99 protein-coding genes, 2 tRNA genes and 1 pseudogene (2 of these 102 cut by a window edge) are annotated in these 114,142 nt (G+C 70.5%); 47 read left to right on the forward strand and 55 right to left on the reverse strand.

Annotated elements, in window-relative coordinates:
• The 3 genes from OG230_RS14575 to OG230_RS14585 form a co-directional block, all read left to right on the forward strand.
• A protein-coding gene (locus OG230_RS14575; RefSeq protein WP_328910634.1) for a LuxR C-terminal-related transcriptional regulator crosses the window boundary here: on the forward strand, nucleotides 1-135 show its 3' portion. Its footprint begins 126 nt before the window's first position; the window shows 135 of its 261 coding nt (coding positions 127-261); the start codon falls outside the window, past its left edge; it ends in the stop codon at nucleotides 133-135.
• A 123-nt stretch (nucleotides 136-258) separates the two neighbouring features.
• Complete coding sequence (locus OG230_RS14580; RefSeq protein ID WP_328910635.1) at nucleotides 259-663, forward strand: peptidase inhibitor family I36 protein; 405 nt, start codon at nucleotides 259-261, stop codon at nucleotides 661-663.
• Nucleotides 664-752: 89 nt separating this feature from the next.
• Complete coding sequence (locus OG230_RS14585) at nucleotides 753-1,706, forward strand: hypothetical protein (protein WP_328910636.1); 954 nt, start codon at nucleotides 753-755, stop codon at nucleotides 1,704-1,706.
• Nucleotides 1,707-1,779: 73 nt separating this feature from the next.
• Here OG230_RS14585 and OG230_RS14590 read toward each other — a convergent pair whose 3' ends face one another.
• Nucleotides 1,780-2,718, reverse strand: coding sequence for a hypothetical protein (locus OG230_RS14590; RefSeq protein WP_328910637.1), 939 nt, complete (start codon nucleotides 2,716-2,718; stop codon nucleotides 1,780-1,782).
• Between the two features lie 2 nt (nucleotides 2,719-2,720).
• On the reverse strand, nucleotides 2,721-3,161 hold the full coding sequence (locus OG230_RS14595; RefSeq protein WP_328910638.1) for a hypothetical protein: 441 nt from the start codon (nucleotides 3,159-3,161) through the stop codon (nucleotides 2,721-2,723).
• Nucleotides 3,162-3,591: 430 nt separating this feature from the next.
• Here OG230_RS14595 and OG230_RS14600 point away from each other — a divergent pair, with 430 nt between their 5' ends.
• Both OG230_RS14600 and OG230_RS14605 read left to right on the forward strand, forming a co-directional pair.
• A complete protein-coding gene (locus OG230_RS14600; RefSeq protein WP_328910639.1) occupies nucleotides 3,592-4,101 on the forward strand; it encodes a YbaK/EbsC family protein in 510 nt (169 codons plus the stop codon).
• Nucleotides 4,098-4,949, forward strand: coding sequence for an EamA family transporter (locus OG230_RS14605; protein ID WP_328910640.1), 852 nt, complete (start codon nucleotides 4,098-4,100; stop codon nucleotides 4,947-4,949). Before OG230_RS14600 ends, OG230_RS14605 begins: the two co-directional genes overlap by 4 nt.
• A gap of 51 nt (nucleotides 4,950-5,000) precedes the next feature.
• Here OG230_RS14605 and OG230_RS14610 read toward each other — a convergent pair whose 3' ends face one another.
• From OG230_RS14610 to OG230_RS14640, 7 genes are all read right to left on the reverse strand, one after another.
• On the reverse strand, nucleotides 5,001-5,522 hold the full coding sequence (locus tag OG230_RS14610; protein ID WP_328910641.1) for an AMIN-like domain-containing (lipo)protein: 522 nt from the start codon (nucleotides 5,520-5,522) through the stop codon (nucleotides 5,001-5,003).
• A 280-nt stretch (nucleotides 5,523-5,802) separates the two neighbouring features.
• Nucleotides 5,803-6,612, reverse strand: a complete 810-nt coding sequence (locus OG230_RS14615; RefSeq protein WP_328910642.1) for an SDR family NAD(P)-dependent oxidoreductase — start codon at nucleotides 6,610-6,612, stop codon at nucleotides 5,803-5,805.
• On the reverse strand, nucleotides 6,609-7,772 hold the full coding sequence (locus OG230_RS14620; RefSeq protein ID WP_328911401.1) for a serine hydrolase domain-containing protein: 1,164 nt from the start codon (nucleotides 7,770-7,772) through the stop codon (nucleotides 6,609-6,611). The genes OG230_RS14615 and OG230_RS14620 overlap by 4 nt, the downstream gene beginning before the upstream one ends.
• Nucleotides 7,773-7,858: 86 nt before the next feature.
• Nucleotides 7,859-8,344: a MarR family winged helix-turn-helix transcriptional regulator gene (locus OG230_RS14625; protein ID WP_328910643.1), complete on the reverse strand. Its 486-nt coding sequence runs from the start codon at nucleotides 8,342-8,344 to the stop codon at nucleotides 7,859-7,861.
• On the reverse strand, nucleotides 8,341-9,111 hold the full coding sequence (locus tag OG230_RS14630) for an energy-coupling factor ABC transporter ATP-binding protein (RefSeq protein WP_443051550.1): 771 nt from the start codon (nucleotides 9,109-9,111) through the stop codon (nucleotides 8,341-8,343). Before OG230_RS14630 ends, OG230_RS14625 begins: the two co-directional genes overlap by 4 nt.
• A complete protein-coding gene (gene cbiQ / locus OG230_RS14635; protein ID WP_328910645.1) occupies nucleotides 9,108-9,869 on the reverse strand; it encodes a cobalt ECF transporter T component CbiQ in 762 nt (253 codons plus the stop codon). The genes OG230_RS14630 and cbiQ overlap by 4 nt, the downstream gene beginning before the upstream one ends.
• Before the next feature lies 1 nt (nucleotide 9,870).
• Nucleotides 9,871-10,956, reverse strand: a complete 1,086-nt coding sequence (locus OG230_RS14640; protein WP_328910646.1) for an energy-coupling factor ABC transporter permease — start codon at nucleotides 10,954-10,956, stop codon at nucleotides 9,871-9,873.
• 181 nt (nucleotides 10,957-11,137) lie between these two features.
• On the opposite strand from OG230_RS14640, the gene OG230_RS14645 reads away from it, so the two are divergent.
• Entirely contained in the window at nucleotides 11,138-11,497 is a 360-nt protein-coding gene (locus OG230_RS14645) for an SsgA family sporulation/cell division regulator (protein WP_328910647.1), read from the forward strand.
• Between the two features lie 148 nt (nucleotides 11,498-11,645).
• On the opposite strand, the gene OG230_RS14650 is transcribed toward OG230_RS14645, so the two are convergent.
• The gene (locus OG230_RS14650; protein WP_328910648.1) at nucleotides 11,646-13,883 is read right to left on the reverse strand and encodes an MMPL family transporter; all 2,238 of its coding nucleotides are present in this window, start codon (nucleotides 13,881-13,883) and stop codon (nucleotides 11,646-11,648) included.
• A gap of 119 nt (nucleotides 13,884-14,002) precedes the next feature.
• Entirely contained in the window at nucleotides 14,003-14,575 is a 573-nt protein-coding gene (locus OG230_RS14655) for a TetR/AcrR family transcriptional regulator (RefSeq protein WP_328910649.1), read from the reverse strand.
• A 183-nt stretch (nucleotides 14,576-14,758) separates the two neighbouring features.
• Here OG230_RS14655 and OG230_RS14660 point away from each other — a divergent pair, with 183 nt between their 5' ends.
• A complete protein-coding gene (locus tag OG230_RS14660) occupies nucleotides 14,759-18,139 on the forward strand; it encodes a S41 family peptidase (protein WP_328910650.1) in 3,381 nt (1,126 codons plus the stop codon).
• A gap of 148 nt (nucleotides 18,140-18,287) precedes the next feature.
• On the opposite strand, the gene OG230_RS14665 is transcribed toward OG230_RS14660, so the two are convergent.
• From OG230_RS14665 to OG230_RS14680, 4 genes are all read right to left on the reverse strand, one after another.
• The gene (locus OG230_RS14665) at nucleotides 18,288-18,482 is read right to left on the reverse strand and encodes a hypothetical protein (protein WP_328910651.1); all 195 of its coding nucleotides are present in this window, start codon (nucleotides 18,480-18,482) and stop codon (nucleotides 18,288-18,290) included.
• Nucleotides 18,483-18,569: 87 nt separating this feature from the next.
• Nucleotides 18,570-19,454, reverse strand: coding sequence for an SDR family oxidoreductase (locus OG230_RS14670; protein WP_328910652.1), 885 nt, complete (start codon nucleotides 19,452-19,454; stop codon nucleotides 18,570-18,572).
• Nucleotides 19,451-20,380, reverse strand: a complete 930-nt coding sequence (locus tag OG230_RS14675; protein ID WP_328910653.1) for an alpha/beta fold hydrolase — start codon at nucleotides 20,378-20,380, stop codon at nucleotides 19,451-19,453. Before OG230_RS14675 ends, OG230_RS14670 begins: the two co-directional genes overlap by 4 nt.
• Nucleotides 20,377-21,903: a flavin-containing monooxygenase gene (locus OG230_RS14680; RefSeq protein ID WP_328910654.1), complete on the reverse strand. Its 1,527-nt coding sequence runs from the start codon at nucleotides 21,901-21,903 to the stop codon at nucleotides 20,377-20,379. Before OG230_RS14680 ends, OG230_RS14675 begins: the two co-directional genes overlap by 4 nt.
• 169 nt (nucleotides 21,904-22,072) lie before the next feature.
• Between OG230_RS14680 and OG230_RS14685 the strand changes: the two genes are divergently transcribed.
• Together OG230_RS14685 and OG230_RS14690 are read left to right on the forward strand one after the other, a co-directional pair.
• Nucleotides 22,073-22,732: a MerR family transcriptional regulator gene (locus OG230_RS14685; RefSeq protein WP_328911402.1), complete on the forward strand. Its 660-nt coding sequence runs from the start codon at nucleotides 22,073-22,075 to the stop codon at nucleotides 22,730-22,732.
• The gene (locus OG230_RS14690) at nucleotides 22,729-23,424 is read left to right on the forward strand and encodes a Crp/Fnr family transcriptional regulator (protein ID WP_328910655.1); all 696 of its coding nucleotides are present in this window, start codon (nucleotides 22,729-22,731) and stop codon (nucleotides 23,422-23,424) included. The genes OG230_RS14685 and OG230_RS14690 overlap by 4 nt, the downstream gene beginning before the upstream one ends.
• 24 nt (nucleotides 23,425-23,448) lie before the next feature.
• Here OG230_RS14690 and OG230_RS14695 read toward each other — a convergent pair whose 3' ends face one another.
• The 7 genes from OG230_RS14695 to OG230_RS14725 all read right to left on the reverse strand — a co-directional run bounded on the left by OG230_RS14695 (nucleotide 23,449) and on the right by OG230_RS14725 (nucleotide 32,832).
• On the reverse strand, nucleotides 23,449-25,092 hold the full coding sequence (locus OG230_RS14695; protein WP_328910656.1) for a hypothetical protein: 1,644 nt from the start codon (nucleotides 25,090-25,092) through the stop codon (nucleotides 23,449-23,451).
• Nucleotides 25,089-26,279, reverse strand: a complete 1,191-nt coding sequence (locus OG230_RS14700) for a protein phosphatase 2C domain-containing protein (protein ID WP_328910657.1) — start codon at nucleotides 26,277-26,279, stop codon at nucleotides 25,089-25,091. The genes OG230_RS14695 and OG230_RS14700 overlap by 4 nt, the downstream gene beginning before the upstream one ends.
• An 11-nt stretch (nucleotides 26,280-26,290) precedes the next feature.
• The gene (locus tag OG230_RS14705; protein ID WP_328910658.1) at nucleotides 26,291-26,968 is read right to left on the reverse strand and encodes a vWA domain-containing protein; all 678 of its coding nucleotides are present in this window, start codon (nucleotides 26,966-26,968) and stop codon (nucleotides 26,291-26,293) included.
• Nucleotides 26,969-26,987: 19 nt separating this feature from the next.
• Nucleotides 26,988-28,712, reverse strand: coding sequence for a hypothetical protein (locus OG230_RS14710; protein ID WP_328910659.1), 1,725 nt, complete (start codon nucleotides 28,710-28,712; stop codon nucleotides 26,988-26,990).
• A gap of 1 nt (nucleotide 28,713) precedes the next feature.
• A complete protein-coding gene (locus OG230_RS14715; RefSeq protein ID WP_328910660.1) occupies nucleotides 28,714-31,035 on the reverse strand; it encodes a hypothetical protein in 2,322 nt (773 codons plus the stop codon).
• Nucleotides 31,032-31,856 (reverse strand): hypothetical protein, encoded by an 825-nt coding sequence (locus OG230_RS14720; RefSeq protein WP_328910661.1) that lies wholly within the window; start codon nucleotides 31,854-31,856, stop codon nucleotides 31,032-31,034. The genes OG230_RS14715 and OG230_RS14720 overlap by 4 nt, the downstream gene beginning before the upstream one ends.
• 160 nt (nucleotides 31,857-32,016) lie before the next feature.
• Nucleotides 32,017-32,832, reverse strand: a complete 816-nt coding sequence (locus OG230_RS14725; RefSeq protein WP_328910662.1) for an exodeoxyribonuclease III — start codon at nucleotides 32,830-32,832, stop codon at nucleotides 32,017-32,019.
• Between the two features lie 50 nt (nucleotides 32,833-32,882).
• Between OG230_RS14725 and OG230_RS14730 the strand changes: the two genes are divergently transcribed.
• The gene (locus tag OG230_RS14730) at nucleotides 32,883-33,368 is read left to right on the forward strand and encodes a GNAT family N-acetyltransferase (RefSeq protein WP_328910663.1); all 486 of its coding nucleotides are present in this window, start codon (nucleotides 32,883-32,885) and stop codon (nucleotides 33,366-33,368) included.
• Between the two features lie 6 nt (nucleotides 33,369-33,374).
• Here OG230_RS14730 and OG230_RS14735 read toward each other — a convergent pair whose 3' ends face one another.
• The 8 genes from OG230_RS14735 to galU form a co-directional block, all read right to left on the reverse strand.
• Nucleotides 33,375-34,175, reverse strand: coding sequence for an alpha/beta fold hydrolase (locus OG230_RS14735; RefSeq protein WP_328910664.1), 801 nt, complete (start codon nucleotides 34,173-34,175; stop codon nucleotides 33,375-33,377).
• A 157-nt stretch (nucleotides 34,176-34,332) separates the two neighbouring features.
• Nucleotides 34,333-34,406: transfer RNA gene (locus OG230_RS14740), tRNA-Ala, on the reverse strand.
• 85 nt (nucleotides 34,407-34,491) lie between these two features.
• Nucleotides 34,492-35,679, reverse strand: coding sequence for a divisome protein SepX/GlpR (gene sepX / locus OG230_RS14745; protein WP_443051551.1), 1,188 nt, complete (start codon nucleotides 35,677-35,679; stop codon nucleotides 34,492-34,494).
• A 157-nt stretch (nucleotides 35,680-35,836) separates the two neighbouring features.
• A complete protein-coding gene (locus OG230_RS14750; protein ID WP_328910666.1) occupies nucleotides 35,837-36,457 on the reverse strand; it encodes a GNAT family N-acetyltransferase in 621 nt (206 codons plus the stop codon).
• 17 nt (nucleotides 36,458-36,474) lie between these two features.
• On the reverse strand, nucleotides 36,475-36,999 hold the full coding sequence (locus OG230_RS14755) for a MogA/MoaB family molybdenum cofactor biosynthesis protein (protein ID WP_328910667.1): 525 nt from the start codon (nucleotides 36,997-36,999) through the stop codon (nucleotides 36,475-36,477).
• Complete coding sequence (moaC, locus tag OG230_RS14760; RefSeq protein WP_328910668.1) at nucleotides 36,996-37,496, reverse strand: cyclic pyranopterin monophosphate synthase MoaC; 501 nt, start codon at nucleotides 37,494-37,496, stop codon at nucleotides 36,996-36,998. The genes OG230_RS14755 and moaC overlap by 4 nt, the downstream gene beginning before the upstream one ends.
• 125 nt (nucleotides 37,497-37,621) lie before the next feature.
• Complete coding sequence (gene glp / locus OG230_RS14765) at nucleotides 37,622-38,932, reverse strand: molybdotransferase-like divisome protein Glp (protein WP_328910669.1); 1,311 nt, start codon at nucleotides 38,930-38,932, stop codon at nucleotides 37,622-37,624.
• A gap of 4 nt (nucleotides 38,933-38,936) precedes the next feature.
• The gene (galU, locus tag OG230_RS14770) at nucleotides 38,937-39,839 is read right to left on the reverse strand and encodes a UTP--glucose-1-phosphate uridylyltransferase GalU (protein WP_328910670.1); all 903 of its coding nucleotides are present in this window, start codon (nucleotides 39,837-39,839) and stop codon (nucleotides 38,937-38,939) included.
• A gap of 94 nt (nucleotides 39,840-39,933) precedes the next feature.
• Here galU and OG230_RS14775 point away from each other — a divergent pair, with 94 nt between their 5' ends.
• Complete coding sequence (locus OG230_RS14775; protein ID WP_328910671.1) at nucleotides 39,934-40,533, forward strand: 5-formyltetrahydrofolate cyclo-ligase; 600 nt, start codon at nucleotides 39,934-39,936, stop codon at nucleotides 40,531-40,533.
• Here OG230_RS14775 and OG230_RS14780 read toward each other — a convergent pair.
• Nucleotides 40,530-43,280, reverse strand: coding sequence for a penicillin acylase family protein (locus tag OG230_RS14780; RefSeq protein ID WP_328910672.1), 2,751 nt, complete (start codon nucleotides 43,278-43,280; stop codon nucleotides 40,530-40,532). The genes OG230_RS14775 and OG230_RS14780 overlap by 4 nt on opposite strands.
• Nucleotides 43,281-43,556: 276 nt before the next feature.
• Between OG230_RS14780 and OG230_RS14785 the strand changes: the two genes are divergently transcribed.
• From OG230_RS14785 to OG230_RS14810, 6 genes are all read left to right on the forward strand, one after another.
• Nucleotides 43,557-45,212: a potassium/proton antiporter gene (locus tag OG230_RS14785; RefSeq protein ID WP_328910673.1), complete on the forward strand. Its 1,656-nt coding sequence runs from the start codon at nucleotides 43,557-43,559 to the stop codon at nucleotides 45,210-45,212.
• Nucleotides 45,213-45,503: 291 nt separating this feature from the next.
• On the forward strand, nucleotides 45,504-46,784 hold the full coding sequence (locus OG230_RS14790; protein ID WP_328910674.1) for an MFS transporter: 1,281 nt from the start codon (nucleotides 45,504-45,506) through the stop codon (nucleotides 46,782-46,784).
• Nucleotides 46,785-46,850: 66 nt separating this feature from the next.
• Complete coding sequence (locus OG230_RS14795) at nucleotides 46,851-47,195, forward strand: FmdB family zinc ribbon protein (protein WP_328910675.1); 345 nt, start codon at nucleotides 46,851-46,853, stop codon at nucleotides 47,193-47,195.
• Between the two features lie 88 nt (nucleotides 47,196-47,283).
• Nucleotides 47,284-48,204 carry an S-methyl-5'-thioadenosine phosphorylase gene (locus OG230_RS14800; RefSeq protein WP_328910676.1) on the forward strand — a complete coding sequence of 307 codons (921 nt, stop codon included), beginning with the start codon at nucleotides 47,284-47,286 and terminating at the stop codon, nucleotides 48,202-48,204.
• Between the two features lie 234 nt (nucleotides 48,205-48,438).
• Nucleotides 48,439-49,110: an RcpC/CpaB family pilus assembly protein gene (locus OG230_RS14805; protein ID WP_328910677.1), complete on the forward strand. Its 672-nt coding sequence runs from the start codon at nucleotides 48,439-48,441 to the stop codon at nucleotides 49,108-49,110.
• A 113-nt stretch (nucleotides 49,111-49,223) separates the two neighbouring features.
• On the forward strand, nucleotides 49,224-49,742 hold the full coding sequence (locus OG230_RS14810) for an MscL family protein (RefSeq protein WP_328910678.1): 519 nt from the start codon (nucleotides 49,224-49,226) through the stop codon (nucleotides 49,740-49,742).
• Nucleotides 49,743-49,798: 56 nt separating this feature from the next.
• Here OG230_RS14810 and OG230_RS14815 read toward each other — a convergent pair whose 3' ends face one another.
• From OG230_RS14815 to OG230_RS14840, 6 genes are read right to left on the reverse strand one after another with little or no spacing between them, the layout of a single operon-like run.
• On the reverse strand, nucleotides 49,799-50,026 hold the full coding sequence (locus OG230_RS14815; RefSeq protein WP_328910679.1) for a hypothetical protein: 228 nt from the start codon (nucleotides 50,024-50,026) through the stop codon (nucleotides 49,799-49,801).
• Nucleotides 50,027-50,047: 21 nt separating this feature from the next.
• On the reverse strand, nucleotides 50,048-50,452 hold the full coding sequence (locus OG230_RS14820; protein ID WP_328910680.1) for a hypothetical protein: 405 nt from the start codon (nucleotides 50,450-50,452) through the stop codon (nucleotides 50,048-50,050).
• Nucleotides 50,449-51,222, reverse strand: a complete 774-nt coding sequence (locus tag OG230_RS14825; protein ID WP_328910681.1) for a Rieske (2Fe-2S) protein — start codon at nucleotides 51,220-51,222, stop codon at nucleotides 50,449-50,451. Before OG230_RS14825 ends, OG230_RS14820 begins: the two co-directional genes overlap by 4 nt.
• A complete protein-coding gene (locus OG230_RS14830) occupies nucleotides 51,219-51,821 on the reverse strand; it encodes a 4Fe-4S dicluster domain-containing protein (RefSeq protein ID WP_328910682.1) in 603 nt (200 codons plus the stop codon). Before OG230_RS14830 ends, OG230_RS14825 begins: the two co-directional genes overlap by 4 nt.
• Before the next feature lie 7 nt (nucleotides 51,822-51,828).
• On the reverse strand, nucleotides 51,829-54,153 hold the full coding sequence (locus OG230_RS14835) for a molybdopterin oxidoreductase family protein (RefSeq protein ID WP_328910683.1): 2,325 nt from the start codon (nucleotides 54,151-54,153) through the stop codon (nucleotides 51,829-51,831).
• Nucleotides 54,150-55,298 carry an MFS transporter gene (locus OG230_RS14840; RefSeq protein ID WP_328910684.1) on the reverse strand — a complete coding sequence of 383 codons (1,149 nt, stop codon included), beginning with the start codon at nucleotides 55,296-55,298 and terminating at the stop codon, nucleotides 54,150-54,152. The genes OG230_RS14835 and OG230_RS14840 overlap by 4 nt, the downstream gene beginning before the upstream one ends.
• Nucleotides 55,299-55,589: 291 nt before the next feature.
• Between OG230_RS14840 and OG230_RS14845 the strand changes: the two genes are divergently transcribed.
• Nucleotides 55,590-56,336: a DUF6227 family protein gene (locus OG230_RS14845; protein WP_328910685.1), complete on the forward strand. Its 747-nt coding sequence runs from the start codon at nucleotides 55,590-55,592 to the stop codon at nucleotides 56,334-56,336.
• Between the two features lie 98 nt (nucleotides 56,337-56,434).
• Here OG230_RS14845 and OG230_RS14850 read toward each other — a convergent pair whose 3' ends face one another.
• Complete coding sequence (locus tag OG230_RS14850; protein WP_328910686.1) at nucleotides 56,435-58,003, reverse strand: MFS transporter; 1,569 nt, start codon at nucleotides 58,001-58,003, stop codon at nucleotides 56,435-56,437.
• Between the two features lie 61 nt (nucleotides 58,004-58,064).
• Here OG230_RS14850 and OG230_RS14855 point away from each other — a divergent pair, with 61 nt between their 5' ends.
• Nucleotides 58,065-59,036, forward strand: coding sequence for a helix-turn-helix transcriptional regulator (locus OG230_RS14855; protein WP_328910687.1), 972 nt, complete (start codon nucleotides 58,065-58,067; stop codon nucleotides 59,034-59,036).
• Nucleotides 59,037-59,185: 149 nt separating this feature from the next.
• Here the strand turns inward: OG230_RS14855 and OG230_RS14860 are convergent, their stop codons facing one another.
• Entirely contained in the window at nucleotides 59,186-60,184 is a 999-nt protein-coding gene (locus tag OG230_RS14860) for a sigma-70 family RNA polymerase sigma factor (RefSeq protein WP_328910688.1), read from the reverse strand.
• 147 nt (nucleotides 60,185-60,331) lie between these two features.
• On the opposite strand from OG230_RS14860, the gene OG230_RS14865 reads away from it, so the two are divergent.
• A complete protein-coding gene (locus OG230_RS14865) occupies nucleotides 60,332-60,865 on the forward strand; it encodes a GNAT family N-acetyltransferase (protein ID WP_328910689.1) in 534 nt (177 codons plus the stop codon).
• A 39-nt stretch (nucleotides 60,866-60,904) separates the two neighbouring features.
• On the opposite strand, the gene OG230_RS14870 is transcribed toward OG230_RS14865, so the two are convergent.
• Nucleotides 60,905-61,687, reverse strand: coding sequence for a dioxygenase family protein (locus OG230_RS14870; protein WP_328910690.1), 783 nt, complete (start codon nucleotides 61,685-61,687; stop codon nucleotides 60,905-60,907).
• A gap of 135 nt (nucleotides 61,688-61,822) precedes the next feature.
• Between OG230_RS14870 and OG230_RS14875 the strand changes: the two genes are divergently transcribed.
• Nucleotides 61,823-62,335, forward strand: coding sequence for a MarR family winged helix-turn-helix transcriptional regulator (locus OG230_RS14875; protein WP_328910691.1), 513 nt, complete (start codon nucleotides 61,823-61,825; stop codon nucleotides 62,333-62,335).
• Between the two features lie 98 nt (nucleotides 62,336-62,433).
• Here the strand turns inward: OG230_RS14875 and OG230_RS14880 are convergent, their stop codons facing one another.
• Nucleotides 62,434-63,957 carry an MFS transporter gene (locus tag OG230_RS14880; RefSeq protein WP_328910692.1) on the reverse strand — a complete coding sequence of 508 codons (1,524 nt, stop codon included), beginning with the start codon at nucleotides 63,955-63,957 and terminating at the stop codon, nucleotides 62,434-62,436.
• Nucleotides 63,958-64,113: 156 nt separating this feature from the next.
• Nucleotides 64,114-64,776, reverse strand: coding sequence for a TetR/AcrR family transcriptional regulator (locus OG230_RS14885; protein ID WP_328910693.1), 663 nt, complete (start codon nucleotides 64,774-64,776; stop codon nucleotides 64,114-64,116).
• Nucleotides 64,777-65,032: 256 nt separating this feature from the next.
• On the opposite strand from OG230_RS14885, the gene OG230_RS14890 reads away from it, so the two are divergent.
• On the forward strand, nucleotides 65,033-66,310 hold the full coding sequence (locus OG230_RS14890) for a M6 family metalloprotease domain-containing protein (RefSeq protein WP_328910694.1): 1,278 nt from the start codon (nucleotides 65,033-65,035) through the stop codon (nucleotides 66,308-66,310).
• 12 nt (nucleotides 66,311-66,322) lie between these two features.
• On the opposite strand, the gene OG230_RS14895 is transcribed toward OG230_RS14890, so the two are convergent.
• The 4 genes from OG230_RS14895 to OG230_RS14910 all read right to left on the reverse strand — a co-directional run bounded on the left by OG230_RS14895 (nucleotide 66,323) and on the right by OG230_RS14910 (nucleotide 70,604).
• On the reverse strand, nucleotides 66,323-68,041 hold the full coding sequence (locus OG230_RS14895) for a class I adenylate-forming enzyme family protein (RefSeq protein ID WP_328910695.1): 1,719 nt from the start codon (nucleotides 68,039-68,041) through the stop codon (nucleotides 66,323-66,325).
• A gap of 40 nt (nucleotides 68,042-68,081) precedes the next feature.
• On the reverse strand, nucleotides 68,082-69,254 hold the full coding sequence (locus tag OG230_RS14900; protein WP_328910696.1) for an MAB_1171c family putative transporter: 1,173 nt from the start codon (nucleotides 69,252-69,254) through the stop codon (nucleotides 68,082-68,084).
• Nucleotides 69,251-69,814, reverse strand: coding sequence for an ImmA/IrrE family metallo-endopeptidase (locus OG230_RS14905; RefSeq protein WP_328910697.1), 564 nt, complete (start codon nucleotides 69,812-69,814; stop codon nucleotides 69,251-69,253). The genes OG230_RS14900 and OG230_RS14905 overlap by 4 nt, the downstream gene beginning before the upstream one ends.
• A 352-nt stretch (nucleotides 69,815-70,166) precedes the next feature.
• Nucleotides 70,167-70,604 (reverse strand): helix-turn-helix domain-containing protein, encoded by a 438-nt coding sequence (locus tag OG230_RS14910; RefSeq protein WP_328910698.1) that lies wholly within the window; start codon nucleotides 70,602-70,604, stop codon nucleotides 70,167-70,169.
• 201 nt (nucleotides 70,605-70,805) lie between these two features.
• Between OG230_RS14910 and OG230_RS14915 the strand changes: the two genes are divergently transcribed.
• The 3 genes from OG230_RS14915 to OG230_RS14925 all read left to right on the forward strand — a co-directional run bounded on the left by OG230_RS14915 (nucleotide 70,806) and on the right by OG230_RS14925 (nucleotide 74,107).
• Nucleotides 70,806-71,645 carry an AfsR/SARP family transcriptional regulator gene (locus tag OG230_RS14915; RefSeq protein ID WP_328910699.1) on the forward strand — a complete coding sequence of 280 codons (840 nt, stop codon included), beginning with the start codon at nucleotides 70,806-70,808 and terminating at the stop codon, nucleotides 71,643-71,645.
• Nucleotides 71,646-71,732: 87 nt separating this feature from the next.
• Nucleotides 71,733-72,917, forward strand: coding sequence for a bifunctional glutamate N-acetyltransferase/amino-acid acetyltransferase ArgJ (argJ, locus tag OG230_RS14920; RefSeq protein ID WP_328910700.1), 1,185 nt, complete (start codon nucleotides 71,733-71,735; stop codon nucleotides 72,915-72,917).
• Between the two features lie 302 nt (nucleotides 72,918-73,219).
• Nucleotides 73,220-74,107, forward strand: a complete 888-nt coding sequence (locus OG230_RS14925) for an MBL fold metallo-hydrolase (RefSeq protein ID WP_328910701.1) — start codon at nucleotides 73,220-73,222, stop codon at nucleotides 74,105-74,107.
• Nucleotides 74,108-74,116: 9 nt separating this feature from the next.
• Here OG230_RS14925 and OG230_RS14930 read toward each other — a convergent pair whose 3' ends face one another.
• The gene (locus tag OG230_RS14930) at nucleotides 74,117-75,766 is read right to left on the reverse strand and encodes a penicillin-binding transpeptidase domain-containing protein (protein WP_328910702.1); all 1,650 of its coding nucleotides are present in this window, start codon (nucleotides 75,764-75,766) and stop codon (nucleotides 74,117-74,119) included.
• A 276-nt stretch (nucleotides 75,767-76,042) separates the two neighbouring features.
• On the opposite strand from OG230_RS14930, the gene OG230_RS14935 reads away from it, so the two are divergent.
• Genes OG230_RS14935 through OG230_RS14950 form a run of 4 tightly spaced genes read left to right on the forward strand, consistent with a single transcriptional unit; the run spans nucleotide 76,043 to nucleotide 81,211 of the window.
• On the forward strand, nucleotides 76,043-77,335 hold the full coding sequence (locus tag OG230_RS14935; RefSeq protein ID WP_328910703.1) for an ATP-grasp domain-containing protein: 1,293 nt from the start codon (nucleotides 76,043-76,045) through the stop codon (nucleotides 77,333-77,335).
• Entirely contained in the window at nucleotides 77,332-78,480 is a 1,149-nt protein-coding gene (locus tag OG230_RS14940) for a GNAT family N-acetyltransferase (protein WP_328910704.1), read from the forward strand. Before OG230_RS14935 ends, OG230_RS14940 begins: the two co-directional genes overlap by 4 nt.
• Nucleotides 78,477-80,192, forward strand: a complete 1,716-nt coding sequence (locus OG230_RS14945; protein ID WP_328910705.1) for an ABC transporter substrate-binding protein — start codon at nucleotides 78,477-78,479, stop codon at nucleotides 80,190-80,192. Before OG230_RS14940 ends, OG230_RS14945 begins: the two co-directional genes overlap by 4 nt.
• Entirely contained in the window at nucleotides 80,189-81,211 is a 1,023-nt protein-coding gene (locus tag OG230_RS14950) for a GNAT family N-acetyltransferase (RefSeq protein ID WP_328910706.1), read from the forward strand. Before OG230_RS14945 ends, OG230_RS14950 begins: the two co-directional genes overlap by 4 nt.
• On the opposite strand, the gene OG230_RS14955 is transcribed toward OG230_RS14950, so the two are convergent.
• Genes OG230_RS14955 through OG230_RS14970 form a run of 4 tightly spaced genes read right to left on the reverse strand, consistent with a single transcriptional unit; the run spans nucleotide 81,163 to nucleotide 84,912 of the window.
• Nucleotides 81,163-82,140 (reverse strand): EamA family transporter, encoded by a 978-nt coding sequence (locus OG230_RS14955; protein WP_328910707.1) that lies wholly within the window; start codon nucleotides 82,138-82,140, stop codon nucleotides 81,163-81,165. The genes OG230_RS14950 and OG230_RS14955 overlap by 49 nt on opposite strands.
• On the reverse strand, nucleotides 82,137-83,453 hold the full coding sequence (locus OG230_RS14960) for a serine hydrolase (RefSeq protein ID WP_328910708.1): 1,317 nt from the start codon (nucleotides 83,451-83,453) through the stop codon (nucleotides 82,137-82,139). The genes OG230_RS14955 and OG230_RS14960 overlap by 4 nt, the downstream gene beginning before the upstream one ends.
• Before the next feature lie 17 nt (nucleotides 83,454-83,470).
• Nucleotides 83,471-83,686, reverse strand: a complete 216-nt coding sequence (locus tag OG230_RS14965) for a ferredoxin (RefSeq protein ID WP_443051553.1) — start codon at nucleotides 83,684-83,686, stop codon at nucleotides 83,471-83,473.
• Complete coding sequence (locus OG230_RS14970; protein WP_328910709.1) at nucleotides 83,683-84,912, reverse strand: cytochrome P450; 1,230 nt, start codon at nucleotides 84,910-84,912, stop codon at nucleotides 83,683-83,685. The genes OG230_RS14965 and OG230_RS14970 overlap by 4 nt, the downstream gene beginning before the upstream one ends.
• Before the next feature lie 240 nt (nucleotides 84,913-85,152).
• Between OG230_RS14970 and OG230_RS14975 the strand changes: the two genes are divergently transcribed.
• Nucleotides 85,153-85,896 (forward strand): SDR family oxidoreductase, encoded by a 744-nt coding sequence (locus OG230_RS14975; RefSeq protein ID WP_328910710.1) that lies wholly within the window; start codon nucleotides 85,153-85,155, stop codon nucleotides 85,894-85,896.
• 128 nt (nucleotides 85,897-86,024) lie between these two features.
• Nucleotides 86,025-87,695 carry an ABC transporter substrate-binding protein gene (locus OG230_RS14980; RefSeq protein ID WP_328910711.1) on the forward strand — a complete coding sequence of 557 codons (1,671 nt, stop codon included), beginning with the start codon at nucleotides 86,025-86,027 and terminating at the stop codon, nucleotides 87,693-87,695.
• A gap of 74 nt (nucleotides 87,696-87,769) precedes the next feature.
• Here OG230_RS14980 and OG230_RS14985 read toward each other — a convergent pair whose 3' ends face one another.
• Complete coding sequence (locus OG230_RS14985; RefSeq protein ID WP_443051554.1) at nucleotides 87,770-89,089, reverse strand: LysR family transcriptional regulator; 1,320 nt, start codon at nucleotides 89,087-89,089, stop codon at nucleotides 87,770-87,772.
• A 355-nt stretch (nucleotides 89,090-89,444) separates the two neighbouring features.
• Here OG230_RS14985 and OG230_RS14990 point away from each other — a divergent pair, with 355 nt between their 5' ends.
• From OG230_RS14990 to OG230_RS15020, 7 genes and pseudogenes are all read left to right on the forward strand, one after another.
• Nucleotides 89,445-91,163, forward strand: a complete 1,719-nt coding sequence (locus tag OG230_RS14990) for a thiamine pyrophosphate-binding protein (protein ID WP_328910713.1) — start codon at nucleotides 89,445-89,447, stop codon at nucleotides 91,161-91,163.
• Nucleotides 91,164-91,165: 2 nt separating this feature from the next.
• Nucleotides 91,166-92,677, forward strand: a pseudogene (locus OG230_RS14995) (asparagine synthase-related protein); the annotation flags it as partial.
• A 109-nt stretch (nucleotides 92,678-92,786) separates the two neighbouring features.
• Nucleotides 92,787-93,746 (forward strand): agmatinase, encoded by a 960-nt coding sequence (gene speB / locus OG230_RS15000; RefSeq protein ID WP_328910714.1) that lies wholly within the window; start codon nucleotides 92,787-92,789, stop codon nucleotides 93,744-93,746.
• A complete protein-coding gene (gene cs1, locus OG230_RS15005) occupies nucleotides 93,743-94,723 on the forward strand; it encodes a clavaminate synthase Cs1 (RefSeq protein ID WP_328910715.1) in 981 nt (326 codons plus the stop codon). Before speB ends, cs1 begins: the two co-directional genes overlap by 4 nt.
• Nucleotides 94,724-94,810: 87 nt before the next feature.
• Nucleotides 94,811-95,800, forward strand: a complete 990-nt coding sequence (locus OG230_RS15010; RefSeq protein ID WP_328910716.1) for an RCC1 domain-containing protein — start codon at nucleotides 94,811-94,813, stop codon at nucleotides 95,798-95,800.
• Nucleotides 95,801-95,857: 57 nt separating this feature from the next.
• A complete protein-coding gene (locus OG230_RS15015; RefSeq protein ID WP_328910717.1) occupies nucleotides 95,858-96,838 on the forward strand; it encodes an RCC1 domain-containing protein in 981 nt (326 codons plus the stop codon).
• Nucleotides 96,839-96,931: 93 nt separating this feature from the next.
• Nucleotides 96,932-97,621 (forward strand): hypothetical protein, encoded by a 690-nt coding sequence (locus tag OG230_RS15020; protein ID WP_328910718.1) that lies wholly within the window; start codon nucleotides 96,932-96,934, stop codon nucleotides 97,619-97,621.
• Nucleotides 97,622-97,708: 87 nt separating this feature from the next.
• On the opposite strand, the gene OG230_RS15025 is transcribed toward OG230_RS15020, so the two are convergent.
• Complete coding sequence (locus OG230_RS15025) at nucleotides 97,709-101,869, reverse strand: NocE (protein ID WP_328910719.1); 4,161 nt, start codon at nucleotides 101,867-101,869, stop codon at nucleotides 97,709-97,711.
• A gap of 297 nt (nucleotides 101,870-102,166) precedes the next feature.
• Here OG230_RS15025 and OG230_RS15030 point away from each other — a divergent pair, with 297 nt between their 5' ends.
• Nucleotides 102,167-102,715, forward strand: coding sequence for an AMIN-like domain-containing (lipo)protein (locus OG230_RS15030; protein WP_328910720.1), 549 nt, complete (start codon nucleotides 102,167-102,169; stop codon nucleotides 102,713-102,715).
• Here the strand turns inward: OG230_RS15030 and OG230_RS15035 are convergent.
• A complete protein-coding gene (locus OG230_RS15035; protein WP_328910721.1) occupies nucleotides 102,705-102,962 on the reverse strand; it encodes a LuxR C-terminal-related transcriptional regulator in 258 nt (85 codons plus the stop codon). The genes OG230_RS15030 and OG230_RS15035 overlap by 11 nt on opposite strands.
• A gap of 341 nt (nucleotides 102,963-103,303) precedes the next feature.
• Between OG230_RS15035 and OG230_RS15040 the strand changes: the two genes are divergently transcribed.
• The 3 genes from OG230_RS15040 to OG230_RS15050 all read left to right on the forward strand — a co-directional run bounded on the left by OG230_RS15040 (nucleotide 103,304) and on the right by OG230_RS15050 (nucleotide 104,482).
• The gene (locus OG230_RS15040) at nucleotides 103,304-103,744 is read left to right on the forward strand and encodes a hypothetical protein (protein WP_328910722.1); all 441 of its coding nucleotides are present in this window, start codon (nucleotides 103,304-103,306) and stop codon (nucleotides 103,742-103,744) included.
• Between the two features lie 35 nt (nucleotides 103,745-103,779).
• Entirely contained in the window at nucleotides 103,780-104,169 is a 390-nt protein-coding gene (locus OG230_RS15045) for a hypothetical protein (RefSeq protein WP_328910723.1), read from the forward strand.
• Nucleotides 104,170-104,409: 240 nt separating this feature from the next.
• A tRNA-Arg gene (locus tag OG230_RS15050) sits at nucleotides 104,410-104,482 on the forward strand.
• Nucleotides 104,483-104,703: 221 nt separating this feature from the next.
• On the opposite strand, the gene OG230_RS15055 is transcribed toward OG230_RS15050, so the two are convergent.
• Nucleotides 104,704-105,114: a hypothetical protein gene (locus tag OG230_RS15055; RefSeq protein WP_328910724.1), complete on the reverse strand. Its 411-nt coding sequence runs from the start codon at nucleotides 105,112-105,114 to the stop codon at nucleotides 104,704-104,706.
• Nucleotides 105,115-105,493: 379 nt separating this feature from the next.
• On the opposite strand from OG230_RS15055, the gene OG230_RS15060 reads away from it, so the two are divergent.
• The 5 genes from OG230_RS15060 to OG230_RS15080 all read left to right on the forward strand — a co-directional run.
• Entirely contained in the window at nucleotides 105,494-108,637 is a 3,144-nt protein-coding gene (locus OG230_RS15060) for an FG-GAP-like repeat-containing protein (RefSeq protein WP_328910725.1), read from the forward strand.
• Between the two features lie 314 nt (nucleotides 108,638-108,951).
• Complete coding sequence (locus OG230_RS15065) at nucleotides 108,952-110,781, forward strand: glycosyltransferase family 2 protein (RefSeq protein ID WP_328910726.1); 1,830 nt, start codon at nucleotides 108,952-108,954, stop codon at nucleotides 110,779-110,781.
• A gap of 50 nt (nucleotides 110,782-110,831) precedes the next feature.
• On the forward strand, nucleotides 110,832-111,881 hold the full coding sequence (galE, locus tag OG230_RS15070) for a UDP-glucose 4-epimerase GalE (protein WP_328910727.1): 1,050 nt from the start codon (nucleotides 110,832-110,834) through the stop codon (nucleotides 111,879-111,881).
• A 9-nt stretch (nucleotides 111,882-111,890) separates the two neighbouring features.
• On the forward strand, nucleotides 111,891-113,210 hold the full coding sequence (locus OG230_RS15075; protein ID WP_328910728.1) for a UDP-glucose dehydrogenase family protein: 1,320 nt from the start codon (nucleotides 111,891-111,893) through the stop codon (nucleotides 113,208-113,210).
• Nucleotides 113,207-114,142: the 5' portion of a UDP-glucuronic acid decarboxylase family protein gene (locus OG230_RS15080; protein WP_328910729.1), read on the forward strand. Its footprint extends 81 nt past the window's final position; 936 of the gene's 1,017 nt are visible here — the first part of the coding sequence; the start codon lies at nucleotides 113,207-113,209; its stop codon lies off the right edge, out of view. Before OG230_RS15075 ends, OG230_RS15080 begins: the two co-directional genes overlap by 4 nt.

A 114,142-nucleotide genomic window follows, 5' to 3' on the forward strand; every position in this document is an offset into this window, starting at 1 on the left:
CACGATCTGATGCAACGCTGGGAAGTCACCGGCCGGTTCGCCCTGGGAGCTCACGCACAGGAAGTCGGCCTCTTGGGCGTGACCCGTGACGAGCCGTCACGCGATATCGCGAGCAACGGCGCTCCCCGGGCGTAATTACGCCAGCACCTATGCACCGATTGGCTGGGATTGGTGCGGCTTGCGAGGGTGTTGCCGTTGTTCTGCGCGCCATAAAATGACGGCGAATCAGAATAGTCGCGCCCAGGAAGAGGAATCTGCATGCGTAAGGTCCGCACCCTCGTACTCCTTTCCGCAACGGTCGCCGGTTTCGCCATGGCGGCACCGGCACAGGCGGCCTCGTACGACGGAACCTGCAACTCGTCCAACGGCGGGGAGATTTGCCTGTACCGCGACGCCAACGCGCAGGGAATCGTCTACGACACCCTTTACAGCAAGCCCTCGTACACCGGCACGTATTACGGTACGAGCATTTCGATCAATGACAGCGTGACGTCCATCAAGAACCTCGACCCCGACACCACGGCCTATGCGTTCACCAACCCGAACTACACCGGTGACTACGCGGCTGCATGGTCCGGGGCCACGCTCAACGACCTGGAGTCCTGGACGGACAACAAGCTGTCCTCGCACTGCTTCGTCAACAACGCGGCGTGCCCGATCTAGCACCCCGAGGACGTCGTGAACGGTGTGTGCGCCCGGGAAACCGTGGCGCACACACCGTTCGTTCATCACCAAGGAAGGTTCTCGTCGCAGTGATCCCGCAGCAATCGAGACGCGCTGTCCAAGCCCTCACGCTCCTGGCCGTTCTGGCCCTGTCGGGGTGTGCCGGACCGGCGCACCAGGACACGGAAACCGACGCGGCGGCCTCCGCGTCCGCCGAGCCGAGCGGACCGGTGACGGAGCAGGTGACCAGCAAGGTGGTCGCCGGGGTGCGGGTGCCCGTGTATCCGACGGACTCCTACCAGCCGAGCCCCGAGGACCGGCGCGTCATCGAGCGGGCGGAGTACGTGCTGGCCAACCGGTGCATGAAGAAGCTCGGGATGAGCTGGCCGCCGCCGATCCTCTCCACCTGGGAAGCCCATGCACCCAGCGAGCGGCGGTACGGCGTCAGCGACAGGGCGGCCGCTTCGCAGTTCGGTTACCAACTGCCGCCGCCGAAGGGCCTCTCACGATCCGAGCAGCAGCGGTGGAACGCGCGCCAGGAGGCGCGTCTGGCATCGGTGGAGCGGCCCGTGATGGATGCCTACACCGGAGAGGGCAAGGGCGGCGTCGGCTGCCGGGGGGTCGCGCGGGACGAGCTGAAGATGGACTGGATCAACTCCATGGGCACCACCACCGCCGTTTCGCGGGAGGGGTGGGAGAAGTCCGGCGCCGATGCCAGGGTCCGCGCACTCGACTCACGATGGGCGGCGTGCATGCGCGCCTCGGGCCACGCACAGAGCGACCCGCTGGCCGCCGCCGGCCGCTGGGCGGGGTCGGGAGTCGCCGAAGACGGTTCGAGCGGCGTGACGCCTGCGCCGAGCGCCCGGGAGATCGCCATGGCGGTGGCGGACGTCGCGTGCAAGAAGAAGACCGACTACGTGGACAGCCGTCAGAGTGTGGAGATCGAGTACCAGACGAGCGCGATCGGACGGAACGCGGAGAAGCTGGACGCCTTCCGCGCCGCCTGGACATGGACGCTGGACAGGGCCCGCCGCGTCACCTGACGCCCTCGCGCGCCCTACGGGTGCCGACTCCGGCCGGAGGGATGCTCCGGCCGGAGCCGTTCGATGACCCGCGTCAGCGGGTCGAGGCCGTCACGTTCCGCGCCGCCACGAGGCTCGCCTCGCTGCGCTCGTGGGAACTGTTCAGTTCCTTCTGGTTCTTCGCGATGAGGGCCTTCTGAAGGTCCCGCTCCGCCGCGAACCAGATGGGCACGAGGTTCACCTGCTGCTTGCAGTCGACCTCGGCGAGAGCGATCTTCTTCTCCGCCTCGGAAGCCGCCGGAGCGGTCGGTTCGGTGAGGTTCGCCGCGTCCCAGACCGTTTTGACCTCATGTCCGCGGTCCTTCATGCACGCCGCCCACTCGGCCATGGCGGTCTTGACCTCGGGGGTCTCCTGCGAGGCCATGAAGCTCTGCGCGGAGAGCTCCTCGGCCAGCGTCACATCGGGGCTGGGGACCTCGCGCATCGACTGCCCGACGCAGCCCCCCTCGGGGAGCGCCTTCCCGTCGAAGGACGCGACCGCCTTGCCGTCCTTCTTGCCCGCGAGGGCGATGGCAGCGGTCGGGGTCTCGATGTCGGCGACCTCGGCCGCGCCGCTCGCCTCGGCGGGCGTGTGATAGCCGTTCTGCTCCGCGTCGCTCCTGATGGTGATCCCGTACCTGCGCTCCATGTTCGCCGAGTTGCCGGAGACCGGCGGGTTGTCCCCGATGGTCTCCGTACGCCAGTCGGCGAACCCGAGGGACCGCATGCACTTGATCTCGGCGTTGCTGCGGCCCTCCAGGAAGACGACCTCGTCCGTGTACGGAACGAGGTACTTCTCGATCGGCAGCACGAGGCCCTTGGTCAGCCCCTCCGCCGGGACCGCGGCCGGCCAGCCGTCACGCTGCACCTCGGCCCACTTGCCGCTGCTCGACCCCTGCGCCGCCGGTTCGAGCCGCGAACCGGCCTGCTGCGTCCCGCACCCGGTCAGGAACGCCAGGGCGACAACCGTGGATACGGCGAGTTTCCTGTTCATGGTCAGAGCCTCTCGCTGCTGGCGTTGTTGTTGTGCAGAGCCGATATCAGGTTCTTGCTGTCGCCCGGATAGAAGGTCTGGTATGTGCCGCCGTATCCCGAGTTGTAGTACACGCGGTGGGAGGCGGAGTCCTCGTTCGCTCCCCCGGCCGCGTTGTTCTTGACGCCCTGCCCCGATCCCTCGCTGGGGCGGCACGCACTTCCCGCGTCGTGGATCACGAAGTCGCTGCCGTAGTTGAACTCGTAGGCGACTACGTGCAGTCCGCCCGAGGTGACGGCACTGCGCCCCTCGTGGTTGTACTCGTCCTTATTGGTGATGAAGCAGGACGTGTAGAAGATGCCGATGTTCTGCCTGCTGTTGTAGAAAAGGACAAAACACCGCGTGGACGAGGAACATTCATCCGAGCTGTAGGTGGTCACCGCACTGGCGGGCGTCGCGGACACTGCGAGCCCCAGAGCGGCAAGCCCACCGACGATCGCCGATCGGTAGGGCTTTTTCCATGTGCGTACCTTCACTTGATCTCCAGGTGAGTAAGGGTGGAGAGACTTCTCAGGCGGCGCGTCGGGGATTCAGGCCCTCGGTCGGCTGATGCGGTGAAAGAGTTCCTTTCTTCGAATCCCCCATTCGACTTCTTGCGGCCCGTCTGCGGAATGCAGATTTCCGCTTTCCGCGACAGGCGGGATGACCGTACTACGGGGCTCCGACAGCAAGATCGGAAAACAAACACATCCGGCCATACGGTGATCACGAATGGCCGAATCAAGTCGGTGGTTTCCCAGTGCGGCGGGTCGGCCAGCCGCCCCTGCGCGCCGGCTCAGCCCACCCTGCGAAACCATGTCGCATGCCCCGTACACGGACCGCTAGCGTGCGGGCATGAGCACACCCGAGACCACGCCTGCCGCCACGCCTTCCGAGGCCCACCCCCGCTTCGCCGAGGCCCTGCGCGAACTGGGACTGGACGTCGAGATCCGCCGCTTCCCCGAGGCCACCCGCACCGCCGCGGAGGCCGCTGCCGCCATCGGCTGCGGGCTCAGCGAGATCGTGAAGTCGCTGATCTTCGAGGCGGACGGTGTCCCGGTCCTCGTCCTGATGGACGGCTCGTCACGGGTGGACGTGGAGCTGGTGCGGCGCGAACTCCGCGCGGTGAAGGTCACCCGCCCGCGGGCCGACCTGGTCAGGGAGACCACCGGGTACGCGATCGGGGGCGTACCGCCCTTCGGCCACCGCACCAGGACCCGCGTCCTCGCCGACCGGGCGCTGCTCGACCACGCCGTGGTGTGGGCGGCGGCGGGCACCCCGTACACCGTCTTCCCCCTCGACCCGGAGACCCTGATCACGCATGCGGGCGGCACCCTCGTGGACGTGCGCGAGCAGGCGAAGTGACGCCGCTGGTCGCCTTCGCGGTCCTGACCGCCGCGATCACCCACGCCGGCTGGAACGCGATCGCCCATGCGATCAAGGACCAGCTCCTCTCCTTCACCCTGATCTCGGGTGGCGGTGTGCTGATCGGCGCGCTCGCCGCGGGCTTCGTCCCGTTCCCGGCGGCGGACGCCTGGCCGTACCTGGTCGTCTCCGCCGTCCTGCACGTCGCGTACATGATGCTGCTGATGCGCTCGTTCACGCTGGGCGACTTCGGCCAGATGTATCCGATCGCGCGCGGTACGGCCCCGTTGGTGGTGACGGTCCTCGCGGCCGTCTTCGTCGGCGAGGTCCCGGACGGCTGGGCGACGGCGGGCGTCGTGGTCGCCTCGGCCGGACTGGTCGGGCTGGCCCTGTGGGGCATCCGGGGTTCGGGAAAGCGCCCGCACTGGCAGGCCCTGACCGCCGCCGTGGCGACGGGCCTGGCGATCGCCGGGTACACGGTCGTCGACGGCGTGGGGGTACGGGCCTCCGGCACCCCGCTCGGCTACGTCGCCTGGCTGATGATCCTGGAGGGCCTGGCCATCCCCGCGTACGCGCTGTACCGGCGGCGGGGTCAACTGATCACCCAGCTACGGCCGTTCGCGGTCCGTGGCCTGCTCGGCTCGGCACTGTCGGTGACGGCGTACGGGCTGGTCCTGTGGGCCCAGACCAAGGCCCCGCTCGCCCCCATCGCGGCCCTGCGCGAGTCGTCGATCATCGTGGGCGCCGCGATCGGCGCACTGTTCTTCAAGGAACGGTTCGGCGCCCCGCGGATCGCGGCGGCCGGCCTGATGGTCGTCGGCATCGGCCTGATGCTGCACACGAGTTGAGCCCGTCCGGGTTCCTGGCGGGCGGCCTCCCGCCAGGAACCCGGGGCGGCGTCAGTGGTAGACGTCGACGACGATGCGGTTGGGGCTCTTCAGGGTGAAGACCTGGTAGCGGGAGTAGTCACCGAGGGACAGCCCGAAGTCGACGTAGCCCTCGTAGTCCGTCAGCAGCTGAACGCCCTTGAGGGAGGGCAGCGATACGGGCACCACCCGAGGGCTGCTGTAGGTGAGTGCCCCGTTGTCGTCGTAGGTGTGTGTCCCGAACAGGTTCAGGTGCAGGTACATCTTGCCGGGGATCTCGATGTGCCCGTCCTGCCCACTGGGCGTGCCGTAGCTGTTGTCGGCGGTCACGGAGTGGTTGACCGTCGGCATGCCGTCTTCAGTCACGTCGATGACGAGCCGGTCGAAGTCCGGGTGCGATCCCGTACGGACGCCCAGGAGGCAGGAGGACGAGCAGACAAAGGCGCTGGCGGCCGTGGTCTCGGTGGCGCTCACGGCCTGGGCCCCGGGGGCGCCCGTCACCAGAAGGGCGAGCGCTGCGGCGGCGCAGCTCACGGCTGCGGATATTCTTCGCATGATCCTGTGTTCACCTTGCTGTCGGCGGCCCATGGCCAGTACGGAAGAAGGCGGCACACCGCGTGCGCGGACGGCCGCGATCACGGTACGCGCGGGGTGATCCAGCTGCGCGGAATATCTGCTGCGCGGCTGATAGTTGACCTTCGTCAGGCGACCGGCCCGGGTGCACGAGACCTCGCCCGAACTGCGGAAACGGGCGGCCGGCGGGAACGCCCACGCAGGGAACAGGACAATCCGCGGAAGGGGAATGACTTATTTCCCCCAGGTGCGTTCCACGCCCCTACTTCTTCTCCAGTTCCGACAGCATGTGACGGAAGCCGGTGTTCACGGCGAGGAGGCCGCCGTCCACGCGCAGGGTCGTCCCGGTGATCCACGACGCGTCCCGGGAGGCGAGGAAGGCGACCGCCGCCGCGATGTCGTCCGGCTCGCCGACCCGGCCCAGGGGGTAAAGCGTGCTCAGCGCGTCCAGTTGGGCGTCGCGTCCCGCCCAGGCGTCCGTGCGGATCGTGCCGGGGGCGACCAGGTTGACCCGTACGCCACGTGGCGCCGCGTGGCCCGCCAGCGTACGGGTCAGGCCGGCCAGGCCCGCCTTGGCCGCGCTGTACGCGTGACCGCCGAAGTCCTGCTCGCCGTTGACGGAACCGATGCTGACGATCGCGCCCCGGCCGGAGGCCACCAGGTGGGGCAGCGCGGCGCGGGAGCAGCGGAAGGGGCCCGACAGGCTGATGTCCAGGTCGCGTTGCCAGACCTCGTCCGTCTCGTCCTCGAAGAGCGGGAGGTCCGTACCGGCCGAGTAGGCGTTGTTGACCAGGACGTCCAGCCGGCCGAAGGCGGCGACCGCGTGGGCGACGGCCGCCTCGACCGCCGACCGGTCGCCCACGTCGCAGGGCAGGGACTCGGCGGTACCGCCCGCCTTCCGGATCTCCGCCGCGGCGTTCTCCGCACGGGCCGCGTCCAGGTCGGTGACCAGGACGGCGGCGCCCTCCGAGGCCAGGCGGCGGGCCGTTGCCGCGCCGATGCCCTGGCCGGCTCCCGTGATGAGGACCGCGTATCCGTCGAACCGTGCGACTGACGGGGAGGAAGGAGTCATAGGGCCGACCGTACTGCTGCGACGAGTGCCTGGGCACGGGGGTCGGCGGTAACTCCCTTCTGCAGACCGTTCGTCACATAACCGAGGGCGATGCCCGATTCGGGGTCCGCGAAGCCCAGGGAGCCGCCGCGTCCGGGGTGGCCGAAGGAGCCGCGGGCCAGGAGCGGGGCGGCCGGGCCGTGCAGCATGAAGCCGAGGCCGAAGCGGGTGCTGACGACCAGGACCCGGTCGGGGCCCGCGGACTCCTCGGTGCGGGCCAGGGTCAGCGTGGCCGGAGCGAACAGGCGGTGGCCGTCGACCTCACCGATCATCGCGGCGTAGCAGCGGGCCAGTCCGCGGGCGGTGGCGATGCCGTTGGAAGCGGGGAGTTCGGCCGCGCGGTAGGCGGGGTCGTTCTCGTCCGGCAGCGGGTCGATCGCGCCGAAGGCGCGGCGGGTGAGGGAGTCCGGGTCGCGGTACGCCTCGACGACGGAACGCTTGGGGCGCAGGCGCAGCGCGCCGCCGTTCCCCTCGACGACCGGGGCCTCGACGGGGCCGATCCGGCCGATCCGGTGGGCCTCGTCGGCCGGGAGGCCGAACCAGAAGTCCAGGCCGAGCGGGCGGGCGATCTCCTCGGCGATCCAGCGGCCGACGGTGCGCCCGGTGACCCGGCGCACGAGTTCGCCGACGAGCCAGCTGTACGTCTGGGCGTGGTAGCCGTGGTCGGTGCCGGGTTCCCACTGGGGGTGCTGGGCGGCGACCGCACGCGGCCCCGAGATGCCGTCGGCCGCCTCGGCGGGGGGCAGGGGCCGGTCGAGGGCGGGGACCCCGGCCCGGTGGGCGAGGAGGTGGCGTACGAGGACGCGTTCCTTGCCGTTGGCCTTGAACTCCGGCCAGTACGTGCCGACCGGGGCGTCCAGGTCGAGCTGGCCGCGCTGATGCAGCAGCAGCGGTACGGCGGCGGCGATGCCCTTGCCGGCCGAGCGGACGATCTGCACGGTGTCGACGGCCCACGGTTCGGCCCCGTCGACGTCTCGCGTACCGGCCCACAGATCGACGACCTTGCGGCCGTGCCGGTAGACGGCGACCGCGGCGCCGCGTTCGCCCCGCTGCTCGAAGTTGCGGACGAAAGCGTCCCTTACCGGTTCGAACCCGGGCGACACCGTGCCCCGTACATCCACGCCTGCTCCCGCACTCCCGCTCATTCCCCCATGGTGCATCGCGCCGCAGGTGAACGGTGTGCCGGGGCTGTGAACAAGCCGTTCCCTCAGGGGTGCCCGGGGTGCTCCAGGCGGTCCGTCAGCCGGTGCAGTTCGGTGCGCAGCCGGGCCACTTCGGCGGAGGCCATTCCGGCGGCGTCGAGGAGTTCGCCGGGGACGCAGGCCGCCCGCTCGCGCAGGGCCGCGCCCTCCTCGGTCGGCTCGACGAGCACGGAGCGTTCGTCGGCGGGCGAACGGACGCGGCGTACGAGGCCGGCGCCTTCGAGCCGTTTCAGGAGGGGGGACAGGGTTCCGTAGTCGAGGTGGAGGGCGCGGGCCAGTTCCTTGACGGGGAGTTCACCGCGCTCCCAGAGGACCAGCATCACGAGGTACTGCGGGTAGGTCAGGCCGAGTTCGTCGAGGAGCGGACGGTAGGCGGCGGTGACGGCCCGCTGGGCCGCGTAGAGCGCGAAGCACAGCTGGTCGTCGAGGAGGAGCGAGGGCGCCGGCGGGTGGGGGCCGCGCGCGGCGGTGGCGGGAGCGTCCTGGGTCACGCGCCCATTCTCACGGAGCGCGGGTCGAAGCCGAACGGCAGCTCCAGCCTGTGGGCGCGCATCAGGTCCTCGTCGCCGAGGAGATCCTGGGTGCGGTCGTCGGCGGCGATGACGCCGTCGCTGAGGATGACGGCGCGCGGGCAGAGCTCCAGGGCGTACGGCAGGTCGTGCGTGACCATCAGGACGGTGACGTCCAGGGAGCGCAGGATGTCGGCGAGTTCGCGGCGCGAGGCGGGGTCCAGATTGGACGAGGGCTCGTCCAGGACGAGGATCTCCGGCTCCATGGCGAGGACGGTGGCGACGGCCACACGGCGGCGCTGCCCGAAGGACAGGTGGTGCGGGGGCCTGTCGGCGTACCCCTCCATGCCGACCTGCTTGAGGGCGGTCCGCACGCGCTCCTCCAGTGCGGGGCCGCGCAGTCCGGAGGCGGCGGGCCCGAAGGCGACGTCCTCGCGGACGGTCGGCATGAAGAGCTGGTCGTCGGGGTCCTGGAAGACGATGCCGACGCGGCGCCGGATCTCGGCGAGGTTGCGCTTCGCGACGGGGAGCCCGGCGACGCTCACGGCGCCCGCGCCCGCGGCGAGGATGCCGTTGAGGTGGAGGACGAGGGTGGTCTTGCCCGCGCCGTTGGGGCCGAGGAGCGCGACGCGTTCGCCGCGTTCCACGGTCAGGTCGACGCCGAAGAGCGCCTGGTGTCCGTCGGGGTAGGCGTAGGCGAGGCCGCTGACCTCCAGGGAGGGCGCGGATGTGCGGGTCGGGCTGCTCATAGGGTCCATCCCAACAGACAGATAGCGAGGGCGAGCAGGGGGAGTGCGCCGGCGTACGCCCACTGGGCGCGGGAGGCCGTCACCTCGTCGATGACCGGCATGGTGCCGGTGTAGCCGCGGCTGACCATGGCGAGGTGCACGCGTTCACCGCGCTCGTACGACCGGATGAAGAGGGCGCCCGCGGACTTGGCGAGGACACCCCACTGGCGTACGCCCCGGGCCTCGAAGCCGCGCGAACGGCGGGCGATCGACATCCGGCGCATCTCGCCGGTGATCACGTCCCCGTACCGGATCATGAAGGCGGCGATCTGGACGAGCAGCGGCGGGAGCTTCAGCCGCTGGAGGCCGAGCAGCAGGGAACGCAGCTCGGTGGTGGAGGCGAGGATCACGGACGCGGCGACGCCGAGGGTGCCCTTGGCCAGGACGTTCCAGGCGCCCCAGAGGCCGGGGACGCTGACGGAGATGCCGAGGATCTCGGTCTGCTCGCCCGGGACCACGAACGGCATGAGCAGGGCGAAGGCCACGAACGGCACCTCGATGACCAGGCGTTTCAGCAGGAATCCGGCGGGGATACGGGCCACCGCGGCGACGGCGGCGAGCAGCGCCGCGTAGAGCGCGAAGGCCCAGACCGCCTCGCGCGGCGTGGAGACCACGACGAGCACGAAGCCGAGGACGGCGGCGAGCTTGCAGTGCGGGGGGAGGGCGTGGACCGGGGAGTGACCGTGCCGGTAGAGCTTGTGCGCGTGTCCCTGGCCCATGTCAGACGGTCTCCGTGACCCGGGTGTCGGCCGGATCCTCGTGACGGCGTCGGCGCACCACCCAGAAGACTCCGCTGCCGACGGCCACCGTGGCGCCGACGCCGATCACTCCGGCGAGGCCGCCGGAGAGGCGGGCGTCGTCGACGTCCTTGACGCCGTAGTCGGCGAGCGGGGAGTCGGCGGCGGCGTGCTCCTCCGTCCTGGCGTCGATGCCCTTGTCCGCGGCGACCTTCTCCAGGCCGTCGGGGCTGGCGGAGGCGTAGAAGGAGACGAAGCCCGCGAGGGCGAGTGCGGTGACCAGGCCGGTGGCCCAGACCTTGCGGGTGGAGCGGGCGGCGACCGGGGCGGGGGCGGTGGCCGGGGCGTCCACCAGTTCGCCGCCGACGCGGAGCTTGAGGCGGGTGGTGAGGCCGCGGGCGCCGTACACCAGGTCCGGGCGGACGGCGATCACGGCGCCGACGGTCAGCGCGGTGATGGCGGCCTCGCCGATGCCGATCAGCACGTGGACGCCGACCATCGCGGTGAGGACCTTGCCGATGGGGATGTCGGTGGTGCCGCCGACCGCGTAGATCAGGGTGAAGGCGCAGGCCGCGGCGGGTACGGAGACCAGTGCGGCGACGAAGGCGGAGACGGTCACGGAGCGGCGGGTGCGCGGGAGGACGGCGGTCAGGCCGCGGAACAGCGCGTACGCGACGACGGTCGTGACCACGCCCATCACGGTGATGTTCACGCCGAGGGCGGTGAGGCCGCCGTCGGCGAACAGGATGCCCTGCATCAGCAGAACGACGGATATGCAGAGCACTCCGGTGTAGGGGCCGACCAGGATCGCCGCCAGCGCCCCGCCCAGGAGGTGGCCGCTGGTGCCTGCGGCGACCGGGAAGTTCAGCATCTGCACGGCGAAGACGAAGGCCGCGACGAGACCGGCCAGCGGGGCGGTGCGGTCACTCCCGATCCTGGCGGTGCCGGTGGAGGAGGGTCCGCCCAGTTCCCGGCGGGCGCCCCGGAGGCTGACGGCGATCGCGCCGGCGGCGACGACTCCCGCTACTGCCGAGACGGGTGCATTGATGAATCCGTCGGGTACATGCATGGGGAGGCTCCGCTTTCCTGCGTTCCTGGGGCGGGGTCAGAACCCACCAATGATAGAGCCTTGTTGCGCATCACTTGCAAGAGCGGGTCTGTCACAACTGCGCGGACCCCTTCCAGGGTGCCTTTGGCGCAAAATATGGGACATTAGAGTGCAAAGTGCTACAAACAGGAGGAGCCGGCCCATGTCCCCCGTGATCGAAGAACACGCAAGAGCCCGGCTCATCACTGACGGCCCCCTCACCCGCCCCGTCCCCGTCGACCTGCGCTACGACCCCGCCGACGCGTCGCCGACCGTCCACGTGAGCTTCGCCAGCGGAACGGACTGGGCCGTCGGCCGCGACCTCCTGGAGAGCGGACTCCGCTTCCCCACCGAACGCGGCAACGTACGGGTATGGCCGTGCGGACGTGCCCAGCTCATCGTGGAACTCCACTCGGCCGACGGCGTCGAGGTGTTCCAGATCGACAACGCGCCCCTGATCCGCTTCCTGCACCGGACGTACGAGGAGGCCGCGACCCCGGCCGCCGCGACGGGCACGTCGTGAATACAATCGCCCACGCATGACGGAAGCCCCCGTGCCGCTCGCACGGGGGCTTCCTGTCGCCCCGGTCCCCCGTCCCCACAGGTAACCGGTGCTGCCGGGGGCCGCGCTCCGCTCATACGCGGCCCCCGGGGCTCTGTACGGCCCGGTCTCAGACCCGGGTCAGTTCACGCTCGTCCCCGGCGTCCCCGCCGGATGCCTCGGGAGCGCCGGTGAGCTCCTTGCGGAGCCCCTCGCCCTCGACGTCCACGTTGGGCAGCGCACGGTCCAGCCAGCGCGGCAGCCACCAGGCACGCTTGCCGAGCAGGGCGAGCACCGCGGGAACGATCGCCATCCGCACCACGAAGGCGTCGAAGAAGACGGCGATGGCGAGCGAGAAGCCGATCATCTTGATCATCGACTCGCTGGAGCTGATGAAGCCGGAGAAGACCGCCATCATGATCACCGCGGCGGCCGTGACCACGCGGGCACCGTGCTTGAACCCGGTCACGATCGCCTGGCCGGACGACTCCCCGTGGACGTACGCCTCACGCATCCGCGTGACCAGGAAGACCTCGTAGTCCATGGCGAGACCGAAGACCACACCGACCATGAAGATCGGCATCATGCTCATGATCGGGCCGGTCTGTTCGACACCGAAGAGCGAGCCGAGCCAGCCCCACTGGAAGACCGCGACGACCGCGCCCAGGGCCGCGACGACCGAGAGCAGGAAGCCGAGGGCCGCCTTCAGAGGCACCAGGATCGAGCGGAAGACGAGCATCAGGAGCAGGAAGGCCAGACCGACGACGAGTGCCAGGTAGGGCAGCAGCGCGTCGTTCATCTTCTGCGAGAAGTCGATGTTCATCGCGGTGGCGCCGGTGACCAGGACCTCGGCCCCGGTGTCGCGCTTGATGTCGCCGCCCGCGTCACGGATGGAGTGGACGAGCTCCTCGGTCTGCGCGGAGCTGGGCCGGTCCTGCGGGATGACGGTGATCGTCGCGGTGTCGCCGGCCTTGTTGAAGGCGGCCGGGGTGACGGCCACGACGTGCGGGATGGCCTCGATCTCCTCCGAGACCCGGTTGACGGCGGTCTTGCCGTCCGAGCTGTTCTCGGTGTCGACGACGACGAGCAGCGGTCCGTTGAAGCCGGGGCCGAAGCCGTCCGACAGCAGGTCGTACGCCTGACGCTGCGTGGTGCTCTTGGGCTGCGAGCCCTCGTCGGGCAGGCCCATCTCCAGCGAGGCGGCCGGTACGGCGATGACGCCGAGGCCGAGCACACCGACCAGCAGCACCCACACCGGCTTGCGCAGCACGAACCGCGCCCAGCGGGTGCCCATGTTCGGCTTCTTCTCGGCCTTGTCCTCGGACGCGGCCAGGGCGTCGGCGGCCTTGCGCGCCTTGCGTCCCATGACCCGCTTGCCCGCGAAGCCCAGCAGTGCCGGGACGAGGGTGAGCGCGATGAGGACGGCGATGGCGACCGTACCGGCGGCGGCGAAGCCCATCTTCGACAGCATCGGGATGTTGACGACGGCCAGTCCGGCCAGTGCGATGACGACGGTGAGGCCCGCGAACACGACCGCGGAACCGGCGGTGCCGACCGCGCGTCCTGCGGCTTCCTCGCGTTCCCGGCCCTCGGCCAGTTCGGCGCGGTAGCGGGAGACGATGAAGAGCGCGTAGTCGATGCCGACCGCGAGGCCGATCATCATCGCGAGGGTGGAGGTGGTCGAGCCGAGGTCCAGGACGTTGGCCAGGGCCGTGATCAGCGAGACACCGACCCCGACGCCGATGAGCGCGGTGATCAGGGGCAGCCCCGCCGCGATCAGCGAGCCGAAGGTGATGACCAGCACCACCGCGGCGATGGCGACACCGACGATCTCGCCGGCTCCGGTCTCCGGCATCACCTGGAGCGCGTCACCGCCGATCTCCACGGTCATGCCGCTCTTCTCGGCGGACGTACCGGCCTCTTCCAGGGCCTCCCGGGTCGCGTCGGTCAGCTCCATGGAGTTGACCTCGTACGAGACGGAGATGTAGGCCGTGGAGCCGTCCTTGCTGACGGCGTTCGCCGCGTACGGGTCGGCGACCGAGGCGATCTGGTCCGAGCCGGACTTCAGCTCACCGACGATCTCCGTGACCTCGGCCTTGTTCGCCGCGTCGGTCACCTTCTCGCCCTCGGGGGCCTTGAAGACGACCCGGGCGGTGGCGCCGTCGGCGCTGCCTCCGGGGAAGCGCTGCTCCAGCAGGTCGAAAGCCTTCTGGGCCTCCGTACCCGGAATCGAGAAGGAACTCGAGGTGGCGGGCGAGGCGGAGGCCGCACCGAATCCGGCGAGCGCCAGCAGTGCCACCCAGACAAGGGCGACATAGCGTCGGCGCCGGAAGGCGAGCCGTCCGAGCTTGTAAAGGAATGTGGCCACGGGGGCGTACTCCCGGTCAGGTCGTTGAGTGGAAATGGGCGTGAGGAACCACCCCGACGACGAGAGCGGCGTGTCAGGTGGAGCTTTGGGGAGAGGGCCGTGCGGAACGAACGGGGACGTCAGACGCCGAGGGCGGGGAGGACCACGGCGTCGACATAGTCGGTGAGAAACGCCTGGTCGACGGCGCGGTCCTCGACCAGCTGCCGAGCGGCGAACGCGCCGATCAGCATGTGCGGTACATATTTCAGCGCCGGATTGTCCGAGCGCAGCTCGCCCCGGTCCACGGCCCGCTGGAGCAGCGTTTCGAGGCCGGTCATCTCCGGCTCGATCAGCAGGTCCCGCAGTGCCTGGTGCAGATCGGGATTGTCATGGACGGCATGGCCCAGACCCCGCATCAGCGCGGAGTCCTTCTCCATCTGACAGTCGTCCGTACGACTGAGCACGGCGTGGAAGTCTCCGCGCAGCGAACCGGTGTCGATCTCGGTGAGAGTGACCGGCTTGTTGTGCCGCATGGCGGTGACGACCAGCTCGGGCTTGCTCCCCCACTGGCGGTAGAGGGTGGCCTTGCTGGAATGGGTGCGCTGGGCGACGGCGTCCATGGTCAGGGCGTCGTAGCCGACTTCGCGGAGCAGGTCGAGCACGGCTGCGTACAGCTCGCTCTCACGCTCGGGCGTGAGCCTCGTGCGCGCCATGTGTCGACCCTCCCATCCGTACGTCAGTCGATCGGCGGGCGATCACGTGGGATCGACAGCCAATCGAACGAAACTGTTTCGTACAGCTGAACCGTACTCCCGCGAGCCAGCGAAACGAAATCGTTTCGCTTGTGTGCTGCACCACAAGTTGCCGCGGGCCCTGCGCACCGGAAGCATTGGAGGGTGAGTGACGACGTCGCGTATCTCCGGTTCCCGCACCTCCACCAGGACTTGCTCTGCTTCGCGGCCGAGGACGACCTATGGGTCGCTCCCCTCGTCCCCGCGGGGCATCGCCCCGGCCGCGCGTGGCGGGTGACCGTCGACAGGACGCGGGTCAGCCATCCGCGCTTCTCGCCCGACGGCAGCCGCATCGCCTACACGACCTGGCGCACGCTCGACCCCGAGATCCATCTGGCCCCCGTCGGCGGCGGGCCTGCCCGCAGACTCACCTACTGGGGCTCGACCGACGCCCGCGTCTGCGGCTGGAGCCCCGACCCGGGCGACTCCTCCCAGATCCTCGCCGTCTCCTCGCACAACCAGCCGTTCTCCTACTTCTCCTGGGCCTACAGCGTCCCCACCGACGGCAGCCCCGGCGGCAAACTCCCCTGGGGCCCGGTCGCCGACATCGCGGTCGCCGACATCGACGGCGAGCGGCGCAGCCTGCTCCTCACCGGCACACCGCCGCACGAGCCGGCGGCGTGGAAGCGGTACCGGGGCGGCGCGATGGGGCGGCTGTGGCTGCACGGCGAGCGGCTGCTGCCGGACATCGGGGGGCATCTGGACTCGCCGATGATCGTCGGGCGCCGCATCGCGTTCCTCTCCGACCACCAGGGCGTCGGGAATCTGTACTCCTGCCGGCTGGACGGCAGCGATCTGCGCCGCCACACGGACCACGACGCGTTCTACGCCCGCAACGCCTCCAGCGACGGGCACCGGGTCATCTACCAGTGCGCCGGCGAGCTGTGGCTCGTCGAGGACCTCGAAGCGCCGGACGCCGCACCGCGGAAGCTGGAGGTACGGCTCGGCGGACCGCGGACCGGGCGGCGCTCCTACCAGGTGCCGGCCGCCAGCAACGTCGACTCGCTGTCGGTCGACGAGACGGGCCGGGCGAGCGCCGTCGCCGTACGCGGAAGCCTGTACTGGCTCACGCACCGCGACGGCCCCGCGCGCACGATCACCGACACCCCGGGCGTCCGGGTCCGGCTGCCGGAGATGCTCGGCAGCGGCGGCAAGGTCGCGTACGTGACGGACGCGGACGGCGACGACGCGATCGAGATCGCGTACCTGCCCCGGGCCAGCGGCGACCGCGAGCCCCGGCGGCTGGCCTCGGGGATGCTCGGCCGGGTGGAGGAGATGACCTCCGACCCGGAGGGCGAGCGGCTCGCGATCGCCTCCAACGACGGGCGCCTGCTGCTCCTGGACACGGCGGAGGCGGAGGCCGCGGAGGCCGAGGCCGCCGAATCCGAGGGGGACGACTCCGGCACCGGCTCCACCCGGGCCGATCTGGTCCAGGCCGTCGACCCGGCCGCGGCCGTCCCCGAGGGGGAGGTCACCGAGCTGATCCGCTCGACCAACGGCCCGGTCCGCGACCTGGCGTTCTCGCCCGACGGGAACTGGCTGACCTGGTCGCACCCGGGCATCGGCCGTTCCCTGCGCCAGATCAAGCTGGCGCGGATCACGGGCCCCGGCTCCCCCGCCATCGTCGACGTCACCAACGGCCGCTTCGAGGACGAGAACCCCGTCTTCACGGGCGACGGCCGATACCTCGCCTTCCTCTCCTGGCGCGGCTTCGACCCGGTCTACGACGTGCACACGGGCGACCTCTCCTTCCCGCTCGGCTGCCGCCCCTATCTGGTCCCGCTCTCCTCGGCCACCCCGTCGCCGTTCGCGCTCTCGCCGGACGGCCGCCCGGCGGCGGGCGGGCTCGACCCGGTGGACATTCCCGAAGGCGGTACGGGCGAGGGGACGACGGTCACCGTCGAGTTCGAGGGCCTGGAGAGCAGGGTCACGCCGTTCCCGGTCTCGGCGTCGAAGTACTCCGCGCTGCACCCGGTCAGCGGCGGTGGACTGGTCTGGCTGCGCTGGCCGATCTCCGGCGCGCTGGGCGAGACGTTCGCGAACCCGGCCGACATGTCGGGGCGGCCCACCCTGGAGCACTTCAACATCGCCAAGGCCAGGAAGACCGAACTCGTCGACCACCTCGACTGGTTCGCGGTCAGCGGCGACGCGAGCCGGCTGGTCGTCATGGACGAGGGCGAGCTGCGCGCCGTACCGGCCACCGAGACCGGCGACAACGACTCCACGGTCTACCTCGACCTCCGGCGCATCCTGCACGAGGTCGACCCGCCCGCGGAGTGGCGCCAGGCGTACGGCGAAGCGGGGCGGATCATCCGCTCCTACTTCTGGGAGCCGGACATGTGCGGCATCGACTGGGACGCGGTGCTCGACCAGTACCGGCCCCTGATCGAACGGGTCGCCTCCCCCGACGAGTTCGCCGACCTGATGCGCGAGGTCCTGGGCGAACTGGGCACCTCGCACGCGTACGTCTCCCCCGCCCGCCGCAACGAGGGCCCGCCGCACTACCAGCGGGCGATCGGCCTGCTGGGCGCGAACCTGGTGTGCCGGGACGGGGAATGGCTGATCCAGCGCATCCTGCCCGGCGACTCCTCGGACTCCAAGGCGCGCTCGCCGCTCGCCGGTACGGGCATCCGGGAGGGCGCGGTCCTCACCCATGTCGACGGGCGGCCCGTCGATCCGGTGGCCGGGCCGTACCCGCTGCTCACGGCGGCGGGCGGCACGACGGTGGAGCTGACGTTCCGGCCGACGGGAGGCGGGCAGCCGCGCCGCATCGCGATCCTCCCCCTCGTCGACGAGCGACCGCTGCGGTACCAGGACTGGGTGGCCAAACGCCGTGAAGTGGTACGGGAGTTGAGCGGCGGCAAGTGCGGATATCTGCACATCCCCGACATGGGCGGCTCGGGGTGGGCCCAGTTCAACCGCGATCTGCGTCTCGAGGTGTCGCGTCCGGCCCTGATCGTGGACGTACGGGGCAACGCGGGCGGCCACATCAGTGAGCTGGTCGTGGAGAAGCTCACCCGCCGGATCCTGGGCTGGGACCTGACGCGCAACGCCCAGGCGGTCTCGTACGCGTCCAGTGCTCCGAGGGGTCCGGTGGTGGCCCTGGCCGACGAGGCGACGTCCTCCGACGGCGACATGATCACCGCCGCGTTCCGGCTGCTGAAGCTCGGTCCCGTGGTGGGTCAGCGGACCTGGGGCGGGGTGGTGGGGATGACCGGGCGCCACCGGCTGGGTGACGGCACGGTGATCACGGTGCCGATGAACGCGGCGTGGTTCGACACGTACGGCTGGTCGGTGGAGAACCACGGCGTGGAGCCGGACCTGGAAGCCCTGCGGACCCCGCTCGACTGGGCGGAGGGGCGGCACGCGGTGCTGGACGACGCGGTGCGGGTGGCCTTGAGCCTGCTGGCGAAGCATCCGGCGTCCACCCCGCCGTCGTACGCGACGGCCCCGAACCTGCGCCGGCCGCCGTTGCCGCCGCGCTAGGGGGGCCCGCGGGGGGGGCGGGGTCCCGGGGGGGCTCGTTTCCGCCGTGTCCCGGGCATGCGGAAAGACGCACCCGGAGTACCGGGTGCGCCTCTGCATGCGCGGGCGCGCGGACGCGCAAGCGCGCAGGTGAGTCAGGCCGCAGACGTCAACGGTCGAAGCGCTCGCGCGCCTCGTCCGTCAGGTCCTGGGCGCGGTCACCGAGCCCGGGCTGGTCCGGACGTCGCTCCGACTGGTCGGACGAGCGCTCGCGCGCCTCGCCCTGCCGGTTGCCCGCCTTCTTCTGCTTGCCCTGGTCGGCAAGCTCCTGCGCCTTGTCCTTGAACTGGTCGGCGATGCCCATGCTGTTCACTCCTATGTGGATGCTTGGGGTATGGCCCCGTTGGGGCCTCGACCAGATTTACACGCCAGGACATTCCGCGCATTTCGATCAGTCACGCTGCGTGCGCGCCTCCTGGTCCGCCGCGCCCCCGGCGCCCACCAGACCGGTCCCGACGCTCCCCAGCCGGTCCCCGAACCGCGCCATCTCGCGCTGCCCGACGATCCCGATGAGCGTCGGCAGGTAGCCGCGAACCGACTGCATCCCCCGCAGCCACCACTGCGCGTACACGTGCGAGGAACGCCGCTCGATCCCGGCCACGATCCGGTCCACGGCCGGGCCGAGCGGGTACGTGCGGTTCGACGGCCACGGCAGCCGCTGGCGCAGCTCCCGCATCACGTCGTCCTCGTCGGCGCCCCGCACCATGTCCGTGTCCGTCCAGGACAGATAGCCGACCCCGACCCGCACGCCCCGGTAGCCGACCTCGGCCCGCAGACTGTGCGCGAACGCCTCGACGCCCGACTTCGACGCGCAGTACGCGGTCATCATCGGCGCCGGAGTGATCGCGGCCAGGGAGGCGATCTGGAGGAAGTACCCGCGGCTCTCCATCAGCACCGGCAGGAACGCCCGCCCGGTCACCGCCCCGCCGATCAGGTTGACCTCGATGACCCGCCGCCACGCCTCCGGGTCGGAGTCGACGAACGGCCCGCCCGCGGCGACACCCGCGTTCGCGACGACCACGTCGACCTTGCCGAACCGCTGCTTGACCTCCTCGGCGACCCGGGCCATCGCCACATGGTCGGTGACGTCCGCGTGCCAGTGGTCGCTCTCCCCGTGCAGCCGCTCGGAGACCTGCTTCAGCTCGTCCGGCTCCAGGCCGACCAGCGCCAGCGTCGCGCCGCGCGCCGACAGCTTGCGGGCCAGCAGCTCGCCCACGCCGCGCGCCGCGCCGGTGACGACGACGACCTGCCCCTCAAGACTCCGCTTGTTGCTCATGCGACCTCCTCCTTGCCCGTGGCGGCCACCGTCACATACCCGGTCACCAGTTCCCGGATCTTCGCCGTGACCACGTCCGGCGCTTCCACCGGTGTCATGTGGCCCATGCCCGTCAGCTCGGTCAGTCCCAGACTCTGTGGCAGCGCCGCGACGATCGAGCGCGCGTGCACGGGCGGCGTCAGCCGGTCCTCCGTGCCCGCGATCACCGCGGTCGGCACCCGCAGCTCCCGTACCCCCGACTCCAGATCGAGGTCGGCGAGCACCTGCCCCCACGCCACCCGCGCCCGCCGCGGACACGCGTGCACGATCCGGGCGCAGACGTCGACCCGCTCGGGCGCCGAACCGGCGCCCATCGTCCCGTACTTGAGGATCCGCCTCGACAGCGGCGTGACCGGTCCGAGCGGCGCACGCGCGCCGAGTACGGCGCGGGTGAGACGGGTCCGGACCGCGCCGGGCTTCAGCGGGACGACCAGGGACTCGGCGAGCAGCCGCGAACTGCCGGTGCTGCACAGCAGTACCGCCGCCGCGTGCTCCCGCAGCCCCGCCCGCCGCGAGGCCGCCATCAGCGTCATCCCGCCCATGGAGTGCCCGGCGAGCACCGCCTTCTCGCCCGGTGCGAGGGTGGCCGCGAGAACGGCTTCGAGGTCGTCGGCGAGGGCGTCCGTGCTGTAGCCCGCGACAGCGCCCTCGGGCGACCGGCCGTGTCCGCGCTGGTCGTAGGCGATGACCCGGTGGTCGACCGCGAGGTCCCGGATCTGGGCGGCCCAGAAGTGGGTGCTGCAGGTCCAGCCGTGCGCGAGCACGACCGCGGGGGCCCCTTCGGGCCCGTGCAGTTCGGCGTGGACGCGCGAGCCGTCGGCCGAGACGACGGTCAGTTCGCGTACGGGTACGGGCGGGGCGTCCTCGCGCCGCAGGAGCCGGCTCATGCGACAGCCTCCTCGGCCGGTGCCTGGCCACTCCCGGCGGCTCCGGACGTCCGCGCCCGGATCACCTCGTACTCCCCCAGGTCGACCGACCTGGTCGCCTTACGGAACTCCGAGGTGGTCCCGGGCCAGACCGTGGTGTTGCGCCCCTCGGCGTCCAGGTACCAGCTGGTGCAGCCTCCGGTGTTCCACACGGTGCGCTTCATCCGCTCCTGCACCCGGTGGTTCCACGCCGTCACCGCCGACTGCCGCGCGCCGAGTGCGACACGTCCGCCCAGGACGTCCAGCTGGCGCAGATAGTCGGCCATGTAGTTCAGCTGGGACTCGATCATCAGGATCATGGAGGAATTGCCGAGCCCGGTGTTGGGCCCGATGATCGTCATCCAGTTGGGGAAGCCCACCGCGGTGGCGCCGCGCAGCCCCTCCATACCGCCCTTCCAGTGCTCGGCGAGCGTGATGCCCTCCGCACCGACGACCCGCTCGGCGATCGGCATGTCCGTCACGTGGAAGCCGGTGCCGAAGATGATCGCGTCGACCTCGGTCTCCGTACCGTCGGACGCGACGACCGTTGAGCCCCGCACCTCGGTCAGACCGGAGGCGACCACGTCCACGTTGGGCTGGGCGAGCGCCGGGTAGTAGGCGCTGGACAGCAGGATGCGCTTGCAGCCGATGCGGTACGAGGGCGTCAGCTTGGCCCGCAGCGCCGGGTCCTTGATCGACCGGGCGATGTTGGCCTTGGCGATCCGCTCCACCAGGCCGAGCTGGTTCGGGTGCTTGGTGAAGGCGCTGACCTGCAACTCCCTGATGCCCCACAGCAGTCCGCGCCTCGCGGTGCCGGTGAACGGCAGGCTGCGGTGGAGCCACTTCTCGGCTCCGCTGATGGCCCGGTCCATACGGGGCATGACCCAGGGCGGGGTGCGCTGGAAGAGCGTCACCTTGGCGGCCTTGGGCTGGATGGCCGGGACGATCTGGATGGCGGAGGCGCCGGTGCCGATCATGGCGACGCGCTTGCCGGTCAGGTCGTAGTCGTGGTCCCAGCGGGCCGAGTGGAAGACCTTGCCCGGGAATTCGGCGAGCCCGGGGATGTCGGGCATCTTCGGGTCGGAGAGCGGGCCGGTCGCGGAGACGACGGCATCGGCGGTGATCGTGACGCCGTTGGCGCACTCGATGCGCCAGTGCAGTTCGTCGACGTCCCACCGCATGACGGTCACTTCGTGGCCGAGCCGGAGGTGCGGGCGCAGCCCGAAGGTGTCGGCGACGTGCTCCAGATAGGCGCGGATGTGCTCCTGCCCCGAAAAGGTGCGCGGCCACTCGGGGTTGGGGGCGAACGAGAACGAGTAGAGGTGCGACGGGACGTCACAGGCACAGCCCGGATAGCTGTTGTCGCGCCAGGTCCCGCCGACCGAATCGGCCCGTTCCAGGACGACGAAATCGGTGGTGCCTTCGCGGCGCAGCCGGACAGCGGCACCGAGGCCCCCGAAACCGGATCCGATCACCGCCACTCGTACATGCTCGTGCTGGGCCATGCTGCCGCCTCCCGCGGTACGTCACACGACTCTGCCAGCAATCACTGGCATTGTTGGGAGAGTAGAGCAGCCCCCGTACTGATGGGTAGGGGTCGGACCAAGGAAAGTTACCGGCGGTACAACATAGGGTGCCCCTGTGGCAGAAGGACGCGAGCACCGTGAGTACCGCATGGAGGAACTGGCCAAGGAAGCCGGTATCTCCGTACGGACCCTGCGCTTCTACCGGGAGCGCGGCCTCATCCCGCCACCGCGCCGCCAAGGCCGTATCGCCTGGTACGACGACCACCACCTCGCCCGGCTGCGCACCGTGACGGGCCTGCTGGAACGCGGCCACACCCTCAACGGCATCGCCGACCTCGCCGCCACCTTCGACAGTGGCCGCGACGTCGCCGAGGTCCTCGGCCTGGGCGAACCCTCCGAAGAGACCCCGGTCCGGCTCACCCCCGAGCAACTCGCCGACTACTTCGAGGGCGAGGCCACCCCGGAGAATCTCGCCGCCGCCCTCGACCTCGGCTACCTCGGCACCGACGGCGACGAGATCGTGCACATCAGCCGCCGTCTCCTGGACGTGTCGGCCGAGCTCGTACGGGAAGGGGTGCCGCTCGCCACGGTGCTCGACTCCGGCCGCCGCGTCCGCGAACACGCCGACGCCCTCGCCGAGCTCTTCGTCGAGGTCCTGCGCGCCCACATCGCCGAGAAGGAACCGGCCCAGCTCCGCCCGCTGGCACGAGCCGTGGTGGACGCGGAGCTCTCCATGGCGCTGGACCGCAGACTGCGCCACGAGGACGACACCCCGTCCGCCCCCTCCGGCACCCCGGCGGACACATGACCGTCCCGGCGCCGCGCCCCTCCGGCGGCGCCCCCTTCTGGTCCCTGCTCGACGGGCCCGCGCAGGCCGAGCTGTCACGCCTCGGCCACCTCCGCAGCTTCGCCCCGCGGACCCATCTGCTCCGGCAGAACGAGATCAGCGACCACCTGCTCGTCGTCCGGCGCGGCTGCGTCAAGGTCTCCGCCCACTCCGCCGACGGCTATCTGGCCGTCCTCGCCCTGCGCAACCCCGGCGACCTGCTCGGTGAACAGGCCGGACTCGACGGCGGCCCGAGGTCCGCGACCCTGACCGCGCTGACCCCGGTCGACGCACTCGTCCTGCCCGCCCCGGCCTTCGACGCCGCCGCCCGGGCCCTGCCCGTCATCACCTCGGCCCGCCAACAGGTGCTGTCCGCACGGCTGCGCGAGGCCGACCGGCACCGGGCGGCGGCGGGCTCCGACGCCGTCCAGGCCCGCCTCGCCGCACTCCTGCTGGAACTCGGCGACGGATACGGGCGCCGCACGGCCTCGGGCTCCGTACAGATAGCCCTTCCGCTCTCCCAGGACGACCTGGCCGGCCTCGTCCTGTCCTCGCGCCGCACGGTCAGCCGCGTGTTCGAGCAGTGGCGCGGCAGCGGCTGGGTGACCACGGGGCGCAACCGGCTGGTCATCGACGACCCCGACGCCCTGAAGCAGCAGGCCGGGGGCCTGTAGCGGCAGGCCCCGCCACCCCGCGCGTCACACCTCGTCCCAGGCCAGCGTCCGCAGCCCGTACTGCTCCGCCACCGGATTCCAGCCCGCGACGAAGTCCTTCTTCGCCGTGGTCGCGAGCGTGTTCTGCTCCGTCGCCTCGTCCCAGTCGGACGAGGACGTCACCTGCTCCGGGGTGCAGCCGTCGGCCATGTCCTCGGCCAGCCTCGCGTAGGCGCGGTCGGCGGCGGCCGACGCCTCCCACCCGGCCCGCAGGTCGGAGGTGACCTCGGAGGGCAGCTCGTCGACGGACAGGGATTCCAACTCCCCCACCAGCCGGTCCCGTTCGTCACCGGCCTCGTCGAACACGTCCTTGGCGGAGGCGAGTTCCCCGGAACCCGGGCACTTCGTGAGCACGAGCACCGCCGCCGCGACGCTGCCGCGGTTGCCGTCGTTCTCGCGCACCAGCGAATCCAGCGCGTTCGCCTGCGTCTCACGCTCCCCTTCCGCGCTGCCGCTCCCGTCCGCCGTCGAGGAGCCGTCGGACACGTCGGACGTGTCCTGCCCGCTCGTGCGCTCGGCGCTCGTGCCCGGGGTGCCGCTGTCGCCGAACGGGCCGAGGTCCAGGGACCAGGCCCCGAACAGGGCGACGGCGACGAGCGCCGCGACCCAGCGGCCCGCCCGGCCCTTCGAGGGCTGCGAAGGACCCGGGCGGGGACGGATATGGGCCGAGGACGTCCGGGCGCGGGCCGGACCCGGTGGACCGGTCGGCTCCGGCGGGCTGTTCACCACGGTGGGGGTCGGCGTCACCGTCACCCGGTTCGGCACGACGGGAGCCGACTCGACCGCGGCGGCCAGCGGGCCGAGCCAGGCGGCCATCGTGGGCCGTGCGGCGGGATCGGGCGACAGCGCGCGCTCCGCCAGCGCCGCCACGGCCGGGTCCGCCGCCCGCAGCGGGCCGAGATCCGCACCGTCCTGCTCCCCGAGGAACAGCCGCGCGGCGAGCAGGGCGAACTTGTGGACGACGCCCTCGGCCGTGTCGGTCCGCTCGCCCTCCGGCAGGCTCCACCCACCGGTCTGCGTCGCGGGCAGCGCCTCCCGGCCGCCGACCACCATCGAGTCGCAGTCGATGACGAAGCAGGTCGTCCGGGGCCAGAGCGAGAACAGGACGTTCTTCGGGGAGAGATCCCGCAGCACGACCTCCATGCCGTCCAGCCGGTCCAGGGTCCTGGCGAAGTCCAGCAGCAGTTCGAAGCGCTGGCGCGGGGTGATCGAGAGCCCGATCCGGCCCAGGTACCCGTCACCGTTCAGCAGGAACTCGAAGCCCGCCGCCTTGGGGGGCGCACCCGGAGCCGGCTCGATGAAGAACGCGTCCGGGATCTGCCGCATCAGATAGCCGCAGACCCCCGTCCCGTCGGTCACGAGCATCAGCGGCCAGGAGGTGTGCTCGCTGAGCCACTCGCCCGTGTCGGCCGGCTGCTCGGTCAGATAGCGGACCATGTCGCCGAGCACCTCGGGCCGCAGCCGGAGCCGGGTGGCGGCCTTGTACTCCTTGTACGCCATGGGCCACTTGTTGTTGATCCTGAAGTTGGCGACGGCCCACACCTTGCCCTCGCCGCCCGACCCGAGCTCGCGCTCCTTGTTCAGCCGGTCCACGGAGATGTCCGCCGCGGGCCCCGGGGAATCGCTCATGGCCGCTGTTCCTCCAGCCGGTGGCGCGGCCAGACCGCGAGAAGGGTGCGGTCGTCGTCGAAGGTCTCCCGGGAGAAGTCCAGCAGGTGCGCCAGCATCCGGGGCTCCCGGGGAGGACGCATCAGCGCGTCGGCCATCAGCACGCCGACCTGCCCCGACCCGTCACCCAAGGGGTCCCCGAAGCCGTCCGTGCCGACGAGCAGCGTCGCGTCCGGCGGCAGTACGTGCCGCCACACCCGGAGTCCGGCCGGCACCCGGGGCAGGGCCAGGACCGCCGAGGTGACGACGGAGTCCCCGTCGTCACCCCCCTTCCCGGCCAGCAGCGGACGGTAGTCCCCGCCGCGGAACTCCCACGCCGCGGTGTCCCCGATCTGCACCAGGTGGACCTCCAGCTCCCCCCGGGGCCGGGCGGCGACCGTTCCGGCCACCAGCGTGGTGGCCAGCTTCCGCTGCGTCTCGGCGCGCTGCTCGGCGGTCGGCTCGGCGCCGCCCGTCACCCGCATGAACAGCTGCCAGGCGGCGGCGCTCAGCACGCGCTCCCAGTCGGGCTCCGCCCGGTCCGCGTCGAGCTGGGTCAGCAGATCGCGCACCGCGGTGCGGCAGGCCAGCGCCGCACCGATGTGCGAGTCCGGGGCGCCGGAGACCCCGTCCGCCACGGCGAACACCACCGTCCCGGTCGGCTCGTGCACGGCGACGACCAGGTCGTCCTGCCGGGGCCTGCCGTCGAAACGGTGCGCGTCCCCGCGTACGGAGGCGAGCCGCACCGTGAGGTGCGGGGTGGACCACCCGTCGTACACGGTGTCGGGGCGGTACGGGTCCGAGGGCGGCGGCTTCGGCTCGAAGACGGAGGCGGGCCTGCCCACCGGGACCCGGTCCCAGTACCCGGCCAGCACGGGCTGCTGCCGTGCGGGAGGGCGGGGCGCCGGCACCGACGGCGGCGGTGGCGGTGACGGCTGGGCCCGTTCGGGGCGACGCGGTGAAGGCCACTGCGGATCGGGCTGCCGCGGCGCCTCGAACCCGTCCCGCACATACGGCTGGTAGGGCTGCGGGGCGTACACCGGCTCCCCGTACCGTCCGGACCCCTGCGCCGGAGGCCGGCCGGCCTCCGGGCCGCCCGCGCCCTCGGGGGATCCCGGGGAATCCCCCTCGTCCGGATGCGGCTCGTCCCTCCGGCGCCGGAATGACATGGGCGACATCCTCACACCTCGTCGATCAGGATCCGGAAGCCCTCCGGCCGCTCCACCACCAGCTCCGCACTGCCGGCCGCCATCGCGTTGCCCGACTCGACCACGCTCTTGGTCAGGGCGGTGAAGAACTTCGCGATCGCCGGACCGAGCTGGGCCCCGGGAAGCGAGACGAAGGCGAACTGCGCCTGGGTGGCGACGGCGAGGATGGTCTGCTCCTGCGCGTCACCGATCCCGCAGGCGATGATGTTGGGAGCCGCCTTGGTCGTCGTGCGGTCGACGAGCTGCCGGTGCGCCGCCTGCCAGTCCTCCCCGTAGTTGGGCTGCCCGTCGCTGAGGAAGAACACGGCGGGCCGGTGCACCCGGTAGCCCTGGCTCTTGAGCGTCTGCACGTCCTGCGGTATCCGCCGCAGGAGCGCGCGGAACGCCGCCTCGTAGCTCGTGCCGCCGTTCGCGGTGAGCCGGGGCAGCTCGTTCTCCGCCCGCAGATCGGCGAGGATCAGGCGCTCGGTCACGGAGTTGGAGAAGCCGAGCACGGAGAACCGCACCTTGGCCGCCGCCATCGGCTCACCGAGCAGCGACTGGTGCAGCGAGGCCATTCCGGCGTTGAGATCACCGACGTACGGGTTCATCGATCCCGACTCGTCGACCAGGACGTACACCGGCAGCAATTGCCCCAGCGTCTCGGCCATGACTGTGTTCCCTTTCTGCTTACGGAAATGTCGTGCCCGGGGTCAGACCCTCCGGGCACTCCAGGTGAAGTTCCATCCGCCCCGCCAGCGCACTGCGCCCGAGGTGCAGCACGGTGTTCTGCAGCAGCACGGAGAACCGCACCGCCGACTCCGACAGGTCCGAACCGGGCACGGCCACCACGCCCAGCTCCGGCAGGCTCGCCAGACGGGTGGTCAGGGCCGGCCGGGCAGCCGCGCCGATTCCGCAGACGACGAGGTGGGGGTGGTAGTGGTGCCTCATCAGTTCCGCGTGGACGGCCGGCCAGTCGCCGCCGTCCTCGGCGGGCTGCGCCGTGAGGAAGAAGACGACGGGACGCAGGACCCTCGGCACCTGCTCCTTGAGCCGTTCCAAGTCCAGCGGCAGCAGCTCCAGGAGGCGCTGGAACACCGGCCGGTGCCGACAGGCCGTACCGGACACCAGCTCGGGCACCGAGGTTCCCCAGGTCAGTTCGACGAGCGGCATCAGCACCTCGGCGCCCTCGGCGTAGGTGAGGACGGAGACCCTGATCGCCGAGGCCACGTCGGGGCTGTTGACCAACGCGGTCTGCAAGGACCGCAGGGCGTTGGCCAGTTCGATCCGGCACCCGGCCGCCCCCGGTGAGACGTCGAGCACCACGTAGACCGGCATCAGCCCGGTGGCTGGCGGGGACTGCGGGGTCTGCGAGCCACCGCTGCCGCCCCACCGCACGGGCGCGGTCACCTGCGGCCCGGCCGGTCCCGGGCCGGTCCCCGGACCGCCGCCCGCGGGTCCCGACAGCTGCTGCGGCAGGGGCAGGGGCGCGGCCAGCGGGTCCATCCCGGCCGCGCCGCCCAGCGCCCCCTGGCGCAGACCCGGCAGGTCGATCTCCCTGACCACACCCTTCTCGATCAGGTACTTGACCATCTCGACATGCCGCTCTTCCCGGATCTCGGCCCGGCCGACCTTCGACTCCTCCAGGCGCATCAGGAGGTTCATGGCCTGCTCGGTGTCGGCCGGATGCTTGGCCAGGTGTTCCAGGATCATCCCCCGGAAGTCCAGCTGCAGTCCGGCGAGCACCCGGCGCTCCTGCTGCTCGCGCTGGATCCTCGCCTCGTGCTGGATGTCCTTGAGCCGCTCGCCGCTGTGCGTCCGCCCCTCGGCGGTACGGTGCGCCTCCTGACCCAGCACCCGTTCGCGCTCCGCCTCCAGGAGCTGCTGGACGAAGACGCGCGCCGCGGCGTCCGGTTCGATCAGCACCGTGCAGTGGTAGATCGTGATCCCCTCCGGCAACGGCATGGCCGTCGCGAAGGCGCGGTTCATGTGGTCCTGCGCGTCCGCCGCCCGGTCGATGGCGAACTGGGCCGCGTAGACCCGCATCCGGGCGGTCAGATAGCCGTAGACGACGGTGAGGGCGTCCTTGACGTTTCCGCGCACCACCTGCACGGGGTCATGGACGCGGAATCCCACGTCGAAGGTCGCCTCGAAGCGGTGCCCGCCGTCGCTGCAGGTCAGCGGGGTGTTCGAGAGCCTTCCGGTACGCCGGTGGTCGCTCAGGTCGACGACGTAACAGTCCTTGTTCGCATGCAGGAAACGCTGCGCAGGCGAGCGGTCCTGCCGGGACTCGGTCACCCAGGGGCCGTGCTCGACCGGATAGACGATCGCGACGCTCGGCGGCAGGTTCTCCAGCTTCCCCGCACGGCGGCGCGGCACGGGCTGTCCGTTGTTCAGGATGAGGGAGATCGTCATGTCACACGTGCTCCTGGTCGAGTCGATCGTGTACGGCGGCGGCGACGACCGGCAGCGGGGCCAGGTTCTCCGGATCGGTCCAGCCGTCGGCGAAGCGCCGCAGGGTCCGGCCGGACCGCGGGTCCTGGTACGCGATCGCGCCGATCATCAGCAGGAACATCTCCCGCAGACGGGCGTCCTTCTCGGCCTGCGCGGCCCAGTCGCCGATCACCTGCTGGGCCCGTTCACGCAGGAAGAGGTGGTTGAGCGCGTCGCGCCACAGCCCGACGTACGCCTCGCGCATCCCCTCCCTCCGGTGGGCGAGATAGAGCAGGGCCGGCCAGGCGGGCACCACCCCGCCGGTCTCCCACTCCCCGCTGTCCACGATCAGCTGCGAGCAGACGATGAGGAAGGCGAGCAGCGCCGTCGGCCGGGCCTGGTGCTTCGCCGCGCCCTCCCGCAGCACCCGGAGCGTCCTCTCCGCACGCTCGTGATCGTCCGCGAGCAGGTCGGTGAAACTGCGCCCCACGGCCACCGCGACCGTCCAGTGGTCCACCACCGCGAGCCGGCCGAGCTCCTCCTCCGAGCGGTCCCCGAGCACCCCCATGCCGTGCACGCGTGCCGCCGTCGCCTGCCCCATCGGTGCGTTCCGGTCGACCAGCCACGTCTCGACGAGCGCCGTCGCCTGCTCCTTGACCCAGGGGTCCTCGCAGCCGACGGACAGGGCGTAGGCGACGGCGTCCCGGAGGTTGGCGTCCTCGCTGTGCGCCCACGCGTGCAGGAGGTGGTCGCAGACATAGGTGTACGACTCGGCGGCGATGACGCCCAGGGACGCGGCGCCGTAGATGCGCACCTGTTCCGAGGGGTCGTTGACCAGGGAGGTCAGCCACTCCAGCAGTTCCGTCTGGATGCCGTACTGGTTCCAGGCGTGCCGGATGACCCGCGGCGGATAGCCGGGGTCCTTGTACTCCAGGGCGTCCCCCGGCTCACCGCGGTCCCGCTGCACGGTGCGGCCCGCCTGGCGCTGCTTGCCGACCGTGCGGGCCCGCAGACGGGCCAGCCGCCGCCGGCGCGGCTGCGCGAACGGGTCGTGGACGTGCGGAAGGCGCCCGTCGGGTCCCGGCGCCCTGAGGTAGGGGGCCTTGTCGTCCAGCAGCTGTTCCAGGGAACGGGCGGCCTGCGCGACGTTCTCCTGGGGCAGCCCGTTGAGCACGGCGAGCGCGAGCGCGAAACAGCGGGTCGAGCGGTCCGGCAGACTCTCGACCCAGATCTCGAAGTCCTCGTCCGCGAGCCGGTTCCGGCTCTCCCTGATCCGCTGCGGGTCCAGGTCCCCGGCCTCGTAGTCGTCCGCGAGCACGGCCCCCAGCTCGGCGGCCTGCCGGCACGCGGGATCACCGGCGAGCAGTTCGCCCAGCAGTTCGTGGACGTCCGCCCGCGCCAGCAGCCGGTCGGTGTGACGCGCGCCCAGCCGCCAGCGCACATGGGCCCGCGCGACGGCCAGGGTGTCGGGCGCCTCGGTCAGGTCGAGCACCCCGGCGAGCAGTTCGCTGTCCGCGACCTCGGTGCTCGCCACGGTCAGCACCATCCAGGCGTTCGCGTGCGAGAGCGCCCCCTGCACCTTCTCGTAGACCTCGCCGCTGAGGTTGCCGATGTCCGCGGGCTGGTCGAGCAGGAAGCCCACGCCGCTCTCGATACCGCCGTCGCCGCTCTCCAGACTGTCGGCGAGCGCGGCGAGCGCGACCCTGCTGTCCAGGTGGTGGATGGGCCCCTCGCAGGCGCCCTGGAGCAGACGGACGGCGAGGGCGCTCTTGCCGTACCCCGGCGCCCCGCGCAGGATGACGATCTTCTGCCGCAGGAGGGCTTCCCTGGCCGCGCCGAACTCGGCCGGCTCGTGGTACGCGTGGCGCACCCGCTCGTCGATGAGCGGGGACAGGACGCGCGGCTCCTTGCGCCCGCCGTCGACGAGGACGTACTTGTTCCCGCCGACCACGTCGCCCTGGACGTTCGCGAAGGCGTTCTGGAGATGGCCGTGGCGCATCGAGCCCTGGCCCAGCTGCCCGGTGGCCTCCGAAGCCTCGGGTCCGGCACCGGAGGGTGCCGCCTCGGGGCGCCCCGGCGCATCGGGCCCACCGCCCTGCGCACCGCCCCCCGGACCCGGCCGGTCCCCACCCGCGGGCGGCGCCGGCTGCCCGGGTCCGGCACCGGGTCCCGGACCCGCTCCCTGGCCCGGTACGGGTGGTGCGGGCGAACCGCCCGCACCACCCGTCGGACCCCCCGTACCGCCCGCCGGACCGCTCCCCGCTGCGGCACCGGCGGGAGGCGCTCCCCCGGTCGGTGTGGTCATGGCCGTTCGGGACGTGACGTCCCGTACGAGACAGTCTTGTTGCCCGCCACCTGGTCACCGTGGACGACACCGGCGGTGAAACTCACGGACGGCGGCACCGGGCCGGCCGGGGGCGCGGCCTGCGCCTCCTGCGGAGCCGGAGCAGGCGCGGGGCCCCCGCGGTCCCGCTGTTCACGGCCGCCGCCCTGGGCACGCGCGGACGGCGAGCCCTGCGCGGCGCGTCCGCCGCGCCGGCCGGCCGCCGGGGGCGTCGCCGGCAGGCCGGGCGGCGCGGGCAGCCCGGGAACGGTCACCCAACTCTCGATCGCCAGACCGTGCTTGGCCGCGAAGGGCATCCGCAGATAGGCCGCCGGGTCGATCCCGCGATGCGCGTGCCGGACCAGACCGCGGTAGATCTCGTCGGAGACGACGAAGACCATCCGGGACGACTCGGCGGCGCTCAGCACCTCGCGCAGGGGCCCCGCGTCCACGAGCCTGCAGGCCATGTTGACCGCGTCGCCCGACCAGCCCTGCGGGTCCCTCGTGACCAGCCCCTGATGCAGGGCGAGCCGGAAGCGCATGGCGTACGCCCGGCTGAACATCCGTGCGCACTGGACCAGTTCCTCGTCGAGCTCACGGACGAACGCCCCCACGAGCGCGGCCGGCGCCACCGCCCCCGAGACGATCATGAGGACCCCGTCACCGCGGTCCTCGAAGGAGATGGCCCCCAGCTCGACACCCGCCCGGGTGAGCGCGGCTTCGAGCACCTCGTACATCGTTCCCCGCAGCGACCGCTGCACCGGATCGGGGCGCGTACTGAAGTTCTCGATGTCGAGAACCATGATCCAGCAGTGTGTGGCTTCACCCGTCATAGCCGTACCTTCCCGGAGCAGCTCAGCTCAGCTGCACCAGTAGTACGACACGAACGACCGTCCGGTCTACGACAGTTGACTCACAGCCAGATATGGCCGGATCACTACGGTCACCCGCCGGCCCCCGGCGTCACCGCTCGTACGTGACCGTCACCGGCGCATGGTCGCTCCACCGCTCCTCGTGCGTGGCCGCACGCTCGACCCACGCCTTGACCGCGCGCGCGGCCAGCCCCGGAGTCGCCACCTGGTAGTCGATGCGCCAGCCCGAATCGTTGTCGAAGGCCCGCCCGCGGTAGGACCACCAGGAGTAGGGGCCCTCGGTGTCCGGATGCAGCGCCCGCATCACGTCCACGTACGCGGCCTCGTCGAAGACCCGGTCCATCCAGGCGCGCTCCTCCGGCAGGAATCCGGAGTTCTTCTTGTTGGCCTTCCAGTTCTTCAGGTCGGCCTCCCGGTGCGCGATGTTCCAGTCGCCGCAGACCACCACCTCGCGACCCTCGGCGGCCGACCGCTCCTTGAGCCCCATTAGATACGGCAGGAACGCGGCCATGAACCGCTCCTTCGCCTCCTGCCGCTCCGTGCCGACCTCACCGGAGGGCAGATAGAGGCTCGCGACCGTGACGCCCGGCAGGTCGACCTCGACGTACCGGCCGCTCGCGTCGAACTCCGCGCCCTCGGCCCCGGCGAATCCACCGAAGCCGATCTGCACCCGCTCCGGCACGTGCCGCGTATAGAGGGAGACGCCCGCGCGCCCCTTGGCGGCGGCGGGCGCGTGCACGACGTGCCAGCCCTCGGGCTCCCGGACCTCGGCGGGGAGCTGCTGCGGCTCGGCACGGACCTCCTGGAGGCAGATCGCGTCGGCGTCGGTCCCCGCCAGCCACTCGACGAAGCCCTTCTTGGCGGCAGCGCGGAGTCCGTTCACATTTACTGTGGTCACAGTGAGCATCCGGGAACAATACCGACAGAGCCGGATCGCATACATGTACCATAGCCCGTATGAATATCCAGCCTCGGCCTTTCGACCACCCCGATGCCGTCAAACTCAACGACCAGGTCCAGCTCGAATACGCCGAGCGCTACGGGGACGAGGGCGACATCACACCCCTCGACGCGACCATGTTCGACCCGCCGAACGGGCTGTATCTACTCGCCTACGACGAGTCGGACCGCCCGGTCGCCACCGGCGGCTGGCGCACCCAGGACGAGAACGACGAGGGCTACTCCGACGGCGACGCCGAGATCAAGCGGATGTTCGTCGTGCCCGAGGGGCGCGGCCACGGCCTGGCCCGTCGCATCCTCGCCACCCTGGAAGCCGACGCGCGCGCCGCCGGCCGTACGCGCATGGTCCTGGAGACCGGCGACCAGCAGCCCGAGGCGATCGCCCTGTACACCTCCAGCGGCTACGAGACCTGCGCGAAGTTCGGCCACTACCGCACGTACGAGAGCAGCATCTGCATGGCCAAGCCGCTCCAGCAGCCCTGAGCCGCCTCACACGCAGGCGAGGAACCCGAGCAGAGCCGCGTTGAACCGTTCCGGCTGCTCCAGGTTGGGCAGGTGTCCCGCCCGCTCGACGACGGCGAGCCCCGACCCCGGGATCAGTCCGTGCGTGTCCCGGGCCTCCTCCACCGGCGTGTAGCCGTCGTCCGCACCGACGACGACCAGGACCGGCACCCGGGCAGCGGCGAGCGACTCCCGGTAGTCGGGCCGCTCGGCCCGCCCACGCAGGGCGGCGGCGGCCCCCTCGGGCGCGGTGGCCCGCATCATGCGCCGGACGTGGGCGGCGACTTCGGGTAGCTCCGTGACGTTGTACGGGGCCAGCATCCGGCCGATCACCTCGTCCGCGTACCCGCCCATACCCTCGGCGAGCAGACGGTCGGCCATGCCGTTGCGGAAGACCTTGCCCTCCTCGGTCTCGGCGACCGGCGAGGTGTCGGCGAGCACCAGCCCGAGGACCCGCGCCCCATACGCGCGATGGAACTCCATGGCGATCTGCCCGCCCATGGACAGCCCGCATACGACCGCCCGCTCCACCTCCAGGTGGTCGAGGAGCTCGGCGACGTCGTCCGCGAAGTCCGACAGCAGGGTGCGGCCCGGGACGACACCGCTGGCACCGTAGCCGCGCAGATCCGGTGCGATCACCCGGAATCCGGCCCGCACGAGCACGTCCACCTGCGGCTGCCACATGCTCCGGTCGAAGGGGTGCCCGTGCACGAGGACGACGGGAAGCCCGCCGGACGGGCCCAGGTCGTCGTAGTCGGTACCGAAGCCGTGCCGCGTGGTGAATTCCATGCCGCTTCCCATCCCCCGGGTCGGAAACCTCTGCGATCACCCTAGGCGGTGCCCACGAGGTCCCGCCCGCACCATCTGAGTGACGGCCCCTCAAGGGCGGACACTCCACGCCAAAGAGCCCCTACCGAGTTTCCCCGGTAGGGGCTCTGAGCTGCGGTGGACCTGTGGGGATTTGAACCCCAGACCCCCTCGATGCGAACGAGGTGCGCTACCAGACTGCGCCACAGGCCCTTGCAACGAGTGAAACTTTAGCACCCCTGGAGGGGTGCTTGGAAATCCGTTCCCCGCTGGTCAGCGGAGTCGGCGTCCCGAGGTCTCACTCATTGGCCGCACGAGGGCGGTCGCCCTCGTCGTACTGGTCGAAGAGCGGGGTCCGGCCGCGGTCGCGATTGCGGCGGGACTGGCTGCCGCGCTGGCGTGGCGCCGGGTCCACCGGAGGTGCGACGGGGTGCGAGGTGCCCGTCTGGGTGGGCTCCGCGGTGCTGGAGCGCGCGGCGCTCCAGGTCTCGGGGTCGTTGACCTCGACGCCCCCCGTGGCGCGCGGGGCGACCGGGGCGGTGACGTAGGTCGGGAGCGGCACGGGCACCGGCTCCCAGCTGTCGCCCTGGACCCGGCCGCGCTCGCGCTGCTGGTCGACCCATTCCGCGTGGTCCGTCTGCTCGACGAGGGCGCGGCGGCCGGCCTCCTGCGGGGAGACGGTGGGTACGGGTTCGGGCTGGGGGTGGCCCGCTTCGGGCTCCTCGTCGGGCTCTGCGGGAGCCGTCGTCGCGGGCTGGTGCCTGCGGGGGCGGTTCTCGCGCAGCCGCTGGGCCGCCATCTCGGCCCGGCGCCGGTCCATGGTGAAGGCGAACCGGTGCCGCTCCTTGGCGCGCAGATGCACGATGTACGTGCTCAACAGCACGGCCGGTACGGCGGGGGCCCACAGGAACCCGAGTCCGCCGACCGCCGCGACGATCGCGCCGAGGGTGAAGGCCAGGAAGAGGACGACGGTCGTACGCCGACGGCGGGCCAGGACCTGCGAGCGCTGGGCCCGCCTGGCGCGCTCGGCATCCGCCTGGGAGGTGCGCGGGCGTCTCGGGGGAGCAGACCGCTCCTGAGGCGCGCGCCCCTGCGCCGCCCGGCGCTCCCCGGGCGTGGAGTCGGGCGCCTGGCGCTCCGGAGCCGGACGTCCCGACGCACGCTCCGAGGCGTGCGCCGGGTCGTGCACCCGGGCTTCGGTATGCGCCGGAGGCGCGGCAAAGGCCCGGACGTCCACGGAATCCATTCGGTCCGTGGCCGCGTCCGGGTCGACGTCGGGCGTCGCCTCCTCGGCGGTGCGCTCTTCCAACTCCTTGGCGTACCGGCGCTCCATGGCCGCCCGTCCGGACAGCAGCCGGATGGCGGTGCTGAAGCGTTCCGTCGGACGCGCTTCGTTGAGCTCGTCCTGCCGGCGAAGCCACATCGGCACCAAGTAGGCGGCCCAGGCCCCGACGATGACTGCGTAGATGAGGCCGCTGCTGCTCACGCTCACACCGTAGAGGGGTTTGCGCGGAGGCATCCGCCAATTGGCCCGGTGTGTCGCACGATCTAGCTGATATCACGGACTTTTTTTGTGATTGTTCAGATCAACAGTCGACGTTTGCGGCTTCGTTAGCTGTCAGAGTGCGATCAATTTCGAACACTTATTTCATTTCACGGGGAGTGCGCGGAGTACCGGGTCGCGACTGGTGCCAACGCCGCAGCATCCCCTCGGGAACCTCGTCCGCGGTGAGCGCGTAGATCAGGTGGTCCCGCCAGGCGCCGTCGATGTGGAGATAGCGTGGACGCAGCCCTTCCTCGCGGAATCCGAGTTTCTCCACGACTCTCCGGCTGGGCACGTTCTCCGGGCGAATGCACACCTCGATGCGGTGGAGCCCGACCGTGCGGAAACAGTGGTCGACGGCGAGCGCGACGGCGGTCGGCATGACGCCCCGGCCGGCCACGCCCTGGTCGACCCAGTAGCCGATATGGCCCGAGCACATCGAACCCCAGGTGATCCCGGCGACCGTCAACTGGCCGACGAGCTCGCCCTCGTACTCGATCGCGAAGGGCAGCATCCGGCCGGCGTTCGCCTCCGTGCGCAGATGGCGGACCATCTGACGGTACGTGGGACGCTGCGCCACCGGGCCGCCCGGGGCGGGCGGCGGAACGGTCGCCTCCCAGGGGCGCAGCCAGTCGCGGTTGCGCCGGTTGACCTCACGCCAGACGCGCTGGTCACGCAGTTTTATGGGGCGCAGGACGATCTCGCCGTCGCGGAGCGTCACCGGCCAGGTCGGGACGTTCAGCTCGGGCTCCCCGGTCGGGGGTGGTCGCCACCGCGGAGTTGGTCGACGGCGTGCACCAGAAGCCGGCCGAGGACGGCGAGCCCGTCGCGCACGCCGCCCGTGGAGCCCGGCAGGTTCACGATGAGCGTGCGGTCCGCGACACCGGCGAGACCGCGGGAGAGCGCCGCGGTGGGGACCTTGTCGCGGCCCTCGGCCCGGATCGCCTCGGGGATGCCGGGGATCTCGTGGTCGAGGACGCGACGGGTGACCTCGGGGGTGCGGTCGGTCGGCGAGATGCCCGTACCGCCGGTGGTGACGATCACGTCGTACCCGGCTGCCGCTCCCGCACGCAGTGCGGCTTCCACCGGATCGCCGTCGGGGACGACCTGCGGTCCGTCGACGGTGAACCCGAGCCCGCCGAGGGCCTCGGCGATCAGCGGGCCGCCCTTGTCGGCGTAGACACCGGCGGACGCCCGGTTCGACGCGGTGACCACGAGGGCGCGGTACGGGGCAGCGGCCCCGCCGGTTCCGGACCCGCTCATGCGTCCGCTCCTTCCGGCGACGGGCGCCGGTAGTCGCCGGACTTGCCGCCCGACTTCGCCTCGACCCTGACGTCCGTGATCACGGCGGCCTTGTCGACCGCCTTGACCATGTCGATGACGGTGAGCGCGGCGACCGAGACGGCGGTCAGGGCCTCCATCTCGACGCCCGTGCGGTCGGTGGTCTTCACCGTGGCGGTGATCTCCACCGCGTCGTCGGCGACGCCCAGGTCGACGTTCACACCCGAGACGGCGAGCGGGTGGCAGAGCGGGATCAGGTCCGGGGTGCGCTTGGCGCCCATGATTCCGGCGATCCGGGCCGTGGCGAGCGCGTCCCCCTTGGGGACGCCCTCGCCCCTGAGCAGTTCGATGACGCGCGGCGAGACGAGGACCCGGCCGCTGGCCCGGGCGACGCGCGTGGTGACGTCCTTGTCCGATACGTCGACCATCCGGGCCGCGCCCGCCTCGTCGATGTGCGTCAGCCTGTTCTGCGTACTCACTGAACTCCGCCTAGCGGTAGGGCGCCGGTTGCCCGCTCGGCCCGCACCGTGGTGCGGGCCGGGGGTCCGGGGGGTGTCCCCCGGGAAGGCACAGCGGCAGATACCGTACCGCCACCGGACGGCCGTCAGCGGAGCAGGATGACCTCGGTCGCCGTGCCGGGCTCGGCGGAGGTGACGTCCTCGGGCAGCACGATCAGTGCGTCGGCCTGGGCGAGTGCGGCGATCAGGTGCGATCCGGAACCGCCGACAGGAGTGACGGTGCCCGCCTCCGCGTCGTACGTCCCACGCAGGAACTGGCGCTTGCCGGCCGGCGAGGAGAGTGCCTTGTCGGCGGCGAGCGTCGCGGTGACCTTCGGCCGGTGGACGTCGTCGAGGCCCATCAGGGTGCGGATCGCGGGCCGGACGAACAGCTCGAAGGAGACGTAACTGGAGACCGGGTTGCCCGGCAGCGCGAGCAGGGGCGTGTGGTCGGGGCCGATCGAGCCGAAGCCCTGCGGCTTGCCGGGCTGCATGGCCAGCTTGCGGAAGTCGATGCCGCTGCCCGGCTCGTCCTCGTCACCCACCGAGGAGAGCGCCTCCTTGACCACGTCGTACGCGCCGACGCTGACGCCACCGGTGGTGACGACGATGTCTGCACGGATCAACTGGTCCTCGATCGTGGCCCGCAGTGTCTCGGCGTCGTCGGCGACGGCGCCGACCCGGTACGCGATGGCTCCCGCGTCCCGGGCGGCGGCCGTCAGCGCGAAGCTGTTGGAGTCGTAGATCCGGCCGCCGGTCAGCTCCTCGCCGGGCTGCACCAGCTCGCTGCCGGTGGACAGGACGACGACGCGGGGGCGGGGGCGCACCTTCACCGTCGAGCGGCCGATCGCGGCGAGCAGTCCGATCTGCGGCGGTCCGACGACCGAGCCCGCGCGCAGCGCCAGGTCACCGGGCTGCACGTCGCTGCCCCTGGCCCGGACGTGGGCGCGGGCGCCGACCGGGCGGTGGACCCGGACCTCGCCGCTCGCGCCTTCGGGGGCGTCGCTGTGGGCGCGCATGGTGGCGGCCGGGCCCTCGCCCGTGCCGCCGTCGGTCCACTCGACCGGGACCACCGCTTCGGCTCCGGGCGGCAGCGGGGCGCCGGTCATGATGCGGGCGGCCTCCCCGGGGCCCACGGTCTGATCACCGGTCAGCCCCTCGCTGCCCGCGGCGACATCACCGATGACCGTGAGGACGGCGGGGAACTCCTCGCTCGCGCCCTCGACATCGGCGATCCGGACCGCGTAGCCGTCCATCGAGCTGTTGTCGAAGGGCGGCAGGGCGATCTCCACCATGACGTCCTCGACCAGGACGCAGCCCTGGGCGTCGGGCAGTTGCAGCTCGATGGGTTCGAGCGGCTTCACCGAGCCCAGGATGTCGTCCAGGTGTTCGTCCACCGACCAGATGGTGCTGCTCACGGTGTTACATCTCCTCGGTGACATATCTGCGCAGCCAGGACCGGAAGTCCGGTCCCAGGTCTTCACGTTCGCACGCGAGTCTGACAATGGCACGCAGATAGTCGCCCCGGTCGCCGGTGTCATAGCGACGGCCCTTGAAGACGACACCGTGCACCGGTCCGCCGATCTTCTCGTCCTCGGCCAGGAGCTGCAGCGCGTCCGTGAGCTGGATCTCGCCGCCGCGGCCCGGCTCGGTGTGACGCAGTATGTCGAAGATGGACGGGTCCAGGACGTACCGGCCGATGATGGCGAGGTTGCTGGGCGCGTCCGCCGCGTCGGGCTTCTCCACCAGGCCGGTGATGCGCACGACGTCGCCTTCGGCGGTGGGCTCCGCCGCCGCGCAGCCGTACATGTGGATCTGGGCGGGGTCGACCTCCAACAGCGCGATGACGCTGCCGCCCTCGCGCTCCTGGATGTCGACCATCCGGGAGAGCAGCGGGTCGCGCGGGTCGATCAGGTCGTCCCCGAGGAGAACGGCGAACGGCTGGTCGCCGACGTGCGGTGCGGCACAGAGCACGGCGTGACCGAGGCCGCGCGGGTCGCCCTGACGTACGTAGTGCATGGTGGCCAGGTCACTGGACTCCTGGACCCTGGAGAGCCGCTCGCCGTCGCCCTTGCGGGTGAGCGCGGACTCCAGTTCGTAGTTCCGGTCGAAGTGGTCTTCGAGAGGACGCTTGTTGCGGCCGGTGATCATCAGCACGTCGGAGAGACCGGCGGCCACCGCCTCTTCGACGACATACTGGATCGCGGGCTTGTCGACGACCGGCAGCATCTCCTTCGGAGTGGCCTTGGTGGCCGGCAGGAAACGTGTGCCGAGACCGGCGGCCGGGATGACGGCCTTGCTGATCCTGGGGGGCGACTGAGTCATGCCCCGAACCATAACGGGTGAGGATGGGCGGAAGATGAGCGTCCGGTTAACTTTGTACTCATTTATACCCATACGAGAATAGTGCGAGTGCCCGTTGAATGACGAAACATCAGGAAAGGCGTCCTTGCGACGCGAACTGCTCGCCGCCCGAGCCCTCCTGACTCCTGAAGACGTCCAGGAGGCCGCCGCGGTTCTCGCCTCGTCGGCATCGGAGCTCCCGGAGCTGTCCGGAGCGCGGACGGTCGCCGCCTATGTGTCCGTGGGGCGCGAACCGGGAACCCTCGCGCTGCTCGACACCCTGCGCGCGCGGGACGTACGGGTCCTGCTTCCGGTGCTGCTCCCCGACAACGACCTGGACTGGGCAGCGTACGAGGGGCCGGAGCACCTCGTACGGGCGGGCCGCGGACTGCGGGAACCGGACGGCGTACGCCTCGGGCCCGCCGCCGTACTGGACGCGGACGCCGTCCTGCTGCCCGGCCTGGCGGTGGACGGGCGTGGGATGCGGCTGGGACGGGGCGGCGGCAGCTACGACCGGGTGCTGGCCCGGCTGTCCGCGGCCGGGGCGCATCCCGCGCTCGTCGTCCTGCTGTACGCGAACGAGGTGGTCGCGCGGGTCCCGGAGGAACCGCACGACCACCCCGTGGACGCCGTGGTGACGCCGGCCGGAGCGCGGCGTTTCAGCGGAAGACCCTAAGGCTTCTTGAGCGTCAGCCTGTCGACCGTGGACTGCTCGACCGCGTCCTTGCCGAAGGACCAGTCGAGCAGTTCTCCGTCGGCCCACTTGTCGGTCTGATCGGTGTAGTGCGCGCTGAACGCGTGCCCGGAGGCACCGGTCAGGTTGATCCAGCGGGACTTGTCCCAGTCCCCCACGTTCACGATCATCCGCATCGAGGGCACCCAGATGACCTCGTAACCGCCCGCCGCGTTCCAGCCGGTGGCGTCGACCGCGGCCTCGCCACCGCTCAGGTTCCACGGTCCGCGGTTGAGGGCCCGCTGGAGCAGGGCCGGGCCTTCGGTACCGAGGGTCTGGTTCCTCAGGGTCAGCTGGTGCAGCCGGCCCCAGCTCCAGGTGGACATGTCCTTGCCGAGCTTGGCGGTCAACTCCCAGCGGGCGTCCTCCATGGCACGCCCGAAGAGGTCGTCACGGCTGTCGAGTGCGTCTTCCCGGCCCTTGGCGGGAACCTTCCACCACTGGTTGTCCTGGTCCTCCACGATGTTCTGGACGACCTGGTACCAGCGGTCGCCGCCGTCCGGCTGCGCCGAGTCCGCGTCACGCTGGCCGCACTCGCGTACGAGCTTCTTCTGCTCGTCCACCGGGCCCGTGCTCTTGGCCGGCGGCACGTTCAGGCAGTCGCCCTCGACGCGCAGTTCCTTGGGGAGCTTGTTGCCGAAGGCCAGCTTGAGGATGTTGCGCCAGACCGCGTTGAAGTAGGCGGCAGCCGCCGAATCGGAGTCCTGGGTGTAGTCCCAGCCCTCCAGCAGCTTCTGTCCCTCGCGGACGTGCTTGTCGGAGACGCTGATCTTCATCAGCTTGGGCACCAGCAGGGCGGCGATCTCGCTGCTGTTGTCCATCTGCATCTTCTGCATGTCGTCGGTCGAGATCTTCTCGCCGCCGTCGATCTTCTTCGCGATCAGGTCGTTGATCCGCTGGCTGCGGGCGCCGTATCCCCAGTCCTCGGTGAGCATGTGGGGGTACTTCTCGTCGATGACGGCCTGGTTGGCGGTGACGATGTAGCCGCGCTCCGGGTTGTACTCGTAGGGCAGCTCGTCGAAGGGGATCGGCTCCTTCTTCCAGCCGTACTCCGAGGTCCAGCCGGGGCTCGGCAGCCTGCCGTCGCCGTTGACGCGGACCGGTATCGTCCCGGGGGCCTGGTAGCCGATGTTGCCCTGGGTGTCGGCGTAGATGAGGTTCTGCGAGGGCACCTCGAAGTGCTCGGCCGCCGCCCGGAACGTCTTGAAGTCCTTGGCCCGGTTGAGCTCGAACACGGCGTCCATGGACTTGCCCGGCTGCAGCGCGGTCCACTTCAGGGCGACCGCGTACCCCTCGCCGCGGTCCGGGGCCGAGTTGGTGACGGGGGCCTTCTGGCCGACCTTCTCCAGCTCGTTGCTGCGGTCGGAGACCAAGGGGCCGTTGTTGGTCTCGCGGACCGTGATGTGACGGTCCTTGCCGCCCGCGACCTTGATGGTCTCCTCGCGGGTCGTGAACGCCTTCACCTTGCCGTCGTACTGGTACCCCTCACCGGAGATCTTCTCCAGGAAGAGGTCGGTGACGTCGGCGCCGAGGTTGGTGAACCCCCAGGCGATGTCCTGGTTGTGGCCGATGATGACGCCGGGCATCCCGGAGAAGGTGTAGCCGGCGGTGTCGTACTGGCAGGACGCCGAGACGGTCCGGCAGTGCAGCCCCATCTGGTACCAGAGCGAGGGCAGCATCGGCGCCAGGTGCGGGTCGTTGGCGAGCAGCGGCTTGTCCGTCGTCGTGTACCTGCCGGAGACGACCCAGGAGTTCGATCCGATGCCGCTGCCGTTCGGGCCGAGCAGTGCGGGGATCTCGTCGAGGGTGTCGGCGAGCGAGGAGAGCTGCGTGCTGAGGCCTTGGGTGGCGCCCGCCGCGGTGCCGGCACCGGTGCCGATGTCGTCCGACGGCTGGGCGGCCGGGTCGAACTTCCCGGTCACCGGGGAGATCGCACCCTGCTCGACGATCGGCCGGTGCTTCTCGAAGGGATAGTCCGGGTACAGGTCCTCGATCTGCTTCGCGCTGAGCCGACTGGTCATCAGGGAGCGGTCGATCTCGTCCTGCATGTTGCCGCGCAGGTCCCAGGCCATGGCCTTCAGCCAGGCGACCGAGTCGACCGGGGTCCACTCGGTGGGCTTGTAGTCGTTGGTCAGCCCCAGCGCCGCGTACTCGACGGAGATGTCCTTGCCGTCCTTGCCCTTCAGGTACGCGTTCACACCCTCCGCGTAGGACTGGAGGTTCTTCTTGGTGTCCGCGTCGAGGACGGTGTCGTACTCCTTCTGCGCGACCTGGCGCCAGCCGAGGGTGCGCAGGAAGGCGTCGGTCTCGACCTGACCGGAACCGAACATCTCGGAGAGCCGGCCGGACGTCATGTGACGGCGGACGTCCATCTCCCAGAAGCGGTCCTGGGCCTGTACGAAGCCCTGGGCGCGGAAGAGGTCGGCGTCGGAGTCCGCGTAGATCTGCGGGATTCCGTAGTCGTCGCGGCGGACGTCCACATCGGCGCCGAGACCGTCGAGTTCGATCGAGCCGGTGGTCTGCGGGTAGGAGGCCCGCACCGTGGAAACGGACCAGAACGCGCCGTAGCCGACACCCGCGACAAGCGCCAGCACCAGGACGATCACGAGCAGGCGGGCGCGTCGCCCCTTCTTCCTGCCGGGCTTCTTCGCATCGGAAGAACCGGAAGAGGCGGTTGTGTTGGCGGGCATCGCTGTCCTTCGAGGGGCAGGGTGGTCCTGGGAGTGCAGGAGCAACCATAGGCGCAGCGCGGAAGCCACTCGGACGCGGTATGGAGATGCATCCATATGCGCACTGCTCGCACGAACGCTCGAAGGCATCAAGAAAGCGTTAAAGATTAGGTAAGGTAACGAAGTACCGACCGCCGGCAACCGGTCCGGCAGGCGCACGCAGGGAAGGGACGGACACTGACAGTCCACACGCTCAACGAACTCCTGCTCGTCTGCTCACTCGTCCTGCTCGTCGCGGTGGCGGCGGTGCGCATCTCGTCACGCAGCGGGCTCCCCAGCCTGCTCCTGTACCTCGGCATCGGTGTCGCCATAGGGCAGGACGGCATCTTCGACGTCCAGTTCGACAACGCCGAACTGACGCAGGTGATCGGCTACGCCGCACTCGTCGTCATCCTCGCCGAGGGCGGTCTGGGCACGAAGTGGAAGGAAATCCGTCCCGCCCTTCCGGCAGCCGCGGTGCTGTCGACCGTCGGTGTGGGCATCAGCGTGGGTGTCACCGCGGCGGGGGCGCACTACCTCGTCGGCCTGGAGTGGCGGCAGGCGCTGATCATCGGTGCGGTCGTCTCGTCCACCGACGCCGCCGCCGTCTTCTCCGTCCTGCGCAAGGTGCCGCTGCCCTCTCGGATCACCGGTGTCCTGGAGGCCGAGTCCGGCTTCAACGACGCCCCCGTGGTGATCCTCGTGGTGGCGTTCTCCGCCGCCGGCCCCGTGGAGCACTGGTACGTACTGGTCGGCGAGATAGCCCTGGAGCTGGCGATCGGAGCGGCCATCGGCCTCGCGGTCGGCTGGCTCGGTTCCTTCGGACTCCGTCATGTGGCCCTGCCCGCGTCCGGTCTCTACCCGATCGCCGTGATGGCCATCGCGGTCTCGGCGTACGCGGCGGGCGCCCTGGCGCACGGCAGTGGATTCCTCGCCGTCTATCTGGCCGCGATGGTCCTCGGCAACTCCAAGCTGCCGCACTGGCCCGCGACCCGCGGCTTCGCCGACGGGCTCGGCTGGCTGGCCCAGATCGGCATGTTCGTACTGCTCGGCCTGCTGGTCACACCGCACGACCTGATCGACGACTTCTGGCCCGCGATGGTGGTGGGCCTGGTCCTCACGGTGGTGGCCCGGCCGCTCTCGGTCTTCGTCAGCCTGGCGCCGTTCCGGCTGCCGAAACGCGAGAAGTCCCTGATGTCCTGGGCGGGGCTGCGCGGCGCCGTGCCCATCGTCCTCGCGACCATTCCGATGGTCTCCGGGATCGAGGGAAGCACCAGGGTCTTCAACATCGTCTTCGTCCTCGTCGTGGTCTACACCCTGATCCAGGGACCGACCCTGCCCTGGCTCGCGCGCGCGCTGAAGATCTCGGACGATCCCTCCGAGGCCGCGGACCTCGGCATCGAGTCGGCGCCGCTGGAGCGGCTGCGCGGACACCTGCTGTCCGTCGCGATCCCGGCCGAGTCGAAGATGCACGGCGTGGAGGTCGGCGAGCTGCGGCTGCCCGCCGGGGCCGCGGTCACCCTCGTGGTCCGGGAGGGCGCGAGCTTCGTGCCGGCACCGTCCACCGTGCTGCGCCGCCGCGACGAACTTCTGGTAGTGGCGACCGATCCGGTGCGCGACGCGGCCGAGGCGCGACTCCGGGCGGTCGGCGAGGGCGGCAAGCTGGCCGGCTGGCTGGGCTCCGGCGACGACTCCGGGAGGGGCGGTGGCAGCCCCAGGGCCGGTTCCCGTTCCAGGGCCCGCGGCGGACCGGTGCGGTCCGGGAGGCCGGCCGGACCGGGGCGCTCCCGCGGATCGACCCGGGCCGGCGGCACGAAGGTGCCCCCGCTGTCGAAGCTGGCGAAGAAGATCGCCAAGGGCCTCGGATCCGTAGCGGGCGACACGTCGGACGACTCCACGAAGGCGCACCACTGATCACAGGTCCAGCAGCGGCACCTGTGCGCAATCACAGGCGCACAGGTGCCGCTGCCTGTAGCATGAAGGAAATCTGATCGACCAACCTGATCGACCACCTCTGCCTGATGCAGAGCTGGCGCGACCGTATGGCGGTCGTGGCGTCCCTTCGCCTCTGTAGCGAGCCGCCCGGCATCTACCGCAGTTCCGCGCGAAGAGGACAGCTCTCGGCAGCTCCCGCACGAGCCGCGCACGATGCGCGGCGGACGTGCCGCAGGAGCCAAGCCACCAGGCGGCAGAAAGGCATGGACCGTGGCGTCCACGGTCTCCGACCGCCCCGGTTACGGGCAGCTGCTGCGCACCCCTGGTGCGTGGACCTTCCTCCTCCCGGGCTTCGCCGCACGGCAGCCCTTCGCGATGCTGACCATCGGCATCGTCCTCCTTGTTCAGCACACCACCGGTTCGTACGGCAGCGCGGGCGCCGTGGCGGCCGTCTCCGGCGTCTCCATGGCGCTGTTCGCACCGCAGGGCGGCAAGCTCGCCGACCGCTTCGGCCAGCGCGCCGTACTGCTGCCCGGTGTCGTGGTGCACGCAGCGTCCGTGGGGGCGCTGACGGCACTCGCGCTGGCCGACGCGCCCCTGTGGGCACTGTTCGCCGCGGCCGTGCCCACCGGTGCCTCCATCCCGCAGGTCGGGCCGATGGTCCGGGCCCGCTGGGCCGCCGTCCTGGGGGCCGCGCCCGGCCGCCCCGCCTCCCCGCTGATGGCCACGGCCGCGGCCTTCGAGTCGGTCACGGACGAGTTCACGTTCGTCGTCGGGCCGGTGCTCGCCACCGCGCTCTGCACCGGCGTGCACCCGGCGGCCGGCCTGGTCACGGAAGCCGCGCTGACCCTGGTCGGCGGCCTGCTCTTCGCGGCCCAGCGCTCCACCCAGCCCGCCCCGCGCGGCGCCGCCACCGCCGCGGCCCCGCACCGGTCCGCGCTCTCCGTACCCGGCGTCCGGGTGCTCGCCATCACCTTCCTCGGGATCGGCGCGGTCTTCGGCGGAATGCAGGTCTCGCTGACGGCGTTCTCCGAGGAGATCGGCCGTCCCGGAATGAACGGTCTGCTGTACGGGATCTTCGCCGCCGGCAACATGCTGGCCGGAATCGCGTGCGGCGCCATCGCCTGGAAGAGCAGCCCCAGGCGTCGGCTGATCGTCGGCTACGTGGCCCTGACGCTGACCGCGTCCGGGCTGTGGGCCGTGCACTCCGTGCCGCTGCTCGCCGGGCTCGGTCTGCTCGTCGGGCTGTCCATCGCACCGGCGCTGATCAGCGGATACACGCTGGTCGACGCGCTGGTTCCGGCCTCGGCACGGACCGAGGCGTTCACCTGGCTGACGGGCGCGGTCGCGCTCGGCCAGGCGGCAGCGGTGACCGTGGCCGGACAGCTCGCCGACCGCCACGGCGCGAGCACCGGATTCGTGGTGCCGCTGGTGGGGACCGTACTGGCGCTGGCAACGCTGCTGGCGCTGCGTTCACGGCTCACCCCGAAAGCCGCCGGACGTCTGGTGGCACGTGGTGTCGGTCACCGCGAGCCGGTCACGGTGGACTGATCGAGCGGAATACGTCAGTATGGAGCGTCGTTAGCACTCATTGAGTGAGAGTGCCAGGAGGAGCAAGTGCCGACCTATCAGTACCAGTGCACCGAATGCGGCGAGGGCCTCGAGGCGGTGCAGAAGTTCACCGATGATGCCCTGACCGTGTGCCCGAACTGCGAGGGACGCCTGAAGAAGGTGTTCTCGGCGGTCGGCATCGTCTTCAAGGGTTCCGGTTTCTACCGGAACGACAGCCGTGGCTCGTCGTCGAGCAGCACGCCGGCTTCGTCGCCCTCGAAGGCATCCGATTCCGCTTCGTCCTCGACGAGTTCGGACTCGAAGTCGACGGCGTCTTCGTCGTCCTCTTCCTCGTCGTCCGCGTCGGCTTCGTCCGCACCGGCTTCGTCGAGTGGTACGTCGGCGGCCTGAGCCCTCGTACGGACATACTTCAACGAGACCCCGCCGATCATTGGATCGGCGGGGTCCTCGTGTTGCGCGCAGGGCCTAGTGTGACCACATGGTTAACGCAGAAGCGGGTGCAGAAGCAGGGGCAGGGAACGCGCAGGACGCGTTGTCGGGCGGGGCTTCGCCGGGTGGCGCTTCGTCGGGTGGCGCGGACATCGGTGTGATCGGCGGTTCGGGGCTGTACTCCTTCATGGAGGACGTCACCGAGGTCCGTGTGGACACTCCGTACGGGCCGCCCAGCGACTCGGTCTTCCTGGGCGAGGTCGCCGGACGCCGTGTCGCGTTCCTGCCCCGCCACGGACGCGGCCATCACCTGCCGCCGCACCGCATCAACTACCGGGCCAACCTGTGGGCCCTCCGCTCGGTCGGGGTGCGCCAGGTGCTCGGCCCGTGCGCGGTCGGCGGACTGCGGCCCGAGTACGGGCCGGGGACGCTGCTCGTGCCGGACCAGCTGGTGGAGCGCACCAAGGCCCGCGCGCAGACGTACTACGACGGTGAGGTGCGGGCCGACGGCGTGCAGCCGAATGTCGCGCACCTCGGCTTCGCCGATCCGTACTGCCCCCACGGCCGCAAGGCCGCCCTCGCCGCGGCACGCGGGCGCGACTGGGACGCCGTGGACGGCGGCACGCTGGTCGTCGTCGAGGGACCGCGCTTCTCGACCCGGGCGGAGTCGCGCTTCCACGCGGCGATGGGCTGGTCGGTGGTCGGGATGACCGGGCACCCGGAAGCCGTGCTCGCCCGCGAACTGGCGCTCTGCTACACGACGCTGACGCTGGTGACGGACCTGGACGCGGGCGCCGAGGCCGGCGAGGGCGTCTCGCACGGTGACGTGCTGAAGGTGTTCGCCGCCAATGTGGACCGGCTGCGGTCGGTGCTGTTCGACGCGGTGGCCGCGCTGCCGGAGACGGCGGACCGCGACTGTGCCTGCGCGCACGCGCTGGACGGGATCGACACGGGGATCGAGCTGCCGTAGGACGAGGGCCGGGACACTCCTTCGGGAGGGGTCCGGCCGCTTCCCCCGTGCCCCGTGGGGCGCGTGTGGGTGTCGGAGATTTCCACAGGCTGTGCGCTGTCCACAGGGCCCAGCGGGATCTTCTCGGACGGTGGATCGTGAGGGGAGTTCGGCGGGGCGGCCCGCCGGGCTCCCTTCGTTGTTCTTCCCTCCGGATGTCCCGCGCGGACGTCCCTCGCGGCAGGTGGTGCAGCCATGTCCCCGTCCACACCCGATGTACGAACGCCAGGGCTTCCGGCGTCCGACGCACGGCCCCATGCACGGCACCCGTGGTCTCCGGTCTCGGCCCCCGCGCCGTGCGGGGTGCCTCCGTTCGCACCGCTGCGGGTGCGCGGAGGCGCCGCGCACCGGCTGCGGCGGGCGATGCGGAGACAGCGCCGCGCGATGGCGGCGGGGCTCGCGCTGACGGCTGCGGCGCTGGCCGCGTCGGGCCTGGCCGCTTCGGGGCCGGGCACGACGGATCGGGCCGCCGCGGGTCCGGCGGCTTCGGGGCGGGGCGGCGGGGCGGGGCCGGCTGCCGGGACCGGGGCTGCGGAGGAGGCGGCGCGGGCCGTGCACCTGGTGTCGGCGCCGGTCCGGATCGCGGATGCGGCGACGGTCCGGCTGCTGCGGCCCGGCGACCGCGTCGATGTGATCGTCGCGGACGACGCGGACTCCGATGCGCGCGTGGTGGCGAAAGGGGTGCGGGTGGCAGCCGTGCCGCGCGGCCCGGCGGAGGACGGACCGGGGTCCGCGCACCTGGCCGGCGGACCGGACCCGTCGGCCGGCGCGCTCGTCGTGCTCTCGGTGGAGCGTGAGACCGCCACGGCCCTGGCCGGTGCCGGGGTGTCGGGACGACTGGCCGTGGCGGTGACCCATGGGCACTGACGTTCCATCACGTCACCTGTTGGAAGAGATGAATTGGACAGTGCCGCATTCCGGCGCCTTAGGTTGCGGAGCGGTTTGCTCCCCTTACGGCACCTATGAAGGACATCTCCGTCGTGAACGAGAAGAATGTCAGTCTCTTCGAAGGCTTCAAAGCCTTTCTGACGCGCGGCAATGTCATCGATCTGGCGGTTGCCGTCGTCATCGGCGCGGCGTTCACCCATGTGGTGAACGCGGTCGTCACGGGCCTCATCAACCCCCTGGTCGGCGCGTTCGGCTCTCAGGGCCTGGAGGACTACACGTTCTGCCTGAAGGGCCCCTGCACCACGAATCCGGAGGCGGGCGAGACGGAGGGCATCGAGATCCTGTGGGGGTCGGTGCTCAGCGCGACGCTGAGTTTCCTGATCACGGCCGCCGTCGTCTACTTCCTCGTGGTCATGCCGATGGCGAAGTACCTCGCACGGAGGGCGGCCAGGCAGGCCGCCAAGGACGGCGTGCAGGAGACCCTGGAGATCAGCGAGCTGGAGGTGCTGAAGGAGATCCGGGACGCGCTCCTCGCGCAGCGCGGCAGCGGCTACGGCGGGGCGTCGGGCGGTACGGGCGACACGGCCCCCGGCAGGGGTACCGACGCGTAGTACGGCGGCCGGCGCCCCCCGCTGCGAAGGAACGGGGAAGGGTGCGGCGGCGGGGCTCAGATGTGGTGGGGAGGCTTCTCGTCGAGGAAGCGCGCCAGATCCGCGGCGCTGCCGCCGCTCGGAGTCCGCTCACCCCACCCCCGGTCCGTGTCGTCCGAGGACTGCTGGTCCAACGGATCGTCGAAGACGAGAGCCGGCTTCGGCTGGGACGCCTGCGACGGCGGCTGCTCCTGCGGCTGCTGCGGCTTCGAATCTCGCGGTCCGTGGGCGGGGGCGGTGCTCATGCCTCCAGGATACGGCGGTGGTCAACGGTCCTTCGGGTCGAGCAGCCACAGCCCGAGCACCACGAGGAACGAGAGGCAGAGAAAGCCGGCACCCCACCACGCGGTACCGGTGTTGCCCTCCATCCACTCGTCGACGACGACCGTCAGGCCCCAGAGCTGGCCGATGACCACGGTCATGGCGAGGGCGAGGCGGGCGGTCAGCTTCGCCGAGCGCTCGGGTTCCTGGTCGGTCCCGGCGCCCGGTCCGGGGCCGGTGCGACGGATGCGGGAGTCGCCGTAACCGCTGGTGGGGCGGATCTGCGGATACCGCTCGTGGACGGGCCGGTTCAGCTCCGGACGGGCGCTGCCCGGGTGGTATTCCGGGTACCGCGACCCCTGCGGTGGTTGTGGGCTCTGTGGGTCGGGGGGCTGGTGGGGTTCGGTCATGTCGTCCGCCTGCCAGAGGTGTCGGCTTCGGTGGCGTTCGTACGGGGCGGCGCGGCGTTCCGGGTGCCGGGTCCGGTCCGGGCGCCGGATCCGGTCCGGGCGCCGGGTCCGGACGGCGCGGCCTTCTGTGGCGCCTCGGCGCCGCCGCCGGTGCCCGGACAGCCGATACGGGTGGCGAGGCCGGGGTCCTCCTTGCCGATCTGGCGGCACAGACCGTCCTCGATACTTTCGCCGGAGCGGGTCGTGGCGATGGCCCACACGCTTCCGTCGGACCGCTCGGTGAGCACCACCTTGGGCAGTCCGCGCGGCGGCGGACCGGCGGTGACCTCTCCGGTCCTGGCGTCGAAGACGCCTTCGTGGCAGGGGCAGTACAGCTCGCCCTCGGTACCCCGGTCCTTGCGCCAGAGCACGGCGCAGGCGAGATGGGTGCAGATCGCGGAGTAGCCGACGAGCGTGCCGTCGTCGAGCCGTACGGCGACCGCCCGGTCCTCGTCCCCCGGATAGCGGAAGGCGACGGACTCGCCGGGCAGGAGCTGCCGGGTCACCTGCTTCGCGCCGGGCGTCTTGCCGTCGGCCTCGTCACCGTGGCGGTGCAGGATGCCTCCGGCCACTCCGAGCCCGCCGATCGCGAGGCCGCCGGACACGGTGGTGACGATCCGCAGGTAGTCGCGCCGGGTGGTGAGGGAGTCGGCGGCGATCCTGTCGTGCAGGGCGTCCCGCTCGTCCCCGGTGCCCCGGTCGCCTCCGGGCTGCTGGTCGGTGACGCTCATCGGCGGACGTCCTTACCGTTGATCTCGACGACGGGAAGCCCGCCGGGCACGGGCCACTGGACCTTCTCCGCGGGGACCACCATGGCCACTCCGGTGCGGACCTCGGTCTCGCCGAAGACGAAGGTGTCGGCGACCTGCACACCGGGACGCTCCGCCCGGAGCTCCTCGATCGTTCCGTAGAAGAGCGCTCCCGTCGGGCAGACGGTGGCGCACATGGGGGCGAGGCCGTAGGCGGTGCGGTCGTAGCAGAGGTTGCACTTCATCTGCAGCTTCGCCTGGAGGTCGATCTTCGGGACGCCGAAGGGGCAGGCGTTGACGCAGTTGGCGCAGCCGATGCAGCGGGTGGTGTCGGCCTGCTGCACCACCCCGTCCGCGGTGATCAGGATCGCGTCGGCCGGACAGACCTCGGCACAGGGGGCCACCGGGTCCTCGCAGTGCATGCAGACCGTGGGAAGGGAGGCGACCGACTGGCCCTCGTCGGTGTAGTCCAGGTGGATCATCGATTTGCCGCGGTGCGAGTCGCACTCTCGGCAGGCGGAGACACACGCCTGGCAGCCGATGCAGCGCCCGGGGTCGATGAAGATCGTCCTGCCCATCATGCGGTCCTCAGCTCCTCTCCGAAGTGCCACGGCCCTGGGGGGCCGTGGGCGGCAACGGATCTGTACGGGAGACCTGGGTCTCCGGGTAGGCCACGTGTCCGGGGGCGACCGGCGGTGCGGGGACCTCGTCGATCGCGGCGGCGTGCTCGATGCGGCAGGCGCAGACCTTGTACTCGGGGATCTTGGAGCGGGGGTCCAGGGCATCGATGGTGAGCGCGTTGGCCGCGGTGGGGACGGGCCAGTGGTAGGGGATGAAGACGGTGTCGGGGCGGATCGCCTCGGTGACCAGGGCGGGGAAGACCTCGCTGCCGCGCCGGGTGACGACGCGGACGGGTTCGCCATTGCGGAAGCCGTGGGAGGGGTGGATCTCCGCCCAGGGGCGCGGGGTCTGTTCGACGAGGGCGCCCAGACGACGGGTCTGGTTGCCGGAGAGGAAGTGGGCGACGGTGCGGCCGGTGGTCAGCGACATGGGGTGTTCGTCGTCGTACGGGTCCATCGGCACGTGCCATTCGACGGCCTGCATATGGATCTTGCCGTCGGGGTGGTAGGTCTTCCCGTCCTCGAAGAGCCGGGGGGTGCCCGGGTGGTCGGTGGAGGGGCAGGGCCACACGATGCCGCCGGTCTCCTCCAGCCGTTCGTAGGTGATGCCGTAGTAGTCGTTGACCGTTCCCGCGGAGGCGATCCGGAGTTCGTCGAAGACCTCGCGGGAGTCGGCGAACGCGAACTTGTCGCCGGCGCCGAGGCGCCGGGCGAGCTCGCACATCACCCAGGTGTCGGTCCGTACACCGGGCGGCGGGTCCTGGGCCTTGTTGTGCTTGACCACGCGGGCCTCGGCATTGGCCATCACCCCTTCGTCCTCGGCCCAGGTGGTGACGGGGAAGACGACATGCGCGTTGGCAGCGGTCTCGGAGAGGAAGAAATCGAATTGGGCATGGAATTCCGTGGCGTCGTACCCCTCCTTGACCACCTGGTAGTTGGGGAGGGAGACGAAGGGGTTGTTGCAGATGCCGATCAGTCCGCGGATCTCGCGGCGCTGCATCTGCCAGACCATTTCCATCATCGAGGTGCCCGCGGGCGGGAGTTCGGCCTCCTCGATGCCCCAGATCTCGCAGATCTGGCGGCGGTGCTCCTCGTTCATGATCGAGCGACCGCCGGGCAGGAGGTCGGATTTCTGGCCGTGTTCCCGGCCGCCCTGCCCGTTGCCCTGGCCGGTGATGGTGCCGTAGCCGGCGCCCGGCTTGCCGATGTGGCCGGTGGCCGCGCAGAGGTTGATCACGGAGAGGCAGTTCTCGACGCCCTGCGAGTGGTGCTCGATGCCCCGGGCGTGCCAGGCCATGGCCTTGGGGGCGCGGGCGAAGGTGCGGGCGACCTGGACGATCTGTTCGGCGGGGATGCCGCAGATCTCGGCGGCGCGGGCGGGCGGGTACTCCGCGGCCTTGGCGCGGACCTCGTCCCAGCCGGTCGTGTGGGCGGCGAGGTACGCGGTGTCGGTGAGGCCCTCCTCGACGACCACGTGGAGCACGGAGTTGAAGAAGGCCGAGTCGGTACCGGGCTTGAGCGCGACGTGGATGTCGGCGGTGCGGGCGATCGCGGTCTCGCGGGGATCGACGACGATCAGGGAGGCACCCCGGTCCCTGGCTCCCCAGACGTATTGCGTCATCACGGGGAAGCACTCGCCGAGGTTGGACCCCGCGATCAGCAGGCAGTCGGTGAGCAGGATGTCGGAGAAGGGGTTGCCCGCCCGGTCGATGCCGAACGCCAGCTTGTTGGCGCCCGCGGCGCTCACCATGCAGAGGCGGCCGTTGTAGTCGACGTGCCGGGACTTGAGCGCGACCCGGGCGAACTTGCCGACCAGATACGTCTTCTCGGAGAAGAGACTGGCGCCGCCGAGGAGTCCGAAGGCGTCGTTGCCGTGGGCCAGCTGGATGCGCTTGATCTCGGAGACCGTGAAGTCGAGCGCCTCGTCCCAGGAGACCTCCTGGAAGTCCTCGTCACGGGAGCGGCGCATGAGCGGGGCGGTGAGCCGGTCGGGGTGGTTGACCTGCTGGTAGGCGTTGATGCCCTTGGGGCACAGGCGCATCCGGTTGATGTCGTGGTTGCGGGGTTCGACGCCGAAGACCTTGCCACCGCGGTCGACGCGCAGATACATCCCGCACTGGACCCCGCAGAAACAGCAGTGCGTGGGGACGAGCGTCTCGCCGTTCTGGTCGGCGTGCCACTGGTCGGCCGGAATGCCGCCCGCGTCGCGGAAGCCGCGAGTGCCCGGGGGCGCGAGGGAGGGGTCGAGGGGGATGACGGTACGACGGTCGGCAGCGGGTGTATCCGCGGTCACTTGAAGCCCTTCTTGACCTGGGAGAGATAGGCGCTGCCGCGCAGCACCCGCTTGCAGCGCGGGCAGTACTCGGCCCACTCGTCGAAGTCGAGGCGGAGGTCGCGCATGGTGCCGCGCAGGTTCTCGACGTACGGGGCGGTGTCGATGGGTTCCGCACAGCGGCGGCACACGAAGACCTGGTCGTCCTTGCGCCCGGTGTACTTGAACAGCTGCATGCCGACGGCGGCCGGGCGCTGCACGATGTGGAAGAACTTGCCGAACGGGATGTAGATGAGGGTGAAGACCACCGACACCATGTGGAGGATCGCCAGGAACTGGTAGCCGCCGCCGTGCAGGAAGATCGAGGAGAAGGTGAGCAGCAGGCCGGTGACGGAGATGACGATGAGGGCGATCAGCGGCACCAGGTCGTAGGCGAAGCGCTGACCGGTGGTGGCACCGCGGTCCTTCATCCGGCGCCAGAGGAAGTAGGAGGCACCGGGGATGACGAGCACGGCGGCGATGTCCAGGCCGTGGAACATCAGCCAGCCCAGGATGTTCAGCGAGTCGAAGCCGAGGACCTTGAAGCCCCAGATGCGCATCTCGTAGCCGGGGCCCGAGCCGCTGCCCGAGGTGAAGGTGAACCAGCCCCAGGTCAGCGGGAAGGTGATCAGGGCGGCCAGGATGCAGCCCCAGAAGATCAGCTGGTGGGCCGCCCACCGGGCGTGCGACCTGGCTCCGAGGAACTTCTGGAAGCCCAGGTAGGTGGCGATCATCTTCGGCAGGGCGGTGGGGGCCTTACGAAAGTTGTCCACGGAGAAGAGGCTGCGCAGGCCCTGGGTGAAGAGGCGCCGGGCGCCGGGCGCGGAGATCCAGACCGTGTAGCGGTAGGCGACGCCGAAGGCGAGGAAGACGGTGGCCACGGCGTACGGGAGGAGAGCCGAGTCGAAGTTCCGCAGCATGCGGCTGCCGAACACGATCGCGATGATCAGGAGGACGGAGACGGCGATACCGGCTGCGGTGGCCCGCGCGGTGACGGAGCGGAGGTTGCCTGCTGCCCCGGAGCGTTCCGGGCCGGGGGCGGGCGGCCCGACGTCGACCGCACCGGGAGACCCGGTACGTGTGCCTGGGGCCGGCGGCTCGGCTGAAGCTTCTGGTGGCTCGGTCACCCCGACACCGTATGACCGCATGGAGTCGTTAGTCCTGTTTTGGGCGCCCCCGGGTGAGCGCGTCGCCCGGGCAACCCACGCCCGCCGCACGCCCCACAGGCGCCCGGAAGGAGCCGCCGCGTGGGCCCGACTCGCCCTCACGGCAAGGAAGTTCACCCGAAGTATCCGAAAAGCACCGGGAACTTTCTGCGTGTGCCCTACGTTTTCCCGATCCCCGGTCACGATGTCAGACCCAGGGACTACGTTAAGCACGCATCAAGTAACACGCGGCGACGGCCTGGAGACAGCACCTTGAGCGATCCGTACGAGACAACCGAGCAGCACCTCGAGCGACTCCTGCGACGGGCCCTCAACTCTTTCGACCTGCCCGACAGCACGGTCGATCAACTCGGGAGCGCGCTGGCGCACAGCAGCGCGCTGCACTCCTCCCACCACAGTTCGGTGCTGCACCGCGAGACCTACCGGCACACCTACCTCCTCCCCGACGGCTCCGCGCTCACGCTCTGGGAGCTGGTGCACAGCGGCGGCCGGGACCTGACGGCCCCCCGCTGCCACGAGCTGTACGACGACGAGACGGACGCGCGCGTCGCGGCGATGCGACTGGCCGGCAGCTTCTCCGACGCCCCGGCCTTCGGCGACGAGAGCCCCAACGGCGACCTGGAGGTCCTCACGGTCCTGATGGCCGCTCCCCCGGTCCCGCTCCCCCGGATGTACGCCCCGGACAACTCGGCGGATCACGCGCGCCGGGTCCTGCGCCGCGCGGAGAACGGCGACCGCCCGGGCGAGGAGACCGCGCGACTGCTGCGGGCCGCCTTCGCCCACCACATCACCCAGATCTTCGGACGCCAGTGCCGCGTCGACGGGCGGGACGCCGGCTTCACGCTCTACGAGCACGCGTTCCTGCTCCTGGACGGCAGCGAGACCTGTCTGTGGGAGGTCGAGCACACGGCCACGCCCGACGGCCGCCACATGTGCGAGGTGTACGGGGACGAGCCCAGCGCACGCCAGGCCATGGAGAGCCGCACCCGCACCTGCTGACGCGCCCGCCGTGACGCGCGAGGGCCCGTGCACCTCCACCGGAGGTGCACGGGCCCTCGCGTCATGACGTGCGACGCGGTCGGATCACCTGGCGCGGCTCAGTGCGCGAGCGCGGGCTCCTTGGCGATGCCGCCGTCCGGCGCCGCTCCCGCTTCGTCGCCCTCGTCGGCCGAGCCGTCCACATGGGCCTTCGGCCTGGCGGGCAGGGCGAACATGACCAGGAAGATCACGGCGAGCACCCCGGCCACCCACCACAGCGACTGCTGGAACGCCTCGGCGAACGCCGGCCCCACCGCCCGCGGCGCGTCGTCGATCACCCCGAAGAAGACCACCGAGACGAGTCCGAGCCCCAGCGCCGTACCCATCTGCTGGACCGTGTTGATCAGCCCGGACGCCGATCCGGAGTGCTCCTTGGGCACCTCGGAGAGCACCGCGTCGGTCAGGGGCGCCACGATCAGGCCCATTCCCGCACCCATGACGACCAGCGGCAGAGCCATCTGCCACGGCGCGATGTCCATGCCGTAGCGCTCGGCCTCCCAGATGTAGAGCAGCAGTCCGGCGATCATCAGCACGGCGCCCGTCTGGAGGACCTTGCGGCCGAACCGGGGCACCAGCTTCTGCACGGAGATTCCGGCGGCGACCGAGACGGCGATCGAGAACGGGATGCCCGTCGTGCCGGCCCGCAGCTCGGACCAGCCCAGGCCCATCTGCATGTAGAGGGTCCAGACGAGGAAGAAGATGCCGAGGGCGATGCCGAAGGTCAGCTGCACGGCGATGCCCGCGGCGAAGCTCCTGACCCGGAACAGCGACAGCTCGACGAGCGGCGAACCGTCCCTGGCCGCCTTCCGCCGCTCGTAGGCGATCAGCGCAAGGAAAACGAGCAGGCTGCCCGCCATCGACACATGGCCCCACACCGGCCAGCCCAGCTCGTGTCCCCGGGTCAGCGGGAAGATCAGCATCAGCAGGCCGAGCGTCACCAGGACCACCCCGACCAGGTCCAGGCGGAGCGCCTTGGGTGCCTTCGACTCGCTGATGAACTTGGTGCCCAGGATCAGACCCGCGATACCGACCGGCAGGTTGATCAGGAAGATCGGGCGCCACTCGAGACCGAAGAGGTTCCAGCCGGTGAGCAGCGCGCCCAGGAGCGGCCCGGAGACGGCGCCGAGCCCCACGATCGCGCCGAAGAGGCCGAAGACCTTCCCGCGCTCGTGCGCCGGGAAGGTGGCGTGCACGATCGACAGCACCTGCGGGACCATCATCGCCGCCATGCCGCCCTGGAGGATGCGGGAGGCGACCAGCATCTCCGGGCCGGCCGCGAATCCGCAGAGGGCCGAGGAGAGCGTGAAGCCCCCGATACCGATGAGGAAGAGCCGCTTGCGGCCGTAGATGTCGCCGAGCCGGCCACCCGTGATCAGCCCGGCCGCGAAGGCGAGGGCGTATCCCGCGGTGATCCACTGGATCGAGCTGAACGAGGCGTCGGTGTCCCGCATGATGCTCGGGATGGCGATGTTGACGATCGTGACGTCGACCAGGTCCATGAAGGCCGCGGTCATCACAATGGCGAGCGCGTACCAGCGGCGCCGGTCGGCCGGGGCCGCCGGAGCCGTCGAGCCCTCGGTCGCCGTGCGGGCGGCCGTCGTGGACGGCAGCGATTCGGAAGAAGTCATGGGAAGAAGCTAGAGGTCCATTAGGACAGTTCGTGTCCTGATGGACGGGCATCCTGAAGGCATGACCGACACTCCGGCACGACTGCTGAATCTGCTGTCGCTCCTCCAGACACCGCGCGAGTGGCCGGGCACCGAGCTGGCCGGCCGGCTCGACGTCAGCCCGCGCACCATCCGCCGCGACATCGACCGGCTCCGGGACCTCGGCTATCCGGTCGAGGCGACGCGCGGCTCGGTCGGCGGCTACCGCCTGGTCGCGGGCACGGCCATGCCGCCCCTGCTGCTCGACGACGAGGAGGCGGTGGCCATCGCGGTGGGGCTGCGGGCGGGGGCCGGGCACGCGATCGAGGGCGTCGACGAGGCGTCCGTACGGGCCCTGGCCAAGCTGGAGCAGGTACTGCCCTCGCGGCTGCGTCACCGGGTCTCGTCCCTGCAGAACGCCACGCTTCCGCTCACCCGGGGCGACGGCGCCACGATCGATCCGCGCACACTGACGGTGATGGCCTCGACGGTCACCGGGCGGGAGCGGCTGCGGTTCGCGTACCGCGCGGGGGACGGCGCCGAGACGAAGCGGCTGGTCGAACCGGTCCGGCTGGTGAGCACGGGGCACCGCTGGTATCTCGTCGCGTACGACCTGGAGCGCGAGGACTGGCGTACGTTCCGGGTGGACCGGGTCAGCGAGCCGGTGGCGACCGGGGCCCGCTTCACCCCGCGCGAGCTGCCCGGGGAGGACGGGGACGCCGCCCGGTTCTTCGCCCGGTCGATGTCCCGGATGCAGCCGGAACTGCGGATCGACGTCAGCTTCCGGGCCCCGGCGGACTTCGTCGCGGCGCGGCTGCCCTCGGCGCTGGGCGCACCGGAGCCGACCGGCGAGGGCAGTTGCCGGCTGCGGGCGGTCTCGTCGGACTCCCTGGAGTGGGTGGCGCTGAGGCTCGCACTCGTCGACTGCGAGTTCACGGCGCACGAGCCGCCGCAGCTGGTGGAGTACCTGAGCGGCCTGGGTGCCCGTCTGACCCGGGCGTCCTCGACGACCTGAACGGGCTCCCGCCTCCCGAGGAACCCGAGGAACCCGAGGAAAAGGGCCGGGACATGAATGAGCCCCGGCGCCGGGGGGGGGTGGGCGCCGGGACTCAGCTCATGGTGCCGGTGCGAACCGGCTTGATTGTGAGGTTACGGGTTATTGGCTCACGCCGCAGCGTCAAAGCCCGTGTCGTGAGCCATTCGCTTCAATTCGAGCAGCGCGTGCTTCTCGATCTGGCGGATTCGCTCCCTGGTGAGCCCGTGCTGCTTGCCGACCTCGGTGAGGGTCCGCTCGCGCCCGTCCTCGATGCCGTACCTCATACGGATGATCGACGCGGTCCTGTTGTCGAGCTTGCCGATGAGGTCTTCCAGCTCCTCGCTGCGCAGCAGCGTCATCACCGACGTCTCGGGCGAGACGGCGGAGGTGTCCTCCAGGAGGTCACCGAACTGCGTGTCGCCCTCGTCGTCCACGGACATGTTGAGACTGACCGGGTCACGGGCCCAGTCCAGCACGTTCCCCACACGCTCCGTGTTCGAGTCCAGCTCGGCGGCGATCTCCGCGTGCTCCGGGTCGCGCCCGTGCTCACGGTTGAACTCGCGCTGCACCCGTCGGATACGGCCGAGCTCCTCCACCAGGTGGACGGGGAGCCGGATCGTGCGGGACTGGTCGGCTATGGAGCGCGTGATGGCCTGGCGGATCCACCACGTCGCATACGTGGAGAACTTGAATCCCTTGGCGTAGTCGAACTTCTCGACCGCGCGCACCAGTCCGGCGTTGCCCTCCTGGATCAGGTCGAGCAGGGGCAGACCCGCTCGCGGGTAGCGTCGGGCCACGGCGACGACCAGCCGGAGGTTCGACCGGATGAATACGTCCTTCGCGCGTTCGCCTTCGGCGACGAGCGCCTCCAGTTCCTCACGCTTCGCTCCGCCGGCTTCGCTCTCCACCTCTCCGTCGAGGATCTGCTGGGCGTAGACGCCCGCCTCGATGGTCTGCGACAGCTCGACTTCCTTGGCGGCGTCGAGCAGTGGCGTACGAGCGATTTCCTCCAGGTACATGCCGACCAGGTCGCGATCGGCGATTTCCCCGCCCACGGCGCGAACACTGCTTGCCCGGCTTGTCCCACCGGTGGCGGACGAACGACGGGCGACGGCACGGGTTGCCATGCGTGCTCCCTTGCTGAGTAGGTCGCGACACCCTTTCGGGTGCCCTGCATCCGATGGAAACAACGACTGGAATCCGGACAGAATTCCCCTGGGCCGCATTCACTTTCGCGATCATGCAGTACCCTGTCGGCCCAAGCGGGAGGACACATGGTGCAGATACCCACAGAAGTGCAGGTCAGGCCGGGCGTGGAGGGGGATGTGGTGGCGCTCACCGACATCTACAACCATTACGTCCGTGAGACCGCCCTCACATTCGACACGGACCCCTTCACTCCCGCGCAGCGCCTCCCCTGGTTGCGCTCCCACCCTGAAGACGGTCCCCACCGCCTCCTGGTTGCCCAGGAGGCCGGGGGCACACCCGGAATCCTGGGATACGCGACCAGCAGCCCGTACCGGCCCAAGGCCGCGTACAGCACCTCCGTCGAGGTGAGCGTCTACTGCGCACCGGACACGAGGGGCCGCGGACTGGGCACCTTGTTGTACAAGGCCCTGTTCGAGGCGCTGGCCGACGAGGACGTCCACCGCGCCTACGCGGCCATCGCCCAGCCGAACGAGGCCTCCGTCCGGCTGCACGACGCGTTCGGCTTCCGCCACATCGGCACGTACGCGGAGGTGGGCCGGAAGTTCGGCCGCTACTGGGACGTCGCCTGGTACGAGAAGCCACTGGGCCGGGAGTCCTGAGCCCCGCCGGGCCACTGCGCCCCCGGCCCCGTCAAGCGCTCAGCCGAACTGCACCGAGCGCTTGGCCAGCCCCATCCAGAAGCCGTCGATGACGCTCCGCTCCCGGTCGAGTTCGCCCTCCGCGGCGCCCATCGTCACGAACAGGGGCGCGAAGTGCTCCGTGCGCGGGTGGGCCAGCCGGCCCGCCGGGGACTTGCGCTCGAAGTCCAGCAGCGCGTCGACGTCCTGCGCCCGGAGCGCCCGGTGGCCCCAGTCGTCGAACTCCGCCGACCACCCGGGCGTGCCGCCGCCCGGATGCCGCAGGGCGGCCAGGTTGTGGGTGAAGAAGCCGCTCCCGACGATCAGCACCCCCTCGTCCCGCAGCGGGGCGAGCTTGCGCCCGATGTCCATGAGCTTCTGCGGGTCGAGGGTGGGCATGGAAATCTGGAGTACGGGGATGTCGGCGCCCGGGAACATCTCCACGAGCGGCACGTACGCGCCGTGGTCGAGGCCGCGGTCCGGGATGTCCTGGACCGGCGTACCGGCTCCGCGCAGGAGCTTGCGGACGCTCTCCGCGAGCTTCGGGGCGCCCGGGGCCGCGTACCGCACCTGGTAGTAGTGCTCGGGGAAGCCCCAGAAGTCGTAGACCAGCGGCACGGCCTCGGTGGCGCCGAGGGCGAGCGGAGCCTCCTCCCAGTGGGCGGAGACCATCAGGATCGCGGTGGGGCGCGGCAGCTCGGCGGACCAGGCGGCCAGCTGGCCGGGCCAGACGGGGTCGTCGGCGAGCGGAGGGGCCCCGTGGGAGAGGTAGAGGGCGGGCATGCGCTCCGCGGTGACAGTCATGGCACTCCCGTTCCACTGATGATCGAGGCACGTTGGACGAGCGAGGCACACCCTCATCCATTCATTGAAACTTAAAGTTCCAATATCCAGAGACCTTAGCCCTATCTAGTTCAACTTTCAAGGAAAGGTCGTAGAGTGGACTCCATGACCACCGCACCCACCGGCGGGCCGCGCTGGCTCACCGACGAAGAGCAGAGCGTCTGGCGCGCCTACCTCCACGCCACCACGCTCCTGGAGGATCACCTCGACCGCCAGTTGCAGCGCGATGCCGGAATGCCGCACATCTACTACGGCCTGCTGGTCCAGCTCTCCCAGGCGCCGCGACGGCAGAAGCGGATGACCGAGCTGGCCAAGGACGCCAAGATCACCCGGTCCCGGCTCTCGCACGCGATCGCCCGGCTGGAGAAGAACGGCTGGGTGCGGCGCGAGGACTGTCCGTCCGACAAGCGCGGCCAGAACGCCGTGCTCACCGACGACGGCTACGCGATGCTGCGGCGTTCCGCGCCGGGCCACGTCACCGCCGTGCGCCAGGCGATGTTCGACCGGCTCACACCCGAGCAGGTGCGCGGGCTCGGCGAGATCATGCAGGTCATGGCCGCCGGCCTGGAACCGGAGGGCACGGACGCGGACCTGCCCTGGCTCCGCTGAGCGGGACGCACCCCCGCACCCCGCACACACGTCCGCCCCGGCTCCGTCGAACGGAGCCGGGGCGGATGTCGCGGATCACGACGGGCGCGCCGCCCTTGTCAGTGCGCGACGACCGGGATCTTGATGTCGTCCTGGGCCCCGTCGGCGGACCCGGCGACCGAGCCGTCCGTTCCGGTACCCGGGCGTCCGGTGTTGATCAGCCACACCGCGATCGCCGAGGCGGCGACGAGAATGCCGACCGCCCACCAGATCGCGCTGGTGAAGCCGGCGACCATGGCCTGGAACTGCAGCAGCTTCGGGTCCGTGCTGCCCGCGGCGTGGTCGGCGAAGTACGCCGTGGTGGCGCCCGCCGCGATGGTGTTCAGCAGCGCGGTGCCGATGGCGCCGCCGACCTGCTGCGAGGTGTTGACCATCGCCGAGGCCACACCCGCGTCACGCGGCTCGATGCCGTGCGTGGCCAGGGACATCGCCGGCATGAACGCCGTACCCATACCCAGGCCGAGGAGCAGCTGGCCGAAGAGGATGATGCCCGCGTAGCTGGAGTCGGTCTCCAGCTGGGTGAGCAGCAGCATGCCGAGCGCGGCGACCAGGAAGCCGGGGCCCATCAGCAGGCGCGGCGGCACCCGGGTCATGAGGCGGGCACCGATCTGGGTGGACCCGGTGATCATGCCCACGATCATCGGCATGAACGCGAAGCCGGTCTTGACCGGTGAGTAGCCCTTGACGATCTGAAGGTAGTACGTCAGGAACAGGAAGAGCCCGAACATCGCGATGACGGCGAGACCCAGCGAGAGGTAGACCCCGCCGCGGTTGCGGTCGGCCAGGACGCGCAGGGGCAGCAGCGGCGACTTCACCAGCCACTCGGTGACGATGAAGGCGACGAGCAGCACGGCGGACGCCGTGAACATGCCGATGGTCAGCGTGTCCGTCCAGCCGGACGACTCGGCGCGGGTGAAGCCGTACACCAGCGCGACGAGGCCCAGCGTGGACAGGATGACGCCGGGGATGTCGAGCGGCGAGCGGTTGCGGCTGCCGGCCGGCTCACGGATGACGAAGTAGGCGCCCGCGGCGGCGACGATGGCGAAGGGGATGTTGACGAAGAACGTCCAGCGCCAGTTCAGGTACTCGGTGAGGAAGCCGCCCAGGATCAGGCCGACCGCGCCACCGCCACCGGCGATCGCACCGTAGATACCGAACGCCTTGGCGCGTTCCTTGGCATCGGTGAACATCACGGCGAGGAGCGAGAGCGCGGCCGGTGCGAGCAGTGCGCCGAAGACACCCTGCAGCGCGCGGGAGCCGAACATCATCGCTTCGCCCTGCGCGGCGCCGCCGAGGGCGGAGGCCGCGGCGAAGCCGAGCAGGCCGATCACGAAGACGCGCTTGCGGCCCCAGAGGTCGGCGAGGCGTCCGCCGAACAGGAGCAGCCCGCCGAAGGCGAGCGCGTACGCGGTGATGACCCACTGCCTGTTGCCCTCGGAGATACCCAGATCGGTCTGGGCCGACGGCAGCGCGATGTTCACGATCGTCGCGTCGAGCACGACCATCAGCTGGGCGAGGGCGATGAAGGCCAGTGCTTTCCAGCGACTGGGATCGGGGAGCCGTACGTCGGCTGTTTTTGACATGGGAGTAGCCACCTAAGGGCGCGTCGGGGCGCGAGAGTCGTGATGTCGGTGAAAACGGGCGTGCGGTATCGGGGCCGGGCCCTGCGTCGGGGACCGATCCGGGAGTCGGGGTGTGCGGCGGTTTACACCGGCTGGTTCATGAGGTCGTCGCGGGTGTCAGCGCCCGCGCCGCAGGTCCTCCAGGGTCGCCGCCGATCCGGGCAGCACGGAACGGGCCGGAGTCTCCAGTCCGTCCAGGAACAGCTGCAGATGACGGTGGGTGAACCGGTCGATGTCCAGGCAGGCGATGCCGGGCAGCGGCCGGGTGAGCTGGGAGAGGGCGACCAGTACGTCACCGACGGCGATGTCGGTACGCAGGCGCCCCGCGGACATGGCGCGCTCCACGAGTCCTTCGACGGCCTCTTCGAGGCGGCGGCGCTCGGCGAGCAGTTCGGGGTGGTTCTTGTCGAAGCTGCCGGAGAGCATCGGGCACAGGGCACCGATCCGCTCGTCGGCCGCGGCGTGCACGAAGCGGCTGAGCGCGGCGAACGGGTCGGATTCCGCCGCGACGGCCTCTTCGGCCCGGTCCGTGGTGCGGGAGGTGACCGAGAGGACGACCTCGTGCGTGAGGGCGTCCCGGTCGGGGAAGTTCCGGTAGAGCGTGGCGTTGCCGACGCCCGCCCGGCGCGCGACCTCGTCGAGGGGCACGTCCGGCCCGAACTCGACGAACATCTCGCGGGCGGCCGTGACGATCCGCTCCCGGTTGCGCAGCGCGTCGGCCCGCGGACGGGACGCACGGCGCTGCGCGGCGCAGGTGTCGGTTTCGGCAACGGTCTTCACGACGGCGGCCCTTCCCTTTCGGTGTGTGGCGCCCCCCAGACTAAGCGGGGACTGCTTCCCCGGTTAGCGGGGACACAGATGCAAACGGGGAGAGAGTCCCCGGTATTTCGCCATCCATTGTGACCTGAGTCACATTAGAAAGGGCAGAAACCTCCGATCGGCGCACTCAACGAGCGTGCCCGGACCACCCGGCACAGGCTGATCGCCAGAGCGCAGTCAGGGTCGGCCGACTGCCGCGGACCCCGAAGGCGCCTCTATGCAGCAGCCCCGCCACCGGATACGCAGACACCGCCGCCCGGTCGCACTCGCCGGAGCGACAGCCCTGGTCATCGCGGCCATGGCCACGGCCAGCACCACTCTTCCCGCGCCCAGCCGCGCCTCGGCGGGGCCGTCCGCCGCGGCCGAGGACTCCCCTCTCGGCCTGTGCCGGATATCCGCGGCCATGGGCGTACAGATGTCGGAGGGCATGCCGACCGCCCCCGGCTACTCACGCTCCACGGGCCGCGTCAGGGCCCTCAACCTCATGATCGATTTCTCGGACGCCCCGGGCTCGGGTTCGGCGAAGGCCCGGCTCGCGGAATTCTTCCCGCAGACCTCCGCATGGTTCCGCACCAGCTCCTACGGGCGGCTCACCTACGTGCCAGAGGCGCCGGTGAAGGACTGGCTGCGGATGCCGCTGCCGTTCTCCGAGTACGGGATCGAGCGCGGCTCGCCCTACGAGCCGGGCTACCGCGACCTCGTGAAGGACCTCGTGGCGGCGGCCGACCCCAAGGTCGACTTCTCCGCGTACGACCTGGTCAACGTGCTGGTCACCCCGAACGCCGGCCCCTCGGCCCTGGACACCGTGCTGTCGGTGACCTTCTCCGCCAACGAGGACGCCCCGTACGCGGACGGCGTGCCGCTCGCCAACACCTCGTTCGTCTACAGCCGCCAGGACGACGGATCCGGCTCGTACGCCGAGACCGGCTACCGCGTCCTGCCGCACGAGAACGGCCACGTCTTCGGCCTGCCCGACCTCTACACCATGGAGGGCGGGGGCTCCGTCGGGCACTGGGACATCATGTCCGAGGACTGGGGGGCCAACAACGACTTCCTCGGCTGGCACAAGTGGAAGCTCGGCTGGCTCGACAACGACCAGATCGACTGTGCCTCCCGGCCCGGCACGAGCGAACACACCCTCGGCCCGCTGGCCACCGCGGGCGGCACCAAACTGGCCTTCATACCCCTGAGCGCCGAGTCCGGCTACGCGATCGAGGTACGGACGGCGGCCGGCAACGACGCGGCGGTCTGCCGGCCCGGCGTGCTGATCTACAAGGTCAGCTCCGACGTGGACACCGGGCAGGGGCCGGTGTCCGTCGCCGACAGCACCCAGGACAGCGGAGGCTGCACCCGGCGGGCCAACGTGCACGCCGAGCTCTCCGACGCGCCGTTCCGGCCGGGTGAGACGTTCACCGACCGGACCAACGACATCCGCATATCCGTGCTCTCCAAGGACGCCGACGGCAACTACCAGGTGCGGATCACCCGCACCTGAGACCGCTGCCGGTCAGTCCCCCTTCACCTGGTCACGGACCGTGCCGCGCAGCTCGCGCTTGAGGATCTTCCCGGTCGCGTTCCGGGGCAGCGGCTCCTCGCTCACGAGTACGTGCGCGGGGACCTTGAACGCGGCGAGGCTCCGGCCGACGTGCGCCCGCAGGTCCTCGACCGTGACCTCGGCGCCCGGGGTCAGCCGGACCACGGCCGCGACCTCCTCGCCCAGCACCGGATGCGGAACGCCGAGCACGGCCGCGTCCTCGACCTCGGGGTGGTCGTGCAGCACGGCCTCGACCTCGACGCAGTACACGTTCTCGCCGCCGCGGATCACCATGTCCTTGATCCGGTCGACGACGGCCACGCGGCCGTCGCGCACCACCGCGAGATCTCCCGTACGGAGCCAGCCGTCGGTGAACGCCGCGGCGGTGGCCGCCTCGTCCCGCCAGTAGCCGCGGACCAGCGACTGGCCGCGCAGCCACAGCTCCCCGACCTCGCCCTCGGGCAGCACCTCGCCCGCCGGGCCGGCGATCCGGACCTCGGTGACCGGGGTCGGACGACCGACGCTCTCGGGGTGGCGCCGGTAGTCGGCACCGAAGTTCGCCGTCACTCCGCCGCTGGTCTCGGTCAGCCCGTAGCCGTTGCGCGGCTCGATGCGCTCGCCGTGGCGGGCGGTGAGCCGTGCGACCAGATCGGGCGGGGCGGCGGCGCCGCCGGTGTTCAGCATCAGCATGCTCTCCAGGCCGTCGCCCGCGCGCTCTGCGGCGGCGAGCAGCTGGAGGGCGGTGGAGGGGACGCCCGCGTAGTGCGTGACCCGGTGGCGGCCGATCAGCCGCAGCGCCTCGTCCGCGTCCCACTTGCGCATCAGGACCATCGTGCCGCCCGCGGCCATGGTCGCGTAGAGGCTGGTGAAGGCGGCGACGTGGAAGAACGGGAACGTCATCAGCTGGACCGGGGCGGGACCCTGGCCCGGGACGACGCCCCGGCCCAGCGCCGAGACCGCGGCGTGGAAGCGCGGGTTGACGGCTGCGCCGATCTGGGCGAGCTGGGTGGCCACGGCGCCCTTCGGCCGCCCCGTGGTGCCGGAGGTGTAGATGATCGTGGCGTCGTCCTCGGGGCGGATCTCCACCTCGGGCGGTGCGGCCAGCGGGTCCGGGGCGGGCAGGTCCTCGTACCGCTCGATCCCGTCACCCGTGGGACCGCCCCCCTCCTCCGCGTGGAAGACGACCGCGCGGACCCCCGCGCGCTCCCGCCAGGCGGCCACCCTGGGCAGCCGCTCCCCGTCGACGAGCAGCACCCTCGGTTCGCAGTCGTCGAGGGCGTACGTGAACTCGTCCTCGGTCCACCAGGCGTTGAGCGGGACGGCGACGAGGCCCGCCAGCTGCGTCGCCCAGAACGCGATCTGCCATTCCGGGTGGTTGCGCATGGCGACGACGGCCCGGTCGCCCGGCCGCAGGCCGTAGGGGCCGGTCAGGCGGCAGGCCAGGGACGACGCGGCGGCGAAGAACTCCGCGTACGACCAGACGCGCTCCCCGGCGATCAGGAACGGCCGGTCGCCGAGGGCCCAGGTGGCCTCCACGAACTCCCGGAGCGTGCGGGGCCCGCCCTCGTACACGAGGGTTCCCTGCTCCCCGCGGACGACGGCGAAGGGTGCGCCGGGGGCGGTCAGGCCCGCCTCGATACGGGCCGTGGCGTCCGGGTCGGGGGTGGGTACGGGCGATTCGGTGTGCGGCACGAGCGATCTCCCTAAGCGCTTGCTCAGTAGCCCGGCGACGCTATGCCCGCAGGCGGGCGCCGTCAAGGCGCCCCGCGCCGCCCACGGGGGCCGCGAAGTGCCGGGCCAGCCTGCGCTGGAACACCAGCTCGGCCGCCAGATCGCCGGGCTCCGCCGAGAGAGGGGTCTCCACGGGCTCCGGGGGCAGCGCGTCGAGGTCCTTCGCCTCGATCGCCGCCCGGATCTGCGCCGCCTCGACCGCGGCGGCCAGCTCGTCGTCGGCCAGTCCGGCGTCCGCGCCGTCGCGCCGGAGGGCGCCGGCGAGCGCGGGGTCCATCCAGGGGCGCAGGGCCCACTGGGCGTCACGGACCTCGATCATCACCCGGTACAGCCGTGCGTTGAGACCCGCGCGGGCCTTCATCGGGATGACCACCTCGGGCGCCCGCGCCGTCACCGCGCGGTGCAGCGGCCTCAACGCGCGGAAGGCGCGACGGTGTTCGGTCCACTGCCGCACGGCCGTGATGCGCTTGCCGAGATCCGGCAGCGCCCAGCCCAGGGCCTGCATGACCCCGACCATGACCAGACTGAGCTGAGCCATCGCCTCCCACTGGTCCGACCGCACTCCCAGCGATTCCGTGAATATGCCAATGGCGTGGCACGCGGCATAAATGAGACTGAGCGGAAGGGTCAGCGCGATAAGACTCAGACCCCGGCGGAGCCAGACCGATTGCGGAATATGCGCATGACGCCGACAGGTGATGCCAATACTGGTCTGACCCACCACAAAGGCAATGAGATAGAAGGTCAGGTAGAGCGGGTTCTGCGCCGCGGCCTGCGCACTGAAGTCGGAGGGCGCCGCCGGACTCACGGGAACGGCGAAGAACAGGGTGGTCATACCCGTAAGCGTCACACCGAGACCGATAAGCGGGAAAATGGCCTTTCGGTAGGCCGTGACCCTCTCGTGGGAAAGCCGGAGCAGGACGAGCTGCTGACACACCGTCACAAGGATCACGCAGGTCTGGGTGACGAGAGCGGAGAAGTTCTCTATGCCGACGACGCGGCTCGTCTCCGACCACACCGCCGGGACCGAGACCACGCCGACCACGAACAGCAGGAAGTAGCTCTCCGCCAGGGCCAGCCGGATCGCCGAATAGCCGGCCCCCAGCACCCGGACCTTCTCGACGAAGGCCACGAGGGCGAGGGCGGCACAGATCAGGCCGAAGGTGGAGCTCATCCCCTGCCCGGCACGGCCGGGGGCTCCAGTGCCGCGAGGCGCGCGGCCAGCCGCCGGGCCTCCGGCGCCACCGGCCACACCGGGCCGGCCGTCCAGTCGCCGATCCGGCGGCCGATCAGCGAGCCGACGAGTTCCGCCTCGATCTCCGCCTCGGACTGCCCGTGCTCGCGGCCCAGCACACGGCGTACCAGGTCAGGACTGAGCGAGGGGAGCAGCAGCCCGGCGTCCTCCGCCGCCAGCGCGGGCGAGGCGGCGTGGTCGCAGACGATGTGCCCGATCTCGTGGAGGATGACCTGGCGCTGGTGCACGGGGGCGAGCCGCCGTTCGAAGACGACGTACTCACGACTCTCCGTCGACACCCACAGGCCGTGCGGACTGCCCAGCGGAAGCGTCAGGGAGACCAGCTGCACCGGCCGGCCACGCATGCGGCCGACATGCTCGCAGAGCTGATCGATCGTCAGGGTGGTGTCGACGGGCAGCCCCAGGGCCCGGACTCGCCGCTCGCAGCGGCGGTCGCGACCGCTCCTCCCTCGCCACCTGAACAGAACCGGCCACCGCACAGCGATCACCTCGACCCGTCCGCGTGGAAAACGTGTGCCCTCGCGCCGCCGCCGGAAACCCGAACCGGATTCCGGGACCGCCGAGATCCCTTCGTACACGCATGCCGAAGTTCCACGTGACCTCCAGCCCCCCTGGGGTCGATCAATGCCGACGCGGAACGCTTCCGGCGGCGGGATCCGCCCACGCTCCACAAAGATCCAAACACGTGTGCCCATGGGCGGTCTAGGGCCACTTCCGGCCACGCCAATGAGGCCCCTCGACAAGGGGCCGCATGATCAGCGACGCCCTTTCCCCTTTCCGCTGCTCGGCGGAAATTGACCGAATTCGATTTCCCCGGAGGGAACCGGGAAGTCAGGCGTCGTTCGGGGGCTGTTCTTCCGACAGCCCCTCCAACTCACGTACGCGTTCGATGACTTCGGCGATCGACTTGAGGCTCTTGACCGAGAGGCCGGCCGTCCTGAGGGCCACCTTCTGCACCTGCGCGTCCCGCAGGGCCGTGAGCAGTTCGAGGTCCGTGTCCACGGCCGCGGTCACCTGGTCGTCGAAGAAGTAGGCCGGCGGCACCCCGAAGAACTTGGCCAGTCCTTCGAGGTGGCGAAGTGTGGGGTTGTCGCGCTGCCCCTTGCGGAGCAGCCAGATGTAACTGCCCGAGATGGGCGTGCCATCGGCGGTGATGGCGCGCGCCACCTCCTCGGAGCTGTACGGGAGCCGGCCGGCGGGAACCACGTTCGTGAACAGGTGGTCCAGCTTTTCGGCCAGAGGGTTCTCCGGTCCGTCTGTGCTGTTCAAAGTTGCACCGCCTTTCGTGCGGATCACCGTACCCTCGACTCATGTTGACGTCGACGGCGGGGTACATCCACCCTCGTTGACGACACCAATCCACGCGGGTAGCATCGCGGCTTGATCGTCAACTCATGTTGGATAGGGGCACATTCACTTCTACGTCAGTCGATACACAGCCGAACGCATCATCGCGAAGGGGGAAGCTTCATGAGCGCCGTGCAGCGATTGACGGTCCAGCTCCTCGGTCCTGTGACCTTGCTGAACGCAAGCGTACCCATCCTGATCCAGGGGCAACGGCAGCTCAGATTCCTGACCTCGCTCGCCCTCAGGCCCGGACAGTTCGTCACCAAGGAAGCGATCATCCAGGACTCGTGGGACAGCGAGCCGCCGCGCACGGTGTCGGGGCAGCTCCAGACCTCGGCATGGAAGATACGGGCGGCCCTGCGGGAAGCGGGCCTCCCGAAGGACGTCCTCACCTCCAACCACCTCGGCTACCAACTGCACGTCCCCGTCGAGCGCATCGACCTGTTCCTCTTCCGGGACGCACTCCGCGACGTCCGCGCCCTGTGCACGCGCGGCGAGTACGACGCGGCCGTCGTCAAGCTCGACGCCTGTCTCTCGATGTGGAAGGGCACCGCCCTCGCCGACATCGCCTCCGGCCGGCTGCGCCTCCAGGCCGAGGGACTCGACCGGGAGCGCGCCGCCGCGATCGAACTGCGCACCCAGATCGACATCGAGATGGAGCGGTACGACGAGGCGATCGGGCAGCTGTCGGAACTCCTGGACCAGGACCCGCTGCGCGAGGACCTCTACGTCTGGCTGATGAAGGCGTACTACGGGGCGGGCCGCCCGGCGGACGCCATCCAGGTCTTCCACCGGGCCAAGGAGATGCTGCGCGAGCAGATCGGCATCAGTCCGGGCGTCAAGCTCAAGGACGCGCTCCAGGCCGTACTGCACCAGGACGAGTACTTCCTGACGAGCGCCTCCGCGTTCTCCCGGACTCCGAAAGCCTCGGCGACACACCTCCGTTCGGCCATGTCCGCATAGAAGATGTGAGGGAACGGGCTTGACTGAGCGGTGGCACCGGGACGGCGGGCAACCGCCGGCCCGGCCATGAGCGCGTACGGCCACCTCATGAAGAGAAAAGGGACACCAGCAGTGACCACACCCCAGGGCTTTCTGGTCCACACGGCTCCGGCCGGACTCTCCGACGACGGCCGCGACGACTTCACCGTCCTGGTCTCCACCGTGCCCGCCGTCTCCGCCGCGGTGTTCACCAAGTCGCGGTTCGCCGGACCCAGCGTGGTCCTGTGCCGGGACGAGACCAGGCTCGCCGCCGCTCGCGGTGTGGTCGTCCTGGCCCGCAACGCCAACGTGGCGACGGGCGCCGAGGGGGACCGCAACGCGCGCGAGGTCCGGCGCCGGACCGCCGCCATCGCCGGACTGCCGGAGGACGAGCTGCTGATCGCCTCGACCGGAGTCATCGGCAAGCAGTACCCGATGGAGGACATCCGCGCGCACCTCGACTCGCTCGCCTGGCCGCCGGAGGACCGCGGCCTGGAGCGGGCGGCCGAGGCCATCATGACGACGGACACCCACCCCAAGCTCGTCAGCGCGCGCTGCGGCGCCGCGACGGTCACCGGGATCGCGAAGGGGGTGGGGATGCTGGAGCCGGACATGGCCACGCTGCTCACGTTCTTCGCCACCGACGCGGAGCTGCCGCAGCCGCTGCTGGAGCAGATCTTCCGCCGGGTCATGGACGTCACGTTCAACGCGGTGTCCATCGACACCGACACCTCCACCAGCGACACCGCGGCGGTGTTCGCCAACGGGCTCGCGGGCCCCGTGGACGCGGCGGAGTTCGAATCCGCGCTGCACGAGGTGGCGCTGGCGCTGGTCCGGATGATCGCCAAGGACGGCGAGGGCGCCGGCAAGCTCATCGAGATCCGGGTCACCGGCGCACGGGACACCGCACAGGCCAAGCGGGTGGGCAAGACCGTGGTCAACTCGCCGCTCGTCAAGACGGCCGTGCACGGCAGCGACCCCAACTGGGGCCGCGTCGCCATGGCCATCGGCAAGTGCCAGGACGACACCGACATCGTCCCCGAGAAGGTCTCCATCGGCTTCGGCGGCACCGACGTCTACCCGGCGGGCAGCGCGGAGGACGACACCCTGGTGCGCAAGCAGATCGCCGACCACCTGCGCGGCGACGAGGTGCTGATCAGCATCGGACTGGGCATCGGCCAGGGCGAGTTCACCGTGTACGGATGCGACCTCACCCCCGGATACGTACGCCTCAACTCCGAGTACACGACCTGACCCGCACGTCCGCCCGACTCCACGGTGCCCCGCGACCCGGTACGGGCCGCGGGGCATCGCGCTGCCGGACACGGCGCCACCCCATGGCCTAAAGCCACCGACTCGCCCAGCACCGTATGTACCCTCCTGATCACACTTGGTGACATACGGAGGTTTTGCGCATGCTGCGGATGCGGCGATCAGTGCTCCAGAGGATGCTCGCGGTCGGCAGCGCCGGCTTACTGACGGCCGGGGCCGCCCCGATCCGCCCAGCGGCGGCTCCGCGGCGGCCGGATCGCGACATCGTCAGCACCCCACTGAGCATGCGCTGGCTCGGGGTGGCCGGCTGGGAGCTCGCCTTCGGTGGCCGCAGCCTGCTCTTCGACCCGTATCTGAGCCGCATGCCCTACCAGGGCGCGGACGGCGCGCTCGATCCCCGGCTCCCCCTGCGCGTGGACCGGGCGGCGGTGGCGCAGGTGGCCGCCGAGCAGCTCACGGGAGCTCCCGAGCTCGTCCTCGTCAGTCACGGCCACTTCGACCACATCGCCGACGTACCGCAGCTGCTCGCCCATCCCCAGTGGCGGCGGCGCCGCATCCGCACCCTGTGCGACGTGACCTCGCGGCATCTGCTCACCGCGCTCGGTACGCCCGCCGAGCGGGTCGCCGACATGATCCCCGTACGGGGCGGCGAGTACCTCCAGTTCGACGGCTACACCGTGCAGGTGATCCCGAGCCTGCACAGCCAGGGCGCTGACCACGGCTACTTCGCCCCGGACTCCCTCACCGCTCCGCTGACGAAGCGGCCCACGACCCTCGGCGAACTGCCCGAGGGCGGGACGCTGATGTACATGGTCAGCTTCGACGGCGGACCCTCCGTGCTGCTCTCCGGCGCCAGCAACTACATCGCCCGCGAGCTGGAGGGCCTGCGGCCGGACGTCGCCGTGATCAGCATGACCGCGCACTCCGGGGTGTACCGCTACCTGGACCGGCTGCTCGACGTGCTCGGCGATCCCCCGCTGATCATCCCCAGTCACCACGACGACATGGTCTCCGACCTCCGGGCCGGCGCCACGAACTCCCTGTGGACGGCGCCGACCGCGACCGCCGTCACCGCGCTGGGCACGGCCGCCGACGGACGTGCGGCCACGGCCAGCCGGGTGCTGACACCGCAGCCGCTCGTCCCGATGGACATCACGGCCGAGCTGCGCTGAGCCGGGGGCTCAGCCCAGGTTCCCCAGGAACTTGGCCGCGATCGGACCCGCGTCCGATCCGCCCGAACCGCCGTCCTCCAGCAGCACCGACCAGGCGAGGTTGCTCTCGCCCTGGTAGCCGATCATCCAGGCGTGGGTACGCAGCGGGGTGTCGTTGCCGAACTCCGCCGTGCCGGTCTTGGCGTGCGGCTCCCCCGCGATGCCCTGGAGCGCCTTGCCCGCGCCCCGGGTGACGGTGGCGCGCATCATCTCGCGGAGCGCGGACGTCACCCCGGGGTCGAGCCGGTCCGTGGCCTCGTACTTCTTCTTCACCGCGTCCGGAACCAGCACCGGCTGCTTGAACTCGCCGGCCTTCACCGTCGCCGCGAGCGAGGCCATCACCAGCGGCGAGGCCAGCACCCGGGCCTGGCCGATGGTCGAGGCCGCCTTGTCGTTGACGCCGTTGGCCACCGGCACACTTCCGTCGTACGTGGTGGCACCGACGTCCCACGAGCCCCCGATACCGAAGGCCCGCGACGTTTCGTTCAGCGCCGCGTTCGAAAGCTTTCCGGCCGAATTGACGAAGAAGGTATTGCAGGAGTGGGCGAAGGAGTCCCGGAAGGTCGATCCCCCGGGCAGGACGAACTGACCCTGGTTCTCGAACCGCTGGCCGTCCACATACGCGAACTTCGGGCATTCCGCCACGTCATCGGGGCGCATGCCCTGCTTCAGCAGCGCCGCCGCCGTCACGACTTTGAATGTGGAACCCGGCGGATACTGTCCGCTCAGTGCGCGATTCTGTCCGCCGGGTTTGTTGGCCGCCGCGAGGATGTTCCCGGTGGAGGGGTCGATCGCGACAATCGCCGCGCTCTTCGTGACCCCTTCCAGTGCGTCGGCCGCCGCTTCCTGGATCTTCGGATCAATGGTCGTCCGGACCGGCTCGCGTTTCCCTTCGGAGTTCTTCGTGAGCCGCTTCACGACCTGTCCGGAATTACGGTCGACGACGACCACCGACTTGGCGCCGCCGCCCCCGCCGGAGAGCTGCTTGTCGTAACGGGCCTCCAGCCCGGAGATCCCCTTGCCGGTCTTCGGGTCGACCGCTCCGACCACGGAGGAGGCACGGAGCTCGTCCCCGTTCGTGTCGAGGACGGAGGCGCGCTCCTGGGACTGGAGGGCCAGCGTCTGCCCGGCGACCATCTTCGGATGGATCATGGGCGTGTTGAACTCGACCAGCCAGGCGCCGTCCTTCTTCAGGACTTTGGCCCGGGAGTCCCAGGTGTAGTCCGCGGCACCCGGAATCTTCATCGCCACGTCGAACGGGAATTGAACTTCGCCGGAAGTCTTCTTCTCCCCGTCACCAGGAGTGATCTCCGTCTTCGAGGGTCCCAGATTCTTCGTGACGGACGTGAGGAGCGATTCCGCATTCGACGGGGTGTCCGTGAACGAAGCAGCAGCCTTCGCGTCGCCCGTCTCCCAGGCGCCGATGAACTTCTCCAGCTGGGCCGCGGCCGCGGTGACTTCGGGATCGTCCTCGCCCTCGTCGCCGGCCAGTGCGGTGTATCCCCAGTAACCGACGCCTGACACCACCGCCAGCACCAACAGGGCCACCAGCACACGGCTTCCCGTGGATCGCCGCTTTCCGTGCGGGGCAGGACTGTAGTAATCGTTCTGTCGAGCCATGCTCGAACGGTATACGCGGGTTCTCTTTACGTCCTCTCATTGCTGAAAGGTTCCGGCCACCCGCATTCCCGCATCGGCTCCTCCGCCGGATTCGCTCCCTCTTGTCCCCTCCCTCCCCGGAGAACTTGACCGAGAATCGATCGTCTCCCCCGCCTATGCGCTTCGGAGACGGCCTATGCGCACCACAGCCGCTTCATGGCCATTGCCGCGGGCGAGCCGTTGAACTGATCCCCATACCCACGCTGTGAGCGACGGCCGACGCATGGAGGCGGTTCGATGACAACACCCCTGGCTGACTACGCGCAGTTCGCGGACAAGCGGATCGCCATCGTCGAGCACATGCAGAACCACCCATTCGTCCTCGGCCTGCGCCAGGCCCGCGAGCACGGCCTGGAGGTGTGGCTGCTGACCGGTGACCGCTCCTGGTACACCCACGGCCACGACTGGGACTCCCACCCGCTCGCCCAGGTCGTCGACCGGGTGATCGACGTGGACACCACCGATCTCGACGCGGTCCTCGCCTCGGTGACCGGCGAGGACGGCAAGCCCCTGGTGGACGGGCTGACCTCGTTCTCCGACTACCACACCGTGATCGCCGCCCAGGCCGCTCAGCGGCTCGGTCTGCCGGGCCCCGACCCGGAGGCCGTCGAGACCGCCAACGTCAAGGACCGGCTGCGGGTCGCGCTCGGCGACGTACCGTTCAACATCCCTCACGTGCTGGTCAGCGACAAGGACCAGCTGGAGGCCGCGGCACGCAGGCTCGGCTTCCCGATGATCGCCAAGCCCCCTGCGGAGGCGATCAGTTACGGGGTGCGCCGCGTCGACGACATGGCCGAACTGACCGAGGCGTGGAACGAGCTCTCCGGCATACGCAAGAGCCTGCGGGGCCAGCAGCGCTCCGGGGACGTCCTGCTGGAGACGTACGTCGAGGGCGTCGAGGTCAGCGTCGAGACGATGACGGTCGACGGCCACACGCACGTCTTCGGCGTCACGTCGAAGGACCTGTTCGGCGACCCCGCGTACATCGAGTGCGGACACACCTTCCCCGTGCCGCTCTCCGACGAGTCGCGCGACGAGCTGTACTCCGTCGTCCGCAAGACCCTCGAGGCCATCGGATACCGGCACGGGCCCTGCCACACCGAGGTGCGGCACACCGAGTCGGGCTGGCGGATCATCGAGGCCAACCCCCGTACGCCGTCCAGCTGTATGACGATGCTGGTCACCGACGTCACCGGGCGCAGCCCCATCCTGGACGCCTGGCTGCTGACCATCGGAGCGACCCCGGCGATCGAGCCCGTCGTGCACTCCGGCGGCGCGGCCGTCCGCATGATCTACCCGGCGAAGCGCGGCACGCTGAAGCGCGTCGACGGCGTGGAGGCCGCCGAGGCGGTACCGGGCGTCCAGGTGCTGCTGCACGTGGAGAAGGGCGACTCGCTCCTCCAGCGCATGGACAACTCCTCCTGCGTCGGCTTCACCTACTGCAACGGCCCCGACCGGCTCGAAGCGCAGGCGCTCGCCGACAAGGCCGCCTCGTATCTCGACTTCGTCGTCGAGGAGGAGCAGGCGTGAGCCACCCGCACGACGTGCAGAACCGGGACGGGGTCCTGGCGGCCCCGGACGCCGCCGCGCTCGTGGGCATGGGGTGGAACGACCTCGCGGGCGTGGAGGACTTCTTCCAGACGCCCCGCTGGCTGGCGGTGCAGGAACGCAACTCCGGTACGACGATGGACTTCCTGGTGCAGCACCGGGACGGGGCGCCCGTCGCCGGGCTCGTCGCGGCCTGGGCGACCGACTCCGTGCCCTGGCTGCTCGCCCGGCCCGACGCGATGCTCTCCCGGGCCGCCGACGAGGACGTCCCGGACGCGGTGGGCATCCTCGCCGAGGTGGCGGACGGCGACGCGTCGTCCCTGCTGCCCTCGCTGGTGTGCGGGGGCAGGCACCTCGGACGTACCCGGATGCTGACCACCCCCGACGCCCGGCCCGAGGACCTCGCGTCGCTCCTCGATCACGCCGAAGGGCTCGCCGAGGAGCGGAAGGCGGCCTCGGTCTGCTTCCCGCACGTGGACGTCCGCGACACCGGGCTCGTCGACCTGCTGGAGAGCCGCGGCTACCGCTCGCACACCTCCGCGCACTACGCCTGGCTGCCCATTCCTCCCGGCGGCTGGGACCAGTTCCTCGCCGAGATGAGCAAGCACCGGCGTCGGCGGGTGCGGCTGGAACGCCGCGCCCTGGCCGAGGCCGGGGTGGAGGTCACCGTCGAGGCGCTGACCCAGGAACTGGTCCCGCGCCTGGGCGAGCTGGACTCCAACCTCCTGAAGAAGTACGGCAATCCGGCGAGCCCGGAGCACTCCGCCGGTCTGCTGTCCTGGATCGCCGACGTGATGGGCGACGACGTCATGGTCTCCGTGGCCCGGCAGAACGGCGTGGTCATCGGCTTCGGCATGGTCCTGCGCTCCCGGGCCCGCGGTGAGGAGCACTGGTTCGGCCACCGCGCCGGCTTCGACTACGAGGCCCAGGGCAAGCTGCCGCTCTACTACGACGTCCTCTACTACCGGGTGCTCGAAGCCGCGGCCGCGGCCGGGGTCTCCGTGCTGCACGCCGGGATCGGCAGCGTCGAGGCGAAGCTGGCGCGCGGCTGCCAGGCCAGCGAGGAGCGCTCGTACCTGCTGCGACTTCCCCGTACGGACCGAGACCGGAGGACCGCACCCCGATGAGTGCCCGGACCCAACACCCGACCGCGACGGTCCCCGGCGCCGGCTGGGACGCCGCCGTCGGCGCCATGGTGAACCCCTCGGACCGGCGCGGCGGAACGCTGCGCCTGGTGTCGTCGGCGGACGTGGACTCCCTCGACCCCGCCCGCACGTACTACGTGTGGGTGTGGCTGTTGCAGCGCATGCTCAACCGCACGCTGATGGCCTACCCCACGGACCCCGGACCCGCCGGACTCGTCCCCGTCCCGGACCTCGCCGAGGGACCCGGGCAGGCGAGCGACGGAGCCAGGACGTGGACGTACCGGCTGCGCGAGAACCTGCGGTTCGACGACGGCTCCCCGATCACCTCGGCCGACGTGCGCCACGCCGTGCAGCGGATCTTCGCGCAGGACGTGCTTCCCGGCGGACCGACGTACCTCGTGCCGCTCCTGGACGATCCGGCGCGGCCCTACCCGGGGCCGTACCGGAGCGACGAGCCCCTGGAGTCGGTGGAGACGCCCGACGCGCGCACCATCGTCTTCCGGCTGCGCAGCCCGTTCGCCGACTTCGACCATCTGATGGCCCAGCCCTGTGTCTCACCCGTGCCCCGGCACGCCGACACCGGGGCACGCTACGGGGAGGACCCCCGGTGCAGCGGTCCGTACCGGATCGAGGAGCACCGGCCGGGCGCGTATCTGCACCTGGTGCGCAACCCGTACTGGGACCGGGCCACCGACCCGGTGCGGCCCGCCCTGCCCGACCGGGTGGAGCTGACCATCGGGGTGGGTCTCGACGACCTCGACGCCCAGCTGATCGACGGGGTCTTCGACATCAACCTCGAAGGGCGCGGGCTCCAGCACGCGGCCCAGCAGCGGGTCACCGCGGACGAGGTCCTGCGCACCCACACCGACAACCCGCGCACGAGCTTCCTGCACTTCGTCTCCCTCCAGCCGCACATCCCGCCGTTCGACAACGTGCACGTGCGCCGGGCGGTGCACTACGCGGCGGACCGGCTGCTGCTCCAGGAGGCCCGCGGCGGCCCCGTCACCGGCGGTGACCTGACACCCGCGCTGTTCCCGCCGCGGCTCCCGGCCCACCAAGGGCTGGACCGCTACCCGGCCGGACCCGATCTGCGCGGCGATCTCGACAAGGCGCGGGCGGAGCTCGCGGCGGCCGGCCTGCCGGACGGGTTCGACGCGGTGATCGGCACCCAGCGCGGAAAGTTCCGGCTGGTCGCCGACGCGGTCGTCGAGTCGGTGGCCCGGGTCGGCATCCGGCTGACCGTCAAGGAACTCGACGTGGCCAGCTACTTCAGCCTGGGCGCGGGCTCGCCGGAGACCATCCGCAAGCACAACCTCGGGCTCGTCGTCACCGACTGGGGCGCGGACTTCCCGACCGAGTACGGCTTCCTCGCCCCGCTCGTCGACGGCCGCCAGATCAAGCGGAACGGCGGCAACTGGAACATCGCCGAGCTGGACGCCCCGGAGATCAACGAGCTGATCGACCGGAGCCTGCACACCACCGATCCGGCCGAACGCACCCGGCTGTGGCGGGTGGTGGAGAGACTGGTGATGGAACACGCCGTGATCCTTCCGCTGGTCCACGACAAAACCCTGTCCTTCCGCAATCCCTGGGTCACCAACGTCTACGTCCAGCCCGCCTTCGGCCTGTACGACATCCAGGCCATGGGTCTCGGCCCCACCGCCGCCCCTCTCGACCGGGAGACCACTCCATGACCGACAGCACACCGGAGCTCCGCTTCATCCCGCTGAGCGCGGACGACGACGACACGGCGGGCCAGTGGCTCGAACTGATGGCGGAGTCGGCGGACGACGTCCCCGGGTCCGCACCGCCCTGCCCCGTCGACATGATCGGCTCCCTGCGCTTCGCCCCGCCGGCCACCGCGCTGGAGGACTGGGTCGCCCTGCGCGACGGGCAGGTGGTCGGCGCGCTGCGGATCGCGCTGCCGCACGGCGCGCCGGTGGCCCGCGTGGACCAGCTCCTCGTCCACCCCAAGCTGCGCCGCCGCGGGATAGGCCGGGCGCTGTTCGGCCGGGCCCTCGAACTGGCCGCCGACCACGGGCGGACCACGCTCGCCGGCATGACCGTCGAGGCACTGGAGGGGGGCCCGGCGCGCGACGCCGCCCCGTCGGCCTTCGCCGCCGCCCTGGGCGCGTCCCGCGCCGACGGCCCGTCCGGTCTGCACCAGTGGCTCGACCTGCGCCGCCACGACCCGCTCGCCGACGGCGTGCCCGCCCTGCCCGAGGGCTACGGCCTGGTCCGCTGGGGCACCGTCACGCCCGACGCCTACGCCGTGCCGGTCTCGCTGCTGGAGCAGTCCCTCGGTGACAGCGGGGCGGAGCCCGACCCCGACCAGGAGGTCGAGACGAGCTACGCCCGCGCCTTCGAGACGATGCGGGTGGGCCGGGGACGCCGGGCGTACCACACCGGTGTCGTCCACGAGGCGAGCGGAACGCTGGCCGGCTACACCAGCGTCTCCAAGACCACCGGCAACCCCGAGTACGCGCTGCAGGGCATGACGGTGGTCCACCGGGGCCACCGCGGGCACCGGCTGGGGCTGCTCCTGAAGCTCTCGAACCTGGAGAACGTGCTGCGCCAGCAGCCCGCGGTACGGCTGCTGGAGACGGCGAACGCCGAGGACAACCACTCGATGATCGCCGTCAACAGCGCGATGGGATTCGTACCTCAGGACCGCTGGGTGTCCTGGACCGTGGCCGTCGGTTCGTCCGGCTGAGTCACGACCGCTTCCGGCTCCGGCCCCGGCTTCCCGCCGGGGCCTTTGCCGTGGGGGCGCTTCGGCAGGGTGAGCCCCATACCGGCCAGCACACCGATGACGACGATCGCGGCTCCTGCCAGGGACAGGCCGCTCGGCCGCTCGCCGAGCGCCGGCCAGGCCGCCGCGATGCCGACGACCGGCACGAGCATCGAGTACGGGGCCACGGTCCCGGCCTCGTACCGCTTCAGCAGCGCCGTCCAGATGCCCGAGCCCACCACGGAACCCGCCAGCGCGATGTAGAGCAGCGCCACCAGGCCGGGCCAGCCCTCCGCGTCGAACGCGCCGCCGAAGGCCCGCCACCCCGTGGCCGGCCCCTCCATGACGGCGGACAGCGCCAGCAGGGGCAGGGGCGGCACCACGGACATCCACAGCGCGAAGCGCAGCGGGTGCTCGGGCCTGGCCTGCCGGCTGGCGAGGTTGCCGAGGGCCCAGCCGAGCGCCGCCAGCAGGGTGAGGAAGAGCGGCAGCAGCGCCGCGGTCCTGGCCCGGTCGACGGCGATCACCGTCAGCCCCAGGACCGCCGCCGCCATGCCGGCCAGTTGCTGCCACGACAGCCGCTCGTGCAGCAGGATCGCGCCGAGCAGCACCGTCAGCGGGGCCGCGGCCTGCACCACCACGGACGCCTGGCCCGAGGGCATTCCGTTGTCGATGGCCAGGAAGAGCAGCCCGAACTGCATGGCCCCGAAGCCCAGTCCGTACCCGAGCAGCCAGCGCAGCGGCACGTTCGGACGGGGGACGAACAGGACCACGGGTACCGCGAGGACCAGGAAGCGCAGTGCGGCGAGGAAGAACGGCGGGAAGTGATCGAGCCCCACCCGCACGGCGAGGAAGTTCAGTCCCCACAGCACCGCGACGAGGACGGCCAGCAGCCGGTCCCTGGTGCTCACGGAGTGGGTTCCTTCTCGCCTTCCAGAAGCCCGGATTCGATGACCTTCGCGCCGAGTCTGCGCAGCAGCTGGCCGTCGCCGATCAGCTTCTGCTCGTCGGCGGCCTGTTGCAGCACCAGGACGTGCGGGGTGCCCCGGTGGTCCTCCAGCAGCCAGCAGAACATCATGACGCCGGGGCAGGAGCCGCCCTTGAAGACGGCCTTGGACCACTTCTTCCGGTCGACGAGGATGCCGGGGTAGGCGGTCAGGATGGCGTCGACCGTCCCGCTCGCGTCCCGGGTGCCGTCCTGGACGAGTGCTTCGAGGACCCTGAACACGTCGTACGCGCTCATGTGCCAGTCCAGGCCCAGCTGGTGGACCGTCTCGCCGAGGTCGGAGCCGCGCACGGTGAGCGGCCTCGCGACCTTGTGGAGCAGTTCGCGGCGGGCCGTCTCGTCGCCTTCGGCCCAGGCCCGGCGGAGCTCCGGGGCGCCCCAGCCGATCTCGAAGACCTCGCGGCTGGACAGGAAGGGCCGCAGCAGTGAGGGGTCGTGGTGGCCGGACGCCACCACCGCGCGCTCGACGGCCTCGCGCCCGACCTTGTCGGCGAGGAGGTCGGCGGCCGTGTTGTCGCTCATCGCGATCATCTTGTGCGCCGTCTCGCGGACCGGGACCCGCGTGCCGTCCGGCAGCTCCTGCATGTCACCGGTGGGCAGGCTGCGCAGGTCGGGCCGGGTGACGACCTCGTCGTCCCAGTCCAGCTCACCGTTGTCGATGGCGTGGATGAGGGCCCGCATGAGGTAGAGCTTGTACGCGGAGCCGGTGGGCAGCGCCCGGTGGGCCTCCTTCTCGTGCAGCACGATGTGCCGGCCCTCTTCGATGCGGACGGCGAGCACCGAGGAGGTGACTCCCTCGATCCGCAGCGCCTCGTCGAGATCGGCCCACTCACGCACCTCGGGGACGAAGATGTCCGGCTGGAGGTGCAGGATGCGGACGAGACCCGTCGAGTCGATGATCACGGTGAGGGAGAAGTCCCGGCCCGACTGGTCGGTGAGGACCAACCAGCCCTTGTGGGCGACGGGCTGATAGGTCGTCACGGTGAACGGGCCGAGCTTGCGCCACTCGTCCAGGGTCGCCGTGAAGCCCTGCGGGTACTTGTCGAGGAAGCCGGGCACCAGGGACGCGGCCATGTCCTCCTCGGAAGGGAGGTGCGGCGTCGTCAGCAGCTCCATCGCCCAGCGGCAGGGGCCGGCCAGGGGAGAGCTGTCCGCGGCGAGTTCCGTCTCGGCCGCGGTCCGGACGGCGGATGTGGTGGTACCAGGGACTTCGGTCATCGTCACTCCTTGTCCGGTCAGTTCTCGGTGACCGTGATGGCGGCGCACGGACACAGGTCCGCGCACAGCCGGGCTCCTTCGTGGAGCGCGGGCGGCGGGGTGGGGTCGAGCAGCACCACGGTGCCGGTGTCGGGGTCCTGGGCGAAGATATCGGGCTCCGTCGCCGCGCACCGGCCCATGGCGCAACAGGCGGCCGTATCGACGGTGACGGTCAGCCGGCCCGGGTCGCTCACCAGGTCACCGGGAGGCTGCCGAGGCCGTAACTCGACACCTCGTGACGGAAGTCGAGCTCCTCGAAGGGCACGGCCAGCCGCACGTCGGGCATCCAGCGCAGTACGGCGGCGAGCATCTCCTCGATCTCGGCCTTGGCGAGCCACTGCCCGAGGCACTGGTGGATGCCGTGGCCGAAGGCCAGGTGCCGGCGTGCGTCGCGGTGCGGGTCCACGGTGTCGGGGGACGGGAAGAGCTGCTCGTCGCGGTTGCCCGCGGACAGCGACAGCACGACGCCCTCGCCGGCCTTGATGACCACGTCACCGAGCCGTACGTCCTCGGTGGCCGCGCGGGCCAGTCCGTTCTGCACGATGGAGTGGAAGCGCAGGAGTTCCTCGACGGCCGCGGGAAGCAGCTCGGGGTTGTCGCGCAGCGAGGCGGCGAGGCCCTTCTCGGTGACCAGGCTCAGCAGACTGAGACCGGCCTGGCTCGTGGTCGTACCGTGTCCGGCGACCAGCAGCAGCCGGCACATCGGGACCATCTCGTCGATGTCGAGCCTGCCCTCGCGCACCTGGTCGACGACCAGCCGGCTGATCAGGTCGTCCCCGGGTTCGCGGATGCGCGACTCGACGAGCTCGCGCAGGAAGGCGTCGAGTTCGTCGCGGGCCGCCGCCACCTGCTGGGGGGTGTAGCCGCGGTCGATCAGGATGGCGCTGCGGTCCTCCATCAGGGCCCGCTCACCCGCGGGTATGCCGAACATCGCGGCGATGACGCGGGACGGCACGGGAATCGTCAGTTTTGCCACGAGATCGACCGGACGCTCACCGGTGACCACTTCGGAAAGAATTTCGTCCAGCATTTCCCGGAGCATCGGGCGCATTTCATCGGCGCGGCGCTGAAGGAATTCACGCGTGAGCATCGAACGCAGCCGCGAGTGCTCCGGATCGTCCGCGCGGATGAACGATGCGGATTTCGGCTGGGCCCGTACCAACTGCGATGTGGGCGTCATCATGGGAAATCCGGGAGCGCTGGTCACCGCGGTGAATCGGCGGTCGCCCAGCACGGCGCGGACATGAGCGTGCGCGGTCACCAGCCACACCTGGCTGCCGTCCCACAGCGTCACCTTGCTCGCCGCCGGGCCCGCCCTCAACTCGGCGAGCTGCGGGGGCGGATCGACCGGGCAGCCCCGGCGCATCGGGTAGGACGGTGCCGCCTTCCCGTCCTGGACCGCTACATCGTCTCGCATCATGTTCCGCCCATCAGTACACAAAGGTCATGCCGACGTGGGATCGCTGTCACAATCTGCCCGATATGGCGGGCGCGCGTCCCCTGCGCGCGCCCACTGCGCATAACCGGCGCGGAGTGCACATAACCCGTGGTGACAATGGGTATTCACTCGCGATGACCGGGCTGATAACGTCACCGATTCCGCGTCGATGCGCATAAGCATTTCAAGGGAACACACCGGCTCGCACACTGGGGGTTACACATGTCCGGAATTCTGCAGGGAAAGGTCGCGCTCGTCACCGGCGCAAGCTCCGGCATCGGTGAGGCCACGGCACGCGCCCTGGCCGCCGAGGGGGCCAAGGTCGCCGTCGCCGCACGCCGCACCGACCGGCTGGAGGCGCTGCGCACGGAGCTGGAGGCCGAGGGCGCCACCGTGCTCGTCCTCCCGCTCGACGTCGCCGACGAGCAGGCGGTCCACGCCGCGGTCGCCACGACCGTGGAGACGCTCGGCTCCCTCGACGTCCTCGTGAACAGCGCGGGTCTGATGCTGCTCGGCCCCGTGGAGGGCGCCGACACCACGGACTGGACCCGCATGATGGACGTCAACGTCCTCGGCCTGATGTACATGACCCACGCGGCCCTGCCGCACCTGCTCCGCAGCCGGGGCACGGTCGTGCAGATCTCCTCGGTCGCCGCGCGCGTGGTGGGCCGGGGCAGCGCCGCCTACAACGCCAGCAAGTTCGCGGTGAACGGCTTCAGCGAGGGCCTGCGCCAGGAGGTCACCGAACGCGGGGTACGCGTCGTGGTGATCGAGCCCGGCACCGTCGAGACCGAGCTGCGCGACCACATCACGCACGCCCCGTCGAAGGCCGCCATCCAGGAGCGCGTCACGAAGATCCGCCAGCTGCAGAGCGCGGACATCGCCGAGGCGGTCCGCTACGCAGTGACGGCACCGGCGCACGCGACCGTGAACGAGATCTTCATCCGCCCGACCGACCAGGCCTGAGCCGGTCACGGCACGAACGCTATGCCGACCCGTCACCCGCTATGCGCGGACCGGACGGCCGTGCCGCCGCACGAAACCCCACGCACAGGATGTACGCGGAAGAGCAACGCGAGGAAGGGTTACAGGAGATGACGACCAGTAAGCCGACGGAGACCGGCAGCGGCTTCGATGCCGGCGTGCACGGTGTGGTCCGGCCGACCACCGCGACAGGGGGCACGCTCCGACTGGTACGCACCGACGACTTCGACTCACTGGACCCGGGGAACACCTACTACGCGTACACCTGGAACTTCCTGCGGCTGATCGGCCGGACACTCGTCACGTTCGACACCGCGCCGGGCAAGGCGGGCCAGCGGCTCGTGCCCGACCTCGCCGAGTCCCTGGGCGAGTCGTCCGACGGCGGGCGCACCTGGACGTACCGGCTGCGCGCGGGACTGACCTACGAGGACGGTTCGCCCGTCACGTCCGGCGACGTCAAGTACGCGATCGCCAGGAGCAATTACGGCACCGACGTGCTCGGCGTCGGGCCCACCTACTTCCGGCAGCTGCTGGGCACCGAATACGGCGGCCCCTGGCGGGAGCCCGACGTCGACGGCCCCGTGACGCTGGAGACCCCGGACGACCGGACCCTGATCTTCCGGCTGCGTGAGCCGTTCGCGGGCATGGACCTGCTGGCGACCATGCCCAGCACGACCCCGGTCCCCCGCCACCTGGACACCGGCGCCGGATACGCCACGGGGCCGGTCGCGACCGGCCCCTACCGGGTCGCTTCGTACACCCGGGGCAAGCTGGCCGTACTGGAGCCCAACCCGCACTGGGACCGGTCCACCGACCCGGTGCGCCACCAGCGTGCCGGGCGGATCGAGGTGCATCTCGGGGTCGAGCCGCACGAGGTCGACCGGATGCTGATCTCCGGCGAGGCCCACATCGACCTGGCCGGCTTCGGCGTCCAGCCGCTGGCGCAGGAACGCATCCTGGCCGACCCGGAGCTCCGGGCCAACGCCGACAACCCGCTGACCGGGTTCACCTGGATCTACTGCCTGTCGAGCAACATCGCGCCGTTCGACAACGTGCACTGCCGCCGCGCCGTGCAGTTCGCCACGGACAAGCTCGCCATGCAGGAGGCGTACGGCGGTTCGGTCGGCGGGGACATCGCGACGACCATCCTCCCGCCCACCATCGACGGGTACGAGCCCTTCGACCGCTACCCGGTCGGGGACGAGGGCACCGGCGACCTGGAGGCCGCGCGCGCCGAACTCGCCCTGGCCGGTATGCCGAACGGCTTCAAGACGAAGATCGCCGCCCGCAAGGACCGGCTCAAGGAGTACCGGGCCGCCGAGGCGCTCTCCGCGGGTCTGGCGCGTGTCGGCATCGAGGCCGAGGTGCTGGACTTCCCCTCGGGCGACTACTTCGAGGTCTACGGGGGCTCGCCGTCCTACCTGGCCGAACACGGCATCGGGATCATCATGTTCGGCTGGGGCGCCGACTTCCCCGACGGCTACGGCTTCCTCCAGCAGATCGTCGACGGCCGGGCCATCAAGGAGCGCGGCAACCAGAACATGGGTGAGCTCGACGACCCCGAGATCAACGAGCTGCTGGACCGGGGCGCCACGTGCGCCGACCCGGCCGAGCGTGCGGAGATCTGGCAGCGCATCGACCGGCTGACGATGGAGCACGCGGTGATCGTGCCCTATCTCTACCCGCGCTCGCTGCTCTACCGGCACCCGCACGCGAAGAACGTCTTCGTCACGGGGTCGTTCGGCATGTACGACTACGCGGCGCTCGGAGCCGAGGACTGATCCGGTCCACCGGACCGTGACGGCCGGCCGCGGCAGGGGGAAGCTCCGCCGCGGCCGGCCGTCCCGTACCCCCGCTACCCGGCCTTCGTCCACCTGCGGTGCGGCGCCGGCCGGCCGGTGCTCCGACGGGCCGCGATGCCCGCACCGTGGAACTCGGTCTCGAACGCGTCCAGTTGACGCAGGAACTGCCGGGTGGAACTGGTCAGCGAGGTCCCCCGGGAGCTGCGCAGCAGCAGCCTGGCGCCCAGCCGGAACTCCAGCCGGTGAATCCGGCGGGTCAGGGCGGACTGGCTGATGGAGAGCACCGCCGCCGCCCGGTTGATGCTGCCGTGCTGGGCGACCGCGCGCAGCAGATGCAGATCCTCGACGTCCAGCTGCCCCGACTCCTGCGGCGACGGGGACTCCCCCGGTGTGTGCGCGGAGAGCCCTCCGGCGCGCGCCCCCGCGGGGGTGGCGCCCGCGTCCTGCCGGTCCAGCTGTTCCCCGTACCACTGCGCCCACCAGGGGTCGCGGAGCATGTCCTGATGGTGCTCGGCGAACCGTCCCAGACAGCGGGCCGTGAGCAGCGTGGCCAGCTGCTCGGCCAGCGCCCCCGGCACCACGGCCGGGTCGACGATCAGCGAGCAGGTGCGGCGGGGGCGCTCGACGACGGAGCGGCGTACCAGGTTCGGGGTGTGCACGGCCGGGCCCGTGGGTGAGCCCAGGCCGACGACGTCCCCCCGGTGCAGCATGCCCCGGACGACCGAGGACCCGGCCACCTGGAGCCGCGGGGGCTTGGGCAGGCCCGCGGCGTGGAAGACCCGCTCGACCAGCGCCTCCGAGCCGGGCCCGGCCTCACTCACCCAGTTCTCGTCCAGCAGGTCGGCCAGCGAGAGGGACGCGCGGTCGGCCAGCGGATGACCGGACGGCAGCGTGACCCACAGCGCGTCGTCCAGCACGTCGTAGACCCGCACCGCCCGGTCCACCGAGGCGTGCGGGGTGTCGAAGCCCCAGGTGTGCACGGCGTCCACGGTGAAGTCGGCCAGCTGCCTCAGCGCCCCGTGCGGGGTGTCGTGGCTGATGGACAGCAGCACTCCGAGCGTGGCCGACGCGTCCTCGACCACGTCCTCCAGGAGCGGTTCCGCGGACGCGATGGACAGCACGTCCGGGGCGTCCAGGGCCTCCGGTCCACTGCCGAATATCTCCGTACGGGCGGCCAGGTCGACCTGCCGGAAGAAGCGCCGCCCGGCCACGAGCAGCCGGGATCCGGCCGCGGTCAGCTGCGCGGAATGACAGCCGCGCCGCGTCAGCGCCAGGTCCACGTCCTTGTCCAGCCGGTCCAGTCGGCGCTCGACCGAGCCCTGCCGCAGACCGAGCCTCCGGGCCACCTCGGCGAGGTCTCCGCATCCCGCCACCGTGTCCAGAAGCTGCAGGTCCGCACGCGAAAAGGGAAACTGCGCCGGCGAGACGGGAACAGACGCCAAAACTCGCTCAAAAGGCACCGCGGACATCCTTTTTGATTGAGACCGACCGGCACCCGGGGTGCGGCGTCGCGGTGCTGGGCACGCACCCAGCCCCGCTCCTTCTCCCACCCCTCATGTGCCGGTCGGTCTGAAGGGCGGGCTTCCGCATCAGAGTTCGGGGCGCGTCACTCCCACCCGTCTTCGCCCTCTCTCCGGAGCCTCCTCGGATATCTGGAAGAGAGCGGGCGAAGAGCGGCGACCGTCACGGTTCTCAGGTCTTGCCCAACGCTGACCGACCAGGAGACCCATGTCCCGCGTATCGACCGGCCCCAAGAACGAACCGACAGCTGCCCACGCACTGCTGACCCGGCTGCACGAGCACGGTGTGGACAAGGTCTTCGGCGTCGTCGGCCGCGAGGCTGCCTCGATCCTCTTCGACGAGGTCGAAGGCATTGAATTCGTGCTCACGCGGCACGAGTTCACCGCCGGTGTCGCCGCCGATGTGCTCGCCCGGATCAGTGGCCGACCGCAGGCGTGCTGGGCCACGCTCGGCCCCGGAATGACGAACCTCTCCACGGGTATCGCCACGTCGATCCTGGACCGCTCGCCGGTCATCGCGCTGGCCGCCCAGTCCGAGTCCCACGACATCTTCCCCAACGACACCCACCAGTGCCTCGACCTGGTCGCCATCGCGAAGCCGATGACGAAGTACGCCGTCGAGCTGGAGCGCCCGTCCGAGATCACCGACCTGGTGGACTCCGCGGTGTCGGCGGCCATGACCGAGCCGGTCGGCCCCTCCTTCATCTCCCTCCCGGTCGACCTGCTGGGCTCCAGCGAGGGCATCACCCTCGACGGCCACCCGGCCGCCCGTACCCCCGCCAAGCCCACCGGCATGGTCGACGCCGACTGGAAGAGCGCCGCCGACGAGGCCATCGAGCTGCTGCGCGGTGCCGAGCACCCGGTCCTGGCCGTCGGTGCCGCGGCCATCCGCTCCGGCGCCGTGGACGCCATCCGCGCCCTGGCCGAGCGGCTGAACATCCCGGTCATCACGACGTACATCGCCAAGGGCATCCTGCCGCACGAGCACGAGCTCAACTACGGTGCCGTCACCGGCTACATGGACGGCATCCTCGGCTTCCCGGCCCTGGAGACCCTGTTCGCCCCGGTGGACGTCGTCCTCACCGTCGGCTACGACTACGCCGAGGACCTGCGGCCCTCGATGTGGGCCCGCGGCCAGGAGAAGCAGACCGTCCGCATCTCGCCCACCCCGAACCCGATTCCCCGGGTGTACCGCCCCACCGTCGACGTCGTCACCGACGTCCTGGCCTTCGTCGAGTACGTCGACGCGGCCACCAAGGACCTCGCCGCGAAGGACCGGCACGACATCGCCCCGCTGCGCGCGCGGATCGCGGAGTTCCTCGCCGACCCGACCGAGTACGAGGACGGCATGCGCGTCCACCAGGTCATGGACTCCATGAACGAGGTCATGGCCGAGACCGCGGGTGCGGGCCGGGGCACGATCGTCTCCGACATCGGCTTCTTCCGTCACTACGGGGTGCTGTTCGCCCGTGCCGACCAGCCCTTCGGCTTCCTCACCTCGGCCGGCTGCTCCAGCTTCGGCTACGGCATCCCCGCGGCCATCGGCGCGCAGATGGCCCGTCCCGGCGAGCCCACCTTCCTCATCGCGGGCGACGGCGGCTTCCACTCCAACAGCGCCGACCTGGAGACCATCGCCCGTCTCAACCTGCCGATCGTCACGGTCGTCGTGAACAACGACACCAACGGCCTCATCGAGCTCTACCAGAACCTCGGCCACCGTCGCAGCCACGACCCGGCGGTGAAGTTCGGCAGCGTCGACTTCGTCGCCCTCGCGGAGGCGAACGGCGTCGACGCGACCCGCGCGACCTCGCGCGAGGAACTGCTCGCCGCGCTGCGCAAGGGAGCCGAGCTGGGCCGTCCCTTCCTCATCGAAGTACCGGTCAACTATGACTTCACGACCGGTGGCTTCGGGGCACTGAGCATCTGATCATGTCTGCGCAGGAGTCTCCTGCCGCCTACGGATTCCTGGTCTCCGCCCAGCTGGACGGAGACCGGGTCCTCGGTGCGGCCCACGCCACCCAGGGCACGAGCACCGGCGTCCGGGAAAGTCTGCAGACGCAGACCGTCACCGCGTCGCTGGTCCATGCCCCCAACGTCTCTCCCGAACCCGCACTGGCCCGCGACGCGGACATCGCCGTGCTGGCCGTCGGCGAGATCTACAACGGGGACGACCTTCGGTCCGTCCTCCCGTCCGCGGACGCCGATACCGGCGACGCGCAGCTGTTGCTCCAGCTGTTCCACCGCTACGGAATCCATGCGTTCCGCCTCGTCAACGGCCGGTTCGCCGCAGTGGTCGCCACCGGCCAGAGCGTGTACCTGGCGACCGACCACGCCGGTTCCGTACCGCTGTACATCCGGCCGGGCCGCGGCGAGGTCTTCGCCTCGACCGAGGCCAAGACGCTGGCCAGACACGGCGGACCGATGGGCCTGCCGGTCCCGTCCGCCCGCCGGGTGCGGCGTCTCGCCGGGGTCTACCAGGTGCCGGCCGGCACGGTGCTGGCCATCGACCTCAAGACCGGCACCACCGATGCCCACCGCACGTGGGCCCCGGCGCTGTCGCGCCGCATCGTCGAGGAGGACGAGGCGGTCCAGTCGCTGCGCGAGGTCCTGGACACCGCCGTCCGTTCCCGGCTGGGTCCGGACGGGCCTCCGCTCGTGGTGCTCTCCGGGGGCATCGACTCCTCCGGGGTCGCGGCGCTCGCCCACCGGGCCGCCGGCGCGCTGGACACCGTATCGATGGGGACCGAGACCTCGGACGAGTTCCCGCAGGCCCGCGTCGTGGCGGAACACCTCGGCTCGCACCACCGCGAACTGACGCTGCACACCTCGGACCTGCTCGGCCGGCTGCCGCACACCGTCTGGTCCGCGGAGTCGCTCGACCCGGACATCATCGAGTACCTGCTCCCGCTGAACTCCCTCTACGGGACGCTCAAGGGGCCGCAGCGCCGCATCCTCACCGGGTACGGCGCCGACATCCCGCTCGCCGGGATGCACCGCGAGGACCGGCTGCCGGACCTCGACTCGGCGGTGGCGTACGACATGGCCACCTTCGACGGTCTCAACGAGATGTCCCCGGTGCTGTCGACGATGTACGGGCACTGGACCACGCACCCGTACTGGGACCGTGAGGTCCTCGACCACCTGGTCTCCCTGGAGGCCGGGCTCAAGCGCCGTTACGGACGCGACAAGTGGGTGCTGCGGGCCGCGATGGCCGAGCTGCTCCCGCACGAGACGGTCACCCGGCCGAAGCTCGGCGTGCACGAGGGTTCGGGCACCACCTCCGCCTTCAGCCTGATCCTCACGGAGCACGGCGTACCGGAGGAGTCCATACCGGTCGCCAAGCGCCAGGTCGTACAGGAGCTGTTCGACCGCACCGTCGTCAAGGGCGAGCACCCTGACCACGTCTCCACCTGGGACGTGGTCGGCGAGGTGGCGGACCAGCTCAAGGAGCGCCGCTCCGTGCCGTCGTCGCGACGGCCGGCCGGGTCGCCCCAGCTGCACGCCGCACCCGTGCCCGGTCACCGGCCGGCCCAGGAAGGGGAGTGAACCAGTGCAGCGCATCGATTCGCACGTCTCGCCCCGTTACGCGCAGATCCCCACGTTCATGCGGCTGCCGCACGACACCGAACCGAGCGGCTACGACGTGGTGGTCATCGGCGCCCCGTACGACGGTGGCACCAGCTACCGTCCGGGCGCCCGGTTCGGTCCGCGCGCCATCCGCAACGAGTCGGGGCTCATCCACGGGGTCGGCATCGACCGCGGCCCGGGCACCTTCGATCTGATCAGGTGCGCGGACGCCGGCGACATCGACCTGACGCCGTTCAACATGCACATCGCCATGGAGACGGCCGAGCAGCACCTGCGGGCGCTGCTCGCGGACAACGCCGCGTTCCTGATGATCGGCGGCGACCACTCGCTGACCCTGGCCGGTCTGCGGGCGGTCGCCGACCAGCACGGACCGGTGGCGGTGGTGCACCTGGACGCGCACTCCGACACCAACCCGGCGTTCTACGGGGGCGAGTTCCATCACGGGACACCGTTCCGGCACGCCATCGACGAGAAGATCGTCGACCCGTCGGCCATGGTCCAGATCGGCATCCGCGGCCACAACCCGAAGCCGGACTCGCTCGACTACGCCCGCGGGCACGGCGTCCGGATCGTCACCGCCGACGAGTTCGCCGAGAACCCGGTGTCCCGGACGGCGGACCTCATCCGCGAGCGGGTCGGCAAACGCCCCGTGTACGTCTCGGTGGACATCGACGTATGCGACCCGGCGTTCGCCCCGGGCACCGGCACCCCGGCCCCGGGAGGACTGACCTCCCGCGAAGTCCTCGCGCTGCTGCGCTGCATCGGGGACCTCAAACCGGTCGGCTTCGACGTCATGGAGGTCTCCCCGCTCTACGACCACGCGGGGATCACCTCCGTCCTGGCCACCGAGATCGGCGCGGAACTGCTCTACCAGTACGCCCGCGCCCATCGCCCCAGAAGCGAAGGAGACAACGCACCATGACCGATCCGATCATCGACTGCACCCGTGACGGCGATCACCTCCGCGCGCTCACCGCCCAGTTGCCGAAGGTCCCGCGCGCCGACCTGTACGCCTTCCTGGACACCGCGAAGCAGCAATCGGTGGAGCTGCCCGCGCACCTGGGTGCCGCGCTCGACGAGTTCAACGCCGACGGCAACAACGACGGCTATCTGCTGCTGCGCGGACTGCCGGTGGACCAGGGCGACGCCCTGCCCCCGACCCCCACCAGCACCCCGGCCCCCGTGGAGCGCGGGCTGCTGTCCATGGAGGCGATGCTCGCGCTCATCGGGCGCAGACTGGGACTCCACACGGGCTACCAGGAGCTCCGCTCCGGCACCGTCTACCACGACGTGTATCCGTCGCCGGGTGCGCACCACCTCTCCTCGGAGACCTCCGAGACGCTGCTGGAGTTCCACACGGAGATGGCGTACCACGTCCTCCAGCCCAACTACGTGATGCTCGCCTGCTCCCGCGCCGACCACGAGCGCAAGGCGAAGACCCTCGTCGGCTCGGTCCGCAAGGCGCTGCCGCTGCTCTCGGACGAGGTGCGCACGCGCCTCTTCGACCGCAAGATGCCGTGCATGGTCGACGTCGCGTTCCGCGGCGGGGTGGAGGACCCGGGGGCGATCGCCGAGGTCAAGCCGCTCTACGGCGACGAGAAGGACCCGCTGCTGGGGTACGACCGTGAGCTCCTCGCTCCCGTGGACCCCGCCGACAAGGAAGCCGTGGCGGCGCTGTCCGCGGCTCTCGACGACGTGACCGAGGAAGTCAGCCTGGTCCCCGGTGACGTCCTCATCATCGACAACTTCCGTACGACGCACGCCCGTACGCCGTTCTCGCCGCGGTGGGACGGCAAGGACCGGTGGCTGCACCGCGTCTACATCCGTACCGACCGCAACGGCCAGCTCTCGGGCGGTGAGCGGGCCGGCGACGTGATCTCGTTCAGCCCGCGCCGCTGATCTGTCCCCCCACGGGACGGGCCGGCCCCTCTTCCGGGGGCCGGCCTTCGCGATGCCTGGCCACCTCTACCCGACAAGGACCTTGATATGCCGCGCACTTCACTCATCCGTTCCAGACCCTCGCTGCGACTGGCGGGCGCCGTCGGGGCGGGCCTGCTGATCGCCCTGGCCGCCGCGCCAGTCCACGCCACGGCCGGTACCGCCACCCCGGCGGCCACGGGCACCGTCCTCGCCTTCGGCGGGGAGGACAACTGGGGGGAGACCGACGTCCCGGCCGAGGCGCTGTCGGGGGTGACCGCCATCGACGGCGGCGACATCCACAGCCTCGCCGTCAAGAACGGCAAGGTGATCATGTGGGGCAGCTGGGGCTGCTCTCGGCCGGCCGCCGGCTGCAGCACCAACAGCATCTACGTGCCTGCCGAGGCCCAGTCCGGCGTGACCGCCGTCGCGGGCGGAGAGGACCACAGCCTCGCCCTCAAGGGAGGCAAGGTCATCGCCTGGGGCGGCAACGTCGCCGGCCAGCTGAACGTCCCGGCCGAGGCCCAGTCCGGGGTGAGCGCCATCGCCGCCCACGATGACCGCAGTCTGGCGCTCAAGGACGGCAAGGTCATCGCCTGGGGCGGCTCGAACCTCAGGGGAGAGCTCGACGTACCGGCCGAGGCCCAGTCGGGGGTGACCGCCATAGCCGTCGGAGACTTCCACAACCTGGCCCTCAAGGACGGCAAGGTCATCGCCTGGGGCGGCGACAACTACTGGGGCCAGAACACCGTCCCGGCCGAGGCCACCAGCGGAGTGACCGCCATCGGCGCAGGGCTGTACCACAGCGCGGCGGTCAAGGACGGCAAGGTCATCGCCTGGGGCGACTCGCGGTACAACCGCATCAACGTGCCTACCGAGGCCCAGTCGGGGGTGAGCGACGTCGCCGTCGGCGGGGGCCACACGTTCGCCCTCAAGAGCGGCAAGGTCATCGCCTGGGGCGGGGGCTCCTACCCCGGCGCCACCAACGTCCCGGCCGCCGCCACTTCGGGCGTGGTCGCGATCTCCTCCGGATCGGGCCACGGCCTGGTCCTCAAGTAGAGGACGCGCGCCGGTCACTCCACTCGTCACATCACTTCGAACTCCAAGGAACCTGATATGCCGAGCACTTCGCAGAACCGCACCCGCTCTCCGCTGCGCCTGGCGGCAGCTGTCGGGGCGGGCCTGCTGATCACCCTGGGCGCCGCACCGGTCCACGCGTCGGCCGGCACCGCCGCCGCGACCGGCACCACCCTGGCCTGGACCGCCGGCGAGAACAACTGGGGGGAGGCCACCGTCCCCACCGAGGCACTGTCGGGGGTCTCCGCCATCGACGGGGGCGACTACCACAGCCTCGCGATCAAGAACGGCAAGGTCCTCATGTGGGGCACCTGGGTCTGCTGGCAGGTCACCGACTGCACGACGAACAAGATCTACGTCCCCGTCGAGGCGCAGTCCGGTGTGACCGCCGTCGCCGGCGGATACGACCACAGCCTCGCGCTCAAGGGCGGCAAGGTCATCGCCTGGGGCAGCAACGCCAGCGGCCAGCTGAACGTCCCGGTCGAGGCCCAGTCCGGCGTGACCGCGATCTCCGCCAGCGGCGACCGCAGCCTGGCGCTGAAGAACGGCAAGGTCATCGCCTGGGGCGGCCCCAACCTGGGGGGCGACCTCGATGTGCCGGTGGAGGCCCAGTCCGGGGTGACCGCGATCTCTGCGGGACACTCACACAATCTGGCGGTCAAGGACGGCAAGGTCATCGCCTGGGGCGGTGACAACTACTTCGGGCAGAACAACGTGCCCGCGGCGGCCACCACCGGGGTGACCGCCGTGGCGGCCGGGTTCGCGCAGAGCGTGGCACTCAAGAACGGCCAGGTCATCGCCTGGGGCGACACGCGGGAGGGCCGTACCACCGTCCCGACCGAGGCCCAGTCGGGTGTGACGGCCATCGCCGCCGCCAGCTTCCACAGCCTCGCGTTGAAGAACGGCAAGGTCATCGCCTGGGGCGGAAACGGTCCCGGCAGCAATTACGTCCCGGCCGCCGCCACGTCCGGCGTGACCGCGATCTCCACCGGATCCGGCCACAGCCTGGCCCTCAAGTAGAAGGAACCCCACCCCCGATTCCAGGACGGCGGACCCGGCCACCGAACCGGTCCGCCGTCCTGTCATGTTCCGGCCCTGTAGGAGACTCGTCCCATGACTTCACGCTTACGCCGCCGGTCCGGCCAGGCCGCATCCCTGCTCTTCGTGTTCCTGCTGGCCGGGGTCGGCGCCTGCTCCGGCGGCCCGAGTCAGAGCAAGCTCAAGGGGATCGCCACCTCGGACGAGGTCCGGAAGAAGCGGGAGCGCGCCGAGCGCGAACTGCGGGCCCGGGCCGAGGAGATCGGCACGGCGTCCCCGTGGGGCCCGGTCCTGCGTACCACCGTGGTGGACACCTGCGCGCGGGGCGGCGGCAAGAACCACCTCGACCCGAATCCTCAGGAACAGCCCGCCATGACCTGCGGGATGCGGCTGCACCTGTACTTCGTCGTCGACCGCCCCGTACCGGAGGTGCTGCGGGAGCTCCGGACCATGAAGACCCCCACCGTCTGGAACGAGGGCTCGGTCAGGACCGCCCTGCGCTACTACGAGGAGAAGACCTACGAGAGTCCGCACGCCTACCGGCCGGGCATCGGGAGCCTCACGGGAGGGGAACAGCTGTCCTGGGACGTGCCCGGCGACAACGAGAAGCTGAAGACCCCGGACCCGTGTGCCACCGGCAGGACCATCTACAGCAGCTGCACCTCGGAACCCGCGGATGTCACCCTGGCCGGCCTCCGTGAGCGCGGGGGCACGCTGTTCGAATGGACCCTGAACGCTGGCTACCACACCGTTCCGAAGGCATAGGAAAGCGGAAAGCGGACAGCCGGCCGGGGAATGCTCCCCGGCCGGCTCACTCACTCACTCACTCACTCACTCGGATACTGCGTACCGCTAGACCCAGCCGTCGATCGTCCACTCCATGGCGTCCGCGTACAGCCGGGCGCCCCCGATCTTCGGGTGGAAGGACTGCGCCGAGAGGCCGTAGGAACTCAGGATCGGCCAGTCCTTGATCGTGTTGTCGCTGTCGGTCAAGGTCTTGACCATGCCGTGAATGCTCTCCGGGTTACCACAGACGCCCTTGCCGTCGAAGTTCGTCGTGGGGTCGGAGAACCGCGCGTCGATGCCCCTGCTCCGGGCCTGCAGCGCGGCGTCCTTCATCTCGCTGGTGAGGTGCGCGGCGATGAAGTTCAGCCAGTCGTTGGACTCCTTGGAGAGTCCGAGCGGACCGAGCCGCAGACAGCCCGCGTCGCCCGAGATCAGCTTCGGGTAACCCATCAGCATGATCTTGGCGTTGGGCGCCTCGCCGTGAATCCGGTCGATCGCGGCGCCGATGTCCGTCTTCACCACCTGGGTGATCAGCAGAGGCAGCGCCTCCTGCATCTCGCGTCCCTGGTACGGGCCGTCCCGGTTGGTCTCGATCGTGCCGTCGCCGTCGACGTCACGGTCGATCTTCGGCTCGTGCGACTCGAACGCCTTCGTCTCGCAGCTGCCCGATCCGAACGAGATCAGGCACTTCTGGATGACGTCGGCGAAGCGGGAGTCGTTGCCGCCGATGGAGATCGTGACCAGGCTCGTGTTCTGGTCCAGATACCCCTTGTCGATCTGCGGCAGCTCGCCGTTCTCCGGATGCTTCAGGATGTTGTACGTCCGCGCACCCGAGCAGGCGATCAGGTGGTAGTCCATGCTCGCGTCCCAGCTGTCCGCCAGTTCACCGACGGACGCGAACGCCCCCGGAGTCTTGGCCTGGCGCGACCAGGTCTTCTTGGAACGGTGGCAGGCGTTGCGGGTCTCCTCGTTCAGCGGATCCCGGTAGTTGGTCTCCTTGTAGTAGTCCGCGTTGCCGTCGGAGGCACCTTCGCCCGAGGAGAAGGAGTCACCCATGGCCACGATCTGGTGCTTCGGCTTTCCGGGCAGCTTCTGGAACGCGACGGAGTCCCAGGCCACGTCCTCCCCGGTGCCGCCGTCCTTGGTGTGGGTCGACAGGGAGACCGAGGGCGTGCCGGTGAAGCGGAAGACTCCCAGGCTCACCCAACGGTTCTCACGGGTGCGCTGCGGCACCACACGCACCGGCGACTCGGAGTCCGACCCGCCGACGACGTAGGCGGCCTGCCTGGTGTGCGCGCCGTGGTCCGGCATGTGCACCAGGACCCTGGTCCAGCCGATGTTCGACTCGCCCAGCGTCCACTTGCCGGTGGTGAAGAGCCGGCCGCCGTCCGTCGTGGTCTTGTCCCTGGTGTGGGAGAACCAGAAGTGGTTGTTGTCACCTGCCCCGATCTGGTGCAGGTCCATCTTTCCTGGATACGTGCCGTTCGACGCGGTGAAGGTGAACTGGAACGTCCCCGCCGATGCGGACTGGCCGCAGGTTCTGCTCGCACTGCCCGCCGGTTCCACACCGCGGGGGATGTCCTCGACGATCTGGGACCCGACCGGCAGGCCGCCCAGGTCGCACTGCGGCGGATACGAGTTCGCGTCCGGTTGTTCGACATAGGTGTCGTTGAACCGATGGACGGCGTTGCCGCACATCGCGAGGAGTGTGCAGTCCTTCCACTCCACCGAGGTGTTCCACCAACAGTGCAGCCAGTGCGGGTTGGTGTCCTTGTTCCCCTCGTCGAGGGTGCAGGCGCCCTGGCCGGTGTCGTTGGAGTCACCGTCACCGATGCGGCCCGAGTAGCAGTCGTTGTTCTCCATGGTGCAGAACAGGTCGATCGGCGGCTTGGCCATCGTGCGGTAGCCGTTGTTGGTCCACCACGCGGGTCGGTAACCGGCCTGGATGTCACCGGGGCCGAACAGCGCGGCGATCGGCCGGGCGGCCCAGCCGATGACCTTCTCCTGGTACGGCCAGTGCTGCGGGTTCGCGGCGTGCGAGTAGTCGTCCCCGCCGTCCGCGTTCTCCAGGAACGGGGTGCGGTTGTACTTCCAGATGGGGTTGGCCGGGTTGTTGGTGAAGCCGACGCCCCAGTGGTCGTCGCCGCCCGCGGGGTCGCCACCCTTCTCGTAAAAGCCCGAGTTGTAGGCCCACAGCGCGAAGAACCAGTTCTCGATGTAGCGCGGGTGGCCGTTGTTGACGGTCAGCCCGGTCTTCGCGGTCTGGTTCCACTTCTCGATGAGGATGTTCGCACCGGCGGCGATGTTCGCCGTGTAGTCCAGTGCGACGGCCTCCTGCTGCGTCTTGCTCAGCGTGACGCCCTGGTCGGCGAGGCGCATGCCGTCGGTGACCTGGGAGATGCCGTAACCGCAGTCGGCGTCGCCCCAGTTGATCAGCCACGGGTCCGTCTGCTCACCGTCGGGGGCGTAGTCGACACCGTAGAAGTTCCCGATCAGGGAGTTCGCGGTGACACCCGGGACGGCGAAGCGGGTGGCCTGCCACATGTTGGATTCCTGCGCGGTGATGCCGAGCAGGACCTGTGACGGGACGTGCCAGTCGTCGGTGCGGTCCGGTACGCCGTTGGTGTCCCCGTACATCAGGTCCAGCGGGAAGAGGGACTGCGGCTGGTAGGCCGCCATGCCCGTGTTCTTCCAGTTGGCGGCACGGGAGACGTGCTTGTTGAGCGTGCCAGCGACCGTCTGGTTCACCGCCCACTCCACCTGGCGCGGAGTCGGCTGGAACGCCTGCTTGCGGACGTCGTTGCGCGGTACGGCGCAGGTGCGCTCGGCCTCGACCGGGTCGGTGGGCGAACCGGCGAGCACCGTGGCGCCCGACGCGGTGGAACCCGCCGACTTGGCGGTCTTCGAGGTCTTCGCGGCCTTTCCGCCCCCGGGCAGCGCGGGGGACGTCGCGGTCCCCGCGGCCTGCTCCTTCACGCCCCCGAGCGGCTTGCCGCCCGGCAGCGCCTCCAGCGACGCCGTCTTGCCGGTGTCGAGCATGCGCAGCTCGGTCCGGACCGTACGGGCCTCGCCCTCGCCCTCGGCACGGACGGGCGACTTCTTCCCCGGCGCCCACACGGTACCCACGGCCGTCTCGCCGCGCGTGGAGATCCGGGCGTCCTTGTCCAGGTCGCCACGGTTCTTGACGCTGCTCGGCAGCTTGCCCTCGGTCTTCGCCTCGCCCGTGACGTACACGGTGCCGTCGGCGGAGGACGCCAGGTCCCAGCGCGTCAGTTCGCCGCGGACCAGCGTGGCCGGCCGGGCGTCGCCGCTCCTGATCTGCTGGGCGCTCACCCGCTGGGCCCGGCTGTCGCCCTCGTCGGTCTTCTTCTTCGCGGAGCCGGGTATCCGCTCGATGTACGTGACACCCCCGTCGCCGTCGGCGCGCAGCTGGAAGGGGACGCTGCCCGTACGGGCGATCGTCTTCTTCCTGCCGTCCTTGCCGATCCTGACCAGCCGCGCTCCGTCGGCCGCCACGATGCCCTGCGCCGTCGGCACCGCGGAGGTCACCTGGCCGTCGAACAGAACCGGCTTCGCGGCCTTGCCGGCGGCGAGGTCGACGGAGACGAGGCGGGTTCCGGACTTCTTGTCCCCGTCGTGGGAGAGCTGGGTGAAGACCGCGTTCTCACCCGTACCGCAGCCGGGCGAGAAGTACGCCAGTGCTGCCTGGTACGGCAGCTTGGTGACCTTCCCCGACTCCAGGTCCACGACGGCGGTGAACGCGCCGCGCACCATCAGTTCGGGCTTGTTCGTGAACGTACGGGGCGCGTAGGCCACCGCCGCCAGCTTCCCGGACTCCGAGACACAGGCGTTCCCGATCCAGGCGTCGGCCTCGAAGCCCGGCTCCGAGAGGGTGGCGGCGGTCTTCCACTCGTACCCCTTGGCCGCGTCGGCCACGAGCACGTGGAAGCCCTCCGCATCCCCGGAGGTGGTCCATGCCACGTCCTTGGAAGCGGTGTATCCCTCTCCCTGCACGGCTGCGCGCCGCTGCGGGGGAATGGCCGCGACCGGCTGCTCGCCGTCCTTCGCCGCCTTGTCGGCCGACTGGGCCGACCATCCCTGCGCCGCCCCGTCCGGGATCTTGGGATCCACGGCACCGGCCTGCGAGGGCAGGGTGGCGATGAGCGCGACCGCGGTCCCTGCCACCACCAGCCCACGCGCGCGCCGCTGTCTGATACTTCGTTTCAAGGTGCGTTTCCTAGTCTGCTCGGCAAGAGCCGGAGCACACACCGTTCGGGGGCCCCGGCCCGGTGGCGCACGAGGGCCACCGCGGGCCAGTGCACACGGGCAATCTCTCTCCCAACTCTCCCTGGCATCCCACGCGTTGGAGCTCCACAAAGTCGGGCATCCACTTCCGGACATCTTTCGTCGAGCGCCGCAGGTGATCACGGCAAGAATCGGCCTTTTGATCATGGGCAGGTCAATTTCCTTCCGCGTGTATCTACTGTCACGGGACAAATTGGGGATCGGGGAAGGGACCTTCACATGGCTTTCACGGCACACGCTCGCCTCTGGGCTTCGGTCGTCGCATGCGCGGCCGGCGCCCTGCTCGTCGCGGCACCGCAGGCCCAGGCCGCCGCTCCCGAGGCGCCGGCCGCCGCGTCCGTCGCTCCGGACTGTCAGGGGATCTGCGTCCTCGGCGTACGCGCCGCTACCCACCCCGACTACGACCGCTTCGTGATCGACCTGGGCGAGGGAACGATTCCCCAGTGGACGACGAGCACCCAGACGACCCCGCTGACCTGTTGCGGCGACGAGACGAACGAGCACGTGGTCCCGATCCAGGGCAAGGAGTACCTGAAGATCTACCTCTCCCCGGCGACCACGTTCGACTTCAACACCTCGACGGTGGTGTACACCAGCCCGTCGTACGCCACGTACGACTTCCCGAGCCTCAAGGGCCAGGGCCGCACCGACATCTACGACCCCGAGGCGCGGGCCTTCCACATCGGCCTCGCGCTCGGCGACTACTCCTCGTACAAGATCTTCAAGCTGACCGCCCCGAACCGCATCGTGGTCGACATCAACCACTGACCCCGGACGCGCCGCCGGGCCGCCCCTCAGGAGGGGGCCGCCCGGCAGGCACCCCGGAAGGGGCATCCTCCGCGAGGAGCCCCAGCTCCTGGGCACGGGCACCCAGGGCGACGCGCCCCGTGACCCGCCAGCGGATCATCAGATTGCGCATCCTGCGCTGAACCGTGCGGTGCCCGAGGCCCAATTGCCGTCCGATGGCGGCTTCCCCGAGCCCCTGGAACAGCAACAGCAGAATGCTGAGTTCCACATCATCGATGATCGATGGGTGATCCATACACGGCCCCCATGAACGTGCAGTGACGCTTTCCACCTGGGTGGCGACCCTAGATCATCGCGCGCGCGTCCAAGGGCTCCGCAAAGTCGATCAATTTCACCAACTGGGCATACGGGATGACGCAATCGCGCCATTCTCGGGGACGGCCGACGGCGCCTCACCGCCCCGCTTCCGGCCCGACCCACGCCCCGCCGCATTGGCGCTTATTGGCCACCGGGAACCGTTGCCCGCCCTGTCGGGCGCTGCCTAGTCTTCCTGGATCGCACGCCGACAATTCCCCACGCCTCGTACAGGCAAAGGGAGTTGTGATTCCCATGAGAGAGAGCAAACGCATGAAACTCGCCATCAACCGTTCCCTTGTCGTCGGCGCCGCAAGTGTCGTCGCATTCGGCCTCATGTCCACCCTGGGCGCCGGCCCGGCGTCCGCAAGCGGCCTTTCGACCGCCTCCTGGTGGAACACCTGGTCCGGCGCCACCAAGCTGGGCGGAAACGGCACCCTGGAGCCCTACGGCGAGAAGCTGTGGGCCGAGGACATCGCGGCCGACGGCTGGGGCACCCGTGTGCAGCTGCAGTACCGCGACTCGTCGGGCGTCTGGCACAACACCGGGGGCGTCTGCTTCGACGACACCTCCACCTCGGGCGCGACCCTCTGCGACCGGAGCGTCGCGGAAGGCACCCCGGTCCGGGTCCACATCTGGGCGTCCAACGACGGCGTGACCCGCGCGGGCGAGTACGGCAACGTCGTCGACGCCTGACCCCGACACCCGACAACGGCTGCACAAGGAGAGCAATGCGTCCGTACCAGCGGATACTGGGCACGGTGGGCACCGCGGCGGCGCTCACGGTCATGATGGGCACCAACGCCTGGGCCGAACAGGACTGCTACATCAGCGCGAAGAACTACTACGCGTCCATGGTGTCGTTCACCGCCTACGGCGAGAAGGTGAACATCATCGACCAGGAGGCCGACGGCCACTCGGCAGTCGCCATCTTCGACACGAACGGCGGCACGCCCCGTACGTACACCCTGTGGAACTCCAAGGGGAAGGGCACCAACACGCTGTACGACTTCGACCTCGCCGAAGGAACCCCGGTCGTCATCCAGGCGTGCGTGGGCGAGTACGGCACCAAGACCGTGGACTGGGATTCGTGCGGCCCGTACGCCTTCGGCGAGGCGTGAGCCCCGAACGACGGCACGGACCCCAGCACGACGCCCCGCACGGACGGCAGCGGCCCGGTGTGCACCGTGATCCACGGATCAGCGGCTGCACACCGACCTCCCGCCCCAAGATCACCCACGCTCACCCCGCATGATCCGGCGCACCCCTGTCCCCGCCTGCGGACCGGAGACCACCCGCTACACTGACCGCGGTGGGTCAGCCTTCACGGGCCGCGCCACCGCGACCTGGTTGCCAGGCGCGCCTTCGTAGCTCAGGGGATAGAGCACCGCTCTCCTAAAGCGGGTGTCGCAGGTTCGAATCCTGCCGGGGGCACACCACAAAGGGGCCAGTTCAGAGGCTTGATCCTCTCGAACTGGCCCTTTTTCGTGAGCGCGGCGTTTCCGCCCGACGTGCAGGGAACTGACGGGGAACCACGATGTCGGACGGACAGCACGCACGAGAACGGCCCGCGACCGGTTCACCCGGTCAGGGGCCGTTCACGTGCGGTGGGTGCGGGATCCGAATCAACGGTCACGTCGCTGCGACGACGGTTTTCAAGATCGCTTTCGAGTCGAGTCGGCCCATGCCTTCACGGAGACGATCACGGCGGAAGCGACGCCGGTCACGGCGAGGCTCCCCATCATGATCATCCCCACGCCGATCAAGAAGAGACCGCTGGCGTCGTCCGACCAGTCGTAGAAGGCGGCAACGGTCAGGCCGGCCGTGACGCCGAGCACGGCGCCTGCGATGTAGCGGCGGGATGCCGCCCAGTACACGGGCGCCAGCAGAGTCAGCAGCAGCCCGATCACCTGCCACGCCTCGTACGGGCCGGTCTCCGAACCATCAGGTTGCACGTCACGGTGCTGGTCCCAGCCGAGCCAGGAAGCCCACACCGCTAGCGTCATCACAGCCAGCACGAGGATCGCCGTCAGCTGGGGAACGAGTTTCAGAGGTCGTTGCGACATGCCTCAAGCCTTCCGGCTCGCCGTGGAACCGAGCAGAGTCCACGTACTCACCTCTGCGTAGGTAATTCGGCTGCGGATCACACCTTCCCGTGCCACAACCGCGCCGGATCGGTCGGGGGCTCACGGGGGACTGCGGCTGCCGGCGGAGCGATGCCGATGGGGCACGGTCAGTCTTTGAACAGGTTCGAAAATGGATGTCGCGTGGTGATCGCTCCTGGTACCGTCACCCTCGCGCGCCGGGACGAGCGGCGGTTTCATGAGCCCCCTCCCTGCGTCGCTTACCTTGGGGAGGGGCTCTTTCGTGATTCGTCCGCTGAACAGACGGGCCACGCGCCGCCGGCGCGCGCTCGGTCGTATCGCTCTCACTGTCACGCTCGCCGTGACAGCCGGAATCGGCACCACTGCGGGGGCGGCCGCCGCCGAGACCCGCAGCGTGGCCGCCGATCCCGTCGTCATCAGCCCGGGCGCACGCTTCGTGCCCCGCGCCACCATCGTCCTGAACTCCGGTGAGACCGGATTCCTCACCGCGCAGGAGGGCGACGACCGCCTCCGCTGGATCGACTACGCCACCGGCGCGACGACCGTCCTCGACCACCGGCTGCCCGAGCCGCTCGCCTACGACGTGGACGAGTTCCGCTTCGCCACGTACCCGTCGGACTTCGGCCATGGCTCCGACACCGTTGCCCTCTACGCGGAGGCCCCGACCCCGCACGTGACGCTCCAGCAGCGGGCCGACGGCGAATCGTCGACCACGGTCCCGATCCCGGAGGGCCAGACGTACGTCGCGACCTACGGCGACACCGTCATCACCCGGACCGGTGCCGAGGGGGCCGAGACGAGCCTGCACCTCCTGCGCCTGGAGAACGGCGAGGTGCGGGACCGGAAGCTGGAGGGCCTGCCGGAGGGGTGGAACCTGACCATCAGCGAGGGTGACGCCCGGTCCGTGGCCGTCCGCGGCATCAAGTGGGAGGACTCCACCATGTCCCAGGGGTGGTGGGTCGTCGACCTCGCCACCGGGAGCATGAAGGCGCTCTCCACGCAGGGCGAGAGCGTCTCCTTCGACCAGGACACCGTCTTCCATGTCGGCGCCCCGTCCAGCTACGCCGCCCAGGTGTACCGCCGTGACGACCTGGACGCGGAGCCGACCACCCTCGACCTGCGGGACGTGGCGTACAACGACGTCGTACGGCGCCTCGGCGACGACTTCGTCACCGTGACCCCGCCCAACCCCGGCGACAGCGAGTACCGGGGCAACCATCTCGCCCTGCGCGATACCACGGGGAGCTGGGAGTCCCTGCTGACCGTCGCCTCCCCCGCGGTGCACCGCACGCCCGACGGCTCGCTCCTCGTGGCCGGCGCGGAGGAGAACACCACCTACGGCGCCCTCGACTGGGGGTACTACCTCTTCACCCCCGCAGCGGACGGCACCGTCACCCGCAAGCGCCTCGCGGACATCGAGAACCGGGAGGCCCAGCCGGCCGGCATCTCGCTGGGCAGCGGCATCCTCACCACCGCCGACGACTCGAAGCACTACAACCCCGCCACCACCATCGGCGGCTATCGCAGCACTTGGCTGAAGACCTCCGGCCGTCCGGAGGAGCTCGACTCGACCGTCGACGGCACCGTGTCCGGCCGGGACGAAGACGGCTGCAGCCCCACCCACGGAACCAACTGCGTGACCATGTTCGCCGGCGGCGACGGGCATCACGGCCGCAAGGCCGGGACCGAGCAGGACGTCACGATGCTCTACCGGAACGGCACGGCCTCGTGGGGGCCGCGGGTGACCTCCGGACTCTCCAGCCCGCAACTCGTCGACCTCTCCGGCCGGTTCGGCGTCGTGAACCAGTCATGGGGCGGCCAGCAGGCGGTCCTTCAGTTCAAGGACGCCGACACCGGGAACGTGCTGCAGAAGCGGGAGCCGGTCGCGGCCTCCGTCTGGGGCAACACACTGTGGAGCGCCCTCGGCCGGTGGGACGACACCAGCTCGGGCGTGCCGACCGGGGTGGCGGCGAAGAACCTGTCGACCGGTGCCGCCGGAGAGTCCTTCGACACGGGTTGCGTCCCCAGCGACCTGCAGGCCGTGGGCCGTTGGGTGTACTGGCGGTGCAGCGACTACTGGAACGACTTCAAGGGCGCCGGCGTCTACGACCGGCAGGCCAAGCGTTCCCTGAAGCTTGGGCCCGACGAGACACTCCTCGGCGACGGCTACCTGGTCCGCCGCTCGGAAGCGGCGGGCCTCACCCTCGTCGACCTGCACAACGGACTCCCGGTCAGCGACAAGGAGGCCGACCTCCCCCAGCGGGTGGTCGCCACCGCCGCCGAACTCGGTGACCGCACCGGACGGCGTTCAGGGTGGACCGTCGACCGCTTCGGCGGTCACGTCGCCTACACGGGTTCGGATCGCCGGGTGCGGATCGTCCCGTCCGACGTTCCGGCCTCCCAAATCGCCGTCATCGATGCCGACACCCCTGCCATGGACATCAAGGCCGGTGCGTGGACGCCGCGTTGGTGGGTCTCGAAGCCGGCTGGGCCATGGACGCTGACGCTGGCGAACAAGGCGACCGGAAAGGTTGTGCGGACGCTCTCCGGCGAGGAGGCCCGGGGCCTGGTCGCGCCGTCGTGGGACGGCAAGGACGCAGCCGGGAAGTACGTCCTGAGCGGGGCCTACACCTGGACCCTGACCGCGAAGCCCGCCGACGGTGTCCAGGCGGACCTTTCCGTCCTCGGGACGGTGTCGGTGACCGGCGGTGCCAGTCCTGCCGTACGCCGCGACTATGTCGGCGACGACACATACCCGGACCTCTACGCCCGCGGCACCACCGGCTCCCTGCTCGTCTACCAGGGCAACGCCTCCGGCGTGGTGTCGGCGAAGGCCGACGGTGGCATCTGGCCCACCACCTCCACCCTCGTCCCCTTCGGCGACCTCGACGGCGACGGCGCCAACGACACCCTGGTCACCGACAAGGACGGCTATCTGTACCGCTACTCCCCCGAGCGCGGGAAGATCGTCACCACGGGTGCCCCGCACACCAAGATCGGCAGCGGCTGGGCGGCCTTCGACGGCCTGACCTACTCGGGCGACCTCACCAGCGACGGCATCCCGGACCTGGTGGCCCGGCAGACCGCGACCGGTGACCTGTACCTGTACGCGGGCACCCTTGCGGGCGGTTTCACCCGCACCGGCCGGATCGGCACCAGTTGGAAGAGCCTGACCATCGTCGGCGCGGGGGACCTCAACGGCGACAAGCACGCCGACCTCGTCGCCCGCACCACCAACGGCGACCTCTACCGCTACTACGGCACCGGCAAGGGCACCATCTCCTCCGGCACGAAGATCGGCAACGGCTGGGGCATTATGGTCGACTTCGTCGGCATCGGCGATCTCACCGGCGACGGCAAGGACGACATTGTCGGCCGCACCACGACCGGTGACCTGTACCGCTATGCCGGCAACGGCACCGGCGGCGTCGGCTCCGGCGTCAAGATCGGCAATGGCTGGAAGGCCTTCGCCAGCGTGCGCTGAGCGCTCTGCCCACGGAGGCAGGGCGCGGCGCGGGCTTCCAGCGCGCCACGCGCCCGTCACTGCCGGGGCACCACAAGCAGCAGTTCGGAAGCCCTTCCGCCCGTATGGGCGGGAGGGCTTCCGGCATGCGGTGGCAGTGCGCGTACAGCGCCGTCGGCCCGCCGGCGAGGCCCACCGGGCTCGTCGTTCACCTCGTTGACCATGCGTGCGGCCTCCGTTTGACATCAAATACCAAAAGCCGCAAAGTCGTACGTATACGGCGTTAACGTACATCGTTAACGTAGGGCGTAGGGGTGACTCAGGAGAGTCCGGCCATGACGCACAGTGATCCGCAACCCGCAGATCTTCTCCAGGTGGAGCACCACCTGGCGCAGATCTCGGACGGAAACGTCGTCCGCATCACCGGCTCGGGCCCCGTCTTCGAGCACCCGTACCCGGTCCGCACCGTTCGGAGGACGACCTTCGTGCCGGTGCTGGCGGTGCGGGACCGAGCCGTGCTGTGGGCGATCGCCGTGGGCTGGGGGGCGTCCTTCCTGTGGTTCTGGACGTGGTGGCTGCAACCGGAGCACCGGGCGGGCTGGGCCGGGCTGATCGTCAACAGCCTTCTTCTGCTGTATCTCACCGGTCTTCCCTGCTACTTCTTCGTCAGCGCCCTGCGACTGCGCCGGGTCAACCCGGCCATGCCCGTGCCACCGGTGGCGGTCGCCTTCGCCGTGACCCGTGCTCCTTCCGAGCCGTGGCCCACCGTCCGCCGCACCCTCGAAGCCATGCTGGCCCAGGACTACCCGTACGCCTATGACGTCTGGCTGTGCGACGAGGACCCCAGCGAGGAGATCGAGCGGTGGTGCGTGCGGCACCGCGTCCGGGTGTCCTGCCGGCGCGGAGTGACTCCGTACCACCGGGCGGGATGGCCGCGGCGTACGCGCTGCAAGGAAGGCAACCTCGCCTACTTCTACGACCACTGGGGCTACTGGAACTACGCCGTCGTGGCTCAGCTCGACTGCGACCATGTGCCCGCCGCCACGTATCTCGCGGAAATGGTCCGGCCGTTCGACGACCCCGCCATCGGCTACGTCGCCGCACCCAGCGTGTGCGACGCCACCGACGCGGCGTCCTGGGCGGCACGGGGGCGGATGCATCGCGAGGCCATCTGGCACGGCGCCGTACAGCTGGGCCACAGCGACGGCCTCGCTCCGATGTGCATCGGCTCCCACTACGCGGTACGCACCCACGCCCTGCGCAGCATCGGGGGGCTCGGGCCCGAGCTCGCCGAGGACTTCTCCACCACCTACCTGCTCAACTCGGCCGGCTGGCACGGTGCTTTCGCCATCGACGCCGAAGCGCACGGGGACGGGCCGCTGACCTTCGCCGACATGGTCACGCAGGAGTACCAGTGGTCCCGCAGCCTCACCACCATGCTGCTGGGACTCCTCCCGCACCACCTGCGACGCCTGCCCCTCCTGCTGCGGCTGCGCTTCGGCTACGCCCTGGCGTACTACCCGCTGCTCGGCCTGATGATCGTCGCCGGGCTGATCCTTCCGCCGGTGGCCGTGATCACCGGTCTGCCCTGGATGGACGTCAACTACTTCGACTTCCTCCTGCACTTCTGGTCGATGCCCCTGTGGCTGATGCTGACGCTGTGGCTGCTGCGACGCAGGGATCTCATGCGCCCGCGCACCGCCCCCATCATGAGCTGGGAGACCTGGCTGTTCGCGCTCGCCCGCTGGCCCTTCGTCGTCTGGGGCATGGTCGGCGCGGTCCACCAGAAGATGCGGCCCCGCCCCGTGACCTTCAAGGTCACACCCAAGAACACGGGTGGGCCCCAGCCGCTGCTCGCCAGGCTGACAGCGCCGTTCGCCCTGCTCGCCGTGGCGCTGTCCACGGTCGCCGTGTACGGGGAGCTGACCAGCCCGGCGGCCGGTTACGTCTTCCTGTGCGTCGTCGCCGCCACCGCCTACGCCGCCGTGGCGCTCGCCGTGCCCGTCCTCCATGTGCGGGAGGCGGCCAGGGCGTCGGGACTGCGCTTCACCGCCGCGCTGGCGACCGCCCGCCTGCCCCTGGCCATCGGCCTCGTGTCGGCGGCGCCCGTCGCCACCTCGATCGTCTTCTTCCCGGCCTACGCGGCCGCCGCCCTGAGCTGGTGAGTGCCGTGACCACGAACCCACGAACGCACGCGCACGAAGGAGCCGGACCCATGCGCTCACCGTCAACCATCCTCGTCACAGGCGCGGCGGGCTTCATCGGCTCCCACGCCTGCGTCGAACTCCTCGACCACGGCTACGAACTGATCGCGGTGGACGACTACTCCAACAGCGGCCCCGAGGTCTTCGCCCGTGTGGAGGAGATCGCCGGCCGCTTCGTCGGTGCCGTGTACGAGCTGGACATCCGTGACCGGCGCTCCCTCTCGGCCGTCTTCGACCGCCACGCCGTGGACGCCGTCATGCACTTCGCCGGCCGGAAGGCCGTCGGCGAGTCGACCCGGATGCCCGTCGAGTACTACGACACCAACGTGGGCGGGACGACCTCCCTCCTGCGGACGATGCACGACCACGGAGTGCACCGGATGGTGTTCTCCTCGTCCTGCTCGCTGTACGGCGACGCCTCCCGAGGGCCGCTCGACGAGGCGTCCCCCGTCCGGCCCACCAACCCGTACGCGGCCTCCAAATGGGCCTGCGAGCAGATCCTCGCCGATGTGTGCCACCGGCTCCCGGAGTTCACCGTGCTCGCACTGCGGTACTTCAACCCGGTCGGCGCCCACCCCGGCGGACTGCTGGGTGAGGACCCCAGCGGGACGCCGGACAACCTGATGCCCTACCTGGCGCAGGTCGCCGTCGGCCGACGCGAACGGCTCCATGTGTTCGGCGACGACTACCCCACGCCCGACGGGACAGCCGTTCGCGACTACCTGCACGTCATGGACACCGTCGAGGCGCACCGGGTCGCCCTGGAGCACCTCGCCGACCGGCCCGGCATGCAGATCTTCAACCTCGGGGTCGGCAGAGGCAGCTCGGTCCTCGACGTCGTCGCCGCCTTCGGCGCGGCGTGCGGCAGTCCCGTCCCGTACGACATCGTGCCCCGCCGCCCGGGCGACGTGAGCGAACTCGTCGCCGACGCGAGCGCCGTGGCGCACGCCTGGGGGTGGAAGCCCACCCGGGACCTGGCCGACATGTGCCGTGACGCGTGGCGGTTCCAGCAGCTCAACCCGGCGGGCTACGCCCGTTCCGCCCACCTGGCGAACCGTTAGGAGTGAGTCATGAGGATGACAGTGATCGGCACCGGGTACGTGGGAACCGTCCATGCCGCGTGCATGGCCGACATCGGCCACGAGGTCCTCGGCATCGACATCGACGCGGACCGGATCGCTTCGCTGGCAGCGGGCCACTCGCCCATCCGCGAAGCCGGACTGGACGAACTTCTCTCCCGTACCGTGGCCTCGGGGCGGCTGCGCTTCTCCACCTCCCTCGCCGAGGGCGCCGCATTCGCACGGACCCACTTCGTCTGCGTGGGAACCCCGCAGCGGCCCGACAGCAAGGCCGCCGACCTGCGCTACGTCGATGCCGTGACGGACGAGCTGGCGCGGCACCTGCGTCCGGGCAGCCTGATCGTGGGCAAGTCCACCGTGCCGGTCGGCACGGCAGCCGCACTCGGGCGCCGGCTCGCGGCGGCCGTCCCGGATGCCGAGGTCGCCTGGAACCCCGAGTTCCTGCGCGAAGGATCCGCCGTCGAGGACAGCATGCGGCCCGAACGGATCGTCGTGGGTGTCTCGTCACCGCGCGCCGAGGCGACGCTGCGGGCCGTGTACGAACCCCTGCTGCGGGCAGGCGCGGAGTTCTTCAGCACCGACACGGCCACGGCGGAACTCGTCAAAGTCGCGGCAAACTCCTTCCTTGCCACCAAGATCTCCTTCATCAACGCGATGGCGGAAGTGTGCGACGCGGCGGGCGCCGATGTGACGGTCCTCGCCCGGGCCGTCGGCGCGGACTCACGGATCGGCCCCCGGTTCCTGGAGCCGGGTCTCGGCTTCGGCGGGAGCTGCTTCCCCAAGGACATCCGCGCCTTCGCGGCCCGCGCCGAGGAGCTCGGCGCCGGCGAGTCGGTGGCGTTCCTGCACGAGGTCGACCGCATCAACACCCATCAGCGGGAGCGCACCGTCACCCGGGCGGGACAGCTCCTCGGAGGGTCCTTCGCCGGCCGCCGGGTCGCCGTCCTGGGGGCCTCGTTCAAGCCGGGCAGTGACGACGTACGCGACTCGCCCGCCCTCGCCGTCGCCACGGAGGCGCACCGGCAGGGAGCCGCCGTGTGCGTACACGACCCACAGGCCCTGGACAACGCGCGCACGGTCTGCCCCGACCTGGAGTACGCCCTGGACCTCCCCAAGGCATGCGAGGACGCCGACCTGGTGCTGCACCTCACGCCCTGGCCGGAGTACCGCGCCGTCGACCCCGTCGCCCTCGCCGAGGTGGTACGCACACCTCTGCTCCTGGACGCCCGCAACAGCCTCGACGCGCAGCCCTGGCGTGCGGCCGGCTGGGCCCTGCACGCGCTGGGACGTCCCCAGGGAGGTGCGTCATGAAGGTCGTGGTCACCGGCGGTGGCGGATTCCTCGGTTCCCATCTGTGCGAGGCACTGCTCCGCAGAGGAGACACCGTGTGGTGTCTCGACAACTTCTGCACCGGCGAACCCCAGAACGTCGCGCATCTGCGCTCCGACCCGCGGTTCCGGCTCGTACGCGGGGACGTCACGACACCGTTCGACATCCCCGGGCGGGTACAGGCCGTGGCCCACCTCGCCAGTCCCGCGTCGCCGCCCGACTACCACCGGCTGCCCCTGGAAACGCTGTCGGTCGGCAGCCGGGGCACGGAGAACGCCCTGAGACTGGCCCGACGTCACGGCGCGCGCTTCGTCCTGACCTCGACCAGCGAGGTGTACGGCGACCCGGAAACGCACCCCCAGCCGGAGGACTACTGGGGCAACGTCAATCCGGTCGGCCCGCGCAGCGTCTACGACGAGGCCAAGCGGTACGCGGAGGCCCTGGCCATGGCGTACCGGCGCAGCCTCGGCGTCGACGTGGGCATCGTGCGGATCTTCAACACCTACGGTCCCCGGATGCGGCCGTACGACGGCAGGGTGGTCTCGACGTTCCTGCGCCAGGCCCTGGCGGGCGAGGCGCTGACCGTCTTCGGCGACGGCAGCCAGACCCGTAGCTTCTGTTACGTCGACGACCTCGTGCGCGGCATCACGGCGATGATCGACCACCGCGGTCTCGGCGGCCCGGTCAATCTCGGCAACCCGGCCGAGCACACGGTCCGGGAGCTGGCCGACCTCGTCCTGCGCATCACCGGATCGCGGTCACGGATCGAGACCCGCCCGCTGCCCGTCGACGATCCCACCCGCCGCCGGCCCGTCATCGTCCGGGCCCGCGAACAGCTCGGCTGGATACCCCTCATACCGGTCGAGGAGGGCCTGCGGCGCACCGCCGCCTGGTTCACCGCCCGCTCCCGGCCT

This window comes from Streptomyces sp. NBC_00234 (assembly GCF_036195325.1).
In the GTDB taxonomy this organism is placed as follows: domain Bacteria; phylum Actinomycetota; class Actinomycetes; order Streptomycetales; family Streptomycetaceae; genus Streptomyces.

Excerpts from the sequence above, each read along its gene's own strand:
- OG230_RS14580 (WP_328910635.1), top strand. The coding sequence starts at position 259 with ATGCGTAAGGTCCGCACCCTCGTACTCCTTTCCGCAACGGTCGCCGGT.
- OG230_RS14590 (WP_328910637.1), bottom strand. The coding sequence starts at position 2,718 with ATGAACAGGAAACTCGCCGTATCCACGGTTGTCGCCCTGGCGTTCCTG.
- OG230_RS14600 (WP_328910639.1), top strand. The coding sequence starts at position 3,592 with ATGAGCACACCCGAGACCACGCCTGCCGCCACGCCTTCCGAGGCCCAC.
- OG230_RS14610 (WP_328910641.1), bottom strand. The coding sequence starts at position 5,522 with ATGCGAAGAATATCCGCAGCCGTGAGCTGCGCCGCCGCAGCGCTCGCC.
- OG230_RS14615 (WP_328910642.1), bottom strand. The coding sequence starts at position 6,612 with ATGACTCCTTCCTCCCCGTCAGTCGCACGGTTCGACGGATACGCGGTC.
- OG230_RS14630 (WP_443051550.1), bottom strand. The coding sequence starts at position 9,111 with ATGAGCAGCCCGACCCGCACATCCGCGCCCTCCCTGGAGGTCAGCGGC.
- cbiQ (WP_328910645.1), bottom strand. The coding sequence starts at position 9,869 with ATGGGCCAGGGACACGCGCACAAGCTCTACCGGCACGGTCACTCCCCG.
- OG230_RS14640 (WP_328910646.1), bottom strand. The coding sequence starts at position 10,956 with ATGCATGTACCCGACGGATTCATCAATGCACCCGTCTCGGCAGTAGCG.
- OG230_RS14645 (WP_328910647.1), top strand. The coding sequence starts at position 11,138 with ATGTCCCCCGTGATCGAAGAACACGCAAGAGCCCGGCTCATCACTGAC.
- OG230_RS14655 (WP_328910649.1), bottom strand. The coding sequence starts at position 14,575 with ATGGCGCGCACGAGGCTCACGCCCGAGCGTGAGAGCGAGCTGTACGCA.
- OG230_RS14665 (WP_328910651.1), bottom strand. The coding sequence starts at position 18,482 with ATGGGCATCGCCGACCAGTTCAAGGACAAGGCGCAGGAGCTTGCCGAC.
- OG230_RS14670 (WP_328910652.1), bottom strand. The coding sequence starts at position 19,454 with ATGAGCAACAAGCGGAGTCTTGAGGGGCAGGTCGTCGTCGTCACCGGC.
- OG230_RS14675 (WP_328910653.1), bottom strand. The coding sequence starts at position 20,380 with ATGAGCCGGCTCCTGCGGCGCGAGGACGCCCCGCCCGTACCCGTACGC.
- OG230_RS14680 (WP_328910654.1), bottom strand. The coding sequence starts at position 21,903 with ATGGCCCAGCACGAGCATGTACGAGTGGCGGTGATCGGATCCGGTTTC.
- OG230_RS14685 (WP_328911402.1), top strand. The coding sequence starts at position 22,073 with ATGGAGGAACTGGCCAAGGAAGCCGGTATCTCCGTACGGACCCTGCGC.
- OG230_RS14690 (WP_328910655.1), top strand. The coding sequence starts at position 22,729 with ATGACCGTCCCGGCGCCGCGCCCCTCCGGCGGCGCCCCCTTCTGGTCC.
- OG230_RS14695 (WP_328910656.1), bottom strand. The coding sequence starts at position 25,092 with ATGAGCGATTCCCCGGGGCCCGCGGCGGACATCTCCGTGGACCGGCTG.
- OG230_RS14700 (WP_328910657.1), bottom strand. The coding sequence starts at position 26,279 with ATGTCATTCCGGCGCCGGAGGGACGAGCCGCATCCGGACGAGGGGGAT.
- OG230_RS14705 (WP_328910658.1), bottom strand. The coding sequence starts at position 26,968 with ATGGCCGAGACGCTGGGGCAATTGCTGCCGGTGTACGTCCTGGTCGAC.
- OG230_RS14710 (WP_328910659.1), bottom strand. The coding sequence starts at position 28,712 with ATGACGATCTCCCTCATCCTGAACAACGGACAGCCCGTGCCGCGCCGC.
- OG230_RS14715 (WP_328910660.1), bottom strand. The coding sequence starts at position 31,035 with ATGACCACACCGACCGGGGGAGCGCCTCCCGCCGGTGCCGCAGCGGGG.
- OG230_RS14720 (WP_328910661.1), bottom strand. The coding sequence starts at position 31,856 with ATGGTTCTCGACATCGAGAACTTCAGTACGCGCCCCGATCCGGTGCAG.
- OG230_RS14725 (WP_328910662.1), bottom strand. The coding sequence starts at position 32,832 with ATGCTCACTGTGACCACAGTAAATGTGAACGGACTCCGCGCTGCCGCC.
- OG230_RS14730 (WP_328910663.1), top strand. The coding sequence starts at position 32,883 with ATGAATATCCAGCCTCGGCCTTTCGACCACCCCGATGCCGTCAAACTC.
- OG230_RS14735 (WP_328910664.1), bottom strand. The coding sequence starts at position 34,175 with ATGGAATTCACCACGCGGCACGGCTTCGGTACCGACTACGACGACCTG.
- OG230_RS14755 (WP_328910667.1), bottom strand. The coding sequence starts at position 36,999 with ATGAGCGGGTCCGGAACCGGCGGGGCCGCTGCCCCGTACCGCGCCCTC.
- galU (WP_328910670.1), bottom strand. The coding sequence starts at position 39,839 with ATGACTCAGTCGCCCCCCAGGATCAGCAAGGCCGTCATCCCGGCCGCC.
- OG230_RS14780 (WP_328910672.1), bottom strand. The coding sequence starts at position 43,280 with ATGCCCGCCAACACAACCGCCTCTTCCGGTTCTTCCGATGCGAAGAAG.
- OG230_RS14800 (WP_328910676.1), top strand. The coding sequence starts at position 47,284 with ATGGTTAACGCAGAAGCGGGTGCAGAAGCAGGGGCAGGGAACGCGCAG.
- OG230_RS14805 (WP_328910677.1), top strand. The coding sequence starts at position 48,439 with ATGTCCCCGTCCACACCCGATGTACGAACGCCAGGGCTTCCGGCGTCC.
- OG230_RS14815 (WP_328910679.1), bottom strand. The coding sequence starts at position 50,026 with ATGAGCACCGCCCCCGCCCACGGACCGCGAGATTCGAAGCCGCAGCAG.
- OG230_RS14820 (WP_328910680.1), bottom strand. The coding sequence starts at position 50,452 with ATGACCGAACCCCACCAGCCCCCCGACCCACAGAGCCCACAACCACCG.
- OG230_RS14825 (WP_328910681.1), bottom strand. The coding sequence starts at position 51,222 with ATGAGCGTCACCGACCAGCAGCCCGGAGGCGACCGGGGCACCGGGGAC.
- OG230_RS14830 (WP_328910682.1), bottom strand. The coding sequence starts at position 51,821 with ATGATGGGCAGGACGATCTTCATCGACCCCGGGCGCTGCATCGGCTGC.
- OG230_RS14850 (WP_328910686.1), bottom strand. The coding sequence starts at position 58,003 with ATGACTTCTTCCGAATCGCTGCCGTCCACGACGGCCGCCCGCACGGCG.
- OG230_RS14855 (WP_328910687.1), top strand. The coding sequence starts at position 58,065 with ATGACCGACACTCCGGCACGACTGCTGAATCTGCTGTCGCTCCTCCAG.
- OG230_RS14860 (WP_328910688.1), bottom strand. The coding sequence starts at position 60,184 with ATGGCAACCCGTGCCGTCGCCCGTCGTTCGTCCGCCACCGGTGGGACA.
- OG230_RS14865 (WP_328910689.1), top strand. The coding sequence starts at position 60,332 with ATGGTGCAGATACCCACAGAAGTGCAGGTCAGGCCGGGCGTGGAGGGG.
- OG230_RS14870 (WP_328910690.1), bottom strand. The coding sequence starts at position 61,687 with ATGACTGTCACCGCGGAGCGCATGCCCGCCCTCTACCTCTCCCACGGG.
- OG230_RS14880 (WP_328910692.1), bottom strand. The coding sequence starts at position 63,957 with ATGTCAAAAACAGCCGACGTACGGCTCCCCGATCCCAGTCGCTGGAAA.
- OG230_RS14890 (WP_328910694.1), top strand. The coding sequence starts at position 65,033 with ATGCAGCAGCCCCGCCACCGGATACGCAGACACCGCCGCCCGGTCGCA.
- OG230_RS14900 (WP_328910696.1), bottom strand. The coding sequence starts at position 69,254 with ATGAGCTCCACCTTCGGCCTGATCTGTGCCGCCCTCGCCCTCGTGGCC.
- OG230_RS14915 (WP_328910699.1), top strand. The coding sequence starts at position 70,806 with ATGAGCGCCGTGCAGCGATTGACGGTCCAGCTCCTCGGTCCTGTGACC.
- argJ (WP_328910700.1), top strand. The coding sequence starts at position 71,733 with ATGAAGAGAAAAGGGACACCAGCAGTGACCACACCCCAGGGCTTTCTG.
- OG230_RS14925 (WP_328910701.1), top strand. The coding sequence starts at position 73,220 with ATGCGCTGGCTCGGGGTGGCCGGCTGGGAGCTCGCCTTCGGTGGCCGC.
- OG230_RS14930 (WP_328910702.1), bottom strand. The coding sequence starts at position 75,766 with ATGGCTCGACAGAACGATTACTACAGTCCTGCCCCGCACGGAAAGCGG.
- OG230_RS14935 (WP_328910703.1), top strand. The coding sequence starts at position 76,043 with ATGACAACACCCCTGGCTGACTACGCGCAGTTCGCGGACAAGCGGATC.
- OG230_RS14945 (WP_328910705.1), top strand. The coding sequence starts at position 78,477 with ATGAGTGCCCGGACCCAACACCCGACCGCGACGGTCCCCGGCGCCGGC.
- OG230_RS14950 (WP_328910706.1), top strand. The coding sequence starts at position 80,189 with ATGACCGACAGCACACCGGAGCTCCGCTTCATCCCGCTGAGCGCGGAC.
- OG230_RS14960 (WP_328910708.1), bottom strand. The coding sequence starts at position 83,453 with ATGACCGAAGTCCCTGGTACCACCACATCCGCCGTCCGGACCGCGGCC.
- OG230_RS14970 (WP_328910709.1), bottom strand. The coding sequence starts at position 84,912 with ATGATGCGAGACGATGTAGCGGTCCAGGACGGGAAGGCGGCACCGTCC.
- OG230_RS14975 (WP_328910710.1), top strand. The coding sequence starts at position 85,153 with ATGTCCGGAATTCTGCAGGGAAAGGTCGCGCTCGTCACCGGCGCAAGC.
- OG230_RS14980 (WP_328910711.1), top strand. The coding sequence starts at position 86,025 with ATGACGACCAGTAAGCCGACGGAGACCGGCAGCGGCTTCGATGCCGGC.
- OG230_RS14990 (WP_328910713.1), top strand. The coding sequence starts at position 89,445 with ATGTCCCGCGTATCGACCGGCCCCAAGAACGAACCGACAGCTGCCCAC.
- cs1 (WP_328910715.1), top strand. The coding sequence starts at position 93,743 with ATGACCGATCCGATCATCGACTGCACCCGTGACGGCGATCACCTCCGC.
- OG230_RS15010 (WP_328910716.1), top strand. The coding sequence starts at position 94,811 with ATGCCGCGCACTTCACTCATCCGTTCCAGACCCTCGCTGCGACTGGCG.
- OG230_RS15015 (WP_328910717.1), top strand. The coding sequence starts at position 95,858 with ATGCCGAGCACTTCGCAGAACCGCACCCGCTCTCCGCTGCGCCTGGCG.
- OG230_RS15020 (WP_328910718.1), top strand. The coding sequence starts at position 96,932 with ATGACTTCACGCTTACGCCGCCGGTCCGGCCAGGCCGCATCCCTGCTC.
- OG230_RS15030 (WP_328910720.1), top strand. The coding sequence starts at position 102,167 with ATGGCTTTCACGGCACACGCTCGCCTCTGGGCTTCGGTCGTCGCATGC.
- OG230_RS15040 (WP_328910722.1), top strand. The coding sequence starts at position 103,304 with ATGAGAGAGAGCAAACGCATGAAACTCGCCATCAACCGTTCCCTTGTC.
- OG230_RS15045 (WP_328910723.1), top strand. The coding sequence starts at position 103,780 with ATGCGTCCGTACCAGCGGATACTGGGCACGGTGGGCACCGCGGCGGCG.
- OG230_RS15055 (WP_328910724.1), bottom strand. The coding sequence starts at position 105,114 with ATGTCGCAACGACCTCTGAAACTCGTTCCCCAGCTGACGGCGATCCTC.
- OG230_RS15065 (WP_328910726.1), top strand. The coding sequence starts at position 108,952 with ATGACGCACAGTGATCCGCAACCCGCAGATCTTCTCCAGGTGGAGCAC.
- galE (WP_328910727.1), top strand. The coding sequence starts at position 110,832 with ATGCGCTCACCGTCAACCATCCTCGTCACAGGCGCGGCGGGCTTCATC.
- OG230_RS15075 (WP_328910728.1), top strand. The coding sequence starts at position 111,891 with ATGAGGATGACAGTGATCGGCACCGGGTACGTGGGAACCGTCCATGCC.